This is a genomic window from Pantoea sp. X-Soil-YNGN-775, assembly GCF_059730575.1.
In genome coordinates this window covers 3323031-3435140 of sequence record NZ_AP035945.1, presented here as the reverse complement: position 1 = coordinate 3435140, position 112110 = coordinate 3323031, and the positions used below count along the sequence as shown (strand labels likewise).

Genomic DNA, 112110 nt, shown 5'->3' with positions numbered 1-112110 from the left:
GACCTGCAGCGGGATGCGCTCCCACTTCATCAATTCAACTGCCTGAACCGGATTCGGCGTAAGTGTTGCCACTGGCAACACTGCGAACATCAGCCTGCAGGCAACATGCAATCTGGTGAGCGTATTCATCAAAACATCCCCTTGTGCTCAGGCTTAGGTTCAGGTGGTGCGGCCTCCAGACGCTGCGGCACGCCGTCGTAGCAATCCAGCGCCAGACCAAACTGATTGGTTTCGGGATCGCCATTCCAGCGCGTGACCTTCATCGGGTAGCGCACCATCGCGCGCTTAACCGGCTCAGTATGGAAATACTCGTCGGCCACTAAATCCAGTCGCGCGACCCAGTTGTCACGATCGCGAACTGTGACGCTTTTGGTGCTGTAGCCGCGCTCGGGGATTTCGTACACCACGCGCACGCGGTCAATCAGCTCGTTGCGGTTGGTACGCTCGGTGGCATCTCGTTCCAGAAAGTCTTTACAGCCCGGTGTCAGGTACGGCGACAGCGCGCGAATTTTGGCGGGATAATCCACCTCACCATTTTTCGGCCAGGCATTAAGCTGCTGGAAGATATAGAAGGCAAAGGCGTAAACCGATGATGGCGGCACTTCCCACCAGGGGCGCGTGCTGCCGGTGCGTAAATCTGGCGGGTTATGAATGGTCATGCTGCGTGGCGCGAGCATCCAACCGGATGACGTGATTAGCACCAACAAAATGAGGAAAGCGCAGGCGATGCGCAGCGATTTGATGTGCTGATCGCTGCGTTGAATGGCATTGCGGAACTGGCTCATTTTCCGGCTCCCTTCGGTGTACGGCGCAGAGACCAGCTGTGTGAGCTGATGATGAGAGAGCGATCGCCGTAGCCCATCCGGCGCTTCTTCTCCTCCAGCCGCTGCCAGATGTAGTTTTCTGGCTTGCCGCGTTTAAGGCGGGCCATCCAGCGCCCGCCAAACGCAATGAGTAGCAGCGGCATGAGCAGCATCCCGGTCGGGATGATGACCCAGCCAACCAGTGGAAAAAACGGCAGACACACCACGCCTCCAACCGCTAATCCAATCAATGCCGCCAGCCCCAATTCCGGCGTGGTGAAACCGCGAAACACGACAGGTTCGGCATTCAGTCGATCGGGCAGGAAACGGATGGTCTGCATGCTTATCCCCTTACAGAATGATTTCAGCAGACTGACCGAGCAGCCAGATAGTCGCGACCAGCAGCACAACACCCGTTGCGACGATGGAGCCAAACTTGGTCCAGGTGGCGCGCTCGTTACGCACTTCAACGAATGTATGCACCGCGCTGGTTGCGACGTTGATAAATGCCACCGCACAGACCAGCAGACCGGCGAAGACAATGAAGTCCTGCGCATAGCCTTTGATCTGGCCCATCAATCCTGTGCCGCCGCTGGATTCCGGTGCTTCAACGGATGGCAGGTCGGCCAGTGCCGGTTTGCAGGACAGCCAGGCAAGAATCAGCCCGGAGCCCAGACGCATGACCTGGCGGTCTTTAAAGCGAGACAAGCGAACAAACTTTGATTTCATGAAACATTCCTCTTTGACGGATAAAGGCACTTCGAAAATGTCTGCGTTAACTGGCGAACATCCAGATGCAGACGATCAGTAAAGCCACAGAACGGATAACAAATCGGGCAAGTGCGGCATCCCTGACTTTGGTATTTGCCCAGCCATGCCAGACATCCACCGCCGCCCACGCTGCCCAGAGAAACAGCACGCACAGTAGTAGCCCAACGGACACCAGATACAGAACGCTAATATCGATGTTGCCGGATGCCGTTTTAAACGCGTTGATCTGCGCCGCAGTCATCGCCATAGCGGACGGCCTCGCGTGTAACCGCCACTGACCTTGCCGTAATCCAGCGGCTGCGCACGCGAAGGCTGCGTGTAGCGGTCGATGCCAGCACGCATGGTGTTAAGGTCTTCGTTGGCTTTCTTGTAGTCGAACAGATAACGGCGGCGGTTATTGGGATCGGACTGCGTAGCTACGGTGCGGGCGCGGTCGAGGGAGAGCTGGACTTGGTCTAGTAGGCGTTGGGTGGTTGCTAGTTCGTCGAGTTCTGACGCTGCGGCGGAAAAAGACAATGCACCAAACAAAAGAAAAGGCAGTGCTATCTGTAGGTTAGATTTTAAATTACTCATTTCTGCACCTTAAATGGTTAAAAGCTTAAGGTGCTTTGTCTATCCAGTTATTAAAATGTATTAATAATTTTCTCAGTCAAATATTTATTGTTTTCTGTAAATCAGAATATTTTAAGGATGGACAGCTTGCGACAATCTCTTTAACTTTCTTACTGGCTGCAATTTTCAATGATGTGTCTCTCCATATAAAACCAACCTCAAAGGATTTATCAAGTGGTGATTTTATTTGTTGTGGGCAAAGAATTACGCGGTCATTAGCTTTCAAAAGCATAATAGCTTTCACTTTGATTGTTTCACCACTTTTCTTTAGACCGTTGTTTCCCCAGTACGTCGAACTTAGATAGCTTTTAGGAAACTTTTCGACATCAATGGAATATTCACTGACATTCCAGTCGCCTCTACCTGAAAAGTTAATTGCCACAGGTATCACTTTGGCGATGAGACTTGGGAAAATATATACAATTATTATAAATGACACCATGACTGAAAAAAAGAAAGCCTGAACACGTTCTTTTTTAGTTTGATTTCTTGTTTGTAACGCAAAGGTGGCAGTAGCAGGTATATGAAGACAAATTATCAGGATGATAAAAGTTATGTAAACTGACCAACTCCATGATTCATAGTAATCATGCATTATGACAAGAGTAAATAGTAAAAAGAAAGCTGCTTTGGCGCTGATAACAGTAGCTCCCCATTTTAAGGGTTTTTTATCCTCGACTTTTTTAATCTTTGTATAGCAAACCCACGCCTCACAATATCTTAAAGTTCTTTTTAACGAAAAATATGTACTTACGAAGATAAGAGCTAATAGTAATAAAAAACATGATAGATAACCAGATAGCATTCCAAATTCTTTTTCTAGAAAAATAGCTTGATAGAATAATAAATTTATAGCTAAAGATACAGTTGGAATGTTGGCTATCCCCTTCCTGGAATACAATACACTGGAATCATATTTAGGTATTGGAATCCCCCCAACTAGCATCGCACAACTCGCCGAAAATAATCCGATTGACACCAGTGCAATTAATATTGCAAAAGCCGTTATTAATATCAGCAAGGTCACATCTTTAAAAATAAAATCAAAAAAATCAACTCTACCAAAAAATAAACCGAAAAACATAAAATAAGATAAGGGGACTATCACTGATAATAATATTTTATACTGAATGAAAAAGTTAATGGGTTTCAACAAAATATTTGAAGCGAAGGTTTTATCTTCCATAATTTCCACTTTACTTTAGATTTCATAAATTAGTCTGCCGCACCGCTTTCGCGGCTTGCCTGCTGACGACAGCGCACAAAGTCGAGCTTTGCACGCTGTCGTCCAGCTTACAAATACTTCTTGAATGAAGCTGTTAGCACCGCCAGCGCCATGCCCAGCATCAGCGCGGCAGGTAGCAAAAGCAGATTTGGGTAAACAGCCGATGGCCATGACAGATACACCATGCAGGGTACATAGAACGCGGGTTTAACGAAGCGTTTGGCGTGGTGATAAACAAAGCTGGATTCATATGCCGCCCCATAGCGCCGTAAATCTCGCCGCCCCAGACCATCAACCACCGCAACCAGCACCACCATCAGAAACAGCGGTATGGACAACATCAGAATCGTCACTCGAATCAGCGTCACCACAGCGACATACACTGTAGCCAGCAAATATTCCTGCAATGCCGATGCCAGCCAGCGGCTACCGGCACTCAATCCGGCAGCAACGGCATTCCCGCCGCTTTCCATTGCCTGATTTTGCTGTGCGAGCCATCCCTGCAAACCACTATCGACAACCAGCCACTGATAAACCTGTGTTACCCAGGCAGTGACCGTTACCGTGGGCTGTGACAGCAGCAGGCTACGTGTGAACTCAGTTGAGAGATAGCCGCTCTCGATCTGCATCACCTGCTGGCTATGAGCCGCACCTTGCTCTGGCCAGAAGAATGCAATGCCGATGTACTCCATTACCAGGCTAAAAAACAGCGAAGCCAGTAGCATGCCGATCAGCTTCCACGGCCATCCCCATAGCAGATTAAACAGAAAGCCATGTTCTTTAGGCTGCTGAACACGTGCTGGCGGTACCGTTGTGTTTGGTGGTGGCATCATTCACCTCCCGGCGGTTCTGCGCCTGCAGCGCCAGACCACCAGGCTTCACTAGTGCGGTAATTGCGGCGCATCTCAGCAGCGATCTTCTGCAGGCTTTCCGGCATTAAATCGGATTTATCAGCAGCGGGCAGCGGCATGCGAATCTTCCACAGCTGGCCGCCTTCCAGCAGCGCGAACGCCTGACCTTTAGGCAGATTAATGATGTCAGCTGGAGTGAGCATCGGCGTTTTCACCATGCTCACGCGGTCCTGCGTGTTCGAGGTGAAATCAGTGCCTTGTTCTTGGTTTGTGATATCGGTGTACCCAGAAACCAGTGTCTTGGAATACACATCTACTTCAGGCAACTGGCTAGTGAGCAGCTCGGCGGTGCGGTTCTCACGCACGCGCAGCATGATCAGCGTGTTGAAGTTGCCCGTGACCTGCGCGGCTTTGGCGCTACTGCCAATACGCGCCTCGATGTCAGAAATCGTTTGGGTGTACGCCGTCACCTCGATGCCCGCGCCGCCGCCTTTGTTAATAAGTGGAATGAACTCATCGCCCATCAGTTCATTGAACTCATCGCAGTGCAGGCTAATCGGCAGCTTGCCGTCGCCATTCTCTGGCAGGCCATCGTTAATTCCGTGCTTATAGATATGCCCCGCGATACTCACCAAATCAGCAAACATGCTATTGCCAACGGCAGCACCAACTTCACTGTCAGAGAGCGCATCCAGCCCGACATAAACGATGCCGCGCTGGCGAATCACCTGTTGCCAGTCGAAAATCGGGCGCGGATCGTCGAGGTCTTCATAGTCAGGCGAGAGCAGCGCCGCCGTTTTGCCGGTGGTGAGTTTTTCCAGTAGCGGCAGCAATGAGGCGACGATTTTATCGAAGTAGGTTCGATCGTAACGTACAGCTGAGCGAAGACCTTCCAGAATGGGATCGTAGAGCTTTTTACCGGCTTCAGAACTCAGCGCCAGCTCCATTGCCCAAATGCGCGTGGCGTTTGACTGCCCCTGCATATTGCGTGGCAGATCTTTTTCCTTAAGCACATTGCTGCCATTCTCAATTTTGCTGCGCAGCTCCGGCAGATGCTTATCAACCAAATGTTCCACGTAGCGCTGATAGAGCTCACCGATGTTTGTGACGTAACGAAGAATCAGCGAGTAATCAGGCCGCTGGCCAAGCGCTACCAGCGCGCGGGTTACGATGTTAACGAATCGCCATGCGAACTCACGAAATGCGGCGCTGTTGCCTTCCGCGCCTAATTGACCGGCAATGCGCGAAGCCACTTCCGACACGCGCCCGAAGCGGCCAACCGCGTTATACCGCGCTGAGATCTCTGGCCAGCCAAGATGGAAAACGTGGAAGTCATCCTGACGACCGGCGCGGTGCGCTTCAGCCCACATGCGTTTTAGCAAATCAGCATCACCTTTGGGGTCGAAGACAATGGTGATATTGCCGCGCCGGATATCCTGCGTGACCAGCAACTCTTCCAGCCGTGTTTTGCCCACGCGCGTGGTGCCAACCACTAACGTGTGGCCAACTCGTTCGCGAAGATCCATAGACACATCGCGCTCATTCGGCTCAATACCATGCAGCGCCGGATTGCCGCCAACCGGTGGCAGCGGGCGAACCGGGTTCAGCGGCGTATCAGCTGCAATCATCGATGACAGCCAGGGCAAAGAATGTTCGCACGCTCGCTCAAGTCTGCGCGCGTACTGATAGACCTTCGCTGGCTGCACATACTTTTCAACTTCTGGCCGACGCGTATCAAGCAGGCGCTGAGTGTGTTTTTGCTGCCAGAGAAAGCCTTTGCCCAGAAACAGCCGGTGATTGCTTACTGGAACCTGGCGGCTGGTCATCACATAGCGCGGTAAACGGCGCAGATTTCTGCGATACCTGATCACCTGACATCCCTGACGGGCGCGTAAGGCGGCAAGCACCGCAAAGCCGGTAGCAGTGACATAACTCACCGATGGCGACAGCGCGACAGCCCAGGGAGCAGCCACGCAGACATAGCTGGCGGTGGCGGCTACCAGCGTGGTGTTGAACTCAACTGCAGGACGCAGTAGTGCTTCAATAACATAGCGATCGCTCATAGAAGTGACTCACTTTTGGCAGGATTCAGACGTGCTGCGTGCCAAGTGATGCAGATTGCGCCAGCACCAGTAAGCGCGCAGCAGGGCCAGAAAAAGGATGAAGAACAGAGGAAGGATCATCAGCGCTGCATGGGGCATTCCATGCAATCCGACGAATCCCATCACTGAGCTGGAACCTGTTGGCTCAGCGAATGTTCGGTGATCAGCACGGGGTAATGTACCAACTCAAGGCGGCGCGCCAGATCGCTACCTGATACCGGTGCGAGCTGCAGAGCAGGCACAATCTGACGCAGCTGCTGCAAGGATGCCGAGCTGCTGACGTTAACCACCATCCCAACCGCACCACGACGGCTGAGTAGTTCAGCGTTACGTGATAGCCATTCTTGCGATTGAGCATCATCGCCAACCAGAAACAGCGCACCAATTCCTGGCAGCTTCAACGCGCGTGGCTCAATGATGCCGGGAGTGAGTTCAGGTGTTGCCACTGGCAACACTGAACCTTCACTGTAATCAGGTTGGATTGATTGCTGTTGCGGCTGAGGTTCAGCGTTAATGCCTTCATAGAACGGCGCTGCTGATTGGCCGCCGAGATCAGCGATAACGTTGAGTTTTGCATGTGAGAGAAATGGCAACGCGGCGATGGCGCCAGCCAGCATCAATTTATTCATTGCTGCCTCCGGGGTTCTGTCCAGATGATTTCGGTTGAAGGTGTTTGGTTACTCGCGAGGTTGGCGGGTGCCTGTGTTGCGATTGGGCGAAATTGAGCAGGCGTTAGTGAAGCCAGCTTTTGGCTGACAATCTGCCGATAGCGTGCTGCAGGTTTGCCGCCAGCCGGATGGTGATAGCAGCCAGCTGCTTTCAACCAACTGCCGGGGCTGCGTTCCCAGCACTCGCGAAGAATGCGTGCAGCAGCGTTCAGGTTGATATACGGGTCAAACGCATTCCATGTTGAGCTGAAGCGATGGCCATTCCAGCCAAGGTTGACCTGCGCGATGCCGACATCGATTCTCTTGAGCGAATGGATTTTCATGAACTGTTGCAGCGCCTGCCAGGCAGCTTGTCTGCTTTCATAGCGGTAGCCTTTACCCGCGACGTTGATTGTCCAGGGCCACGGGCGCGTACCGTGTGGCAGTTTGCGTGACGACTCAGCAAGCGCCAGTGAGTAAAGCGATTCTGCAGGAACGCCGTGCTGCAGTGCGACTCTCTGATAACCCGACGGCACGCTTTGCATGCTGGTTGACGCCACAGAGCTGGCGGCACTCAGCAACAACGCGACGGTTAGAACGCTGCGATATGCCATCCGCTTTCCCCCTGCTGGAGAAGAACCGGCATGATGCCGTTGCCATAGCGCATCCAGCGGCCTCCATCGTGGTTCAGGGTGATGCGTCGTTCGCGGACTTGTTCGGCGGGAATGCGGTGTTGCTGCGCCCAGTTGCGGAGTTTCTGATCGCTGCCTTCACTATCGACAAGATAGATATCAACGGGACGTTTATCGGCGAGAACGGCGGAGAGTCGGGCATCGCACCGCTGGCAATCTGCTTCGCGCACGAACAGCGCGAGTCGGCCACCTGAATCATGCGCGATACCTGCGGCGTTGCCCATATTCACTGGTAGCATGTTGGGCATTAGCCGCTTCCAGGCTGCATCAACTTCGCGCTGGAATTTAAGCTCTTTTTCGGTGCGCTCGTATTCCTGTTTTACCCAGAGTTCGGCGTAGTGGCGGCGTTCGGCGTCGTTACGGGCTTCAATACCTAAAGTGCTTAAGGGATCTAGATTAGGGGATTGGATACCACGCAATCCATTTTTTAGTGAGTTGTAACGCTGATATTCCACAGCTGAAATTTGAGATTGTGACGTTCCAGACTCTAACTGAATAAAATCAGTCATTGTTTTTTGAGGGGGACTAGATGATGATGCTGAAAACACTATCCCGAAAGAAAGCATTACGACATTAATTTTTGGATTTTGCATGCCCCACCTTTTTGAATGCGCTACTGAAAATTTTTCGTAAGAATATTCTAGCGGCAACAAAGGTGGGTAATATGATTAAATGAACATCCGTTCAGTTATTAAAATTATTGTGGTGGCCAGTTTCTACTAGCCACAACTTCAATGTATTACCCGAATGCCTCGCCAAATAACCAAGAGGAAGAATTGTTATCATAAAGTTCCAGGCGAATGGAGTTTTTTATTATTTTCTTTTCTTCAGCATCTAATATTTCAGATGTCAGTATTTCGTCAATTGATGATTGACCCATGTTTATGAAATATTGTAAGCCTGAGCTATTAATTTCGCTGATGATATTTTTGAACATCATGGCCTTTTGCCTAGGATCTAGTTCAGAAAAAATACATCCATCATGTGCCAAGAAGTTAAATAGATGAGGATTCAGTCTATGTAGCAGCAGGTCGTAGCAAAAGATTTTCACTTCATTAACGCCTTGGGATGCATCCCGAGGAATGTGAATATCAAGATCAAATAGATATTTTGCGTCTTTCGACATGTCTATCTTTAGATTACCACCTTGACCTGCGTAAAATGTTTTAACTATAGACCTAAACTTATTTTCAATATCTTCAATTTTCGGCTTATTTTCGTTGACGTAATGCCTGCCCAGATTATTTACTTCAGCATTTGAAACCGTTAGGTCAGATTCTTTTGTTTTTAACTCATCAATGACTTTTGTAAATTTTTCATGGTTCTCAATTTGCTTATTCCCCACTATAATTGCTTCGTTAATTGAATCGTACTCCTCAAAAGCACTGAGGTCATTGAGAATACTTAAGATTTCATCTCTATTTTTTTCAATCTTACTAATCTCTTTCTTAATCTCTTCCGCTTCCTTTTCAAAATTAGATACTTCGCTGTTAATTCTGTCTAAGCGGCTTTTAGTTAATTTTTCATGAAATTTCGCTGCATTCTCAAACCGCACATGCACTAATTCAGGAAAGAAAAAATTGGCTTCTTCATATATTCTTTTTATATCTCCAGAGTCTATCTCAACATTTTTAATTCTCTTTGCACTAATCTTTCTTTTTCCAATTTGAGAGCGCAATGAAGAGAGAGAAATTCTCTTTTCATGAAGAAGCAGTGTAAGGGTGTCTGCAGAGTTTTCTAATTCATCATATTGAGGGCCGATCTCAAACCTTTCTTTACTAGTTTTTAATTTCACAAGAAGGTCTTTTAAATCCTTAACGCTATCAAGGTGCTCTTTATCTTTAGCGTCCTCTAAAGCCTTGCGAGCCTTAGATGTTTTTTCTAACTCAGACTTAATGTTGTTTTTTTCAATAACTAAATCTGTGCCAAAATCTAGAAGCCAAAGATTGACGAATCTTTGATAGAAATCAGTTAGTGGCATCCCTTGCTGAGTATGTGCATCAATATAATACTTTTCTCCAAATCGCCTCGCAAAACAATTAAATGCTTGCCTAAAGCTCACCTGATTTATTGCAGTAATTGGAATAAATATTCGGTCGAGTTCTAATTTGAATTCCTTTGAACTTAGCTTGATATCGTTCAAGTGATAATTGTTGTTAGCGAAATCTTTTTTGACATGATAGATTTTATCTCTATGTTCAAACCATAAGTCAAATGCCCCATATTTGGTCAAGAACTCATGCGTCTTTTTTTCTTTTATTGTTTTTTTCTTGAGCTCCGAACCTAGCATTAAATGAACTAGATTTAGTGAAAAACTCTTACCAATACCATTATAGGTTTTTGTTTTAATATTTGAAGTTTGAATGCCCGCGACAATATTCAAACCATCCTGAAAAACAATCTCATTGAATTTCGGATTGTCAGAGCTTAGCTTTAACAATTTCATTTTGCACTTCCAACTTTCCAATTATATACAAGAAATTCAAACATAAGATGAATTTCTCCACACCAATTCGAGGAGTCAATGACAAATTAACCGAATCATAAAGCTCATCAAAACCAATCCCAACAGGAGTTACTTTTGGTAGAATCCTTGATGAAAGATACAATAAGGATTCATTAGGTTTAATTACTTTGTTGGGTAATATCATCTGTAACCTTCCTTCCGATATCACAGAGTTCGAAGAAATATGATAAAATTATCCATGCCATACTAACCGCATTATAGTCTTTGATTATCAATTTGTCTTTAATATGATTATGGGTATTGATAACTACTTGGGTAAGATCTACAGAATGCTTGGCACAAAGAGCATGTAGCTCATCGAGGGAGAAGGTTTTCAGTTCTCTTTTACTTTTATATATGACTAGGAATTGTATAAGGTATGTACGATATATTTCATGAACTATCAAATTCTCTAAATTTATACGTTCATTATCATCAAGCTCATCGATTATTGTAGTGAATTTTAACGATGAGTAAATATTACTACCAATCATGATGGATATTTTATTCAATTCCACCTTGGACTTAGGCTCCATCAACTCCAAGTCAGTTAGGTAGTTATTTCCAGAGATATAACCCACATCGTTTATTAACTGGCGGCAAACAATTTGAAGCACTGAATCAAGAGTGTATTGAATGACCGTAGGATTAAAATACTCATCTGCTAACGATATAATATCTTCGGTTTTGAGGTTATTTACCGTGGTTAATATATCATTTCTACTAACCAGAATGCCGTTTACATCAAGACCGTATTCAGTGTTAACTCTTTCTACTGTCCGTGAATTAAAATCAGGTTTATCCAAGAGATAATAAACTTGAATTGAATAATTTTTATAGGCCGGGTTAGATAAAATTTCTAATGTTTTATGAATTTTCTCACTAGTTGTTGTGGATGTTATTTGAACTAGCTTTTCATTCACTATGTCAATCAAATCAATGCAATCTGAGTTTTGTTTAGAAAAATTAGCGTTTTCAAATTTAGCGCCATAAATCTTGTTAAAAACATCTCTGAAAAAATTCTCAGAATGAATATTAAGCGACAAATCATTAACATTTTGATGCTGTTGCAAATCAGCATACATAACTGCAAAGCAGTGAGAAATTCTATCATAAGCTAATTTTCTAGCGTGAGGGCTCATGGTTTCAATTCAACATATAAAAGCATCATTCACATAAAATAAATTAATATGTCTTCATAGTAAATAGTAATCCGTAAATGAAAAGCCCCTAAGATTAGGGGCTTTTGGTCAAAATGAGTTATTCACGTACGACTTATCGCTTGAGGTGGGCTTTGGAGGCACTGATTCACTTTTCTCCGCTTTGTAAACCATCGACTGACCAATCTTGATCCAATCGACCTTAATCAGTCTGGCTTTCAGGCTAACCCGCTGTTCGCCTGCATGATCACCTTTGTTAAGCGTGAAAATGTCAGACGTCAGGTTGCTGAGAGTAAACCCAAGCAGCACCTTCTGCTCCTCGTCTAAGGCTTTCTGGCAGCGGCTTATAAGGTCCGTTGCGTCCTTACCGGCGACAGTGGCATCAAAGCGCACATAGGTAGGGTTATCAGTGGGGCCGCTCAGCGCATTAATCACCACGCTGAGGAAGCTGCCAGTGAGGGTTTCTATTCTGCGAATGTTGCTCAGATAACCCAGGCCCTTGATGTTGAGATTGAAGTATTCAGGTTTGGTAGAAGTCGTGTTGGCATTGTTTGTAGCGTTGTTAGTAGTGGTAGCAGTCATGATGTTTACTCCAGGAGTGGGAAATAATGACGGAGAAACATTCATCCCTGACGGATAAATGCTTTCCGTCAGGAAGCGCGGATAGCTATGCCGCGCTGGCTGGTCAGTGCAAAGAACCTCATCACACAGGTGATATCCGCATTAAGAGGTTGAGCGGATCGACCACTGCAAAAGCAGCACTTCTCTCAGGTCATGAAGTTTTAGATGGCAACCGCGTAAGCGTTTCTCTCAGGTTGCTGAAACATTGGCTGGTTGTTGAGACAACAACAATAATGCCGTTCCAGTGTCCTGCCGCTAAAAGCGGATGTCAGCGATAAAGTCGTTTTGCGGATATGAAAATAAAAAAGCGCCAGCAATTGCCAGCGCTCAGGGCCTGCACGCAGACCGATGGTGTATTCGTTACTCCGGGAGTTGAAGCTCCGGCGCGGTTTTCACGGAGGGCGTGCGCCTTACAGACCAAATCGGATGTGCGGTGATTTGCCTGCCGGACTGATGATTTTCTGTCCCCGTAAAAGACATCCAACCATCCCGCAGTCACGGGGTGCTACATCGAAGCCTGTTAACCTTATCAGCATCGCTGAGGACATAAAAGGCTTTGCTGAAGCGCCGGAAAGTTATTCAGAAGCTTCACTATTTTCCGCCAGCTTTTTCAGGTTCGGTGAGAAGGTAGAGAGCATTTTTCCCGCCATAACATCCAGATCAACGTCACACAACAGCTTGACGGCTTCGCTGGCAATCACTGTCTTCTGTTCCAGATCGGCGCGCGTCACAGCGAACGAACGATAGTGCTGTGCGACGCCATACACCTTGCGCACCAGATGGCCGCCATTGCTGAGCATTTCATCGCGCTCTTTTCCGCTGATCAGCCCGTAATGGGATGCCTGGAACACCTTCATTGCCAGTTGATCGTAACCAACCAACAGCCAGACGCAGCGATAACCCAGCGGCGTGCGGCTGAAGACGCCAATATTGAGCGGCGACACCGACGATACATCCGTCAGTGAGATCCGCGCAGGGATGGCTTTAAGCGTCGCTTCCAGCTCATCGACCAACTTCTGGATCTCAGTGGTCGCCAGATCCAGCGCGTTCTCCAGCTTTAACAGCGCCATATCTGCATAAGGATTATCACCTTCGGCGTCACGGCTCATCAAACCAGCGCGCTGAATCACGCGCGGCATGCTGAGGATTTGTGGTCTGCCACGTTCGCGCAGGTCATCAGGTTGGCGTCGGCGGCCTTCCCACAATCGAATCGCATAATGCGAGTGCAGTTCAATGGTCAAAGAGGAGCGTAACGCGCCTGCTTTGGCCGTATCGGTTTCGTTCTTTTCTTCAGCCATTTCCCACTCCATATAGTTGATGATGCTGCGCCAGTTTTCAGGAGCGTTAAGGCAACATCTATCGTAAAACCATTCACACAACTGCCAGTTATCTGGCTCACTAGCTGTTCAGGCGTTGCCGTATCGATTGCACGATCTCAGCGATGTCAGCGACAGAGCTGGTTGCCCTAGCCGTCGGTTCCGGTTGTGCCGGTTTAGTCGGTACGGCGACAGGCGAAGGGTCTGCAACGTGAGTGAACTGGCCGGTTCTCGCTTTTTTGATAATCGCCAGCATCCAGCCAGTCGGGTTCTGAATTGAACCGGCATCGAGATTCTGGCCAAGTTGGTGAAGCAGCTGCTGGGACTGCTCAGCGGGCAACGCGGCCAGCCGTTGCTCAAGCATGGCGAGATCTTCCTGGCTGAAACGCTGCCGGTAGCGTTCGGGGATGAGTTCCGATGTTGGCGCAGCCGGTGTATACGTGTTTTTTTTCACACCTTGTGTAAAACAACGTACGTTACCGTTCGGATTCCGAACTCCGGGCCGAAGCCTTGATATCAGCGAGGGTTCGGAAACCGAACTCAGTGAATTTGCATGCGCCGGTATACTGGGTCCGGCTTCCGAACTCGGTGTTTTTATACCCGGTTCGGAAACCGAATCCGGGGAAATAGGCTTCTTGGCTGCGGCCATTTCCTGCGGCGTTTGTGGCTTGGCCAGACGACTTTCGATCTGGCTAATATGGCTTTTGCAGTGGCGCATCTGTGGGTCATTTTTGATTTCATCCAGAACCTGCAGCGCGGTTTGCTTGATGGTTTTATTGCCGCTGCGGCACGCTTCAGCGACGGTATCGAGCCACGCCGGGTCCATGATTTCAGCATCACAGCAGGTGAGCGGTTCATCGTGTTGCGCATAGATATTGCCGCGCACGCGACCTTGATCGTCACGAACGCGCTTGCACAGGCTGAGCCAGCCGGTGAGCCGCAACATCATCAGCACGCGGCTGACTGTTTCGCGCGACGCCTTGCCTTTATGTGGGGAAGCGAGCTGCAGCTGCAGCTCGTCATAGCTGGGGAATACTGCGCCGTGATTTTGCTGCGCGTACAGCCTGATCATCATCCACGCCATTTTATCGAGCGGTGAGAGCCGCGTATCAAGCAGCAGCTGGCGCGGATAAGCATCCTGCACATTGCCGAGATAGAGCAAACCGCTGCGCAGCTGCGAGACGCCATCGTCACTGGACTTTTCCGCCAGGCGCGCCTGCATTTTTTCCATCGTGAAAGCGATTAAGCTGTCAGAGGGGAGATTCATGTCATTTCCTTTTGCCGCCGATCGCTACGTGCCATCGGGTGAATGCTGTTATTGCTGCACCCCGCCAGGGATACAGAGTGACAACACTCGCTATTTCCAGATCGCCTTGCTGTATCTCTCATGCGTCATCAGCTCCCAGTCTTTGCCACTGTTTTTGCTCAACAGCCGCCAGAACAGACCAATGTCGATTTTGAGATAGTCCGCTCCATTCGCTTTGATGCGCGTGAAGTTGTTCTTGCCGCACCGGAACAGCGTCAGTTGCCTCACCGCTTTACGGCGGCAGGGCTCTGGCACGTTGACCGGCGCGACAAGTCCTTCCGTCAGCGTCTGGTTGCGTTGACTCATGCCATCTTCCGCATGGCTGCGGGCTCAGGCTTTTTGTTGCTGTGCCAGCCATGAACGGCGTGCCAGATAGCGGTGAGCGACAAGTCCATCTGCTCGGCGCACAGCATCATCACGTCGAGGCCATCAGCGCTGTCGGGATCGTCAATGCTGGCTTTCTGCCACTTGCGCCAGATCTCGGCGTTGTCCTCGTCGTTGAGCACCACGCCGCGCCCCTTGCGCACTTCGATACCGGCCATGCGGCGGCGTGCGGCGACTTCAACTGTAGAAAGGCCGAAGTAGTGCTGCATCAACTCGATAGAGCCGTTGAGCGCCAGCGCGCGATCGATGCGCTGCAGGCGTCTTTGCTCACGCCGTGCCTGCTGTAGCATCAGCGACAGGTTTTCGTGGTGGATGCGGAAGGTCAGCACCGATACCGGGCTGTTCATCAGGTAGTGCAAATCTTCAATGGTGAGGCCATGAAGCATCTGCATTTCCTCTGGCATCAAACCCAACGCTTCGCAGCGGCGGATGTAGCCTGACTTGAGTTCCATCACTAACTGGGTAAGCAGGCCGTTGGTGGCCTGAGACAAGCTGTTACTCATCATCGTGATCTCCGGTTTTCAGTAATCTCAATCGACTAAACATGCCGCTCAGCTCTGGCGCTGCAGCTCGCGTAGCCGCCGCAACGTGCGGATTAACTTCATGAAAGTTTGGGTAAGGTCATCATTAAAGCGCGGTTCGGCATCGCTGCTGCCGATCAGCAGCTCGCGCATCAGATCAGGTGAGTCTTCATCGCATGCGCCGCCAGCCAGCGAGGAAAGCAGGCATGAAATCGGCGAGGCGCTGAGCTCTTCGTCAATGCGATAGCCAGCAGAAGCCGCGCTGTTATCCGGTATGACGGCTTCGCCATCGCTGTCCGAATCGGCCAGTTCAAAGGCAAGGCGAAAAGCGATATTGCGCAGGTGATCGGCATCGTCCTGCAGAGTGGGGATGGACCAGAAATCTGGTGCAGCTGATTGAGTGTTGCCACTGGCAACATCAGAAACCGCCCCGGAAGTGTTGCCAGTGGCAACAGTAGAACTCGGCTCAGAGGTGTTGCCAGTGGCAACAGTGGAATTAGGTACGGAAGTGTTGCCACTGGCAACACCTGGCGTGATAGGTGGTGGAGTTGGCTTGCGAACCGGCGCAGGCGCGCGCGGTGCTGTTTCCGGTTCAGACTGTTGGTTTTGCTGCTGTAGCTGCGGTGCAACCGGTTCGGGTTCGCCAAACAGCTGGCGACGGTTTTGTTCACTGGGATCAAGTTCAATTAGCCAGCGGTCGTAGTTGAGCGATGGATGCGGCAACGCGCTGACTAGCTCGCCAATAAACTCGTCGCGGAACATCTCCAGCGACCAGCTCTCCGGCGAATTGAAATGCGGGCATACCTTAGTCATCACGTTCTCAAACGTCACATCCGGTTTTGCTTCAGCCGCATAGTGATTCCACAACTTCTCGGCATCGCTGCGCAGTACCAACAACGCATTGATTTGCGGGCGGCCAAGACCGGACTCCAGCAGCGCCGGTAAATGCGGATAGAGATGACGGACGCAGCTGTCCATGCGGCTCAGGCTGGAGTAACTAACTGGATAGCCTTGATCTGTCAGCGCCGTTGCCAGCTCACGCAGGGAAACCGCTTTGCCCGATTCATCTTCAATGATTTGGCGGGCATTGCGGATGCCGATCGCTTTCTCGATAAAGCTCAGTTCACCCCGCAGCTCGTTTTCTGCCAGATGACCAATCACGCATTTGATGCGCCCCGGCCACGGTTTGAACAGGCAATGCACGCGGTAGAAATGTTCACTATGCGTCTCTGCCCAGAGCTCACTCAGCGCCTGGTAACGCGTGTTGCCGCCGTCACTGAAGATGTAAGAGCCGGGATTGTCGGGATCGAGCGTGACTTTCGGTACGGTATCGAGGCCACGCGCGCGAATCGATGCCTTAATATCGTCGAACCGGGGATTGCGGCTGGTCCGTGGGTTATCTGGGTTGGGGCGTAACTGATCTAACGTCAGCACCATTGGCATTTCGCTGCCAGGCGCATCGGGTGTTGCCACGGTTAATGTTGCCTCAGCCTGACGACCGCGCTTTAAAAGCGCATCGGTCAGATCGGTTGTGCGCTGTTTTGCCATCGCTGTCATGCCTGAGCCCTCCCATAACCAAAGTGATAGGAGTTGTTTTCAGTATTAGAAAAGCGTGTGTAGCGGCCATCGTAAGCGGTTTTAACCGTGCCGATGGGGCCCTGACGTTGCTTGCCGATGATGATTTCGGCAATGCCTTTTTCAGTGGAGTTCTCGTTGTAAACTTCATCGCGATAGATGAAGAGAATCAGATCGGCGTCTTGTTCCAGCGCGCCAGAGTCACGCAGATCGCCGTTGTTTGGCCGCTTATTGGGGCGCGATTCAACCTGGCGATTGAGCTGGGATAACGCGACCAGCGGACATTTCAGTTCTTTGGCCAGCGCTTTCAGGCAGCGCGAGATCTCTGAAATCTCCTGCGTGCGGTTCTCCTGCTCAGGCGCGCGCATCAGCTGCAGGTAATCAACCAGAATCAGACTCGGTTGTCCGTATTTGCGTATATAACGTCGCGCGCGGGCACGTAACAGTGCCGGAGTCTGATCGCTGTTTTCATCGATAATCAACCGATCTTTCCAGGCGGTGACGCGCTCCATTGCCATACTTATTCTGGCCCAGCATTCATCATCGAGCTGGCCGCTGCGCAGCAAATTCAATTCAACCTGGCCCAGCATCGCAACCAGCCGCATCATCAGCTGCTCAGCGGGCATTTCCAGGCTGAAGCAGAAGACTAAATTACTCTCCAGCGCATCCAGTGCCGCTTCGCACATCGCTAAAGCCAGCGCCGTCTTGCCCATTGAAGGACGCGCGGCCAGCAGAATTAAATCGCCCGCCTGCAAGCCACAGGTCATCTGGTCGAGCTCTCTAAAACCCGACGGTGTGCCGGTGATGCCATTGCCGCCGGTGGTCTCCTCTAGCCGGGTAAGCAATTGCGACATGCCATCGAGAACAGTGATTTCCTGGTGTTGGCGCGCATGGCCTTTCTCGGCAAGCTGGAACAGCTGGCTTTCGGCGACCTCGGTAATGTTGTTGGCGGTGGCGTTGGGAAGCTGCACATCGCGCGTAAGTTGGTTGCCAAGCACATACAACTGACGCAGCTGGCTTTTTTCGGCAATTATCCTGGCGTAGGCGAGGATGTTGGCGGCGCTCGGGGTGTTTTTGCTCAGCTCGGCGAGGTAAGCAAATCCACCACACTGATCGATAAGGTTGTGTCGTTCCAGCAGTTCGCTGAGCGTGATCAAGTCGAACGGGCTGTTGCCTTTGGCCAGCTCGTCGATCCCTTTGAAAATCGAGCGATGTGGGCCGGAGAAGAAGTCTTCGCGTTGAATAAGCGTGACGACATCATCCCAGCGATCGTTATCAAGCATCAGCGCGCCCAGCACTGCCTGCTCAGCATCGATGGAATGCGGCATTTCGATTGGATAATTGCTGGACTTAGACATGATTCACCTCCTTCACCGAGCGTGAAAGAAGCGCACCAAACTGATTGCGCCATTCAGGGAACAATTCACATGCCAGGTTGTGCATAGTTTGCAACGCCGAATCGCTTTTGCGGCGGGTCTGCGTTTCAAGCCGGTGCGCAGGCTCGCCAGCAAAGTGGCCTGCTTTATAGATGTCGAGATCGTAGATTTGGGTGTTCAGCAACGACACGGAGATCTCATCGGCGTAGGGACTATATTTCCCTTCGCTGACAATCGTCTCCAGTTGCCCGAGTGTGGTTTTGGCCAGCGAGGTGTAATCCATGCAATTCACCAGAATGCGAATCGCCGGAAGCGCGATGCCGTATGAGGAGAGCGATCGCAGCTGCTCGAACATCGCTATGGCACCGCGCAGAAATTCACGGATATCGGGCAGCACTGGCTTCACTATGCCAATGGTGGTGTCGGTGGCAGCGAGCGCAATAAGCTCCAACATCACCGAACGCGCGCCCTGTGAATCAATGATGATGACGTCGTACTCATTGAACAGCGGATGCTGCAGCACGTTGCGCATCCGCAGCCGACCATCCGGCGCGTGCAGCATGGCAGTCAGCAAGTGGGCTTGCGGGTCGTTGGAGATGATGACATCGAGATTGGGGATGAAGCTGTTGGAGATTATGTTGTTGGATTCACTGAGATCGACCGACTGCATCAGAAGTTCGTAGATGCCGCACGGCGCTTCATAGGTGAGTTGATAGATGCTGCTGGCAGTAGGCTGGCCGAAGTCACCATCGATTAAAAGCGTCTTCAGTCCTGCATCAGCGAGGAAGCCACAGAGGTTTGCGGCTTGCGTAGATTTGCCTTCTCCACCTTTGGTGGAAATTACGGGAAGTATTTTCATTTTGCACATCCGAAGTAAGTTCGAACATGCATCTCGTCAACTATGTAAAAACCCGTTTAACGACTCATTTTCCCGCCCAGAATCCACCTTAAACTCTCAGCAAGGGGATTGAAAATCCCCGTGTCCCTGGTTCGATTCCGGGTTCGGGCACCATCTTTAAAGAACCCGCCTCTGGCGGTTTTTTGCATTTCAGGACGGCGAACCCGGCTTCGAAGGTTCGATGTACTCGCCACTTCCCTGTGGCTCGCCCTGCGGGTCCGCACGCCAGCGTGCGATGCAAAAATGCTCCCGGCATTTTTGTCCGGGTTCGGGCACCATCTTTAAAGAACCCGCCTCTGGCGGGTTTTTGCTTTTCAGAGCAACGAACCCGGCCACTCGCTCTTTTTTACAGCGGTATTGACTGAACAGATTTCACCGGGAAACTAATTTCTCAGCCCGCCTCTATGCTGTAACGTCAGGGCCGGGCCGCCTGATATCCTGTCCAGCCTGCAATTCGCCGCGCCTAATCGTGTTTTATAAGCCTCCCTTTACAGAATCATGCGTACAGGCACAATAGCCTCTTTAACTCCTCTGTTATGGCTATGTCAGAAGAAGCGCTGCGACTACAGATACAAAACCTGAAAAAGCATAATGCGCGACTGAAGCGTATAGCCCATGACGCCCGTAACAAACTCAACGCAGCGCTTGATGGGACCGGTCTGTTCCTGTGGCAACTGGATATCCCCAGCGGCAAGCTGGTGATCTTCAACCGACGCTGGGGCGCGATGCTGGGCTTTCAGCCAAAGGAAACCGACGCCACTTTCGAATCCTGGAAAGAGAGCCTGCATCCCGATGATGCCGCTGAGGTATTAAAAGCGTTTAACGATCATATCGCCGGTAAAGCCCCCTATTATGAAGCGCTGCACCGGATGATCGCTAAAAATGGCAGCATTACCTGGGTGCTGGATCGGGGACGGGTCAGCGAGTGGGATGAACAAGGCCGGCCGCTGAAGGTCACCGGCACCCATATCGACATGACCAAAGAGAAGCAGTATGAGGAGCAACTCGCGCTGCTGGCACTGCACGATCCGCTGACCATGCTGACTAACCGCCATGCGCTGCAAAATCATTTTCGCCAACTCAAAGCTCAGGGACCCCTGTGCGTCGCGTTTATCGATTTAGATAATTTCAAACACGTTAACGATACGCTCGGTCACCGCAGCGGCGATGAAGTCCTGATCCTCCTCAGTCAGCGTTTTATCGACGCTTGTCCGCCAGCGGTCATCATTGGTCGTCCGGGTGGAGATGAATTTGTGCTGCTGATGCCGTTTACGCTGCACAATCCGCTGGTCAGTCAGCTGGCGCATGCCTGTCTGGATGCTGTTCTGACGCCATTTGATATGGCCAATGGCCATGCGATGATTGGTGCATCGATTGGTGTGGCTCAGGTGCAGAAAAAAGATGATTTTGATTCTGCCCTGGCGCGCGCGGACGAAGCGATGTATCGCATTAAGAAAAGTGGTAAGCGCGGTGTCGCATTTGACCCGTTCTTTCCCGATCCTGCCTGAGTTTTCATTGCTGCCTTACACTCGTCAGAGCGAATCGTGCCGTCAACTGAACCGGTACGAGGCTGGCTGACGGGTTAGCAACATCCCCTAATCCAGCCAGACTGCCTCTCTTTTCACTGTTTGTTTAGTGCGCTTTCACACAAAAAAACATTTTTAGTATTAATCCGAGAAAAAACAGCCAGTCATTATACAAAACATTTTTTACGCTTCGCTTATATAAAACGCTTCTCCGTCCCGCTTTTAGCTCTCTGCTTATAAATTTTTACCGGTAAACAGGGTTATTTGATCATTTATTGATCAATCCGCTCAGCTTTTATCTGGTTTTAATCTTAACTCACGCTTCGCTTATTTTTTACAAAATTGAAATCTCTTTGAAACCGCTTTCACGCTTCGCTTAGGTAAATTGATCGTTTGTTGATCATCTTCACTAACTGTTTTGAGTGGCGATGTTATCCCACCGCTTCGCTTATATTGTTTTCAATTGGACTTTTTTTAAAAATGATCGATTAATGGAGTTCGCAATTGCTCTGGAAAGGCCTTTGATTTTCCATGGCGCTTTTTTCAGTGGTTATGAAGATTAGTTGCGGAGCTTTATCAGCCAGTAAAGCTAATCGCCATAAATTAACCAAAATCGGCAGGGGTTTTCTATTTGACCGGCTTGATAGACGGAATTTTATGGCTACATTTATATTTGCTGAATCGGCCTGATGAAGCATCAACTGTGCTATTTCTATTATTAAATCCAATGAGGAACACAGAATGACTCAATATCGTGGTGGAGCGGGAAATTTTGCTGCGGACAGAGAGCGTGCGGCTGAAGCGGGACGTAAAGGGGGCCAGAAAAGCGGCGGTAACTTTAAAAATGATCCCGAGCGCGCCATTGAGGCGGGTCGGAAAGGAGGCAAAGTAAGTCGCCGGAGCTGAACGTCTTTAACTCTGCTGTAACAGCAGTTACCATCAGTTCGCTGGGCAATGTTAAATCTATTTAATTCTCCTGCATGATAATTACTGCCAGCATTATGCCAGTGCTTAATCAATAGCGGTGGCAGAATAGTCGATTGAACCGGAAGGGATAACCCCTTCCGGTTTTTTTATTTCTTATGCTTTTAAGTTGTACAGATTAATAAGACGTTGTACAGGTCAGGCTGCCGGTTAGATTTTATGACTGGTTTTTTAACGGCTCGAATTTATACAGGCTAACTTTTATTTGTACAGGTTTCCTGTCTTAGCGAAGCCGTAATAACAAAAAACATCAGATGGCTAACGTATTGCTGCAAAAAGAAAAATGCATTTTGCATGCTACTTCTGGCTTAAATTCGTACCGACGCGGCGTGCGATATAAAAAATCTCCGCTAGAATTTTTAGGTGTCAACGATACGACTGGCGTTGCGTTATTTCTGACTTACCGCAACTTTTCAATCAATGAGGCTATCTTATGACAATTAAAACGCTAAACGATCTTTTCATCCATGATTTGTCTGATGTTTACAGCGCTGAGAAACAGATAACTCGTGCATTGCCGAAAATGGCACGCGCTGCCAGTGATGAAAAACTTATCGCTGCGTTTAATCAGCATCTTGAAGAGACACGTGGCCAAATCGAACGGCTGGACGAGTTAGTGGAAGCCACGCCAGAGGTAAAAATCAAGCGAATGAAATGCCATGCGCTTGAAGGTCTGGTTGAAGAAGCGCAGGAAATCATTGATTCGGTAGAGAAGGGTGAAGTGCGCGATCAGGGCTTGATTGGTGCGGCACAAAAAGTTGAGCACTATGAAATTGCTACCTACGGCACCCTGCATGCGCTGGCATTGAAGCTGGGTTACACCCAGGCGGCAAAACTGCTGGAACAGACCCTGAATGAAGAGAAGCAGACGGATGTGAAGCTCACTTCGGTGGCGGAATCCATTACTGTGTCTTAAGGAGTAGCAAATGACTGCAATCGAAAATTATCATGACTGGCTGCGCGATGCGCATGCGATGGAAAAGCAGGCTGAAAGCATGCTGAGCAAAATGTCTGGCCGCCTGGAGCATTACCCGGCGCTGGAACAGCGTCTGGCTCAGCATCTGGAAGAGACCAAACATCAGCTCAGGCTGCTGGAGCAGCTGCTCGACACCCACGGCATTGATCATTCAGTGATGAAAGATGTGATGGGCAAAGTGGCCGCGACCGGCCAGGCAGTAGGCGGCATGTTCAATTCAGATGAGGTGGTAAAAGGCGCTATCAGCGGTTATGTCTTCGAAAATGCGGAGATCGCCAGCTATACCAGCCTGATTGCCGCAGCTGAACAGGTCGGTGATGCCGAGGGCGTCAGAGTGCTGACCGAGATTCGTGAGCAGGAAGTGGCGATGGCCGAGTGGCTGCTTCAGCATCTGCCTGAGGTAACGCAACAGTTCCTGCAGCGTGCGGCACAGCCAGGTGTTGAAGCTAAGAAATAATATCCAACGCGAAAAAAAGCCGGGCAAGCCCGGCTTTTTTGTGGCTGGCTGTCAGATGAAGCGGTTAACCTTACCCGACGCCGATACACCCGAACTGGCTTAATCCGCCATCAGATGGCCATACATGGTCATCAGCCGACGCGTAACGCCGTTGGTCCAGCCGAAGCCATCCTGCAACGGATATTCGCCGCCGCCGCCAGGACGGGCGCGATCGCCGCTGATGTCATATTTCTCGACCAGTTTGTGGTGCAGCTGATAGAAATTATTTACCGTATTCAGCCAGTTCACCGCGATTTCACTCGCCAGCGTCTCTTCGCCATAGTTATTCAGGCCGACAATCGCCATCCACTGCATCGGGGCCCAGCCGTTGGGTTTATCCCACTGCTCGCCGCTTTCCACCATAGAGGTCAGCAGACCGCCGTTGCTCAGCAACAGGTGACGCAGCGCAATCGCCTGCAGATGCGCCTGATGCGGCGTGGCTAAGCCGACAAACAGCGGAACCACCGAGGCGGCGGTAAACGCACCGAAGCGTTCATGACGCCAGTCATAGTCGCGGAACACGCCAGCCGTGCTGTCCCACAGATAGCGGGTAATTGCACGTTTACGCGCCTCGGCTTTTTTCTGCCAGGCCAGCGCCGTCAGCTCTTCACCTTTGGCGTGCGACAGCGTCGCAATCATCAGCTCAAGCTTGTAGAGAAACGCGTTAAGGTCGATCGGGATAAACTGGGTTGTCCGGATACTCGACAGGCGTTTCGGGTTGCGCAGCCAGCGTGACGAATAGTCCCAGCCTGATGCCGCACCGGCACGCAGGTCGCGATAGACTTCGCTCGCCGGACGTTTAGACTGGCGCGCTGTTTCCACATCCTCGATCCATGATTCGTCGCGTGGCGTATCGCGGTCGTCCCAGTAGCGGTTCAGCAGCGAACCGTTCGGCATCCGCACCACGTGGCGGTAGGCCTGGTTCGGCATCAGTGAACCGGCACCGTCCATCCAGAACTGATACTCCTTCATCAGCTGTTCCTGATAACGCTTGGCACCGCGTACGCCATCTTCTTCAAACAGCTCGACCATCAGCGCAAACACCGGCGGCTGAGAGCGGCTGAGATAATAGGTGCGGTTACCGTTTGGCACATGGCCATAGTTATCAATCAGCCAGGCGAAGTTATCCGCCATATGGCGCAGCAGGTCATCACGACCTGACTCGGCAAGGCCGAGCATGGTGAAATAGGAGTCCCAGTAGTAGGTCTCGCCAAAACGTCCGCCCGGCACCACGTAGGGTTTCGGCAGCGGCAGCAGAGAGGAGTGCGGCATATGTTGCTGTGGCATTTTGGTCAGAACCGGCCACAGGTCATCAATATGCTCGTTCAACGTTTTATCCGGGTTGGAGACATAAAAGCTTTCATTTACGCCAGGCAGATAAAAGTGATCGGCGACAAAACGCGACAGGTCAAAATCACTGCTGCGTTTCTGTCGACGATAGCGCATCAGCACATCCAGCGGATCGTATTTTGGCGAGCAGTCGGGAAAGGTTTTGCTATCCTCGAAAATGCGCGACATCTGAACGTGTTCAAACAGTTCCAGATAACGATCGGCAGGGGTGAGCGCATCCGGAGCCGGTAAGCCTTCAATCAGCTCGGGCTCCGGTTCAGAATCCTGCATGCGATCCAGTTTCAGTTCATGGGGATCGTATTGATACTCAACTTCCGCCCCGGCACGAACCTCTTCAAGTGCATTTAGTTGCTGGCGATAAGTATTAATAGCGGCCTCCTGAGCGGTCGGGGTTGCACAAAGGACAAATTATAGCCCTCTGATGCTGCGGTACAACAATGCAGAATATCTATGAACGTAATAATAATTGTCTATTAATCGGCGTTTTTGCATAAATTCCAGACAATTCAACCAAATATGCGGTTGTTCATAAAAAACGCATTTCAGATGAATCTCTTAGTCAGCAAAAGAAAAATATTTTGTCTGAAGAAAATCGGCGTTTATTTACATTCTGTAAGATAAGCGCGGCGGAAAATAGGGTGCAAAAGATGGCATACGCAGCGCCAGAATGGCATAAAACGCGCCTCAGTCGGGCGAAAAGGGCGGGCAAATCCTGCCCGCCAGGTGGATAGCGGCTTAGTGCTACGCCAGTGCGGCACCTATCACATCCTGATAAGGTGTAGTCGGACGTCCAATCAGCTGGCTCAGCTGGTGAGAGTCATCAAACAGCCCGCCTTGCTCTGCGCCCGCATCCGAGTCGGCCAGCATCTCTGCCAGACCCTCAGGTAATCCTGCCGCCTTGAGAGCCGCGGCAAACTCCTGCTGAGACAGATTGACGTAATCCACCTTCTTACCGCTCTGCGCGGCAATCTCAGCGGCAAACTGCGCCAGAGTGTAGCTGTCGTCCCCGGCCAGTTCATACACTTTGCCCGCCTGATTATCGCGGGTCAGCACTTCGGCTGCCGCGTCGGCATAATCCTGCCGTGCCGCCGAGGCAATCCGGCCTTCGCCTGCCGCGCCAATAAAGGCATGGTGTTCCAGTGCCGGAGCGATACTGGCGGCATAGTTTTCACTGTACCAGCCGTTACGCAGCAGGGCGAACGGTATGCCGGAAGCCTGCAGCAGCGCTTCGGTCGCGCGGTGCTCAACGCCCAGTCCCAGCGGAGAGCGATCGGCGTGCAGCAGGCTGGTGTAAGCGATAAAACTCACACCGGCGGTGCGGGCAGCCTCAATCACCGCTTTATGCTGGGCTTCACGCTGGCCCACTTCACTGCCGGAAATCAGCAGCAGCTTGTCGACGCCAGCAAATGCGGTGACCAGCGTTTCAGGCTGGCCATAATCGGCCTGACGAACCACGACGCCACGCGCAGCGAGATCGGCCGCTTTGGCTGGCGTACGCACGGCGGCAACGATTTCGTCCGCCGGGACTTTTTTCAATAATGCATCAATCACTAAACGGCCAAGCTGGCCGGTGGCACCGGTTACTGCAAACATGGTATCGCTCCGATTATTTCGCTGTTGGTAAAATCAATCCTGGGCTATAAACTAACTTTTCGTAAGTACTTACAGATGAGTTAGTATGGGGTTTGCAAAGTAAATGTCTGAAAAACTGAGTGAAAAATTTATTCGGGGGGAATTGCTGAATGTGAATTGCCCCTCGCGCGAGGTGCTCAAACGAGTCACCAGCCGCTGGAGCGTCCTGATTCTGCTGGCATTGCAGGATCAAACGCTGCGCTTCAGCGCGCTACGGCGGGTAGTCGGCGGCGTCAGTGAGCGAATGCTGGCGCAGAACCTGCGTCATCTGGAAGAGGATGGCTTCGTGCAGCGCATCGCCTACGATGTGGTGCCTCCCCACGTGGAATATTCTCTGACGCCGCTTGGCCGTGAAGTGAGTGAGCAGGTGGTCGGACTGGCCGACTGGCTGGAGGTCAATCTGGGCCGGATTCTGGCGCAGCGTGAAAAAGCTCAGGCGGAGAGAGAGTAAGTCCACGCTCAGCAGGCGCAGCGGCGCTGCTTTCCGCCGCATCTGCTCGCCGCTGACGCCCGCCAGTCGCGTGGGTCAGTGCAGATATTTTTCAAACCAGGCCAGAGTTCTTTGCCACGCCAGTTCCGCCGCCGGTTTATCGTAACGCGGCGTGGAATCGTTATGGAAACCGTGATTCACGCCGGGATAAAGGTGGGCCTGATAGATCTTATGGTGCTGCTTAAGCGCCGCCTCATAGGCGGGCCAGCCGGCATTAATGTTGTTATCCAGCGCGGCATAGTGCAGCAGCAGCGGAGCCTGGATGCGCGGCACATCTTCCGCTTTCGGCTGCCGGCCATAAAAAGGCACTGCGCAGGCCAGTTCCGGAAAAGCCACCGCCGCCGCATTGGCAACGCCGCCGCCATAACAGAAGCCGGTAATCCCCACTTTTCCGCTCGCCTCCGGATGTTCGATTAAGAACGTCAGCGCGGCGAAGAAATCGTTCATCAGCCGGGCCGGATCGACCTTCGCCTGTAAGGCGCGTCCCTCTTCATCATTACCGGGATAACCACCGACCGAACTCAGGCCATCAGGTGCCAGCGCGATATAACCCGCTTTGGCGACCCGGCGCGCCACATCTTCAATATAGGGATTCAGACCGCGGTTCTCGTGTACCACCACTACCGCTGGCGGCTTGCCTTTGGGATTGGCTGGCTTCACCAGATAACCGCGCACTTCACCATGACCCTGCGGCGAAGGGTAGTGGATATACTCTGGTTTGATGTCGGGATCGGTAAACTCAACCTGGGTCGCCAGCGCATAGTTGGGGCTGAGCATACCGAGCAGTGTCGCGCCGGTCATACCGCCAATCGCCAGTTTCCCGGCCATCGCAATAAACTCTCGTTTACTGATGCGGCCGTGGGCGTAGTAATCGTAAAGCTCCAGCAGTTCCTGCGGAAAATCCTGTGCGGTCAGACGTGCCATAGCGACTCCTTAACCCGGATAAGAGGATGTGTGCCACCTTAACAAAGCACAGCCTGAGCGCGCAGGCAACCTGTATGCAGCAGCCGATTAAAACGGCGCTAACGAAACGGCAGAGGGAAATAACTCACTCAGCCCGCCCAGGGCGAAGGCCGCTTATTAAACCGCTTCTGCTGCTACAGGCAACAGAATAACCGCCAGCGATGCGCTGGCTGTTAATTAGGGTTAATGAATTATTCCAATTTATTAACATCTGCTCAGCCGGAAAATAGCCCGATTATGCGGCTTCGCCTGCAATTTCAAACGCGTTAATAGACAATTTCAGGCAAAAAAGCAAACAAAGCGGCAGGCAAAAATATCGGGCATTCTAACCCATTAAAAAGTAAGTCTATTTCCTGGGGTTACTGTCAAATTTGACCTTTCCGGTAACAGGGTTTATAAAATAATAACACCGGAAAACAGCAGCTTGAGGGTTTTTTTTAGCTAAAGGTGGCCTAAGCTGGCGGGCATTTTTAGCAGACAAATACCATAACATTCATGTCACATAACTACGCTGTAATTAACCTTTACGCCTTATTTTTAAATAAGTAATTCCCATGAAAAACAATGATCATAATCAAAAAAGACTGTTATAGTTTTCATTAACCCGATTGTTTCTGTTTCCTCGCTGCGAATAGTTTTAAATTCGCGGCGGGAATTAATTTAAGCGCAACGAAATTAGTGCGTCAGGCTTAAGTTGTTAATTATAAGTAAATATGTGGTGTTCTATGTGGCAAAGAGGTAAGCAATGTTCGGATTAGATGCCTTTCATCTGGCGAGGATTCAGTTCGCATTTACTGTTTCCTTCCATATTATCTTTCCCGCCATCACCATCGGCCTCGCCAGTTTCCTGGCAGTGCTTGAAGGAATGTGGCTGAAAACCCGCGATCATACCTATCGCGATCTCTACCATTTCTGGTCGAAAATCTTCGCCGTTAACTTCGGTATGGGCGTGGTATCGGGTCTGGTAATGGCGTATCAGTTCGGCACTAACTGGAGCGGCTTCTCGCAGTTCGCCGGCAGTATTACCGGCCCGCTGCTGACGTACGAGGTCCTGACCGCCTTCTTCCTTGAAGCGGGCTTCCTTGGCGTCATGCTGTTCGGCTGGAATCGCGTCGGTCCCGGACTGCACTTCTTTGCGACCTGCATGGTGGCGCTGGGCACGCTGATCTCTACCTTCTGGATCCTCGCCTCCAACAGCTGGATGCATACGCCGCAGGGTTACATCATTGAGAATGGCATCGTGGTCCCGCAGGACTGGTTTAAGATCGTCTTTAACCCGTCGTTCCCGTACCGGCTGTTCCACATGTCCGTGGCGGCCTTCCTCGCCAGTGCCTTCTTTGTGGGAGCGTCAGCAGCCTGGCATTTGCTGAAAGGCAAAAATAACCCGGCAATCCGCAAAATGTTCTCGATGGCGCTGTGGATGGCGCTGATTGTCGCGCCGATTCAGGCGATGATCGGTGACGCGCACGGTCTTAACACGCTGGAACACCAGCCAGCGAAGATTGCGGCGATTGAAGGACACTGGGAAAACCCGCCAGGCGAAGCTACCCCGCTGATTCTGTTCGGTATTCCGGATATGGAGCAGGAGCGCACCAAATATGCGCTGGAAGTGCCTTACCTCGGCAGCCTGATTCTGACCCACAGCCTGGATAAGCAGGTTCCGGCGCTGAAGAGCTTCCCGAAAGAGGATCGGCCGAATTCTACCGTGATTTTCTGGTCGTTCCGCGTAATGGTGGCGATGGGGCTGCTGATGATTACCCTCGGTGTGCTTAGCCTGTGGCTGCGTTTCAAAGGGCGTCTGTATGAGTCTCGTCCTTTCCTGTGGTTTGCGCTGCTGATGGGTCCCTCCGGTCTGATTGCGATTCTGGCAGGGTGGTTCACCACGGAAATCGGCCGTCAGCCGTGGGTGGTGTATGGCGTACAGCGCACCATTGATGCGGTCTCGGCGCACGGCGACCTGCACATGAGCATCAGTCTGCTGGCCTTTATTCTGGTCTACAGCTCGGTGTTCGGTGTCGGCTACCACTATATGATGCGTCTGATTAAACAGGGACCTGAAACCGGCGAAGGGCACATTACTGAGCAGGGTGGTCCGGGCCAGAAGAAAACGCCGGCGCGTCCACTTTCGGCTGCCACATTTAAGGATGGAGACCACTAAGATGATCGATTTTTCAATTATCTGGTTCGCGATTATCGTCTTCGCCACCCTGATGTATATCGTGATGGATGGTTTTGATCTCGGCATCGGCCTGCTGTTCCCGTTCAATAAGGACGCGGGCGAGCGCGACATGATGGTGAACACCGTTGCGCCGGTCTGGGATGGAAACGAAACCTGGCTGGTGCTGGGTGGGGCAGGGCTGTATGGCGCGTTCCCGCTGGCCTACTCGGTAATTGCCGATGCGCTGTCGATTCCGCTGACGGCGATGTTGATTGGCCTGATTTTCCGTGGCGTCGCCTTTGAGTTCCGTTTTAAAGCGGTAGAAGGGCACCGGGCATTCTGGGACAAATCGTTTATCGCCGGTTCGATCCTCGCGACCTTCAGCCAGGGCGTGGCCGTTGGCGCAATGCTGGATGGTATCCCGGTTGAAGGACGTCACTTTGCCGGTTCCGCGATGGACTGGCTGTCCCCGTTCCCGCTGTTCTGCGGCGTCGGTCTGGTGGTGGCGTATGCGCTGCTGGGCTGCACCTGGCTGATCATGAAAACCGAAGATGAACTGCACCGCAAAATGTCAGCGCTGGCGACGCCGCTGGTGATCGCGCTGCTGGTCATTGTCGGCATCATCAGTCTGTGGACGCCGTTTGCACACGCCGATATCGCGCAACGCTGGTTCAGCAAGCCCAATCTGTTCTGGTTCCTGCCGGTTCCGGTGCTGGTGCTGCTCTGCTCATGGGGTATCGTGCGGGCGATCAAACGTCAGGCGCACTACTCGCCGTTCCTGCTGACGCTGGCGCTGATTTTCCTCGGCTTCTCCGGCCTGGGGATCAGTATCTGGCCTAACATCATTCCGCCGTCCGTTACTATCTGGGCCGCCGCGTCACCGCCGCAGAGTCAGGCCTTTATGCTGGTCGGAAGCCTGCTGATCATTCCGATGATTCTGGGCTACACCTTCTGGAGCTACTACGTGTTCCGTGGAAAAATCAAACCAGACGCAGGATACCATTGATATGAAAACCGAGCTCAGCAGCATGAAAAACCACAATGAGGCTAAGGCTCCCTGGTGGAAACGCGTGATGTGGCTGGTGGTTATTTACGCCGCAAGCGTGCTGGCACTGGGCGTGGTCGCTTCACTGTTCCGCATGATGATGACTGCCGCGGGTATGCGCAGTCACTGATTGTCACCGACCGTCGCCCTTTGTTCGGCGACGGTGTAGAGGTAAGGCTGACTTCGGTCAGCCTTTTTTAATTAGTCACCTAAGCAATTAATGCGAAATCGACGTCAGGCTACCGCTCCGGTCAGGCCTTTCCTTACAGACGGTCACATTTTTTGTTATTCTTTTGTGACAAATATCACCCTTCAATCCGCGTCGTAAATCGCCATTATGCTCAGTCAGGCCCTTAAAAAACAGCACATTAACGCTCTGGTAGAGTGGATAGAAGCCCATCTGACCGACGACATCAACATCGATCTGATCACCCTCAAATCGGGCTATTCCAAATGGCACATGCAGCGCATGTTCAAAGAGATGACCGGGCAAACGCTGGCGGCCTACACCCGTAAACGGCGCCTGACCATGGCGGCGATGGCACTGCGGCTGACGCGAATGCCGCTGATCGACATTGCGGTACGCTTTGGTTTTGATAACCAGCAGAACTTTACCCGGGTGTTTAAAAGCCATTTTTCCCTGACGCCCGGCGCGTTTCGGCGCATTCCTCATCTGCCAGTGAAAAACTTCCATGGCCGGATTCCGGTGCGTTCGCCGATTGAACGCGCAGCGCTGGTTGAGCGGGATGATGACCTGCTTCTGTGTGGTGAGACGCTGGAGTGGGAGTGCCAGTTTGGCGAGTACATCGCCGATCATCAGCATCGGGTGGCCGAGCAGGCGCGGCGGCTGGTGGCGCTGGCCGGCAGTCAGGCCCGGCACGGCTGGCTGGGTTTTCAGTATGGCCCCGGCCATTCATCGGCCGAACAGCAGAATATCAGCCTGTTTCAGGCGCTGGAGCCGCAGCATGCCGCGCTGCTGGAAGGGCCGCGTGAAACCTGGAGCGAGACGCGTGGACTGTATGCGCGGATTGACTGGAGTGGCACACCCGAGCAGCTGACGCGGTTCATTGCGGATATCTACTATCTGCACCTGCCGACGCTGGGCGTGGCGCGTCGCCAGGGCAAAGATCTGCTGCAGCTCGATTTTGCGCTCTGTAAATCCGACTGGCTGAGCGGTGTTTTTTCGATTCCGGTGACCCCAGCCTGAGTTCCGGCAGGCCGCATTAGCCCGATCCAGGCGGCATCAGTGAGACAAATGCATATTCCGTGCGGTAAACCGTGACAAACCGCACGATTTTATAAAATAACTTACCATTCTGGCGTAAAATCCTTCACCGAAACCCTGCTGTGCTCCATTCATCGTGCTTTCCTGGCGGGGCTGAAACAATCATCTGCATTTCCGGCCATTTCTGGCTAAAAACGATAAACGAAGAAAATTATGCGACGCTCAATGTTGTTCCTTATTTCAATGCTTTCGGCATTGCCTATGCTGGCTGCGGCTCAACTGGCAGAACCGTTCTCGCCACCTGCCGGGCTGCACCCGCATTCACAGATCTCTCAGCACGAAATTCTGGGCGACGGCCAGCTGCCGCAGCATAGCCAGAATAATCCTGCCGCATCCGGGTTTAACGACACGCTGTAACCGTTCTGCCGGTAATCGCGAGGCCGCCCAGATAACGGCGCGGCGGGCATTACCGGCAGAAAAGCTCGCCTGTCACCTGCGGTGACGGTGATAGCGCTTCTCGTCGACAACTACCTGACTGCACCATTTTCTGCCGACATGACCACTCGTCTGCATCACGTCCAGCCGACAGCGCAACCGCCCGGTTATCAATTCTGTTTATTCTCCTGCCTTCACTGAGCTGCACCAGATGCTGACTGGCCGCTATCGCTTGCCCTTTGTTGCTGACCGGCCTTTTCAATCCTGACCCGCCGTTTCATCGCTGACATTGCCACCTGACGTCGCATCAGATGTGCAGCTAAAATATATCTTAATCCGGGTCGATCGCATTTTTCGTCATTGTGTTGAAGATATATCATAGCTAACCTGAGCCACTCAGATGAGAATGATTTTGATTCCATAATTTAGCTGATGCCCTGACGTGACGGGCATTCACCCCGTTCCAGGAGAGATATTTTGCCAAACGCTAACTCTGATCGCCTTCCTCAACGCGTCCGTAACGAACTGCGCTTTCGTCATATTCAGGTGGCGAGTAAAACTAACATTGCCGGTAACTTCTGGCGCATTGAATTTAGCGGCAGCGATCTGGCGGGCTTTACTTCGCCGGGCTTCGATGACCACATTAAGGTCTTCTTTCCCGCCACCGCCGGTGAAACGCCGGTACTGCCGCAGATAACCGACCAGGGGATTGTCTGGCCAGACGGTTTGCGTCCGCTGGCCCGTGAATACACGCCGCTGGCCTTTGATGGCGTCTCGTCGCTGACGCTCGATTTTTACATTCATCAACAGGGCGTGGCCAGCGACTGGGCGAGCCAGGCGCAGATCGGCGACAGTCTGATTGTCGGCGGTCCGCGCGGCTCGCTGATCGTACCGACCGATTACGCGTTCCAGCTCTATGTCTGTGATGAGACCGGCTTGCCTGCTTTTGCGCGCCGTCAGCCTGATATTGCCGGGTCGGATCTGCACCTGTTCGCCTATGTCGATCAGGCCACCGGCCGTGACTATTTACCCGGTACGGCGGGCGTTAATCTGAACTGGCTCGGCAGCGGCCAGATGCAACTGGCGCAGCTCAGCCAGCTAACCGATCGGCTGGATCGACTGGCAATGCCGTCGGAAGATTACTTCATCTGGCTCACCGGCGAAGGCGAGTTTGTTAAAGCGCTGAGTGATTACTTCACCGTCCAGCGCGGGCTAAACAGTGATTACGTGCGGGCCGTGGCGTACTGGCACCAGAAGTAAGCGGGTCCGCCGCCTGTGTTGAATTTTGCCAGGCGGCGTTCTACCATCAATCTCCTTTTCTTCTCCCCGGGCAGGCAATGAAAGACCATTCAGCATCTTCATCTGGCGATCAATCCACGCGCGCGGGCGGTTGCGGCAGCCGGCGTAAGCGTCGGGAAAAAATGCTGGAGGCGAGTGATATTCGTCTGCTGATGCTCCATTTTCTGGCGCAGAATGCCGCGCACGGCTATGAGCTGATCAAGTCAGTGGAAGAGTTGTCGAAAGGGGAGTATTCGCCCAGTCCGGGCATCATTTATCCCAATCTGACGCTGCTGGAAGAGATGGAGGCGATTGAGGTGGTGGACGCGCAGGCCACCCGCAAAGCCTACCGGCTGACCGGGGCTGGCGAGACGCTGCTGGCCGCCAACCGCGACCAGATTGCCAGCCTGATCGGGCGTTTATCGTCACTGGCTATTCTGGTCAACAACCGCAGTATTCCGGCGGTTGAACAGGCGATTCACGAACTGAAAATGGCACTTAATACGCGACTGGCGCAGCAGGATATCTCCGAGGCCGCGCTGCAGACGCTGATCGCGGCACTGCAGGACGCGGCAGAAAAAATTACCCGTAGCTGACCTTCTCCCCCTTTGCGGGTAGCCAGCCGGCGACTTAGCTTACTTCAGGTTTGTGCTTATCAATGTGGCCCAGCGTACGATCCGGGAAACAGATGTCACGCACCCGCTGCTTCAGGCTGGTGGCGTCAGGAAAGCCGCCGTCCCGTTTACGCTCCCACAGCAGATGTTCATCAAGAGTAATCTCGAAGATACCGCCGGTGCCCGGCCTGAGCGTCACTTCCGCCAAATCGTCAGCGAAGGTGTGCAGGAGTTCCTGTGCCATCCACGCTGACCGCATCAGCCAGTTGCATTGCATACAGTAGTGGATAACGACCACAGGTTTTTGTGCCATAACTCTATTCCTTTAACGTATTGATAAATTACCGGTTAATTGTAGTTAACAAACTGTGCGCTGCAAAATAGAGTTAAATGTAAATAAGATTGATAATGATTATCAATTGCATTAAATTGCGGATCATAATTTATATTCAGAAATAAGTCCGGTTTTTACGGCTTTGATACAGAGCCGTTTTGATGATGCCAGCAAGCAAGTGAGCGAATACTAACAATTAATCAGGTAATTCGCGCCCATGTCACGACTTTTTCAGGGATTGACGCAACTGCGTCGGTGTAAACTGGCGTTATTCGCCTCTGCCATCCATGCCACCTGCAGTTATGCCGCCGGGAGTGAATCTGCTCCGCTGGCGCGCACCGATTACAGCCAAAGCCAGGCCGAAACGGTAATGACGGTCACGGCACCCGAAATCAAAAAAACGGCAGGCAGCAAAACCAGCCTGTCGGCAGCCGATCTGCAACGGCGCGGGGCCACCGATTTTGGCTCAATCATGCGTTATGAACCGCTGATCAGCGCCACCGGCGCGCAGGGGGGATCGTCTGCCGGCAAGAGCGGCTTCGATCGGGCGGGCTATACCGGCTATAACATTCGCGGGCTGGAAAGTAACCGCGTCGGGCTGGACGTGGATGGCATCCCGTTACCCCAGGCAACCGGTCGCAGTTACGTCGGACGTGCCGGGCTGGACAGTTTTGGCATTGGCCGGGACTACATCGACCCTTATCTGTTTGGCCGCATCGACATTGAAAAGGGCGCCACTGCGGTTGATCAGCCCAACACCTCGATTGGCGGCAATGTCTCGTTCCGCAACAAATCCCCCGACGATTACCTGCGTCCCGGCAAATCGACCTATTTTGGCTACCAGAGCGACTACGACTCCGCCAACCGCAGCTGGCATAACGGCCTTACCGCCGCGGCAGGCGACGATGAGCTGCGCGGTATCTTTGTCTACAGCCGCCGCGACGGCCAGCAAACCCGCAATAACAGCGACACGCTGGATGCGTATCCTGCTAACTGGCACTCCGACGCCTTTATGAGTTCCGGTATCTGGCAGCCCAACGATGCGCATCAGCTGAGCGCCACCCTCGACTACTACCACAAAACTAATCACAGCCATTACGACAGCTGGGATACCTCAGGCAATACGGTCTGGGGTACCGCACAGCAGCAGAGCGATACGCGCCGCTGGGGCATCAGCCTTGCTGATGAATACACCCCTTACAATGAGATCATCGACAGCCTGACCAGCCGTATTTACTGGCAACAAACTGAGGCGCACGACAATACCCTGATGCCGTCGAGCGCCACCGCCTGGCAAAACGTCTATTCCGATTACAACAGTGACACCTATGGAATCGACACCCGGGCGACTAAAACCCTGGGACGTCATGAGCTGAGTGGCGGACTGAATGCGCGGCAGGTGGATACCGAGCGGCCGTTCCGTCAGTCGCCGGCCCCCAGTGTTTATAGTGTCATCATGCAGCCGCAGGCCAACAGTCGCAGCTATATGCTGGGCGGCTACCTGCAGGACAAAATCAATTTTGATGCTGACGGACATAAAGCGGCGCTGATCCCCGGGGTGCGGGTGGCATACCAGAACACCAAACCGCGTGATGTCGGAACGCTGACCACCAACAGCAGCGTTCTCGATGCCAGTGAAGTCTCCGCGCTGTACGGTTCGGCCAACACCGATACTCAGGTGTTACCGTCGATCGCCTTCCAGTACGATCTCACGCCTGGCCTGATGACCTATCTGCAATATACCCGCGGGGCGCAGTTCCCCAATGACAGCCAGCTGTATGGCTCATGGAACCTCGGCTCCAGCTATGCTGGTACCGCGCAGTACGCGCTGATTGGTAACCCGGATTTAAAAACCGAGACCAGCAATAACTATGAGTGGGGCGTGAAAGGCCAGCTGACCGACGGTATTACGGTCAATGCCGCGGCGTTTTATAACGACTACAAAAACTTTATCGCCTTTACCCGCTACAGCCGCGCGGCAAATCCGGGTAAGTTCGTTAATGTCCCCGGCAACATCTACACCACTTACCAGGCGGAGAACCGCGACAAGGCGTATATCTACGGCGCGGAAATCAGCAGCATAGTGAACTTCGGCAGCTGGTTCCGGCAGGTGGATGGCCTGAGCGCCAGGCTGGCGTTTGGCTACACCCAGGGAGCGGCAAAGTCGAGCTACCTCGGCGACCGCTACATCGACCTGGAGAGCGTGGCTCCGATGAAAGCGATTGTCGGACTGGCCTGGGATGACGAGGCGCGCGGCTATGGCGCGGCCGTCACCGCCACCTTTGTTAAAGGCAAACAGGCCAGTGCCACCGACCGTAACAGTTATGCCAACAGCGGCGGCAGCCTGACAGAGTCCAGCACCGACTATATGCGGGTGCCCGGTTACGGCATGGTGGACATGACGGCTTACTGGCGGATGACGCCACAGGTCAGGCTGAGTGGTGGGCTGTATAACATCACCGATCGTAAATACCGGGATTACCTCAGCAGCCGTGAACTGACCAGTGCCACCCAGCAGGAACGCAACGATCAGGCGCTGGCGGTGATGCCGGGCCGTACTTTCCAGTTGGGCGTTAACGTCGATTTCTGATCATTGATACCCGGCGCTGATGCCGGGCATCACCATGGGAGCACCTCATCATGAATTCTGTTTACCAGCACTACCTCGCCCTGAAAGGCGAACAACCGAAAAAATATGCCCGTGACCTTGCGGCGTTGATCGGCATCAGCGAAGCGGCGCTGTGTGAGGCACGAATCGGGATAGATGCCCGACGGCTGAAGTGCGACTTTCCGGCACTGCTGAAAGCGCTGGAGTCGGTCGGCCAGACTAAAAGCATTACCCGTAACGCCTATGCCGTTCATGAACAGCTCGGCGAGTATAAAAACCTGCAGCTCGGTGCCCATGCTGGCCTGGTGCTGAACCCGCGCGCGCTGGATCAGCGTCTGTTTGTCGCCCAGTGGCGCAGTGCGTTTGCCCTGCAGGAGCAAACCGCACAGGGCAAACGGCACAGCATTCAGATTTTCGATCGCCACGGTGATGCGGTACTGAAGATCTATGCGACCGATCAGACCGACCGGGCGGCGTGGCAGGCGCTGATCGTCGCGTTTACCGAGGTCAGTGCGCCGCCGCTACAGGTGGAGCCGGTCGCTGCCGTCGCTCACAACCCTGCGGTCGATGCCGCCGCCGTCGATCGCGAATGGCGCGCCATGACCGACGTTCATCAGTTTTTCAGCCTGCTCAGGCGGCATAACCTGTCGCGCCAGCAGGCGTTCCGCGCTGCCGGTGACGATCTGGCCTCGCAGACCAGCAACGATGCGCTGGCGCGTCTGTTGCAGATGGCGCAGCAGGCGGGTAACGAAATTATGATTTTTGTCGGTAACCGGGGCTGTACCCAGATTTTCACCGGCGCGATCGACAAACTGGTGCCGCTGGAAAACTGGCTCAACGTCTTTAATCCTCACTTTACCCTGCATCTGATGGCGGACCAGATCAGCGAAAGCTGGATCACCCGCAAACCGAGTGGCGACGGCTTTGTCACCAGCCTGGAACTGTTTGCCGCCGACGGCACGCAGATCGCCCAGTTGTACGGGCAGCGTAATGAAGGCACGGCGGAACAGCGACGCTGGCGCGAGCAGATCGAGGCCCTGCGCGCGGCGGGAGCAATGGCATGAAATGGCTGAGTCTGCTGGGCCTGTTGCTGGTGCTGCCTGCGCTGGCGGCGGAGCGGGTGGTATCGATTGGCGGTGACGTCACCCAGATTATCTATGCGCTGGATGCCCAGCAGCAGCTGGTGGCGCGCGACAGCACCAGTCTGCATCCGGCGCTGGCCACCCGGCTGCCGGATGTTGGCTACATGCGCCAGCTCAATGCCGAAGGGATTCTGGCGCTTAAACCGACGCTGGTGATCGCCAGTGCGCAGGCCAGGCCGTCGCGGGTACTGCAACAGATTGCCCAGGCCGGGGTGCGCGTGGTCACGGTCAGCGGCGAGAACAGCCTGCAGGCGATCCCGCAAAAAATTATCACTATCGGCCAGGCGCTCGGCCATCAGAACGAGGCGCAGGCACTGGCACAACAGATGACGCAGCAGATCGGCCAGCTGCCACGGCAGACGCTGCCGGTAAAGGTGCTCTATATTATGGCCAACAGCGGCATGAAATCGATGGCCGCGGGTCAGCAGACCGCTGCCGATAGCGCCATCCGCAGCGCCGGGCTGGAAAATGCGATGGGCAGCGTGCCGCACTATCAGGCGCTGTCGCAGGAAGGGGTGATCGCTGCCGCGCCGGACCTGGTGGTGATGGGTGAAGAGGGGTTGCAAACTATCGGCGGCGAACAGCGTTTGTGGCAGCTACCCGGTCTGGCACTGACGCCAGCTGGTCAGCAGCATCATTTACTGGTGATCGATACTCAGGCACTGCTGGGCTTTGGTCTGGATACGCCGCGGGCCATCCTCCGGTTACGCCAGGCAGCGGAATCTCTGATGCATGAACGGTAATACGCTGCGCGGTCTGGCGCTGATGGCCCTATTGCTGCTGGTATCGATGGTGCTGGCGGCCAACCTTGGCGCGATGTCCCTGTCGCTGCGCGCCCTGTGGCAGGCACCGCTCAGCGATATGATCTGGCAAATCTGGCTGAATATCCGCCTGCCGCGCGTACTGCTGGCGGTGCTGATCGGCATGGCGCTGGCGGTGTCGGGCGCGGTGATGCAGGGTGTGTTTCGCAACCCGCTGGCCGATCCGGGTCTGCTCGGCATCAGCAGCGGTGCCGGACTGGCGGTGGCGCTGGCAATCATTGTTCCGCTGGCCCTGCCGCCGTCGCTGGCGCTGTGGCTGCCGATGATCGCCGCGTTTATCGGCAGCCTGCTGGTGACGCTGCTGATCTTCAGCTTCAGCGGTCTGGCGCGCGGCAATCTGTCGCGGCTGCTGCTGGTGGGCATCGCCATTAATGCGCTGTGCGGGGCGGCGGTCGGCGTGCTGTCGTGGCTGAGCAACGATCAGCAACTGCGTCAGCTGTCGCTGTGGGGTATGGGCAGCCTGAGCCAGGCGCAGTGGCCGGCGCTGCTGATTTGCGCGGTACTGATTTTACCGGCGCTGCTGCTGTTACAGACCAGGGCGCGCCAGCTGAATCTGCTGCAGGCGGGGGAAGAAGATGCCCATTACATGGGCGTTGATGTGAAACGCACTCAGCACCAGTTACTGATCCTCAGCGCGCTGCTGGTCGGTAGTGCGGTTTCGGTCAGCGGGGTGATCGGCTTTGTCGGCTTAGTGGTGCCACATGTGATGCGTTTTTGTCTTGGTAGCGATCATCGCTGGTTGCTGCCCGGTTCAGCGCTGGCCGGGGCGATCCTGCTGCTGCTGGCCGATACCCTGGCGCGCACGGTGGTGGTGCCGGCGGAGATGCCGGTCGGCCTGCTCACCAGCCTGATTGGCGGGCCGTGGTTTCTCTGGCTGATCCTGCGTCAACAGCGAGGCATCGAATGAACGAATTACTGCAGGCCACGGATCTCTGTTTATTCCGCGACGGCAAGGCGATTATCGATCGGCTCGACGTGACGCTGGCGGCCGGTGAGATGGTGGCGCTGATTGGCCCCAACGGTGCCGGTAAATCGACATTGCTGCGCCTGCTGACGGGTTTCCTGCCGCCCGATCGGGGTGAATGTCGCCTGGGCGCAACCCGGCTGGCGGACTGGTCACGCCATCAGCTGGCACGCCGCCGGGCGGTGATGCGTCAGCAAACCCAGCTGACCTTTTCTCAATCCGCCGAATCGGTGGTGGCAATGGGACGTGCGCCCTGGCCGGAGGCCGGAAGCCGGCAGATTGTGGCTGAGGTCATGCAGCTGTCCGGCTGTGATTCGCTGGCCCAGCGCGACTACCGCCAGCTGTCCGGCGGTGAACAGCAGCGGGTGCAACTGGCGCGGGTGCTGGCACAGCTGTGGCAGGATGGCGCGCCGCGCGGCTGGCTGTTTCTGGATGAACCGACCTCGGCGCTGGATCTTTTCTGGCAGCAGCAGACGCTGCGTTTATTGCGACAGCTCACCCGGGCCGGTGAGCTTAGCGTCTGCGCCGTGCTGCACGATTTGAATCAGGCGGCGTTATGGGCCGATCGCATCCTGCTGCTGCACGCCGGCAGGCTGGTGGCGCAGGGTACGCCGCAGGCGGTGATGACGGAAGCGACGCTGACCCGCTGGTATCAGGCTGAGTTGCAGGTCACGCAGGGTGCGAGCGGACAGCCGCATATCCAGCTGCGGGTTTAGGCCGTTTCGCTTTTAAAACATTGTGTTGCGAGGCTCTGTGTTGCCAGTTTTGCGCCATACTTGTGTTCCTGGGTGAGTTATTAAGGAGACAATAATGGCGCAATCATTAGACCAGACCGCTCAACAACTGGGTGAAATTTTACTCTCTTCCGGACTTCATCTTGCTACTGCCGAATCCTGTACCGCCGGGTTAATTAGCATGACGCTGGCGGCGGTGGAGAACAGCGGCAACTTTTATACCAGTGGCTTTGTGACCTACAGCGAGAATGCCAAGGTCCGCCTGCTGGGGGTTCGTCCCTCGACGCTGGAGCAGCATACGGCGGTCAGTGAACAGACGGTGCGGGAAATGGCGCAGGGGGCCTGCGCGCGCTCCGGCGAGCCGGTCGGGCTGTCGATCAGCGGCTATGCCGGGCCTGATGGTGGTGAAGATGGCACGCCGGCGGGCACCATCTGGTTCGGCTGGGTATTGCCGAATGGCCGTGATGATGCCGAGTGTCATCAGTTCAGTGGCGATCCCAAATCGGTAATGGAGCAGGGCGCGCAGTTTGCGCTGGCAGGCCTGATTAAACGACTTCAGCTGCCGGTGGAATAAAGGCGCAATGCTGCGCCTTATCCGACAGGTGTAACCGTTTTAGCGACAGTCGACGATCAGGCGGCCACGCACTTTGCCCTCCAGCAGGTCCTGAGCCCCCTGGCGGGCTTCGCTTAAGGGGATCACCTGCGTCAGCTGGCTCAGCAGATCGCTATCAAGTAATTCTCCGAGCCGTTGCCAGGCTTGCTGGCGCAGCGGGATCGGAGACATCACACTGTCCACGCCGGCCAGCGTGACGCCGCGTAAGATAAACGGTGCAACGCTGGTCGGCAGATCCAGTCCCTGCGCCATTCCGCAGGCGGCGACCGCGCCGTCACGCTGGGTCGCGGCCAGCACGTTGGCCAGCGTGTGGCTGCCGACGCTATCTATCGCTGCCGCCCAGCGCTCTTTCATTAACGGCTTACCGGGCTGGGAGAGTTCGTTGCGGTCAATAACTGAAGCCGCACCCAGCGTATCAAGCAGATAAGCGTGATCGCTGGCGCGTCCGCTGGAGGCGATCACCTGATAGCCAAGCCGGGCCAGCAGGCTGACGCTAAAGCTGCCGACGCCGCCGCTGGCACCGGTTACCAGCACCGGACCGCGAGCCGGCGTGATGCCCTGTTTTTCCAGCGCCATCACGCACAGCATCGCGGTCAGGCCGGCGGTACCAATCGCCATGGTTTGCAGCGGGCTGAGCGTGGCGGGCACCTCTACCAGCCAGTCGCCGGTCACGCTGGCTTTTTGCGCCAGGCCACCCCACTGTTTTTCGCCCACGCCCCAGCCGGTGAGCAGGGCGACGTCGTCCTGTTGCCAGTCAGGATGACGGCTGGCGGTGACCCGTCCAACAAAGTCGATACCCGGAACCATCGGAAACTGACGCACGATCGGACCTTTATTACAGATCGCCAGCGCATCTTTGTAGTTAAGGGATGAGTAACTGACGTCGAGAGTGACATCGTGGTCGGGCAGTAGAGATTCGGGAAGATCTTTCAGCAGAGAACGGTAACCCTGTTCGTCATTTTCAATGACCAGTGCCTTGAACATGCAGCCTCCGGCAAAATAGGAAAGAGGGAAATAAGTTTACGCCTGCTGGCGTGATTACGGTAGGGACAGGGCCGCTAACGGCTGGCCGCGTCGCTCTCCCCGCCGGCAACGCTGAACGGATTAGCGAAGGAGGGGTGCATAAATCAGCATATAATTCAGTTAATTAGTCGGATATTTCAGGTTTAATTTTATTTAAATCAATTAAAACAATAGCTTGTGATTTTAGCAGGTTGACTAATTAATTGCTTTCTGCGGCTTGTTCGCGCCAAAAAAAGATGACATCATGACCGCCACATTTTTGCACCCGCTTATCGCTTTCAGAGGACGTTGCCATGTCCGGTTCACCGCGCACTCGCTCTGGTTACCGTTCGTTGTTTCCGGCTTACGCCCGATTATTCTCCGCTCCGCCGATCACGTTCTGCATCACCATGCGGTGAGGCCAGTCTGGCGCTGGCTGCTGGCGATCGGTAAAGACGATGTATAACCGATCATCGGTGGCTGAAAGCAGCCGCATGCCCCTGTTTGACATTATCCGCCGGGGAGATCTCCCCATTGCTGTGCCTCTGGCACTCACGCCCTGACGTTAGGGATTTGCCTTATGACCCCACTGAAAATTGCTGCCAGCGCCGCGGTGGCGCCCAATCTGACTCTTAACACTGCGCGCGACGTGGTGACGCTGGATAACACTGACTTTACCGATGTGGCGGCGGTGGTCGTCTCACTGGCGGATACCCGCAGCGGCGTGCTGGCCCTGTTGCGCCACACCGGCTTTAATCTGCCGGTGTTTGTGGCTAACGCGTTTGAGGAAGAGGTGATGCACCTGCCTGGCGTCAGCGGTGAGCTGAACGGTGAACCGCAGGACTGGATCGCGCTGGAAGCCGCCGCGCAGGCGTATGAAGCGGCTCTGCTGCCGCCGTTTTTCGAGACGCTGACCCGCTATGTGGATATGCAGAACAGTACTTTCGCCTGTCCGGGACATCAGGGTGGGGCATTCTTCAAAAAGCATCCGGCGGGCAAACAGTTCTATGATTTTTATGGTGAGAACCTGTTCCGTTCTGATATGTGCAATGCCGACGTCAAACTGGGCGACCTGCTGATCCACGAAGGATCGGCTAAAGATGCGCAGAAGTACGCAGCAAAGGTGTTTAACGCCGATAAAACCTACTTCGTTCTTAACGGCACCTCCAGCGCCAATAAAGTGGTGACCAATGCGCTGCTGACGCGCGGCGATCTGGTGCTGTTTGACCGCAATAACCACAAATCGAATCATCACGGTGCACTGATTCAGGCGGGTGCGACGCCGGTTTATCTTGAAGCTGCGCGTAATCCTTTCGGCTTTATCGGCGGCATTGACGCGCACTGCTTCGATGAGGCTTATCTGCGCGAGCAGATTGGCAAGGTGGCCCCTCAGCGTGCCGTAGAAGCGCGTCCTTTCCGGCTGGCGATTATTCAGCTGGGAACCTACGACGGTACGGTATATAACGCGCGTCAGGTGGTGGATCGCATCGGCCACCTGTGTGATTACATCCTGTTCGATTCCGCCTGGCTCGGCTATGAGCAGTTTATTCCGCTGATGGAAGGCTGTTCGCCGCTGACCCTGACGCTGACTGAAAACGATCCCGGCATTTTTGTCACCCAGTCGGTGCACAAGCAGCTGGCGGGCTTTTCGCAGACCTCGCAGATCCATAAAAAAGATAACCACATCCGTGGTCAGCGACGCTTTTGCCCGCATAAGCGCCTGAATAACGCCTTTATGCTGCACGCCTCAACCAGTCCGTTCTATCCGCTGTTCGCCGCGCTGGACATCAACGCCCGCATGCATCAGGGTGAGGCGGGACGGCGGATGTGGGATGAGTGCGTTACGCTGGGGATCGAGGCGCGTAAAGCGATCCTTGAGCGGTGTGAGATGATCCTGCCGTTTGTGCCGGAAACGGTCGATGGGCAACCCTGGCAGGCGGCCCCGACTGAGACGATCTCCCGCGATCTGCGCTATTTCAGCTTTGAACCGCAGGCCAACTGGCACGGCTTTGCGGGTTATGCCCGCGATCAGTATCGTGTTGATCCCTGTAAGCTGCTGCTGACCACGCCGGGCATTGATGCGGCGAGCGGTGACTACGCCGGGTTTGGCATTCCCGCCACTATCCTGGCGAACTATCTGCGTGAGAACGGCATCGTGCCGGAGAAGTGCGATCTTAACTCGATCCTGTTCCTGCTGACGCCAGCCGAAAGCCCGGAGAAAATGGCCAATCTGGTGGCGATGCTGGCGCAGTTCGAACAGCACGTTAAGGAGGATGCGCCGTTGGCTGAAGTGTTGCCGACGATTTACCGCAAGAATGCTCAACGTTATGCCGGCTATACCCTGCGCCGACTGTGCCAGGAGATGCACGATCTTTATGTCAGCCACGATGTGAAGAGCCTGCAACGGATGATGTTCCGCGAAGCGGGTCTGCCGCCGGTGGCGGTGAATCCTCAGGATGCGCATCAGGCGTACATTCGCGGAGAGGTTGAGCTGGTGCCGATCGCTGAAGCCGAAGGGCGGATTGCTGCGGAAGGCGCATTGCCTTATCCACCGGGCGTGCTCTGCGTGGTACCGGGTGAAGTGTGGGGCGGGGCGGTGCAGCGCTACTTCCTGGCGCTGGAAGAGGGCGTTAATTTACTGCCGGGCTTCTCGCCGGAATTGCAGGGAGTTTACACCGAAGAGGACGCCGCAGGGCGTAAGTATCTGGTGGCTAACATGATGGTGGGCCGCTGACCTGAGCGTGGGCAGAGGCGGGTAGCGGCCCGCCGGGCCTTTTGTCCGCTGTGCGAACGGGCTATGAGAGGTTTTCGCCTGGCGGCGGTGTACGCTTTGCAGCGAGCTGGCACTTAATGGATTTTCGCCCGGCAGTGGGTATGCACTGAGCGGGTTTCGCCCGCCTGGCCCTGGGTTCGCTGCGCGAACGGGCTATGAGAAGGTTTCGTTCGCCGGCTGGCTGCGGTAGTTTCAGTTTCGCCGCTGCCGGCGACCGACAAGGGGCCGCCAGTCGCCGCGCCCCCTTGACCCCGGGCTCCGGCCTGCTTCACCGCCGCTTCGCGGTCCCTTCGCCTTTTCCGTATTTCTTACGGAACGCCAGGACGCGCCATCCGTGGCGCGATCCCGCCTCTTCGCGACATCCCTGTCGCTCGTCCTGAAATCCCTCATCGGCTCAGCGGTTCTGACGGCCTCCTAACTTCTCGCTGTTATCTCTTTTTTTCTTTGTTTGGTGCTGCGTTGCTGTGGGGCGTTAGCAATATTACTTTCAGCGTTGCTGTTACGTTCAGGGACGTTAGCCGCCAGAAAAAGAAAGCATTCATCCACCGCTGTCAGACGTTTTAGAAACCACAGACGGGGGGCCAGAAATGTTCGCGGCGCGAACGGGCTGATAAGGTTCCGTTCGCCGGGCGGTAGCGGGCTGGATATTCGCGGCGCGAATAGGCGCTGAGAGGTTTTCGTTCGCCGGCTGGCAGCGGCAGTTTCAGTTTCGCCGCTGCCGGCGACCGACAAGGGGGCGCCAGTCGCCGCGCCCCCTTGACCCCGGGCTCCGGCCTGCTTCACCGCCGCTTCGCGGTCCCTTCGCCTCTTCCGGATTTCTTACGGAACGCCAGGACGCGCCATCCGTGGCGCGATCCCGCCTCTTCGCGACATCCCTGTCGCTCGTCCTGAAATCCCTCATCGGCTTAGCGGTTCTGACGGCCTCCCTAAACCCCCTGCTGTTATCTCTTCTCAAAAGATTCAGTACCTTATCGCTGAAGATTTTCGGGATTGTTTTTGGCTTTCAGGCCAGCAGACGACACTTAATCCCAGAAAATAAAAGATATAACAGGCGGGGGGTTGTGAGAGGCGTCCGCAGCGCTGAGGAACAACCGGAGGCCAGGAGAGCCGACAGGAGGTCGGCGAAAGGACGGCTCGCGCCAGGGATGGCGCGTCCGGCCGGTCCGTCGGCTGCAGGGAGTGACGAAGGGACCGCGCGAAGCGTGGCGCGCAGGTAGCCGGACGCCGGGATTGTTAAGGGGCGGGCGGCCGCCCCTTGACGCGTCCGCCTGCCCGGGCAGGCTGAAACTCCCCACCGCCTGGCGGGCGAAACCCGCTCAATGCCAGCCCGCCGCCAGGCGAACCCACCCGCTATCAGAACCCACGATAACTGCGCTGTGCGGTACTCACCTTATACAGATAGCGACGTGACTCCGCCGAAGGGTGCTGGCTGGTCAGGGTCTGGTAAACCTTGTTCGGTGACATGTTGTTGATCATCGAAAACGCGCGATCTTTATCGCTGGAGAAGACCCGCAATACGCTGCCTGCACCGCCATTGTAGGCGGTGATCACCGCATAACGGCGTGATACCGGGTCCTGAATGCCGCCCAGATAACTGCGCTGCAGCAGCGACAGATAGGCCGTACCGGCATCAATATTGTTCTCCGGATCCAGCAGATAGCTGCGGCTTGGTTTACCCCATTTCCCTTTCATGCGGAACACATCGACCCCGGCGGTATGCTGCACCACCTGCATCAGACCCAGCGCATCGGCGTGGCTGACGGCGTAAGGGTTAAAGCTCGACTCGGTCTGCATGATCGCCAGAATCAGCGAGGCATCGACGCCATACTGTTCCGACGCTTTGCGCACCATCGGCAGATATTTGTGCGCACGCTTATCCAGATGGTTAGGCACCATCGGAATCGAGACCGAGTAGATCACATGCAGACCCGAGGTACGGCGCTGCAATTTATTCTGGATCAGATAATCGGCAAAGGCTTCGGCGCGTCCCTGCCAGCGGATCGGCTGGCCGGTGTTGTCGAGCACCTGACCGTAAAGTAGCGGCTCTTTACTGATCACAATGTCATTGGCGTCGGAATAGAGATCGACGTTGCCCGGATCTTCGCCAATCAGCAGCGTGGTGACAATCGCCTGACGCAGGCTGGCCATCGGATCGGTGCCCGCGATGGTCTCAATCGTCAGCTTACCGCTTTCGAAGTTGATGTGGCTGCGGGTGTAATAATTGTCGCTATATTTGACGTAATCTTTCGGTCCGGCGATCAGGACCTCATTAATACCCCAGATATTCTCAATGTTGTGGGCAAACTGGCCCATCAGAATATCGAAACCGTTGGTGTCTTTTACCCAATCTTCATGAAACTGCTGTTTTTTTTGTCCGGAGCAGGAAACCAAAAGTGGTGCCATCACCAGCAAGGCGATCAATTTTTTGTTCATTGGGAATGCATGCCTGATCGGGATAAAGAGCCTCAACGCTGAGGCCCAAACTGTTTACGCTTCTGGCGGTGTATAGCCTTCGATATGTACCTCTTTGCCTTCAAACAGGAAATTAATCATCTCCTTTTCCAGCACCTTACGATCTTCCGGATTCATCATGTTGAGCTTTTTCTCATTGATCAGCATGGTCTGTTTCGCCATCCATTTCTGCCAGGCTTCTTTCGAAATCTCGTTGTAAATACGTTTGCCCAGCTCGCCAGGATAGAGCTGGAAATCCTGCCCTTCCGCGTCGCGTTGTAAAAAAGTACAAAAAATAGTGCGGCTCATTATTCTTCCTCATTGATCTCACAACTGCCCAAAGCCAGTTGTCGGGGATGGCGCAATTCGTGTAACAGGCGCTCAACGGGCGCAGCTAATCCCACAGATGGTGGCAGCGCTAAGTTATACCAGAGACCGCCCGCTTCATCCATCGCCGCCCCGACAGAAGGCCACGCCAGCCACATAGGCACAATATCCAGATGGAAATGGCTGAAGGTGTGACGGAAGGCGGTAAGCTGCTGTGGCTTAGCATGGATACCGCGTGCCGCCAGCCAGTCAGTCAGCGCCTCTTCACTGGTGAACTGCGGAAAGCAGAACAGGCCGCCCCACAATCCGACCGGAGGACGCTGCTCCAGCCAGACCCGATCGCCATGCTGCATCATCAAAAACCAGCCGCTGCGCTCCGGCAATACCTGCTTCGGTTTTTTACCGGGGTAGCTGGCCCAGCTGTTATGAGCATAGGCTTCGCAGCCGCTGTTCAGCGGACAGATATCGCATTTCGGTTTCGAGCGGGTACAGACGATCGCCCCCAAATCCATCATCGCCTGATTAAACTGGCTGACGCCCTCGGCGGGAGTGACGGTTTCGCTGATCTGCCATAAGCGTTTCTCAACCTCTTTTTTCCCCGGCCAGCCGCCGACGGCGTAACACCGCGCCAGCACGCGTTTCACGTTGCCGTCGAGAATCGGGAAGTGCTGACCCAGTGATAACGACAGGATCGCCCCGGCAGTTGAGCGACCGACGCCGGGCAGGGCGGCGACGTCATCGAAGTTACGCGGGAACTCGCCCTGATGCACCTCAACAACCTGCTTCGCCGCCTTATGCAGATTGCGCGCCCGGGCGTAATAGCCGAGGCCGGTCCACAGATGCAGCACTTCATCCAGCGGCGCCGCCGCTAAATCGCCAACCGTAGGGAAGCGCGCCATAAAGCGTTCAAAATAGGGAATAACCGTGGCAACCTGGGTTTGCTGTAACATCACTTCGGACAGCCACACCTTATAAGGCGTCTTTTCCAGCTGCCAGGGCAGGGTTTTGCGGCCAAAGCGCTGGTACCAGTCCAGCACTTGTTGCGCGAACTGCGGCGCTTGCATCATAAGAAGGAAATTTTCCGTGTTTACTCTACACTCAGGCAGGAATTCCAGCACATGCGCACCTGGGTGTAAACCGGAAGATTGCAAAGGCTTGCTTCTGCTTATGAACTTTGCATAATGCCCGTTTCCCAGAACAGGCTAACCAGCAGGCTTCGACATGATTAATGACGTCATCACCCCAGAATTTGATGAGAACGGGCGGCCATTGCGCCGGATCCGCAGTTTTGTACGCCGCCAGGGCCGCTTAACTAAAGGACAGCAGCAGGCAGTGGACACCTACTGGCCGGAGATGGGGGTGGAATATCAGCCGGAGCCGATCGATCTGCCCCAGCTGTTTGGCCGGGACGCGCCGGTCACGCTGGAAATCGGCTTTGGCATGGGCGCCTCGCTGGTCACCATGGCGCAAAATACGCCACAGCAGAACTTCCTCGGCATTGAGGTACACTTGCCGGGCGTCGGTGCCTGCCTGGCTTCCGCGAAAGAAGCGGGCGTCGATAACCTGCGCGTAATGTGTCACGACGCGGTAGAAGTGCTGGAGAAAATGATCCCGGATAACTCGCTGCGTATGGTCCAGCTGTTTTTCCCGGATCCGTGGCATAAAGCCCGTCACAACAAACGTCGTATCGTTCAGGTGCCGTTTGCCGAGCTGGTGATGCGTAAGCTGAAGCTGGGCGGCGTATTCCACATGGCGACCGACTGGGAAGCCTACGCGGAACATATGCTTGAAGTGATGAACAGCATCGATGGCTTCCGCAATCAGTCTGAGCAGCAGAATTACGTGCCGCGTCCCGAGACGCGTCCACTGACCAAGTTTGAGCAGCGCGGGCAGCGTTTAGGCCATGGCGTATGGGATTTAATGTTTGAGAGGGTGAAATAATGGCCACACAACGCAGCCGCCGTTTACGTAAAAAACTGCATATCGATGAGTTTCAGGAACTGGGTTTCTCCGTCGCCTGGCGTTTCCCGGAAGGCACCAGTGAAAGCGAGATCGATGAGACGCTGAATCAGTTCATTGATGAAGCGATCGATCCTAACGGTCTGGCCTTCGATGGCAGCGGTTACCTGGTGTGGGAAGGACTAATCTGCCTGCAAAAAACCGGCAAATGCACCGATGAGCATCGCGAGCTGGTACGTAAATGGCTGGAAGAGCGCAAGCTGCAGGACGTGCAGGTGACTGAACTGTTTGATGTCTGGTGGGACTAAGTAACACGACGCCGGGCCGGCTGACGCGGGATGGAAAGATGATCCATAACGGCGAGGCCGCCCGGCCCTTCAGGATCCGGTTCAGACAGAAGGTGAGGGAGATTCAATGATGCGTAAAGCGCTTCTTGCTGTGCTGCTGGTAGCAGCGACTCAGGCCCAGGCTGCCTATGAATGCAGCGTTAAGCCACAGGATGATGTGGTGATCACGCCGCAAAGTGTGCAGGTGGTGGGCGCCAACGGCAATCTGCAAATTACGCCACAGGGCGAGGTGCAGTTTAACGGCCAGCAGGTATCACTGGATACCGCCGATCGGCAGAAAGCCATCGACTACCAGAGCGCACTGCGGCGCGATCTGCCGTGGATTGACAGCGGGGCGACGTCCCGGCTGGAAAAAGGGCGGGCGGCGCTGGATCGGGTGATTGTTGAGAAGCTGGGCGAGAACAGTAATGTACGTAATCGCCTGACCACCCTGAACGGCCAGCTGAAACAGCAGATGAACCGCATCATCGAACACCGGCCGGATGGCCTGACCTTCCATCATCAGGCGATCGACAAAGTGCGTGCCGACGGCGAACAGCTGGTGCAGTCAACGCTCGGTGGCGTGATGCAGGACAGCCTGAATGAGATGGGCAGTCAGCAGGCCAGCGGCGGCAGTAATCCGTTGCAGGCCATTATGGGTAATCTGGGCGGTCTGCAGCAGTCTATTCAGGCGGAGTGGAGCAAGCAGGAGCAGGATTTCCAGAACTTTGGTCACGAAGTCTGCAATCGCGTCATTTCGTTAGAAGACCAGCGCAAAGGATTGGTTGCCGGTCTGAAGAAATAATCCTGAGCCTCAGCCAGCTGGCTGAGGCTCAGTTGTTGGTTACTCTTCCGGCAAAAACAGCTCTAACAGCGAATTCAGGAACAATTTCCCTTTCTCACTGATCTGCCACTGCTCAGCGGTTTCCACCACATAACCTGCCTCAATCGCCGCATCCATCTGCGGACGAATCACCTGTTCCGCTAAACCGGTATAACCGGCAAATTCACTGCGTGGCGCGGCTTCCAGCAGCCGGAAGCGGTTCATGAAGTATTCGAACGGCTTGTCGATATCGGCGACGTCGTACTGTTTCTCGCGATAATTACCCTGCATAAAGCCACGCGGATGACGGGTCTTCACCGTGCGAACGATGCGGCCGTCGGGCTGAGTCAGTTTGCCGTGCGCGCCACAACCAATGCCGAGATAATCCCCGAAGCGCCAGTAGTTGAGGTTATGTTCACAGCGATAACCCGGTTTGGCGTAGGCCGAGGTTTCATACTGCTGATAACCGGCGGCGCTCAGCAGCTGGTGACCCTGCTCATAAATATCCCACAGCGCATCATCATCCGGCAGCACTGGCGGCCGTGAACCAAACAGGGTGTTGGGTTCGATGGTCAGCTGATACCAGGAGAGATGCGGCGGATTAAGCGCGATCGCCTGACGCAGATCGTCGAGCGCTTCGTCCAGCGACTGATCGGGCAGGCCGTGCATCAGGTCGAGGTTAAAGCTGCGTAAGGCTAATCCCTGCGCCAGCTTAGCGGCACGCTTCGCCTCGTCCGGACCGTGAATACGCCCCAGCCGCTGCAGTTTTTGTGGACTGAAACTCTGCACGCCAATGGAGATCCGGTTGATACCGGCCCGCTGATAGGCGCTGAAACGATCGGCTTCAACGGTACCGGGATTAGCTTCCATGGTGACTTCCGCGTCGGGTGCCAGCGCCAGACGCGAACGTACGCCATCCATCAGCAGCTGCATCGCACTGCCGCTCAGCAGGCTGGGCGTGCCGCCGCCGATGAAAATGGTGCGTACTTCACGGTCAGCGATCAGCGGTAAATCCTGCTCCAGATCGCGCAGCAGGTGCTGCACATACTCGACGTGCGGCACCTCATCTTTCAGCGCGTGGGAGTTAAAATCACAGTAGGGACATTTCTGTACGCACCACGGAATGTGGATATACAGACTTAACGGCGGCAGATTAGGCATTACGCATCGCTTCCAGCAACAGCGTCAATGCTTTACCCCGGTGAGAAACTTCACCTTTTTCCGCTTTGCTCAGTTCGGCTGCGGTTTTACCCAGCGCCGGAACGTAGAAAATCGGGTCGTAACCAAAGCCACCAGCGCCGGCCGCCGCGCGGGTAATCTCACCCTGCCAGCTGCCGTGGAACACCAGCGGCGTCGGATCGTCGGCGTGGCGCAGATAGACCAGCACGCAGTGGAACTGCGCCTGACGCTGGCCGTCTGGCACGTTTTCCAGCGCCTGCAGCAGTTTTTCGAGGTTCTGCCGATCGCTGGCCTCGTCACCGGCGTAACGTGCCGAGTAGATACCCGGCGCGCCGCCCAGCGCATCCACCGCCAGGCCGGAATCATCGGCGATCGCCGGTAAACCGGTGATCTGCGCCGCGTGACGTGCTTTGAGAAGGGCATTCTCAATAAAAGTCAGGCCGGTTTCTTCAGCCGATTCCACCCCGAGCTCGGTCTGGGCGACGATATCCAGGCCGAAGGCGGAGAGCAGATCCGCCAGTTCACGCACTTTGCCGGGATTGCCGGTTGCGAGGACAACTTTTTGCATAACAGTTCCAGTTTGGTTCATTTACAGCAGATACCAGAGACCCGGGAACAGGTCCATGCCGAGAAAGTTCAGGGCATACAGTACCAGGATGACGATCATTGCCGAGAAATCGATGCCGCCCATTGCCGGCAGCACGCGGCGAATCGGCGCCATCAGCGGTTCGGTCAGCTGGATCAGCACATAATCAATCGGGCCGCGACCCTGACTGATCCAGCTCATCAGTGAACGGATAATGATCACCCAGAACACCAGATAGCCGGCGGATTTGACCAGCGACAACAAGCCGACCAGCAGGTTGGTTGGATCGACCGAGAACACCCCGACCTGAATCAGCAACAGAATCGGATATTTCAGCGTCGTCAGGACAAACGCCAGCAGCAGCGAAGCAGTATCGATCGGGCCAAGCGCCGGCAGCACGCGACGCAGCGGCTTGACTATCGGCTGCGTCACTTTCACCACGAACTGTGCCAGCGGGTTATAAAAATCGCAGCGGGACCACTGCATCCAGATGCGTAACAGCAGCACCATGACGTAGAGATCGATCAGCGTTTTTACTAAAAACGTCAATGTTAACATGAAGTTCCTCTATTATTGTTGTGAGTTGCGCGCAGAGTCGCGTGCGCCAAAAATGGCGGTGCCGATGCGCACCATCGTACTGCCTGCGGCGATGGCCGCCTCCATGTCATCGCTCATTCCCAGCGAGAGCGTGTCGATAGCCGGATAGTCCTGCTGCAACTGCCGGAAGGCTTCAGCCATCTGCTGGCACACCGCCAGTTGCCGGTCATAATCACTTTCCGCTGCCGGTATCGCCATCAACCCGCGCAGGCGCAGCTGCGGCAGCGCAGCGATTTGCTGTGCCAGCCCGGAAACGGCATCCAGCATGATGCCAGATTTGCTGTTCTCGTCACTGATATTTACCTGAATTAACACATTAAGCGGCGGCAGCGTCGCCGGACGCTGATCGTTGAGCCGCTGTGCAATGCGCTGACGGTCAATGGTGTGACACCAGGCAAAGTTTTCCGCCACCAGACGACTTTTGTTCGACTGCAGCGGGCCGATGAAGTGCCACTCCAGCTGAGGATGTGCGGTCAGTGCCTGAACCTTTTCAACCCCTTCCTGAACGTAATTTTCGCCAAAGGCGATCTGACCGGCAGCGGCAGCTTCTTCGACTGCGCTCGCAGGTTTGGTTTTACTCACTGCAAGCAGCGTAATTTCTTCTGGCGCGCGGCCGCAACGCGCGGCGGCGGCGGCAATTCGCTGCCGCACTTGCTGTAGGTTGTGCTGGATTGAAGTCATAGTCAGGAGAAATTATGAATCTGGATGAAATGGTGGAGCTTAGTGTAAAGCATAATGCCGCCGATCTGCACCTTTGCAGCGGACATTTGCCCTACTGGCGACGTCACGGAAAGCTGGAGACGGTGCCGCAGCAGGTCAGACTGTCGGCCGCGTGGATGGCGCAGTTTATTGATCACCGGCTCGATGACCCGCAGCGTCAGCAGCTGGAACGCGACCGGCAGCTTGATTTTGCCCTGACGCTGGCAACCGGCCAGCGGCTGCGTGCCAGCCTGTTTATGCAGCGTAACGGCCTGTCGCTGGCGCTACGCATCATCGCCGCGCAGTGCCCGACGCTGGAAAGCCTGCGGCTGCCGCCGATAGTGCCGGCGTTGCTGGAGCAGCGCGATGGGTTGATCCTGATCACCGGCGCGACCGGCAGCGGCAAATCAACCACGCTGGCGGCGCTGGTGGATGCGCTGAACCGTCAGCAGGCGCGCCATATTATTACGCTGGAAGATCCGATTGAGTTTATCCATCACAGCCAGCAGTCACTGATTCAGCAGCGTGAAATAGGGCCACACTGCGCCTCTTTCAGCCTTGGGGTAAAGGCGGCGCTACGGGAAGATCCGGATGTGATCCTGCTGGGTGAACTGCGCGACAGCGAAACCATCCGTCAGGCGCTAACCGCGGCGGAAACCGGTCATCTGGTGCTGGCGACGCTGCACACCCGCAGCGCAGCGCAGGCGGTTGACCGGCTGGTCGATGTGTTCCCGGCTGAAGAGAAAGCGCTGGTGCGCAGCCAGCTGGCGGGCAGCCTGAAGGCGGTAATAGCCCAGCGGCTGGTGCCGTCGATCGATGAGAAACGCATCGGTCTGTTCGAGGTGCTGATAGCGACGCCCGCCATCGCTAACCTGATCCGTGAAGGCAAGATGCACCAGATCCCGGCGCTGCTGCAGACCGGCGCGCAGGCCGGTATGCAGACCTTTGAGCAGAGCCGGCTGGCCCGCCAGGCAGAAGGGTGGCTTCAGTAATGGTTCTCGAACCAGTCCTGCAGAATGATGGCGGCAGATTGTGAATCCACTGAGCCTTTGTTTAACGCGCGATAGCCGCCGCGTTCGAACAATCCGGCCCGTGCTTCGACCGTGCTGAGACGCTCATCCTGCAGCTCAACCCGGATGCCGAAGCGGCCGTGCAACCGGTTAGCAAACTTGCGCGCTCTGGCGGTCAGCGGCTGCTCGGTGCCATCCATATTCAGCGGTAAACCCACCACCACAAAATCGGGTTGCCACTCTTTCAGCAGCTTTTCGATTTGCAGCCAGTCGGGCGTGCCATCCTGCGCTTTGAGAGCCGCTAGCGGACGGGCGGTACCGGTCAGTTGCTGACCTACCGCGACACCAATACTTTTGGTGCCGAAGTCGAAACCTAACAGAGTTTGTGTTGACATCAGGCGTGTCCGGCGTCGCTGGCCATGTTGTGAATATCGACGCCAATACTGCGCGCCGCTTCGCGCCAGCGCTCTGAAATCGGCGTCTGGAACAGAATGTTGCTGTTGGCCGGCGTGGTCAGCCAGGCATTTTCCATCAGCTCATTCTCCAGCTGATCTTTTTCCCAGGCGCAGTAACCCAGCGCCACCAGCACGTTGTCCGGCTGAGAGGCGGTGCCAATCGACTCCAGTACGTCGCGGGAGGTGGTGATCACCGTATTATCTGAAATACGGATGCTGGAGGTAAACGTGCGTTGAGCCGAATGCAGGATAAAGCCGCGATCTTCCGCCAGCGGGCCACCGGTAAACACCGGCTTATCCAGTTTGATCGCCGGATCGCGATCCTCGGCAGAGATTTTGAGCTTCTTCAGAATGCCTTCAACCGTCAGGTTTTCCATCGGTTTATTGATGATCAGACCCATTGCGCCTTCTTCGTTATGTTCGCAGAGATAGACCACGGAACGTTTGAAGAAAGGGTCCTGCAGTGAAGGCATGGCAATCAAAAAGTGATGCTGTAAATTCATTCTCACACGATGTACCAAAAAAATAACCGGCACGCGACGGCCGCACCGGTATTGGGTTGATCTCGGAGCATGGCCCCGGCGTCATGCTCAGCCCAGGCGCTTCTCAATGGCATCCATCAACATGCCGGTGATGGAGATGGGGAAGGCTGCCTCAATTTCACGCACGCAGGTCGGGCTGGTCACGTTAACTTCTGTCAGTTTATCACCGATGATGTCCAGTCCGACAAAAATCAGCCCTTTTGCTTTCAGGGTCGGGCCGACGCGACGGGCGATTTCCCAGTCACTTTCACTCAGCGGACGGGCTTCACCGCGGCCACCTGCTGCCAGGTTACCCCGGGTTTCACCGCCCTGCGGAATACGGGCCAGGCAGTAAGGCACCGGTTCGCCATCCACCACCAGCACGCGTTTGTCGCCTTCTTTGATCGCCGGAATATAGTTCTGCGCCATGCAGAACAGGCTTTCATGTTCGGTCAGGGTTTCAGTGATGACGCCAAAGTTCGGATCGTCTTTCTTCACCCGGAAAATAGAGGCGCCACCCATGCCGTCCAGCGGTTTCATGATGATGTCGCCATGCTCCTGCCAGAAGGCACGCAGTTTCTCTTTGCTGCGGGTTACCAGCGTGTCCGGCGTGAACTCAGCAAACCAGGCGGTATAGAGCTTTTCGTTACAGTCGCGCAGGCTCTGCGGTTTGTTCACGATCAGCGTGCCCAGCTCTTCTGCGCGCTCCAGAATATAGGTTGCGTAGATGAATTCGGTATCGAATGGCGGATCTTTACGCATCAGTACCACGTTCAGGTCGGCGAGGGGGATCTCCTGCTCGCTGCCAAACTGATACCAGCTGTCCGGATTCTGCTCAACGCTTAACAGACGGGTGCGGGCAAACGCCACACCACCGCGCAGGGAGAGATCGCGCATCTCCATGTAGTGAATTTCATAACCACGGCGCTGTGCTTCCAGCAACATGGCGAAGCTGGTGTCTTTTTTAATATTGATGGACGAAATAGGGTCCATCACGATGCCAAGTTTAATCATTATTATCTCCTCAGGGAGGCGGCGGTTACCGTCTCGTCTCGTTCGGTCAGCAGTGGGCCGTTCAGTCAGCACGCCAGCGAACCGGCGTCTGTGACTGCCCGCTGGCAGTATCGCTTAACCCAGGTCGCCAAACCTCACCTGAAGTGCCGTAATGGCGGTCAGCGCGGTGGTTTCGGTACGCAAAACCCGTGGGCCAAGCAGGATGTCAGTAAAATCGTGCTGCGCCGTCATGGCGATTTCGTCAGCGGAAAGCCCGCCTTCAGGACCAATCAGCAGCCGCACCCGTTCAACCGGCTGCGGCAGCGTATTGATACTGTGGCTGGCGCGCGGATGCAGATTAAGCTTCAATCCGCTCTCTGCTTCAGCGCACCAGGCTTCCAGCGTCATCGCCGGACGGATTTCCGGCACGCGATTACGGCCGCACTGTTCGCAGGCGGCAATCGCAATCTTCTGCCACTGCTGAATCTTTTTAGCCAGGCGTTCAGCGTCCAGCTTCACGCCACAGCGCTCGGAAAATAGCGGCGTAATGACGTTCACTCCCAGCTCAATCGATTTCTGGATAGTGAACTCCATCTTTTCACCGCGCGACATCACCTGACCCAAATGCAGGTGCAACGGCGACTCGCGATCGTCCGGCTGGCTCTCTGTGACCGATACTTTTACACGCTTTTTATCAACATGCGTGATCTCTGCTGCAAAAGTCAGATTAGTGCCATCAAAGAGTTCCAGACGCTGTCCCGGCGACATGCGAAGCACCCGGCCGACGTGATTGGATGCATCTTCATCCAGCGTAATGTCACTGCCAACGCTCAACGGCCCGGCGTGATAGATGCGAGGTATGCGCATAAGGTTCCTGAGAACTAAGCGCCGTGTGGAATGACACGGCGTCATCGGGAAAAGAGCTAGTTTAGGGCAGGCTTTTTAGCGCTGGCAAGCCTGCTGCACATAAGGATTGTGATTGCCCTGTACCCGCGCGATGCGCTGGTCACGCTCACACTCCCATTTCGTCACCGGATAGAGCTTATTCCAGGCGGTAAACAGCTGGGTTTGCTGGCGCGAAATTCGCAGATGATACTGGTCACGCATATAGAAGTAGGTACGGGCAATCGCACCGCGTGCGCGCGCCGGTGGCTCTGCCTGCTTAAGTTTAAAGTCCACCTTCATCTCACACTGACCATACTGCTTTTCACTGCCGTTCCATTGACTGTAGGCGAAGTTGCCGCGGTCGCCATTTACTTCGCCGATAGCCGGTTGCAGGTTGTGCAGATCGGTTTCAATGCGACGATAGTCCGGGTCTTTACTGCAGTTTTTACGGCCGCCGTTTTGCCAGCATTGACGCTGGTGACCAAATTCCCACGCCGGCATAACGTGTTCCCACTCAATGCGTGCCGCACGATTGGCATTTTTACGCGGCTGATAGCCGCAGCTGTTCAGGTCAGGCAGGCCTTTTTTTCCCTGCCAGTTAATTTTACAGCCGCAGTAAAAAGACCCCGGCGCATCGGCGTTGAGTTCAGCGGCAAAAGCTTTGGCCTGCTGGAAATTGTTTTGATGGTAATTATTCAGGTTCAGGGCGTCAGCCGCAAAAGGAACCGATAACAGCGCAACGGCCAGACTAATGATGCGAGACATATTCCAGATTTCTACTCAGTGCTCTAAAAAGGGCGGCAGGGTAACAGAATGCGGAATCACGCGGAATGAGAAATCGGCTCAGGCGGACACAAACTCACCGGCTTTCAGCAGGCTGCCGCAGTGAACGCAGCGATATTCGCTCTCGCCGCGCAGTATCCGATTGTGACGGCGTACCGTGAGCTGATGCTGCTGGCACTGACAGCGATAAGCAAAGGTGCGGCTGCGGACTGACTGCACCTCGAACTGATGGGTTCGTCGCGCCGGCACGCCCAGCACCTGCTCCATCATCCACTTCCACTCTTTGCCGTGCGGCGCCACGCGACCGAATTGCTTCCACACCAGCAGATGCGCCAGTTCGTGCGGAATCACCTCCTCAATGAACGCCTGCTGGTTTTCCAGCAGCAGGATCGGATTAAGGCGGATTTCCCACGGCTCCAGCCAGGCGGTGCCGGCAGCGGTGCCGCGCTGCTGATAGAGCAGCGTTGGTTCAGGGTAGTTGGTTTTCAGTGCCAGATTGGCGCGCTCCAGCGCCTGACGCAGCGCGCGCATCACGGCCTGTTGCAGAGCAATGGGGAGACGAGGTGTTTTCATGGCGCTCAGAATAATCGGCGTCAGGCGGGAACTCAACCGGGCAGAACAGATCGCCGTTTACCGATGCCATTAATGTGCAGGCGGCCTGTTAGCGTTCTCTGCTCCGCCAGACCCGCGCGCACCGCGACGGCCGGGCTGAAACCGGCGCGGCAGCCCGCATCAGGCGTCAGGTGATAATTTTGGTTTAAATATTGTTATGCTCCTTTTTAGAATATCCTATGGTTAGCATTTGCCGCAGGGTGGATGGACGTCAGGTGAAAGGCACAGGGCACGGATAAAGCGATGAAAGATAATAATAACCTAAAGAAACAACGGATTGTGCTGGTCACTGATTTGATGGCGGGACGCGGTGGGATGGAGAACGTGACCGGTCAGCTGATCACGGCGCTGAATGCCGATGCGGAATGCGAGGCCGGGCTGTTTATCATCAACAGCGGCGAAGAGAGTCATTCACGCGCCTGGACCGCTAATGCGGTGCTCCAGGAAAGCGTCTGCACCCTGCGTAATAAAAAAATAAAGAACTTCATTCATACGCTGCGAATGGCCGCTTTTTTTCGTCGCTACCAGCCCGATCACGTCATTACCTTAAACACCATTCCCTGCCTGATGACGCGCCGGGCGATTACCCTCTCCGGCCGCAAAATCGTGCTGTCGAGCTGGATGCACCTGCCGCCGCGTGAGCGTTATCGTCCTCACTATCTGTTGCGCGCCGATCACCATTTTGCCATCAGTCAGCAGATCCGGCAGCAGCTGGTCGAGCTGGGTGCCAGCGCGGCGGATATTGACGTGATTTATAACCCGGTAAAACGCAACGACAGCGTGATCGGCCGGCCGGCGGAACTGAAATTTTTATATATCGGCCGGGTCCATTTTGAGCGCCAGAAGCAGCTTAAAGATCTGTTTGATGCGCTCAGCCTGCTTGAGGTGCCGTGGACGCTGGAGATTGTCGGCGACGGAGAGGATCTGGCGCGTTGCCAGGCGTATGTGGCGCAGCGGGGAATTCAGGATCGCATCAGCTGGCATGGCTGGCAGGAGAATGCCTGGGATTACGTGATCCGCGAGATTAAACAGGTCACCTGCCTGGTGATGACCTCCAACTTTGAAGGCTTCCCGCTGATCCTGCTGGAAGCGATGTCACGCGGCGTTTACTGCGTCTCCTCTGACTGCGTCAGTGGACCGGCGGAAATCATTAAGCCAGGCATCAACGGTCAACTGTACCAAAAAAATGACAGCGTAGCGCTGGCTGCCATTCTCAGTGCCCTGAGCGGGGAGGTTCACTATCCCGATCACCAGCTTATTAAACAGAGCATTACCGGTTTTTATGAGGAGAATTATATGAAGCATCTGAAGGACGTGCTTAACCGCCTCTCAGAGGTTAAGCATGACGAATAAGACCGAACTCAACGGATTGTCCTTAGCGGTGAATTTTTCTGTCATCGCGCTCTGCCTGGCGCTGGCGCTGAATATGTTCGTCACCGGCCTGCCACAAAAAATCTTCTACATTGTCTCTTACCTTTCCGTGGCGTCGATAGCCTATGGGCTGGTGCGCCGGAAAATCGCTTTTCAGCCAAACCGCTTTTTTATCGCCCTGTTTTTCGTGCTGATTATCTTTTCGCTGATTCGCCTGGTCTGGGCGATTCAGGTCAAAGCGATTGAAACCGCCCCTTCGGGCGACAGTATCACCAACATCAGCAACTATCTGCTGGGCGCTAAGCGCCTGCTGCTCGGTGCATTTGTGCTGTTGAGTTTGGCAATTTACAGCCAGCAGGTGTCGCTCAATACGCTGCGGGCAGGGAAAGTTTTGATCCTGCTGGGATTGCTGATCACCCTCGGCTTCGGCATTCATGAGCATCTCTATACCGCCAACGTGCGGATTAAGCTCACCACCGAAGCGGCCTCCATGTCCTCCTACATGATTCTGTTTATCTACTGCGCCTGGCTCTGGCTGAGCCGCTTTGAGACCCAGGCTTACTGGAAGATTGCGGACGTGGCCGCTTTGCTCGTCACCTTCGCGTTGCTCTATCTGTGCGGCACCCGGGTGACCATTATTGCCCTGGTCGCGGTTGGTCTGCTGTTCCTGTTACAGACCTATCGTCTGGCGATGCTGAAAAACTGGCGTGCCAGCGCGCTGGTGGTGGGTTTGCTGGCGGTGCTGGTGCTGATGACCAGTAACCGCTGGGTGGAAGGGGTGCAGGATATTGAGAACTACGGCTCCAACAGTTCAACGTCGCTGGGCGCGCGGGTCGCGATCTGGGGCGGGGCAGTTAACTTTATTCAGCATCATTCCGGTTTTGCGACTCCGGATGAGCGCACCACCCAGGCGCGTCAGTTTATTAGCGCGCACTACCCGAATAACCTTGAAGGCTACACCAACGTTAAATACAACATGCACAACGAGTTCCTCGAAGTTACCACCTTACAGGGATGGCTCGGGACCGCGTCGCTGGCGTTGCTGTATCTGGTGGCACTGGCGGGGGGAATGAAGCGCTGCGATCTGCGCGGGGTGGCGCTGCCGCTGCTGGCGCTGTTTGTCGCTGGACTGACCGATTCGGTGCTGCCCTATAACCAGACCGCCACCATTTTCATTATGGCGCTGGCGCTCTGCTGTTTACGGCTACCGGTAGCACCATCGCGGATCTAGCGTGAGGCGAGGGATAAAATAAAAACGGCGGGGTTTCCAGAGAAACCCCGCCGTTTTTTTTACGCTTGATGATTAATTCTGTGAACCGATGTCGCGCAGTTTTTTACCGGCCATCAGGTTACGTTCGATGTGCTCCAGCGAGACGTTTTTGGTCTCAGGAATCAGCATCACCGTCAGCAGAATGAAGAACAGGTTCAGCAGCGCGTAGACCCAGAAGGTATTGGCGTTGCCCAGCGTGTTCAGCATTGTCAGGAAGGTCGCACCGACAATCATGTTAGCGATCCAGTTGGTGGTGGTGGAAACGGTGATACCGAAGTCGCGGCCTTTCAGCGGCTGAATTTCGGAACACAGAACCCAGATCAGCGGACCGGCTGACATCGCAAAACCAATGATAAACATCAGCAGCATACCCACGGCGAAGTACTGCGCGCCTGGTGAATGGATGCCGAAATGCAGCATGGTACCCAGCACGCCCATACCGGCTGCCATCACCATAAAGCCGAGGATCAGGGTTGGTTTACGACCCCAGCGATCGACCAGGCCGATAGCGATAAAGGTGGCCAGTACGTTGATCAGACCAACAATTACCGTGCCCCACATCTGCTCAGTGGTATTAGTGAAACCGGCGATTTCGAAGATTTTTGGTGCGTAATACATGATGACGTTCATGCCGGTGAACTGCTGCATGACCTGCAACAGAATACCGAGGTAGACCGCACGACGGAAGTGGCTGCTGCTGGTGAACAGACCCCAGCCAGACTGCTTAATCTTCAGGCTTTCACGAATTTCATCCAGTTCACGCTTCGCCTGTTCGCTGGTGTCACGCAGACGGTCCAGCACCCGTTGCGCATCACGGAAGTTGCCTTTCGCCGCCAGCCAGCGTGGGCTGTTTGGCAGGAAGAAGACGCCAACCAGCAGCAGCAGAGCAGGAATGGTGATAATGCCCAGCATCCAGCGCCAGTTGCCGGTAAAGCTGAACGCGGTATCGGACAGGTAAGCGCCCAGGATACCGATAGTGATCATCAGCTGATAAAGCGAAATCATACTGCCGCGAATTTTTTCTGGTGCAATTTCAGAAAGATAAAGCGGGGCGGTGTAAGACGCGATACCGACAGCCAGACCCAGCAGAACGCGGGCGCTGATCAGCATTTCAGGGTTTGGTGACATAGCCGACCAGAGTGAACCAATCACGAACAGAATCGCGCCGGCCATCAGGCTCTTTTTACGGCCCAGGCGGGAGGACATCCAGCCACTGCCGATAGCACCGACCGCAGCACCAAACATCATGGAACTGACGATCCACTCCTGCTGATGGGCGGTAACGTTAAAGTCTTTTGCGATAAACGGCAGAGCACCGGCGATAACGCCGATATCCAGACCGAACAGCAGACCCGCAAGGGCCGCCAGAAAGCAGACAAATAAGGTCATCGCCTTATTTGATGTTCTGCTTTTGTGTGTATTGCCAGGCATTTTAGCCTCCAGGTTTATCCATCATTGTTTTTATCAATGTTAAAAAACTCTTTGCGCGAAAAAAGTGAGTCCGATCACATCAGTGTAATCGTTTACACACGCTGAAACCCTGAAATTCAGCATTTTTTGCCCGGAAAGGTTAATTAACCAGTGAGGTATAGCACTCATTAAGTTTCTGACAAGGCTCTATTTATTGGCTATCAGACGACGCTGAAAATAACGCATTTTCAGAAGAATAACTACGTAGAGTAAATCCTAAATAGCAGATAAACAAAGCGTTTCAAATTGTAATCGTTAACATTTTGTTGTCAGAAAAGGCGAAAAGAAGTGTAGCTGAGATCAGAAGATTTGCTGCAGGCAGGGCGCGTAACCGCGGATTTGAGGCTGACTGACCGGCATCAGGCATAAAAAAACCCTGCCGTCGTGGCAGGGTTTTGATCATTCCGGCTTAAATCAGAGGCCAGCGGCTTCGCGCAGCTGTGCCGCTTTGTCGGTTTTTTCCCATGGGAAATGTTCTCGACCAAAGTGACCGTAAGCCGCGGTCTCTTTGTAGATTGGGTGCAGCAGGTCGAGCATCTGAATCAGACCATACGGACGCAGATCGAAGAACTCACGCACCAGCAGCGTCAGCTGCTCAGTTGAAACTTTCTCGGTACCGAAGGTTTCAACCATGATGGAAGTAGGTTCCGCCACGCCAATCGCGTAAGAGACCTGAATTTCACAACGATCTGCCAGACCGGCCGCCACGATGTTCTTCGCGACGTAACGGGCTGCGTAGGCTGCTGAACGGTCCACTTTTGACGGGTCTTTGCCTGAGAACGCGCCGCCGCCGTGACGTGCCATGCCGCCGTAGGTATCAACGATGATTTTACGACCGGTCAGGCCGCAATCGCCCATCGGGCCACCGATAACAAAACGGCCAGTCGGGTTGATGTGATATTTGGTCGAGGCGCTCAGCCATTCTGCAGGCAGAACCGGCTTGATGATCTCTTCCATCACCGCTTCCTGCAGATCTTTCTGGCTGATGGATTCGGCGTGCTGAGTCGAAAGCACCACCGCATCGATGCCCACGATTTTGCCGTCGTCATACTGGAAAGTGACCTGGCTCTTAGCATCCGGACGCAGCCACGGCAGGGTGCCGTTTTTACGCACTTCAGCCTGACGCTGCACCAGACGGTGCGCATAGGTCACCGGCGCAGGCATCAGCACGTCGGTTTCATTGGTGGCGTAACCGAACATCAGACCCTGGTCACCGGCGCCTTGCTCCAGCGGATCGCTGCGGTCGACGCCCTGGTTGATATCCTGAGACTGTTTACCAATCGCGCTTAATACTGCGCAGGAGTTGGCATCAAAGCCCATATCGGAATGAACATAGCCGATTTCACGTACGGTGTTACGGGTGATCTCTTCGATATCGACCCAGGCGCTGGTGGTGATTTCACCGCCAACCAGAACCATACCGGTTTTAACGTAAGTTTCGCAGGCCACGCGTGCTTTAGGATCCTGTTCGAGGATCGCATCCAGCACCGCATCGGAGATTTGGTCGGCGATTTTATCAGGATGTCCTTCTGATACGGACTCAGACGTAAAAAGGTGTTTAGCCATTCTGTTCTTTACCTTACAAATGGTTTGAATTCGACTGCATAGCGCAAGTGAGTATCATCTGACTTAACGCCCCTTCAGGCAAAGCCGCGAGCAGTGAGGTTGTGTCAGCACAGCAGGCCAACACCGCCTGGATATTAACCTGTTTAGATGGAAAACCATCTGGACGGCTATTTTAGGTTACAGGATGAGCGAATTACCAGCCCTTTTTCTGTTTCAGCATTTTACCTGTTGGGCCTATCGGCATAATTTCCTGACACTCCACGCATTTCCCCGATAATCTTTTTGCTTTTTGCAGCTGTAAACTGTATAAAACGCCGCTGCTTTGGTAGCAGCAATCAGGATGACGCCAGATCGCGTCGCGCCCGTCAGACTCGCGTCTGGCTTTCACCCAGTTGTGTTCCATGTGCCGCTGGCATGTGTGGAGGTGATACGAGTAATGAACCACGTTTTCTCTTCTTGCGGTTCTGCGCGCTGCGGCGCTGCGCTGGCTGTCTCATGCCTCCCATCTCTTTCTCTGTCCTGCCGACAATATGTTCGATGCGGTAATTTTACCGACACGAGCGCCGGTTAATCTGTACCACTATCCTTACGGTTTTGTCTCTTCTCTGCGCGTGCGCAGCTGAACGACGCACGTTATCCGTGGTCCTCTTATACAAATCTGTTAAATGCGTTCGGTTTCAACGGATATGGCCAGGGTGTTTTACACTTAACTCTCATGCGTGAATCGCGCTGACGGCAACGTCAGGTGAACAGGACATTGCGTTTAATGTGGCAACGAATTTCCAGATTAGCGGCCAGAAAGCCGGTTAACAGTTTCATCTTTCAACGGAAAATTGAGGTTCGCGATGTCTGACGACATAAAGAATATCAAGGGTTCGTCAGCTGGCGAACAGGGTGCACTCCGCTCAATGCAGGAGGTAGCAATGAACGATCAGGATGCGAGCAAAATGTTGCGTACCTACAACATTGCCTGGTGGGGCAACAACTATTACGACGTCAACGAACTGGGCCACATCAGTGTCTGCCCCGATCCGGATCGCCCGGACGTGCGCGTCGATTTAGCCAGGCTGGTCAAAGAGCGCGAAGCGCAGGGCCAGCGTCTGCCTGCACTGTTTTGTTTCCCGCAGATCCTGCAACACCGTCTGCGCTCAATTAACGCCGCGTTTAAGCGTGCGCGTGAATCCTACGGCTACACCGGTGATTACTTCCTGGTTTATCCGATCAAGGTGAACCAGCACAAACGCGTGATCGAATCGCTGATCCACTCTGGCGAACCGCTGGGACTGGAAGCAGGCTCGAAAGCTGAGTTGATGGCGGTACTGGCGCATGCTGGTCAGACCCGTACCGTGATCGTCTGTAACGGCTATAAAGATCGCGAGTACATTCGTCTGGCGTTGATCGGCGAGAAGATGGGCCACAAGGTCTATCTGGTGCTGGAAAAAATGACCGAAGTCCGGCTGGTGCTGGAAGAGGCGGAGCGTCTGAACGTGGTGCCGCGTCTTGGCATCCGCGCCCGTCTGGCCTCTCAGGGCTCGGGTAAATGGCAGTCGAGCGGCGGCGAAAAGTCGAAATTCGGCCTGTCGGCGACCCAGGTACTGAAGCTGGTAGAGATTATGCGTGAAGCGGGCCGCATCGACAGCCTGCAGCTGCTGCACTTCCATCTCGGTTCGCAGATGGCCAACATTCGCGACATCGCCACAGGCGTGCGTGAGTCGGCGCGCTTCTACGTGGAGCTGGCGAAGCTCGGCGTTAACATCAAGTGTTTCGACGTGGGCGGCGGTCTCGGCGTGGATTACGAAGGAACGCGCTCGCAGTCTGACTGCTCAGTCAACTACGGCCTGAACGAGTATGCCAACAACGTCATCTGGGCGATTGGCGATGCCTGTGATGAGCACGGCCTGGAGCATCCTACGGTGATCACCGAGTCGGGACGTGCGGTAACCGCGCACCACACGGTTCTGGTTTCTAACATCATCGGTGTTGAGCGTAACGAGTTCAGTAACCCGGAAACGCCGGATGCTGATGCGCCGCGTCCGATTGTCAGCATGTGGGAAACCTGGCAGGAGATGCACGAGCCGAACACCCGTCGTTCGCTGCGTGAATGGCTGCATGACAGCCAGATGGATCTGTTTGATATCCATACCGGTTATTCGTCCGGCACCTACGATCTGAAACAACGCGCCTGGGCTGAGCAGCTCTATCTGAGCATCTGCCACTACATTCAGCAGCATCTTGATCCGAGCAACCGTGCGCACCGTCCGATTATCGACGAACTGCAGGAGCGGATGGCGGATAAGATCTACGTTAACTTCTCACTGTTCCAGTCGATGCCGGATGCCTGGGGTATCGATCAGCTGTTCCCGGTGCTGCCGCTGGAAGGGCTGAACAAGAAGCCGGAGCGCCGCGCCGTGCTGCTCGACATCACCTGTGATTCCGATGGCACCATCGATCACTACGTTGATGGCGACGGCATCGCTACCACCATGCCGATGCCAGAATATGACGTGGATAATCCACCAATGCTGGGCTTCTTTATGGTCGGCGCTTACCAGGAAATTCTGGGCAACATGCACAACCTGTTCGGTGACACCGAAGCGGTGGATGTCTATGCCCGTGAGAATGGCGACGTCGAAGTTCAGCTGTCGGACGAAGGCGACACCGTGGCGGATATGCTGCGCTACGTGCAGCTCGATCCGAACGAACTGATGGCGCTGTTCCGTCATCAGGTGCAGGCCTCCGATCTGGATGACGAGCTGCGGGCGCAGTTCCTCGAAGAATTCGAGAGCGGCCTGTACGGTTACACCTACCTGGAAGATGAGTAATCGGTTCAGATCGCCGGCAATCTCATATTGCAGTTGCCGGTGAAATGTCGATAATCTGACGCATACAATCCCTTCCTCGTCGGGCCTAACGACGCGGAGGGGATTTTTTTCATCTATAGCTTAATGGCTCGCGGGCCTGGCCCGACGGATGCCAACAGAGAGGACGATCTATGTACAATACCCTCGGCAACCAGTACGACAACTCCCTGGTCTCAAACGCCTTTGGTTTCATGCGCTTCCCGCTCAACTTCCAGCCTTACGACAGCGATGCAGAGTGGGTGATCACCGGCGTTCCATTTGACGCCGCCACCTCGGGCCGTCCCGGCAGCCGTCTGGGCCCGGGTGCTATCCGTCAGATCTCAACCAACCTTGCGTGGGAAGGTTGCCGCTGGCCGTGGGATTTCGATCTGCGTCAGCGCCTGAAGGTGGTTGACTGTGGCGACCTGGTTTATGCCTTTGGTGACTCACAGGATCTTTCTGACAAGCTGCAGGCGCATGCCGAAAAACTGCTGGCGAACGGCAAACGCATGATGACCTTTGGCGGCGACCATTATGTGACGCTGCCGCTGCTGCGCGCACATGCGAAGCACTTCGGTAAGATGGCGCTGGTTCACTTTGATGCGCATACCGATACCTATTCCAACGGCCCGACCTTCGACCACGGCACCATGTTCTTCACCGCGCCGAAAGAAGGTCTGATCGATCCACAGCACTCGGTCCAGATCGGTATCCGTACCGAGTTTGATCAGAGCCTTGGCTTCAACGTGCTGGATGCAGCGCAGGTTAACGATCGCAGCGTCGATGACATTCTGGCCGAAGTGAAACGCACCGTGGGCGATCTGCCGGTCTATCTGACCTTCGATATTGACTGCCTTGATCCGGCACACGCGCCGGGCACTGGTACGCCGGTCATTGGCGGACTGACCACCGATAAAGCCACCAAGCTGATTCGCGGTCTGCAGGGCATGAACATCGTCGGTATGGATCTGGTGGAAGTGGCGCCAGGCTACGACCACGCCGACCTGACTGCGCTGGCCGCGGCCACTCTGGCACTGGATATGCTGCACGTGCAGGCGGTCAATAAAGGCTAATGCGATACGCTGGCCGGACTGCGTAAGCCGGCCAGCTTGCCAGCACTGAAAGCGGTGTTCTGCCTGTCGGACAGACGCCGCTTTGATCGTCACCTGACGCCTCGCCCGCTGCACCATCCTCGCTTTTTAATCCCGATGATCCCCTTCAGGTACGCCAGGCGCGAACCGCTATCTGCAACTAAACTTACAGCGTAAAAATCGCAGAGTGGAGATGATCATGGGCTTTCTTGATGAACTGGCAGGCGCACTCGACGGCAGTCAGAGCGAAGGGCATCCGCCCGGGCAGTTGCAGGCGGTCTGGCACTGGGTGCAGGAGCAGGGCGGTATTGAAGTACTGCTGCATAAGTTCCAGCAGGGGGGATTAGGCGAGATATTCAGCTCGTGGATCGGCACCGGCGATAATCATCCGGTCGGCCACAGCGAGATTCAGTCGGCCTTTGGTCAGGAGGAACTGCAGTCACTGGCGGATAAGCTTGGCACCGACGTCAAAGGCGCATCGGGTACGCTGGCGGCGCTGCTGCCACAGCTGATCGATAAAATGTCGCCGCAGGGACGGATGGATGAACAGGCGCTGCACGACAATAAGCTGGATTTAGGCTCGATGGTGGATCAGATATTCAAGCGCTAGCGATCTGCCTGGCTCAGCGAGCGAAAGCGCGCACCGGGTACGCGCTCCGCAGGTAAAAGTTATTTGCTGTCTGCTGCGATGCGCTCGCGGATGTGCTGGGCGCGCGCCTCTGACGCCGGGTGCGAATCAAACATTGAACTCTGGCGTCCCTGTTCCAGTTTTGCCAGTTTCTCGAAACTGGTCGCCAGACCCATTGGATCGATGTTGCGCTTCTTCATCAGATCGTAAGAGTAGTCATCAGCCTGGCTTTCCTGGGTCTGTGAGAACTGAGCATTGACCAGTTTTTCACCCAGTTCGCCAAGCTGCGACTGCGACAGTGAACCGATCACCCCACCGACCGAGGCGGCAGCCGTGCGGGCGGCGGTGGTAGCATACGCCAGCTGCATCGCTTTGCGGGTATGGCCCAGCGCCACGTGGCCCATCTCATGGCCCAGCACGCCTTCCACTTCGTTGTCATCCATCATATCCATCAGGCCGCTATAGACGCGAATACAGCCATTGGCCATCGCCCAGGCATTGACGTCTTTGGTCTGATACACCTTGTAGTTAGCCGGTACGCCATTAATGTTATCGCCCAGCGCGGCGGCAATTTTATTCAGACGCTGCTGATATTCACTGCTGGCAGGTGCAACCTGATTCTCTTTGTCCATCTGCTCACAGGATTGATCGCTGAGCTGCTTCACCTGATCATCGCTCAGGGTATAGGCCTGGTAAGCCTGCGCGCCCGACTGCATCAACGCGTTATTATCTAAACCCTGACAGCCGCTCAGCAGCGTTGCCAGCCCAAGAGCGACGACCGTTTTTTGGATTTTCATTCCGTATCCCATTCATAACAAGGTAAGAAAAACAAACACCTGAAACACTGCCAGGTGATTAAACTCTTCGGTTATAGCGCGCCACTCCGCGCATTGCTAGCAGACATCGCCGGAAAAGCCAGACGAAGCGGGCAAATTTAGCGTTTTACAGCATGTACTTTTGCCATGTTTTTCATGTACATTGATCTGCAACTTTTTCCTTGTTTTGCCCGATAACTCATTAATTACAATAAGTTAAGGTGCGAAGCATTAATCCGACCTGGAGTAGAAAATGCCCTCTCGTAAAGAGCTCGCCAACGCCATTCGCGCGTTAAGTATGGATGCAGTACAGAAAGCTAAATCGGGACATCCGGGTGCCCCGATGGGCATGGCGGACATCGCTGAAGTTCTGTGGCGCGGCTACCTGAATCACAACCCAACCAATCCGCTGTGGGCCGACCGCGACCGCTTCGTGCTCTCCAACGGTCATGGCTCAATGCTGATTTATAGCCTGCTGCACCTCACCGGTTACGATCTGCCGATCAGCGAGCTGGAAAACTTCCGTCAGCTGCATTCAAAAACTCCAGGTCATCCAGAATATGGCTACACCGCAGGCGTTGAAACCACCACCGGTCCGCTGGGCCAGGGCATCGCTAACGCGGTCGGTTTCGCCATTGCTGAACGTACGCTGGCGGCACAGTTTAACCGTCCGGGCCATGACATCGTAGACCACAATACCTATGTCTTCATGGGTGATGGCTGCATGATGGAAGGTATTTCACACGAAGTCTGCTCACTGGCCGGTACCCTTAAGCTGGGCAAACTGGTGGCGTTTTATGATGACAACGGCATCTCAATCGACGGTCATATTGATGGCTGGTTCACGGATGACACGGCAAAACGCTTTGAAGCCTACGGCTGGCACGTGGTGCGTGGCGTAGATGGTCACGATTCTGATGCGATTGCTAAAGCGATCGACGAAGCGAAAAGCGTCAGCGATAAGCCGTCGCTGCTGATGTGTAAAACCGTTATCGGCTTCGGTTCACCGAACAAAGCGGGCACCCATGACTCGCACGGCGCACCGCTGGGCGATGATGAAGTCGCACTGACCCGCAAACAGCTGGGCTGGGAACACGCGCCTTTCGTTATCCCCTCTGACATCTACGCTGAGTGGGACGCTAAAGAAGCGGGCCAGGCAAAAGAAGCCGCATGGGATAAGAAATTTGCCGCTTACGCTCAGGCACACCCTGAACTGGCCGCCGAGTTCAAACGTCGCGTCAGCAATGAGCTGCCGGCAAACTGGCAGCAGGAGTCGCAGAAGTTTATCGAACAACTGCAGGCTAACCCGGCTAAAATCGCCAGCCGTAAAGCGTCACAGAATGCCATTGAAGCCTTTGGTAAAATCCTGCCGGAATATCTGGGGGGATCAGCCGATCTGGCGCCAAGCAACCTGACCATCTGGTCCGGCTCTAAGCCAATCAACGAAGACGCCGCGGGTAACTACATCCATTACGGCGTGCGTGAATTTGGTATGACCGCGATTGCTAACGGTCTGGCTCTGCACGGCGGTTTCCTGCCGTACACCGCCACCTTCCTGATGTTCGTTGAATATGCGCGTAACGCGGCGCGTATGGCGGCACTGATGAAGATCCGTCAGATCATGGTTTATACCCACGACTCAATCGGTCTGGGCGAAGATGGCCCGACTCACCAGCCGGTAGAGCAGATGGCCAGCCTGCGCACCACGCCGAACATGAGCCTGTGGCGTCCGTGTGACCAGGTTGAATCGGCAGTGGCATGGAAATATGCCATTGAGCGTAAAGATGGCCCGACAGCGCTGATCTTCTCGCGTCAGAATCTGGCGCAGCAGGAACGCAGCACTGAGCAGCTGGCTAACGTGGCGCGCGGTGGCTACGTACTGAAAGATTGCGACGCGACGCCTGAATTAATCCTGATCGCCACCGGTTCAGAAGTTGAACTGGCGGTTGGCGCCTGGGATAAACTCACCAGCGAAGGTCGTCAGGTACGCGTGGTCTCTATGCCATCAACCGATGCATTCGACAAGCAGAGTGACGCTTACCGTGAATCTGTGCTGCCGAACGCGGTCAGCGCACGCGTAGCAATCGAAGCGGGTATCGCTGATTACTGGTTCAAATATACCGGTCTGAACGGCGCTATCGTCGGCATGACCAGCTTCGGCGAATCAGCACCGGCCGATCAGCTGTTCGAAATGTTTGGCTTTACCGTCGACAACGTTGTCGCTAAAGCGAAAGCGCTGCTGGCGTAACATCCGTCAGGCGGGCTCACACCCGCCTGATTAAAATCAGGGACGCTTCAGGCGTCCTTTTCGTTTTTTATTCCTGCAGTAATAACTATCTTTTGCGCCATTTTGTGACATAGATCCAAATATACGCAGTCCGATTGATCACAATCATTCCTGTTATTCCTCCCATCCTTTATTGTGGCTGAACCGTTTCAGTTGCCGGGCAGATCGCCCCGGTTTCAGACAATGCCGGGTAAGAATCTCCTGTACAAACTACAGCGAAGCGCTCAGGCTAACGGCACGTTTTTTCCGTCTGACGTGGCAGGAGAGAAATGACCATACGGGTAGCAATAAATGGGTTTGGCCGTATTGGACGCAACGTATTGCGTGCGCTGTATGAAACCGGCCGTCGTGCTGAGATCACCGTTGTCGCCATCAATGAGCTGGCCGAAGCGACCGGTATGGCGCATCTGCTGAAATATGACACCAGCCATGGCCGTTTTGCCTTTGATGTGCGGCAGGAGCGCGACGTGATGTGGGTCGGCGGCGATACCCTGCGCATTTTACACCGCGCTGAGATTGCCGATCTGCCGTGGCGCGAACTCGATATCGACGTGGTGCTGGATTGTACCGGCGTCTACGGCTCGCGCGCCGACGGCGAAGCGCATCTGCAGGCCGGCGCGAAGAAAGTGCTGTTCTCACATCCGGGCGGCAACGATCTCGATGCCACGGTGGTGTATGGCGTCAACCAGCAGTGGCTGAAAGCGACTGACTGCATCGTCTCGAATGCTTCCTGCACCACCAACTGTATTATTCCGGTGATCAAACTGCTGGATGACGCGTTTGGTATTGAGTCCGGCACCGTCACCACCATTCATTCGGCGATGCACGATCAACAGGTGATCGATGCCTATCACAGCGATCTGCGTCGTACCCGTGCCGCCAGCCAATCGATCATTCCAGTTGATACTCGGCTGGCGGCCGGGATTACCCGTATTTTTCCGAAATTCAACGATCGCTTTGAGGCGATTGCCGTGCGCGTGCCAACGATTAACGTGACGGCGATTGATCTCAGCGTTTCTGTACGCCAGCCGGTGAAGGCGTGTGAAGTTAACGCCTTGTTGCAAAGCGCGGCAGAAGGGGCATTTCGTGGTATAGTTGACTATACGGAATTACCGTTAGTCTCAGTCGATTTTAACCATGATCCGCACAGTGCCATTGTGGACGGCACCCAAACGCGGGTCAGTGGTCAACAACTGATCAAGACCCTGGTCTGGTGTGATAACGAATGGGGCTTTGCTAACCGAATGCTCGACACGACGTTAGCAATGGCCGCAAGCGGTTTCAGGTAGGGCGCGGTTTGCGCCTGGCAAAACTTATGAGAATCAACGAGAGGGTTCACCATGTCTGTAATTAAGATGACCGATCTGGATCTTGCTGGCAAACGCGTTCTGATCCGCGCCGATCTCAACGTACCAGTGAAAGAAGGGAAAGTGACGTCAGATGCACGTATCCGTGCTTCTCTGCCTACCATCGAAGCGGCGTTGAAACAGGGCGCGAAAGTGATGGTTACCTCTCACCTGGGTCGTCCGACCGAAGGTGAATACACCGAAGAGTTCTCACTGCTGCCGGTAGTTAACTACCTGAAAGAGAAGCTGAGCGGCACTAATGTGACCCTGGCAAAAGATTACCTCGACGGCGTTGAAGTGGGCGCTGGCGAACTGGTGGTTCTGGAAAACGTTCGCTTTAACAAAGGCGAAAAGAAAGATGACGAAGCACTGTCTAAAAAATACGCTGCCCTGTGCGACGTGTTCGTGATGGATGCGTTCGGTACCGCGCACCGCGCGCAGGCTTCTACCCACGGTGTCGGCAAATTTGCCCCGATCGCCTGTGCCGGTCCGCTGCTGTCAGCAGAGCTGGAAGCGCTGGGTAAAGTGATGAGCAACCCGGAGCGTCCGCTGGTCGCCGTCGTGGGCGGTTCTAAAGTATCGACTAAATTCGACGTACTGCAGTCGCTGGTGAAAATTGCTGACACCGTTATCGTCGGTGGCGGCATCGCTAACACCTTCGTGGCTATCGACAACAACGTCGGTAAATCACTGTATGAGCCAGACTTCGTTGAAGCGGCTAAAGGCCTGCGTGACCAGTACGGTATCCCGGTTCCAACCGACTCACGCGTTGGCACGGAATTCTCTGAAACTGCCCCGGCAACCGTGAAAAAGGTTTCGGAAGTGGCGGATAACGAAGAGATTATGGACTTCGGTGACGAAACCGCTCAGGCAATGGCCGCCATTCTGAAGGAGGCTAAAACCATCCTGTGGAACGGTCCGGTTGGCGTCTTTGAGTTCCCGAACTTCCGTAAAGGCACCGAAATCGTGGCGAATGCGATTGCCGACAGCGAAGCGTTCTCGGTTGCAGGCGGCGGTGACACCTTAGCGGCCATCGACCTGTTCGGTATCGAAGATAAAATTTCTTACATCTCGACCGGCGGTGGCGCGTTCCTCGAGTTCGTGGAAGGCAAAAAACTGCCAGCCGTTGCCATGCTGGAAGAGCGTGCGAAGCAGTAATCCTTTGGGGGCGATGCCGGGTGGCATCGCCTGAAGTCTTGCCCGTCAGGGCGTTTAAATCGAGGTCCCCACAGGGGATCCACGGTCACGAAACAGGACACAATCATGTCTAAAATTTTTGATTTCGTAAAACCCGGCGTTGTCACTGGTGATGACGTACAGAAGATCTTCAAAGTTGCGAAAGAGAACAAATTCGCACTGCCAGCGGTTAACTGCGTCGGTAGCGACTCGATCAATGCAGCACTGGAAGCAGCGGCAAAAGTAAAAGCGCCGATCATTATCCAGTTCTCTAACGGCGGTGCCGCGTTTATCGCCGGTAAAGGTTTCAAAACCGACAAGCCACAGGGCGCAGCTATTTTCGGTGCTATCGCTGGCGCACACCACGTGCACCTGATGGCAGAACAGTACGGCGTGCCGGTTATCCTGCATACTGACCACTGTGCCAAGAAACTGCTGCCGTGGATCGACGGTCTGCTGGACGCAGGCGAAGAGCACTTCAAGAAAACCGGTAAGCCACTGTTCTCTTCTCACATGATCGACCTGTCTGAAGAGTCACTGGAAGAAAACATCGAAATCAGCAGCAAGTACCTGGCGCGCATGGCGAAAATCGACATGACGCTGGAAATCGAACTGGGCTGCACCGGTGGTGAAGAAGATGGCGTCGACAACAGCCACATGGACGCATCTGCACTTTACACCCAGCCAGAAGATGTTAACTACGCCTACGAAAAACTGAATGCCATCAGCCCGCGTTTCACCATCGCGGCATCATTCGGTAACGTGCACGGCGTTTATAAGCCAGGCAACGTGAAACTGACCCCAACCATTCTGCGCGATTCGCAGAAATACGTGTGTGAAAAACACGGTCTGCCGCACAACGCGCTGGACTTCGTTTTCCACGGTGGTTCAGGTTCTTCTGCTGCAGAAATCGAAGAGTCTATCAGCTACGGCGTGATCAAGATGAACATCGATACCGATACCCAATGGGCGACCTGGGACGGCATCCTGCAGTACTACAAAAAGAACGAAGGCTATCTGCAGTCGCAGCTGGGTAACCCGGAAGGCGCTGACAAGCCAAATAAAAAATACTACGACCCACGCGTCTGGCTGCGTTCAGCCCAGGCCTCTATGGTGGTCCGTCTGGAGCAGGCTTTCAAAGAGCTTAACGCTGTCGACGTACTGTAATAACCAGTGAGTTAGCGTACAAAAAAGGCCCGAAAGGGCCTTTTTTTATGCAGCTGCGGCAGAAAATTGCGGTTAAACGACCCGCTTTTTGGCGCTTCAAACAATAATTGATTACCCTAGATCACGGGGTGTCGGATTACATCTGGCAGTTTTTGTTTATTCCCGGCGGGAATCCAATTACAGGGCTTATTAATGGAAGATTTACACGTCGTCGATGGCTTATCCAACGCAGGCAGCTGGCTGGTGCGCAATCAGGCGCTGATCATCAGCTATGCCGTCAATATTGTGGCGGCCATCGCCATCATTATCGTCGGGATGATCATCGCCCGCATCATTTCTAACGCTGTAAACCGTCTGCTGCGCGCACGGCATATCGATGCCACCGTGGCTGACTTCCTCTCTGCGCTGGTACGCTACGGGGTGATTGCCTTCACCGTCATCGCGGCATTAGGGCGGATTGGAGTACAAACCGCCTCGGTGATTGCGGTACTGGGTGCGGCGGGTCTGGCCGTTGGTCTGGCGCTGCAGGGATCGCTCTCTAACCTGGCCGCTGGCGTACTGCTGGTGACCTTCCGTCCGTTCCGTACCGGCGAGTTCGTCGATCTGGGTGGCGTAATGGGAACGGTACAGCAGGTGCAGATCTTCTCAACCACCCTGAAAACGGCCGATGGTAAAGTCGTGGTGGTGCCAAACGGCAAGATTATCAGCGGCAACATCGTTAACTTCTCCCGTGAGCCAATCCGCCGGAATGAGTTCATCATTGGCGTGGCTTACGATGCGGATGTTGATGAGGTAATTGCGTTACTGCAGCAGGTGGTTGAAGCCGACAGCCGGGTGCTGAAAGAGATGGGCATTCAGATTGGCCTGAACGAACTGGCTGCCTCCTCAATGAACTTTGTGGTGCGTTGCTGGAGCAACAGCGGCGATCTGCAGAACGTCTACTGGGACTTGCTGAAGAACTTCAAGCGGGCGCTGGATGCCAAAGAGATCGGCATTCCGTATCCACAGCTGGATGTGCATCTGCATCAGCAAACTCAGCCTGACGCGGCGCCCTCTCAGGCTCAGCCGCAGTAATCCCTCTCGATGGGCGACAAGCGTCGCCCATTAATTTCTCTTATCACAGATTAATTCTTTCAATTTCCGCTAATCATCCAGCCTCTTTATACTGCACCCCATCTTAACTTTCTCGGAACTAAAACCGGTGCTGACTCTCTATTTTCAAGGGCTTGCTCTTGGTGCTGCGCTCATCCTGCCGCTGGGACCACAAAACGCGTTCGTGATGAATCAGGGCGTAAAACGTCAGTATCATCTGATGACCGCTTCACTGTGCGCGCTGAGTGATATCGTGCTGATTTGCGGCGGTATCTTTGGCGGCAGCGCCTTACTGAACCAGTCGCCGTTGCTGTTAATGCTGATTACCTGGGCCGGGGTAGCTTTTCTGCTGTGGTATGGCTGGGGCGCGCTGCGTACTGCTTTTAGCGGCAGCGTTGATTTAGGCGACGGCCAGCCGATGAAGCAGGGAAGGGCGCGGATTATCGCCACGCTGCTGGCGGTGACCTGGCTGAATCCCCACGTCTATCTCGATACCTTCGTGGTGCTGGGCAGCCTGGGCGGTCAGCTGCCGACCACTGCCGCACGTCAGTGGTTCGCCATGGGCACCATCAGCGCCTCTATTCTGTGGTTTTTTGGCCTGGCGCTGCTGGCTGCCTGGTTATCACCACGGCTGCGCACCGCCCGGGCACAGCGCATTATTAACCTGCTGGTCGGGGTGGTGATGTGGTTTATTGCGCTGCAGCTGGCGCGTCAGGGCATCGCCGGTTTTTAAACTTCACCCGAACAGGCTGCGGTAATTGCCGCGCTGAGGGCGAACTTTTGCCATAATGACCACTCAAAGCATGGCGCATACCGATGCGCTTTTGGGCTTCGCCGGTTGGAAGCCGTCATATTGACCTTTTCAAGGAGGACTTTCATGAAACTGAAAGCATTGGCTTTGGCCGCAATAATGAGCGCTGGGGCACTGCCCGGCGTACAAGCTGATGAGTTGCCGAATGGGCCGCACGTCGTGACCTCTGGCAAGGCAACGGTCGATGCCCGTCCGGACATCGCCACCTTATCCATCGTGGTTAACGTCTCATCAAAAGATGCCGCCGATGCGAAAAAGCAGGCCGATAGCCGGGTTGCGCAGTATTTCGATTTTCTGCAAAAAAATGGCATTGAGAAGAAAGATATCGATGCTGCCAACCTGAGCACCCAGCCAGAATACGATTACACCAAAGAGGGTAAATCGGTACTGAAAGGCTATCGTGCCGTGCGTCAGGTGCAGGTGACCCTGCGTCAGCTGGACAAACTCAATGACCTGCTGGATGGCGCGCTGAAATCCGGCCTGAATGAGGTTCGCAGCGTTGAGTTAGGCGTGGCAAATCCGGAAAGTTATAAACAGCAGGCCCGCAAAGCGGCGATCAAAAATGCCACTCAGCAAGCTTCAGAGCTGGCAGCCGGCTTCAACGCCCAGCTGGGATCGATCTACAGCATCCGCTATCAGGTGGCTAACTATCAGCCGATGCCGATGAACCGGATGTATAAGGCCGCCGCTGCCGCCGATACCTCGGCTCAGGAAACCTACGATCAACAAAGCATCAACTTTGACGATCAGGTCGATGTGGTGTTTGAGATCAAACCGAACACGCCATAATGCAAAACGGGGCCTGCGCCCCGTTTTCTTTTGTGGTTACGCGGCGACGTCATCCTGACGCAGCACGCGATGGCCATGCGCGATCAGCGCATCGGTCACCCGCCGCATCAGACGGCTCTCCGGCGCGAAGCGATGCCAGTAGAGCATCCGGCGCTGATAGAGGCCGGGCGTCAAATCAATCAGCTCACCGCTCGCCAGCTCACGCTCAATCTGCAAGTGCGGGATCATACAGCAGGTCGACCCCTGTCGCGCCATCTGCACAAAAGCTTCCGATGAGTTAACGATATGGCAGGGCACGCTGCCCGGCGACAAATCGAAGTTCTGCTGCAGGAACGCCTGATGCATATCATCCAGATGGTCGAATGCCACGGCAGGCGCTTTCAGCAGGGCAGAGCGGGTGACGCCGTTGGGGAAAAAGCGGTCGGCAAAGTCACGTGATGCGACAAACAGATAGTCGAGCGCACCCAGCTGATCCACCAGGCAACTCGGCAACGGCTGTGGCTGAATACTCACCGCACCGACCACTTCGCCACGGCGTAAACGCTCCTGGGTACGGGTTTCATCTTCTACCTGCAAATTCAGCCGGACCGGTGAGTCGGCCAGCACATCTTTCAGCGCAGGCAGCAGCCAGGTTGCCAGACTGTCGGCGTTGACCGCCAGCGACAGCAGCAGCGGCGTAGTACCGCTGTTTTCATCACCCAGCCACTCCTCTTCCAGCAGCTCTACCTGATGCAGCAGCGCCAGCAGCTTCTGGCCCTGTTCGGTCGGGCGGGGCGGGACGGTACGCACCAGCAGCGGCTGTCCAAACAGATTCTCCAGCTGCTTGATACGCTGTGAAACCGCCGACTGCGTGATGCATAATTTCTGTGCGGCGCGTTCAAAACCGCGTTCACGAATCACTGAATCCAGCGCCTGAAGCGTACGATAATCCGGGCGTTTCATTGTTGTTCTCTCTCCTTCAGGGTGGACGTTACTATGCCACAAAAGTGTCACCTGTGAGCGACCGGGTGTTTTTTGTGGTCTGGCTTCCAAAGCGATAAATCCGCGCCTGTCACCCGAGCATTTTCAGTCAGCCTTGTTTTATACTACGCGCACTTCGTTGTCGCACAGGTTTTAAACATACCATGACCCAGGATGAACTGAAAAAAGCCGTAGGCTGGGCTGCACTCGATTATGTGCAGCCTGGGACGGTTGTCGGCGTTGGCACCGGATCGACCGCGGCCCACTTTATTGATGCGCTCGCGACCGTCAGGCATCAGATTGAGGGCGCGGTTTCCAGTTCCGACGCCTCGACCCAGAAGCTGAAAAGCCTGGGGATTCAGGTGTTCGATCTGAACGAGATCGACGTTCTGTCGGTTTATGTCGACGGTGCCGATGAGATTAACCCGCAGATGCAGATGATCAAAGGCGGTGGCGCCGCGCTGACGCGTGAGAAAATCGTCGCCGCGGTGGCGGAAACCTTTATCTGCATTGCCGACGCCTCCAAAGAGGTCGACGTGCTGGGACGCTTTCCGCTGCCGGTTGAAGTGATCCCGATGGCGCGCAGCTACGTAGCGCGTCAGCTGGTCAGACTCGGGGGATTACCGGAATACCGTCAGAACGTGGTCACCGATAACGGCAACATTATTCTCGACGTGCATAATCTGCGCATTCTCGATCCGATCGCGCTGGAAAAAACCATCAACGCCTTGCCCGGCGTGGTCACGGTTGGTCTTTTTGCCGCACGAGGTGCCGATATCGCACTGATTGGCGGGCCTGACGGGGTTAAAACCATCAAAAAATGATCTGTCCGGCGTCAGTGCGACGCCGGTTATTTCTGTCCGCAAAACATCTTTTCTCGTCAGGGTGAAATTTGGTGACTTATGTCACATTAACGTCATCCACAGCGGGTTCGTTCTCCCTTCATCGCAGACATCACGATTTTGTACGGCAATGTGCTGTTGCTGAGCCTTGCCGTGCTGTCGGGCAGGCAATCGTTTGTATTGCCGGACGCGAATTTTTTGATATTTTGACAGAAGGCTGGCTTATGGCAGTCCTCATTGAATTCTGAATAGGGTCGGGAAATGGCAAAGGTATCACTGGAAAAAGACAAGATTAAGTTCCTGCTGGTGGAAGGTGTCCATCAGAGCGCGCTGGAAAACCTGCGGGCTGCAGGTTATACCAACATCGAATTCCACAAGGGCGCGCTGGACGCCGACGCGTTAAAAGCATCGATCCGTGATGCGCACTTTATTGGTATCCGTTCCCGCTCCCAACTCACCGAAGAGATCTTTGCCGCCGCTGAAAAGCTGGTCGCGGTCGGCTGTTTCTGCATCGGGACTAACCAGGTTGATTTGCAGGCTGCTGCCAGCCGCGGCATCCCGGTGTTTAACGCCCCATTCTCCAACACCCGCTCGGTGGCGGAACTGGTGATTGGCGAAATGCTGCTGATGCTGCGCGGCATTCCGGAAGCCAATGCCAAGGCCCACCGCGGTATCTGGAACAAGAACGCCAAAGGCTCATTTGAAGCGCGTGGCAAAAAGCTGGGCATCATCGGTTACGGCCATATCGGTATGCAGTTGGGCGTGCTGGCTGAAAGCCTGGGTATGCACGTTTTCTTTTACGATATCGAAAACAAACTGCCGCTGGGCAATGCGACTCAGGTACGCCATATGGCCGATCTGCTTAACATGAGCGATGTGGTCAGCCTGCACGTGCCGGAAACGGTCTCCACCCAGAATATGATCGGTGCCGAACAGCTGGCGCAGATGAAGCCTGGCGCACTGCTGATTAATGCTTCACGCGGTACGGTGGTGGATATTCCGGCGCTGTGCGAAGCGCTGGCCAGCAAACAGGTTGGCGGCGCAGCGATTGACGTCTTCCCGGTTGAGCCAGCGACTAACAGCGATCCGTTCATCTCACCGCTCAGTGAGTTTGATAACGTAATCCTGACGCCACACATTGGCGGATCGACCGAAGAAGCGCAGGAGAATATCGGGATTGAAGTGGCGGGTAAGCTGGCGAAATACTCCGATAACGGCTCCACGCTGTCAGCGGTCAACTTCCCGGAAGTGTCACTGCCGATGCACGGCGTCAGCGCCAGCCGTCTGCTGCACATCCATGAAAACCGTCCTGGCGTGCTGACGGCGATCAACCAGATTTTTGCTGAGCAGGGCATCAACATTGCGGCGCAGTATCTGCAGACATCGCCATTTATGGGCTATGTGGTAATTGATATCGATGCTGAGCCAGACCTGGCTGATAAAGCGTTACAGCTGATGAAAGCGATTCCGGGTACTATTCGCGCCCGTCTGCTTTACTAAGCAATATCAACCTGAAGAGGGGCTCAGTCACGTCTCTTCAGATGATTGATAACGTCTGGCCCGATCTGCTGTGAAACCGTGCATGCACAGGAAACACGGTCAGATCGGAAAGTCGCAAAGACGTTATCCCTGCTGCCCGGCCCGCGCAGTCCCTTGCGCGGGACGCTTTCCCCTTCTGACCGTGCCTGCACGTTGAGCTGATTCGTGGCTGCCAGATTCATTCTGATTCGGGGTGTCTGGCCGGCTGAAACTGCGCGTGACTGCGATTCGTCTACTCCCACTGCCAGAGTTTTGACGGCGTCATTATCGCTGGCAAAGGCACATCCCAGTCGGCCACCGGCAGGCTATCGACGCGCTGGCAGTCATGCGCCAGACCCACCGGCAGGAAACCGTGCTGCCGCCAGTTTTGCAGGGTGCGATCGTAAAAACCGCCGCCCATCCCCAGACGCTGTCCAGAGTGATCAAAGGCCACCAGCGGCACCATCATCACATCAAGCTGATCCAGAGTAATCAACTGCCGGATATCCAGCGGCGGCTCGGGAATGCGCAGCTTATTGCGCATCAACTGGGTTTCGGTGGAATAATGCAGAAACAGCAGGTTGCCGGGCGAGAAGGGATGTAACACCGGCAGGAACACCTGCTTTTTCTGCTGCCATAGTCGGGCAATCAGCGGTCGGGTGTTGAGTTCGCCATCGACCGACAGAAACAGCGCCACGTTTTGTGCGGCGGTGATCGGGGCGTAATTGAGGGCATGTTCAGCGAGTTGCTCTGCCGCCTGTTCCTGCTGCTCATCGGTCAGGGCGCGTCGCAAATGGCGAACGTGCTGGCGAATCGCCTGACGCTGGCTTTGAAGCTGGAGCTGAGAAGAATCAGACATGGTTTCCCCGCCGGGTAAGTCGCAGTTGAAGCAACTATAACATGACAGTCGGGGAAAATACCGGTACCGCAAGGGGACGCGCAGGGAACTACTCTGGGAACTTTAGCTGGAACTACAGAAGAGAGATCTCCGAGATGCCGCCGTAGGCTGTAACCCTTGAACCCTTGGTTCAAGGTGAACATGCCGTCGTAACCATCAGGCTTCTCGGACGAACCGAGCATGCACACAGGTTACAGAGCGTCACATTCTGTTTTTTCGAAATATCGGCTCAGGGGACTGGCCCACATGCAAACATCTCAGAGAAAATTTACCTCACCGTTGCCTGAGTATAGCAACCATGAAGTTTTATTCGAACTTCGCACCCTCACGCTCAGAGATGCGACCTTGCTCAACCAGTGCCTGTTCAATCGTCTGCTGCAACATACGGATACGCTGTTCCATATTAGCAGCATAATCGCGCGTTTTCACTTTCTCTTGCGCCAGCTCGTGGCAGACGTTTAACGCGGCGATGAACACCAGTTGTTCTGTATTGGTGACTCTAGTGCGAACTTTTAGATCTTGCAACCGTTGATTGAGATCTTCAGCCGCTGCATTCAGCGCATCTTGCTGTTCAGGCGGACAATTCACTCTCAACGAACGACCAAAAATTTGTAAATCTACCGGTTGTGCAGACATGCCACCTTCCTGACTGATTACTTCGCCCGCAACTCCCTTAGCAGTCAATGGCTTGGGAGGCGGGCAACTATATAGACCCGCGAAATAAGTTACAACCCCTTTTCTGGAAACCTTGAGGCAGCTAGTGGTAGCATAACACGAACTTATTCTGCCAACGACGATGAAAACTTATGTCCTTACAGAACGCAACCCCCGATTACAACGCGCTGGCGGCGGCGCTCTCACAGCAGGGCGTAGGAATGACCCCCGCAGAAATGCACGGCTTGCTGAGCGGCATCCTGTGCGGCGGCAATCAGGACCCCAGCTGGAAGACTCTGGTGCACGATCTGGCCAATGAAGGCATGGCGTTTTCACAAAGCCTGTCGATGCCGTTACAGGCACTGCATGAAAATATCGCCACCACCCTGGAAGATGAGGGATTCCTGTTTCAGCTGCTGTTACCCAGCGATGATGACATCACGGTATTCGATCGCGCCGACGCGCTGGCCGGCTGGGTGAATCATTTTCTGCTCGGCCTTGGCGTGACACAGCCTAAACTGGATAAAGTCACTGGCGAAACCGGTGAGGCGATTGATGATTTACGCACCATCGCCCAGTTGGGTTACGAAGAAGATGAAGATCAGGAAGAGCTGGAGCAGTCGCTGGAAGAGGTGATTGAGTATGTCCGTGTTGCAGCGCTGCTGTGCCACGATACCTTTACCCGTCCACAGCCGACCGCGCCAGAAGTCCAGAAACCGACACTACACTAAGCTTACGATAACGGGTCACCCGGTCAGTTTAAACAGGTCAGATTACAGGGAGTGCAGAGATGATTTCACTGGACAGATTCCAGCAGCGTCGACAGGCGCTGTTAGCGAAAATGGTTCCTGGCAGCGCCGCGTTGCTGTTTGCCGCGCCTGAAGTGACGCGCAGCAACGACACTGAATACTCATTCCGTCAAAACAGCGACTTCTGGTATTTCACCGGCTTCAACGAGCCGCAGGCGCTGCTGGTGCTGATTAAAAGTGATGAAACGCACAACCATAGCGTCCTGTTTAACCGGGTGCGCGATCTGACAGCAGAAGTCTGGTTCGGGCGTCGTCTGGGTCAGGATGCGGCACCGGCAACGTTGGGTGTCGATCGCGCCCTGCCGTGGAACGATATTGGCGAGCAACTGCACCTGCTGCTCAACGGTCTGGATGTGGTTTACCACGCGCAGGGTGAATATGCGCAAGCTGACACGCTGGTGTTTAACGCGCTGGATAAACTGCGCCGCGGTTTCCGCCAGAATCTTAGCGCACCGGCGACGGTGACCGACTGGCGTCCATGGGTGCATGAGATGCGCCTGTTCAAAGATGCGGATGAGATTGCGCTGTTACGCCGTGCTGGCGAAATCAGCGCGCTGGCCCATACCCGCGCGATGCAGGCCTGCCGCCCAGGGATGTTTGAATATCAGCTCGAAGGCGAAATCCATCACGAATTTAATCGCCACGGGGCGCGCTTTCCCGCCTACAACACCATCGTTGGCGCCGGTGAAAACGGCTGCATCCTGCACTACACCGAGAATGAAAGCGAACTGCGTGATGGCGATTTGGTGCTGATCGACGCTGGCTGTGAGTTCCACGGCTATGCCGGTGATATTACCCGTACTTTCCCGGTTAACGGCAAGTTCAGTGCCCCGCAGCGCGCACTGTATGACATCGTATTGACCTCGTTGTATACCGCGCTCAGCCTGTTCCGTCCGGGGATCAGCATCCGCGAAGTGAATGATGAAGTGGTGCAGATTATGGTCAGCGGACTGGTTGAACTGGGGGTGCTGCAGGGTGAGGTCGACACACTGATTGCCGAAGAGGCGCATCGCCAGTTTTATATGCATGGCCTCAGCCACTGGCTGGGGTTAGATGTGCATGATGTCGGTCATTATGGCACGCCCAGCCGCGATCGCGTGCTAGAGCCGGGCATGGTGCTGACCATTGAGCCAGGTCTCTACATCGCGCCGGATGCCGATGTACCGGCAGAATATCGCGGCATTGGTATTCGTATCGAAGATGACATTCTGATCACCGAAACCGGCAATGAAAATCTGACCGACAGCGTGGTGAAGGACGCTGCGGCGATCGAAGCATTAATGGCGGCGGCAAAAACAGCATGAGTATTCTGATTGCCGGTGGCGGCATGACCGGCGCAACGCTGGCGCTGGCGCTATCCCATCTGACCCAGGGCCGGTTGCCGGTGACGCTGATTGAAAGCAGCGAGCCCGCCAGCCGGGCGCATCCCGGCTATGACGGTCGCGCCATTGCGCTGGCGGCGGGCACCTGCCAGCAGCTGGCCGATATCAACCTGTGGCAGCGCATTGCCGGTTGCGCCACGCCGATTACCCGGATTCACGTCTCCGATCGCGGTCATGCAGGATTTGTCTCGCTGGCGGCGGCTGACTATGACATTCCGGCACTGGGGCAGGTGGTCGAACTGTTCGATGTCGGACAACGTCTGTTTGCCGAGCTGAAAAAAGCGCCGGGCGTCACCCTGCGCTGTCCGGCTCGCGTTACGCAGGCCAGCCGCAGCGAGCAGCAGGTCAGGGTAACGCTTGATAATGGCGAGCAGCTTAACGGCGATCTGCTGGTGGCGGCAGACGGCTCACGTTCCGCGCTGGCCGCCTCCTGCGGCATTCAGTGGCAAACCGATGACTATCAGCAGCTGGCGTTGATTGCCAACGTCACTACGGCGTTGCCACATCAGGGGCAGGCGTTTGAACGCTTCACCGAGCACGGTCCGCTGGCCCTGTTGCCGATGTCAGGGAATCGCCTGTCGCTGGTGTGGTGCCATCCGCTGTCACAGCGTGACGCGCTCACGCGCTGGAGCGAAGCCGAATTCCTCAGTGAACTGCAGCGGGCGTTTGGCTGGCGGCTGGGCAAATTTACCCATGCCGGTCAGCGGGAATACTACCCGCTGGCGCTGCAACGGGCGGTGCAGCCGGTCACACATCGTGTGGCGGTGGTCGGCAATGCGGCGCAGACGCTGCACCCGATTGCCGGACAGGGCTTTAACCTTGGCCTGCGTGACGTAATGTCGCTGGCCGAGACGCTGGCGTCAGCCCATCAACAGCAACAGGATCCCGGCAGCTATGCGGTACTGCAACATTATCAGCAGCGCCGTGAGCAGGATCGCGCCGCGACCATCGGTATTACCGACGGCTTAGTGCGTATCTTTGCCAACCGTCATACGCCGTTGGTCATCGGGCGTAATCTGGGTCTGCTGGCGATGGATCATCTGCCGTGGCTACGAAATCAACTGGCTGAGCGCACGCTTGGCTGGGTTAAGCGTTAATAAAGAGGCTTTGATGCAAACTTTTGATGTGGTGATTGCCGGTGGCGGTATGGTCGGACTGGCAGTGGCTTGTGGCCTGCAGGGCAGCGGACTGCGCATCGCGGTACTGGAAAAATCTCCCGAGCCGCCAGTCAGCCTGAGTGAGACACCCTCGATTCGCGTCTCGGCCATCAATGCGGCCAGTGAGCGTCTGCTACAGAAGCTGGATGTCTGGTCGACCATTCTCTCGCTGCGTGCCAGTGCGTATCACGGTATGGAAGTGTGGGATAAGGACAGTTTCGGTACCATCGCCTTTGACGATCGACAGCAGGGGCTGTCTCACCTGGGCCATATTATCGAAAATCCGGTGATTCATCGCGCCCTGTGGCAACGCGCCAGCGCCTGCAGCGACGTAACGCTGATGGCATCTGCCGAGCTGCAGCAGGTGGCGTTTGGCGATAACGAAGCCTTTATTACCCTGCAGGATGGCAGCATGTTAACCGCGCGCCTGATGATTGCGGCTGACGGAGCTAACTCCTGGCTGCGTAACAAAGCCGATATCCCGCTGACCTTCTGGGATTACGATCATCACGCGCTGGTCGCTAACGTCCGCACCGGGATGCCGCACGATGCGGTTGCGCGTCAGGTGTTCCATGGCGACGGTATTCTGGCTTTCCTGCCGATGCAGGACCCGCATCTGAGCTCAATTGTCTGGTCGCTGTCACCGCAGGAGGCGAGCCGGCTGGAGAGCATGCCGGAAGCGTTATTCAATCAGCAGCTGTCGGTGGCGTTTGATATGCGGCTCGGCCTGTGCCAGCTGGAAAGCGAGCGTAAATCGTTTCCTCTGACGGCGCGCTATGCGCGTAATTTTGCCGCACATCGTCTGGCGCTGGTCGGGGATGCGGCCCACACCATTCATCCACTGGCAGGGCAGGGCGTAAACCTGGGCTTTATGGACGCGGCGGAACTGATCGGTGAGATTCGCCGACTGCATCAGCAGGGTAAAGATATCGGACAGCACCTCTATCTGCGCCGCTACGAACGCAGCCGCAAGCACAGCGCCGCGCTGATGCTGGCTGGCATGCAGGGCTTCCGCGAGATGTTTGCCGGTAACAACCCGGCCAAAAAACTGCTGCGCGATGTCGGCCTGAAGCTGGCAGACAGCCTGCCGGGCGTTAAACCGCGGATGCTGAAGCAGGCGATGGGCCTGAATGACCTGCCGGCGTGGCTACGCTGAACCCCGATCTGACCCGCTTCTGAGCCAGCATTTGCTGGCTTTTTTTCTGTCTGAAACCCCTCTGCACCATCACAAGGCAGTGCCGCACCACTATCGCCCCTCGTTTGATTTATTCTAATTTTGCCGCTCAATTCGCATTACTTTTTCTTATTTGGTGACTTGTCGGCGACGGCATTTTTTTAACATCCTGAACGGCTTCTCGCATAAATTTGCTGCGTATATTTAACCTCCCTACATTTATTGCGCGATTAATCACAAAATCGCAGTTTTTTATCCTGCCGGTGATTATTCCTGGTTAGGCTGTGCATCAGCTTTCGACCCCGGTTTGCTTATGGTGAATCGCCAGGTTCGGTGGTAACGTCAGCTTAAAGAGAACGTTTGCGTCGGCACGGTTTGCGGCGCGGTTTGGTACTCACTCGCTTCTGCACAGGATGGTTATGACTCAGCAAACACCTCTGTTTGAACAGCATCAGGCCTGCGGCGCTCGCATGGTGGATTTTCATGGCTGGATGATGCCGCTGCACTATGGCTCCCAGATGGATGAGCATCATGCGGTGCGCAATGACGCCGGCATGTTTGATGTCTCCCACATGACCATTGTTGACCTGAAAGGCCCGCGTACCCGCGAATTCCTGCGCTACCTGCTGGCAAATGACGTGGCAAAACTGACTCAGCCCGGCAAGGCGCTCTATACCGGCATGCTGAATGCATCGGGTGGCGTCATTGATGATTTGATTGTTTACTTTATGAGCGAAGACTTTTTCCGGCTGGTGGTGAACTCCGCGACGCGGGAGAAAGACCTCGGCTGGATCGCTGAACATGCGCAGGGCTACGGCATTACGCTGACCGAACGTGACGATCTGGCGCTGATTGCCGTGCAGGGGCCGCAGGCCCAGCAAAAAGCGCAGACGCTGTTCAGCGAGGCACAACGGCAGGCGGTCTCCGGCATGAAGCCGTTCTTCGGCGTGCAGGCGGAGGCGCTGTTTATTGCCACCACTGGCTACACCGGCGAAGCGGGATATGAGATTGCGTTACCGGCAGAAGAGGCGGCCGATTTCTGGCAACGGCTGCTGGCCGCCGGGGTTAAACCTGCCGGTCTCGGTGCACGTGACACGCTGCGGCTGGAAGCCGGCATGAACCTGTACGGTCAGGAGATGGACGAAGGCGTTTCACCGCTGGCTGCCAACATGGGCTGGACGGTGAGCTGGGAACCGGCCGACCGTGACTTTATCGGGCGTGAAGCGCTGACGTTACAGCGCGAACGCGGCACTGAAAAACTGGTCGGGCTGATCCTGACCGAAAAAGGCGTGCTGCGTAACGGCCTGCCCGTGCGCTTTACCGACGATCAGGGCCAGCCACAGGAAGGAATCATCACCAGCGGTTCGTTTTCGCCCACTCTGGGTTACAGCATTGCCCTGGCGCGCGTCCCAGCCAGTATCGGTGACACCGCCATCGTTGAGATCCGTAACCGCCAGATGCCGGTAAAGGTTACCCGACCGATTTTTGTCCGCGCCGGTAAACCGGTCGCCCAGTAAATTTTATTCAGGAGAAATGGCCAATGAGCAATGTGCCGAATACGTTGAAGTACCGCGACAGCCACGAGTGGGTGCGCAAAGAAGAAGATGGTTCTTACACCGTAGGCATCACTGAACACGCGCAGGAATTGCTGGGTGACATGGTATTTGTCGATCTGCCTGAAGTCGGCGCAACCTTTGCTGCCGGTGAAGAGTGTGCGGTCGCCGAATCCGTCAAAGCAGCCTCCGACATCTATGCACCGATCAGCGGTGAGATTGTTGCGGTCAACGAGCTTCTGTCCGATTCGCCAGAGCAGGTCAACAGCGAACCTTATGGCGGCGGCTGGTTATTCAAAATCAAAGCCAGCGACGAGTCTGAAATTGACACGCTGCTGGATGCGGACGCTTACAAAGCCTCTATCGACGAGTAATCGTCAGGCGGCCTCGCGCAGAGGCCGCAGATTTCTGTTTGCACTTTCTGTTCCCCAGCCCGATTCAGGATTTACTGCTAATGACCCAGACTCTCAGCCAGCTTGAACACAACGGTGCATTCATTGAGCGCCATATCGGTCCTTCACCCGAGCAGCAAGCGATGATGCTTGAGGCGATTGGTGCCCCCTCGCTGGAGGCGTTAATCGGCACCATTGTCCCGGCCGACATTCAGTTGCCCGGCCCGCCAGCGGTAGGTGAAGCGGCGACGGAACAACAGGCGCTGGCTGAACTGAAAGCGATTGCCAGCCAGAATCTGCGTTATAAATCCTGGATCGGGATGGGATATAGTGCGGTGATCACCCCTCCGGTTATCCTGCGCAATATGCTGGAAAATCCAGGCTGGTACACCGCGTATACTCCCTATCAGCCGGAAGTCTCGCAGGGACGGCTGGAGGCGTTATTAAACTTCCAGCAGGTGACCCTCGATCTGACCGGTATGGATATCGCCTCGGCCTCGCTGCTGGACGAAGCGACCGCTGCGGCAGAAGCGATGGCGATGGCCAGACGCGTCAGCAAGCTGAAAAGCGCCAACAAATTCTTTATTGCCGATGATATTCATCCGCAAACGCTGGATGTGGTGCGGACCCGCGCCGAAACCTTTGGTTTTGAACTGATTATCGATCGGGCTGAAAAAGCGCAGGATCATGACGATCTGTTTGGCGTGCTGCTGCAACAGGTTGGCACCACCGGTGAAGCGCACGATTACAGCGCGCTGATTGCCACGCTGAAAGCCCGCAAAGTGGTGGTCAGCGTCGCAGCAGATTTCATGTCGCTGGTTCTGCTGGAAGCGCCAGGCAAACAGGGTGCCGACATTGTCTTTGGCTCCGCGCAACGCTTTGGCGTGCCGATGGGGTACGGCGGTCCTCACGCCGCCTTCTTCGCCAGCCGCGATGAGCATAAGCGCTCAATGCCGGGCCGCATCATCGGCGTCTCGCGCGATGCCGCCGGTAATAGCGCGCTGCGCATGGCGATGCAGACCCGTGAACAGCATATTCGCCGTGAAAAGGCCAACTCTAACATCTGCACCTCACAGGTGCTGCTGGCGAATATCGCCGGCCTGTATGCGGTATTCCACGGTCCGGCCGGACTGAAACGCATTGCCTCACGTATTCATCGTTTTACCAACATTCTGGCGGCGGGCCTGAAACAGGGTGGCCTGACGCTGCGTCATCAGCACTGGTTCGATACGCTGACGGTTGAGGTAACAGACAAAGCGGCGGTGCTGAACCGCGCCCAGAGCTTTGGCGTCAACCTGCGAAGCGATATTCACCATGCTGTTGGCATCACGCTGGATGAAACCACTCGCCGTGAAGATATTCTGGCGCTGTTCGCCATTCTGCTGGGCGATGCGCACGGCCTGGATCTGGATAAGCTCGACAGCGAAGTCGCGCTGGAGAGCCAGTCGATTCCCGCCGGTTTGCAGCGCCACAGCGATATTCTGACCCATCCGGTGTTCAACCGTCATCACAGTGAAACAGAGATGATGCGCTACATGCACAGCCTGGAGAAAAAGGATCTGGCGCTGAATCAGGCGATGATCCCTCTGGGCTCCTGCACCATGAAGCTCAACGCTGCGGCAGAAATGATCCCGATTACCTGGCCGGAATTTGCCGAACTGCACCCGTTCTGCCCGGCAGAACAGGCCAGCGGTTATCTGCAGATGATCGGTCAGCTGTCACAGTGGCTGGTGCAGCTCACCGGTTACGATGCGCTTTGCATGCAGCCGAACTCCGGCGCACAGGGCGAATATGCCGGTCTGCTGGCAATTCGTCGTTATCATGAAAGCCGCAATCAGGGCGACCGTCACCTCTGCCTGATCCCCAGCTCGGCGCACGGCACCAATCCGGCGTCGGCCCAGATGGCCGGCATGGATGTGGTGGTGGTGGCCTGTGACAAGCAGGGCAACATCGACCTCGGCGATCTGCGTGAGAAAGCGGCACAGGCGGGCGACAAACTCTCCTGCATCATGGTGACCTATCCGTCAACGCACGGCGTTTATGAAGAGACTATCCGCGAAGTCTGCCAGATTGTGCATCAGTACGGCGGTCAGGTTTACCTCGACGGCGCAAACATGAATGCCCAGGTCGGTATCACCACGCCGGGCTACATTGGCGCGGATGTCTCGCACCTTAACCTGCATAAAACCTTCTGTATCCCGCACGGCGGCGGCGGACCGGGAATGGGGCCGATTGGCGTAAAAGCGCATCTGGCACCGTTTGTTCCGGGCCATAGCGTGGTGCAGATCGATGGCGTATTAACCCAGCAGGGTGCGGTGTCCGCGGCCCCGTTTGGCAGCGCCTCTATTCTGCCGATCAGCTGGATGTATATTCGCATGATGGGAGCAGAAGGGCTGAAGCAGGCCAGCTCAGTGGCGATCCTGAACGCCAACTATATTGCCAGCCGTTTACAGTCGGCCTATCCGGTGCTCTACACCGGCCGTGATGGTCGGGTGGCGCACGAATGTATTCTCGATATCCGGCCACTGAAAGAGCAGACCGGCATCAGCGAACTGGATATTGCCAAACGCCTGATCGACTACGGTTTCCATGCGCCAACCATGTCGTTCCCGGTGGCGGGCACGCTGATGGTGGAGCCGACCGAATCGGAAAGCAAAATCGAGCTGGACCGCTTTATTGATGCGATGCTCTCTATTCGTATGGAGATCGACCGGGTCGCGGCGGGCGAATGGCCACTGGAAGATAACCCGCTGGTGAATGCGCCGCATACCCAGCTGGAAATCGTCAGCGAGTGGACGCATCCTTACAGCCGTGAACTGGCGGTATTCCCGGCGGGCAGTCACAACAAATACTGGCCGACGGTAAAACGTCTGGATGATGTGTTTGGCGATCGCAATCTGTTCTGCTCCTGTGTACCGATGAGCGACTATCAGTAACGCACGCCAACCGTATAGCAGCTAAACAAACCTGAGCAGGGCCGATTCGTCGGCCCTTTTTTTATCTGGAGGCAAAATGAAATTAGCACTGGTTACCGGCGGCAGCCGCGGTATCGGACGCGCCACGGCGTTATTACTGGCCGCCAGAGGGTATCGGGTGGCGGTCAATTATCGCCAGCGCGAGGCTGAAGCACAGCAGGTGGTGAGAGAGATTCAGCAGCAGGGCGGCGAGGCCTTTGCGCTGCAGGCAGATATTGCCGATGAAGCCCAGGTGATGGCGATGTTTGCGCAGCTCGATCAACAGTCAGCGCCGCTGACGCTGCTGGTCAATAACGCCGGAATTCTGTTCCAGCAGTGCCGGGTTGAGCAGCTGGATGCGGCACGCCTGCATAAGGTATTTGCCACCAACGTCATCGGCACCTTTCTCTGCAGCCGCGAAGCAGTAAAACGCATGGGGACCCATCACGGCGGTCAGGGCGGCGCGATTGTTAACGTCTCGTCAGCCGCCGCACGGCTTGGCGCACCGGGCGAGTACGTCGATTACGCCGCCTCTAAAGGGGCGATGGATACGCTGACCAAAGGGTTATCGCTGGAGGTCGCGCAGCAGGGGATTCGGGTAAACGGAGTTCGTCCGGGATTCATTTATACCGAGATGCATGCCGACGGGGGTGAAGCAGACCGGGTTGATCGCCTTGCCGGTGTGATCCCGATGGGCCGCGGCGGGCAGGCAGAGGAGGTGGCGGAAGCGATCGTCTGGCTGGCCAGTGAGGCGGCCTCTTACGTTACCGGCAGCATCATTGATGCCGCCGGCGGACGCTAACCGACAGCGCCGCCGCTTTTCAGCCGCGGCGTCATCCGTTACAGGTTTTCGCCGTTGCTGGCGATGACCTGCTGATACCAGTTAAAGCTTTTCTTCTTCGAACGGGAGAAATCGCCGCTGCCGTCGTCGTTTTTATTGACGTGAATAAAGCCGTAACGTTTATCGTACTGGCCGGTGGTAAAGGAGACGCAATCCAGGCAGCCCCATGGCGTGTAGCCCATTAATTCCACGCCGTCGTGCGTTACCGCCTTTTTCATCTCTTCGATGTGGGCGCGCAGATAATCGATACGGTAATCATCTTCAATCACCCCGTCGTCGTTTGGCTTGTCGATTGCGCCAAAGCCGTTTTCTACGATAAACAGCGGCTTCTGATAACGCTCATACAGCTCGTTAAGCGCGTAACGCAGGCCGACCGGGTCAATCTGCCAGCCCCAGTCCGATGCTTTAACGTGTGGATTTTTTACCACCCCTTCGAAACCGGTGATCGGATCGTCCACGCCGCTGGCATCGGTCTTCACCGCGTTACTCATGTAGTAGCTGAAACCGACGTAGTCCGCACAGCCTTCACGCAGGGTGACGGCGTCCTCCGCTTCCATCTCGATCTGATAGCCTTTACGCGCCCACTCTTTCAGCGTGTAGGCCGGATAGTAACCGCGCATCTGCACATCACTGAACACGTAACGCTGATGCATCGCTTCCTGCGCCAGCACCACATCATCAGGATGACAGGAGAATGGGTAGACCGGCACCATGGCGATCATACAGCCGATCCGGAAGTCTGGATTAATGGCATGACCGAGTTTGACCACCTTAGCGCTGGCGACAAACTGGTGGTGCATCACCTGATACATTGCCTGTTCAGGTTTGTCATGCTCGGTAAAGATCACCCCAGAGCAGCAGTAACCAAACAGCGGATATTGCCAGTTACGCTGGTTATTGATCTCATTAAAGGTCATCCAGTATTTCACTTTGTTCTTATAGCGATTCAGCACCACTTCGCTGAAGCGCACAAAGAAATCGACCACTTTGCGGTTGTGCCAGCCGCCGTACTGTTTCACCAGGTGATAGGGCATTTCGAAGTGGGAGAGGGTGATGACCGGTTCAATACCGTACTTCAGCAGTTCATCAAACAGATCGTCGTAGAATTGCAGGCCAGCTTCGTTTGGCTGCTGCTCGTCGCCATTCGGGAAGATGCGGGTCCAGGCAATTGAGGTGCGGAAGCATTTGAAGCCCATTTCGGCAAACAGCGCGACATCCTGTTTATAGTGTGAGTAGAACTCAACGGCCTGATGGTTAGGATAGAAATTGCCGGGCTGGACACCGTCGGTAATCACCCGATCGACGCCGTGTGAACCGCCGGTCAGCACATCAGCGATGCTGACGCCTTTGCCGCCCTGATCCCAGCCGCCTTCAACCTGATGCGCTGCCACCGCTCCGCCCCAAAGAAACCCTTTTGGTAACTGCAATTCTGCACTCATGCTTCACCCCATTACGGATATTGAAATTGGAATGAGTTTAGCAAGGCAATAATGAAAGTCACGATATAACAGCGCGCCAGTAATGTGATCTGTTACAGCAAAAAAACAGGCTGTTTTATTTACCCAGCTGGCGGCCAATCGCTTCAATAATATAGGTGACCGGCACCTGCGTCGTAATATCTGAATTATCAGCCATCCGAATGATCGGGACGTGATAGCAGAGGCTGAAATCACTCATTTTCGCCAGCGAGCAGCTCTCGGTGTTGGTTATGGCAATGATTTTGCACTTGTTGAGGCTGAACTGGCTGGCAATGCGCAGGATCTCTTCGGTCTCGCCGGAGACGGATAAAATAATCGCAATCGCATTTTCATACAGGTCAGGGCTGACCGGATAATAGGGATCGTCAATCGCATGGCTGAATTTCCCCAGGTTAGAGAAAAAACGGGCGCCATATTTTGCCAGACTGCCTGAGGTGCCGACGCCAATAAAAAACACCCGCTCCGCCCGGTTAATCTTTTGCGCCGCCTGGGCAACGATCTGCTCGAACTCCGCATTATTAATACTTTTAAAAAAGCTCAGCATCTCATTGACGCTGGCGGTATTAACCTGTGGCACAGCCTGCTGCTCGGTTAAGCGCAGCCGGATACGGAATTCCGACCAGCCTTCACAGTGCATCTTGCGACAAAAGCGCAGCACGGTAGTAGTGGAGACCGCAGCCTGCTCGGCCAGCTCGCGAATGGTCATATAGCCGACACTTTCACGATGTTTGATGATGAACTGATAAACCTGCATTTCCAGGTCGTTAAGGCGGGCGAGATCGCGATGCGAAAACATGAGTGACTCATTGTACAGTTGACCAGCCGGCAGTTTACCAGATTCATCGGCTTCTTTGCCCGTTACAAGGTCTCACAGATCAATTTCAGCGTACATCTGTACACCGAAACCGATGTTGGCTACTCTGGTTACGGTTTTTTCGTATCGCTTCACTTTCAGGACACCATATGACCACCACGCGTTTACCCACAGCAGGCTACTCACTGGCCGAGGAAATTGCTAATAGCATCAGTCATGGACTGGGCTGTCTGTTTGGCGTTGTCGCACTGGTATTAATGCTCAATCAGGCGAGAGAGACGGGCGCGGATGCCATGGCGATCACCAGCTACAGCCTGTACGGCGGCAGCATGATTTTACTGTTTCTGGCCTCGACGCTCTATCACGCCATTCCCAACGGCCCGGCCAGACCCTGGCTGAAAAAGCTGGATCACTGCGCCATCTACCTGTTGATTGCTGGCACCTATACGCCTTTCCTGCTGGTGGGCCTGAGGTCGCCGCTGGCCTACGGTCTGATGGTAGTGATCTGGAGCCTGGCGCTGGCCGGCATCATCTTTAAGCTGACCATTGCGCACCGCTTCAAAGTGCTGTCACTGGTGACCTATCTCTGCATGGGCTGGTTGTCGCTGATTGTGGTGTATCAGCTGGCGATGACGCTGGCACCCGGCGGTATCTGGCTGCTGGCAATCGGCGGCATCATCTATTCGCTCGGCGTCATTTTTTACGTCGCGCGTCGCATTCCGTTTAACCATGCGATCTGGCACGGATTTGTGCTGGGCGGCTGTGTCTGTCACTTCTGCGCGATTTATTTTTATGTCGGATAGTCGGTATGTCGGGGATAATCAGGCGGAGCGACTCTCCGCCTGACTGCGATCACAGCTGTGAGGCGAGCATATCTTCCAGCTTCTGTTGATCGAGGGCGAACTGGCGGATGCCTTCTGCCAGTTTATCGACCGCCATCGCATCCTGATTATGCAGCCAGTGAAATTGCGCTTCCGTCAGGGGCGAGGGCCGATTCGCCACCGCCGTCGAAGGCGTTAGCTGGCGCGTCACCGGCACGTTACTGTTTTCCAGGTTCTGCAGCAGCTCAGGTGAGATGGTCAGCCGATCGCAACCGGCCAGTGCCAGGATCTGTTCGGTTTTACGAAAGCTGGCTCCCATAATCACCGTCTGATAGCGGTGAGATTTGTAGTAATGGTAAATGTTGCGAACCGACACCACGCCCGGATCGTCCTGCGCTGCGTATTCCGCCTGCGGATTGCGGCTGTGATGCCAGTCAGAGATGCGTCCGACAAACGGCGAAATCAGGAACACTCCCGCTTCGGCACAGGCCTGCGCCTGAGCAAAAGAAAACAGCAGCGTCAGGTTGCACTGAATGCCGTTGCGCTCCAGTGTTTCAGCCGCACGGATCCCTTCCCAGGTTGATGCCAGCTTAATCAGAATACGTGAGCGGTCGATGCCCTGCTGTTCATACATCCGTACCAGCTTTTCAGCCCTGGTGACGCACATGCCGCGGTCAAATGAGAGCCGCGCATCAACTTCGGTCGAAACCCGGCCCGGCACGCTTTTCAGGATCTCCACGCCCAGATTGACCGCCACCCGATCGCAGGCATTGATAATCTGCGTCTGTTTACTGCCGCCCTGTGTTCTGGCGTAATTCACCGCCTCTTCAATCAGTGGCTGGTAGCGGCTCAGGGTCGCCGCTTTCAGAATCAGTGAGGGATTAGTGGTGGCATCCTGCGGATGATAGCGACGTATCGCCTCGATATCGCCGCTGTCGGCGACCACGGTGGTGTACTGTTTCAACGCCTCTAAGGGGGTCATTTTTCACTCCATATTCAGCTCTGCAGCGCCATGGCGGGCACACTTTTCCCTGCGAAAGCTGCGTCGCATTTCTGCTGGTGTCGGTACAGGGGATCAGGCGAAGCCCTGGCTTGACTGACTTCGCCCGCACAGCAAAGGCGGCTTATTTATTCAGGCTGGCCTGCTCGTAGTACTCAATTTTATCGACTTTAGCGCTTGAGCCGCCGGCTTCAAACTCTGAGGCCAGCCAGGCGTTAACGATAGTTTTCGCCAGCTCCGGACCGACCACGCGTGCGCCCATGGTCATCACCTGCGCATTGTTACTTTTACGGGCGCGCTCAGCAGAGAAGGTGTCATGACACTGGGCCGCGCGAACACCGGGAACTTTGTTGGCGACAATCGCCACCCCGATTCCGGTACCGCACAGCAGAATCCCACGCTCATATTTTCCCTGCTGGATAGCGGTCGCCAGCGCAAACGCCACATCCGGATACATCGGCCGGTCGTTACGGGCGTCATTGCTGTAATCCACCACTTCGTACTGCTTCTCTTCCAGATGACGTTTAATCAGGTTTTTTAGCTCAATCGCCGCATCATCGGCGCCAATCGCGATCGTTTTCATCGTCTTCTCCAGCAAGTTACCCGCTCAGCCCGCCATGCAACAGCAGGCGCAAAAATGTTCAGCATCAGCCTGACATACTTCTGTTCATATGTTCAAGTCTATTTCATTTGTTTGGGCGGGTGATCTGACAGTGAAAAACCGGAAAATGGGGCGCTCACGCCGCACAGCGCGGCAATTTCGGCGGTTTATCTGAAAAGTGCAGCAGATTTGATTCGTTTGAAGAGGATCACAGATCTCATTGTTGCAGTTGAGTGCTGCGCAATTATACGTGTACTGTTCATTTGTTCGAATAGTGATACCAATGTACAAGAAGACCCATTGAGGACTCGCACATGGATTACCCAGGCCCTGTTTTTTGCACCTGCTTCGACAATGCACCGCGTGCGTTGCCAACACCTGACACTCTCTTTTATCGCGCCCGGACCGGAGGTGCGTCGTGACCCAAACCACAATGACCGCAGTGGAGCAATCCGCGATTCGTAAGATCTCCTGGCGACTGGTGCCGTTCGTCGCCCTGATGTTTTTTATCAACTTTCTCGACCGTACGGCGATTTCGTTCGCCGGGCCGAATGGCATGACGCAGGACCTTGGCCTGACCGCCGTGCAGTTTGGTCTCGCCTCCGGCATCTTTTTCATCGGCTATATCCTGCTGGAAGTGCCGAGCAATCTGGCCCTGCATCGCTTTGGCGCCCGCAGATGGCTGGCGCGCATCATGATCAGCTGGGGCATTGTGTCGCTGCTGTTCACCTGGGTCAGCAGCATTAATGGGCTTTATACCCTGCGTCTGCTGCTGGGTATTGCCGAGGCGGGCTTTTTCCCGGGCGCAATCCTCTATCTCAGCATGTGGGTACCGGCGCGCCATCGCAGCAAAATCCTGTCGCTTTTTTACCTGGCTCAGCCGCTGACCGTGGTCTTTGGCGCACCGCTGGCGGCATCGTTCATTGAGCAGCATGGCCTGTTTGGCCTGGCGGGCTGGCGCGTGATGTTCCTCGGCGTCTCCATCCCGGCGATTTTGATCGGCATTGTGGCGCTGTTCTGGCTGGTGGATTCACCGCGTCAGGCGAAATGGCTGACGTCGGAGGAGAAAAACTGGCTGACCCGCGAGCTGGATGCTGAGCATCAGGCCAAGCAGCATACCGGACATCAGGGCGTCCGCAGCATTCTGGGTAATGGTCGGGTCTGGATGCTGTGTCTGATCTACTTCGGCTTTATCTATGGCCTCTACGCGCTGGCTTTCTTCCTGCCGACCATCATCGGCGGTTTCCAGCAGCAGTTCGGCACCACCTTCAATGTAATGCAGAAAGGGTTGATCACCGGCGTGCCTTATCTGATCGCGGCGGTAGTGATGTTCTTCTGGTCCCGTGACGCCTCACGGCGCGGCTGCAAAACCTGGCATATCGCTATCCCGGCGGTGACCGGTGGGATTAGCGTGCCGCTGGCGCTGTTCATGGACTCACCGTTCACCACCATCATGGTGATTGCGATTACCGCCAGCTCGATCTTTGCCGCCTTACCCAATTTCTGGACTTTACCGACTCAGTTTCTGACCGGTGCCTCTGCCGCGGCCGCTATCGCCCTGATCAATACGCTGGGTAATGTCGCGGGCTTCTCGGCGGGCTATATCACTGGCGCGCTGCACGATGCGACCAGCAGTTACACCGTACCGATGTTTGTGGTGGGCGGATTCATGTTGCTGTCAGCCGTGCTGATGCTGTTGCTGAATCGCAGTCGCCAGCAGCAACCGACCTCTCTAGCACAGGAGCAATTACCATGACTTACCTGTTTAACCAACCTTCAGCCTTCGCGGCTGAACTGATTGAAGGCTTTGTGGCCGCCAATGCCGATAAAGTGCGTCAGGTGCCCGGCGGAGTGGTACGCAACACCCGCAGCCAGCCGGGCAGCGTGGCGGTGGTGGTCGGCGGTGGCTCCGGCCACTATCCGGCGTTCGCCGGGTTGGTTGGGCAGGGGCTGGCGCACGGCGCGGCAATGGGCAACCTGTTCGCCTCGCCGTCGGCGCAGCAAATTTATAACGTGGCCCGCGCGGCAAACAATGGCGGCGGCGTATTACTGATGTTCGGCAACTATGCCGGTGATGTGCTGCATTTCGGTCAGGCCTGTGAGCGTCTGCGCGGCGAGGGTATTCCGTGCGACATTCTGGCGGTCACCGACGACATCTCCAGCGCCGGCATCGACGAGATTGAAAAGCGGCGCGGGGTGGCGGGGGATCTGACGGTATTCAAAGTCGCCTGTGCCGCCGCTGAAGCGGGCTATACGCTGGCGGAGGTGCTGCGGGTGGCGCAGCATGCCAACAACCGGACCCGTTCGTTTGGCGTGGCGTTTTCTGGCTGCACCTTACCCGGCGCGTCACACCCGCTGTTTGAAGTTGAAAAAGGGCGGATGGCGCTGGGACTGGGGATTCATGGCGAACCGGGCATTAAAGAAACGGAGGTGCCGACCGCCGATGAGATGGCCGACATTTTTGTCAGCCGGCTGCTCGGTGAGCTGCCGCCGGGCGTCAGCCAGACGGCGGGACAGCGGGTGGCGGTAATTCTTAACGGTCTCGGCACGGTGAAATATGAAGAGTTGTTTGTGGTCTACCGGCGGGTGGCGCAGCTGCTTGAAGCGGCCCGGCTGCAGATCGTCGAACCGGACGTCGGCGAATTCGTCACCAGCTTCAATATGGCCGGTGCCTCACTGACCTTAATGTGGCTGGATGATGAGCTGGAAACCTTCTGGCGCGCCCCGGCGAATGCGCCGGCCTATCGAAAAGGCAGCGTTATCGTGGCCGAACCGCTGGGTCAGGACGCCATGCAGGAACAGACAGAAGAGAGCCTGCCCGTCGCCAGCGCCGCCTCGCAGCAGAGCGCCCAACAGGTACTGCAACTGCTTGAGGCGGTGGCCGCGATGCTGCAACGCAACGCCGAAAAACTGGGTGATATTGATGCAGTCGCCGGCGATGGCGATCACGGCATTGGCATGGAACGCGGCGTGCTGGGCGCGGTGGAAAAGGCGCGTGAAGTTGCGGCCCGGGGCGCCGGTGCCGGCACGCTATTATGCCGTGCTGCTGATGCCTGGGCAGACAAAGCGGGCGGTACCTCTGGCGCACTGTGGGGCGTGGCGCTGACCGCCATCGGAACCGCCATCGGTGATAACCAGACGCCGGACGCCGTGCGAATCGCCAGTGGCGTGCGGCAGGCGCAGGAAGGAATTCAGCATTTTGGTAAAGCCCAGGTCGGTGACAAGACCATGGTTGATGTGCTGGTGCCGTTCAGCGACAGCCTGAATGCAGCCGTCGCGCGCGGTGCCTCGCTGACAGAGGCCTGGCATCAGGCCGCACGCGTGGCTGACCAGGCGGCGCAGGCCACGGCGCAACTGCTGCCCAAAATGGGCCGCGCCCGTCCGCTGGCCGAAAAAAGCCTCGGCACGCCCGATGCAGGCGCGATTTCGCTGGCAATGATTGTCAATACCGTGGCTGATTTGTTGAAAGATCACGCAACCGCTGAGCAGGGAGCCTGAGCATGACGCAACCTGCTTTGTGGCTGGGTGTCAGCCTGAAAATGTACTTCGGCTACCAGCAAACCCTCGACTGGTGCCACGACGTTGCCGCGCTGGCGCGTCGGCATCCGGCGATTCAGCGCGGCGATATCGGACTGTTTGTCCTGCCCGCCTATCCGGCGATTCCGGCGGCTGCCGCTATTTTTGCCGATACCCCGGTACGCATTGGCGGCCAGGATGTTTGCCAGGCTGAAAACGGCGCCTGGACCGGCGAAGTCAGTGCCAGCATGTTGCAGGAACTCGGCTGCAGCCTGGCTGAAATTGGTCACGCCGAACGCCGCCGCTATTTTCATGAAGACGCCGCGCAGATAGCCGCCAAGGTGGCGATGTCGCTCCGACACGGCCTGACGCCGGTGTTGTGCATTGGTGAAACCCAACAGGGTGAACCTTCGCAGGCGATCGCCCTGTGCCAGCAGCAGCTGGCCGAGGCGCTGTCGCTGGCGCAGCAGCAGGGTCTGACCGGTAGGCTATTTTTCGCCTGGGAACCGCAATGGGCGATAGGCGCACCGCAACCGGCTCCGGAACACTATATCCGCGCGGTCTGCGAAGGGCTACGCGAGCTGCCGACGCCCACGGGTATTACCCTGCAGGTGATTTACGGTGGCAGCGCCGGTCCGGGTTTGATTCAGCGCCTTGGCGGAACGGTTGATGGCCTGTTCCTCGGCCGCTTTGCCCATGATCCGGCCGCGCTGGCGCAGATTATCGATGAGGCCAGCGCGCTGCTGGCGGAGCGTCACCCATGAGCCAGATCGGACTTAGCACCTATGCCTTTTTCTGGCGCATGTCAGACCGGGTACCGCAGCCGCTGACGCTGGAGCAGATGCTGGAACAGACCGCCGCGCTGGATTTGTCGCTGTTTCAGATTTGTGATTATCCGGCGATTGAGAGCTGGTCTGATGCTGACCTGCAACGGTTGCGTCAGCAGGCTGATGCGCTGGGCATCACGCTGGAGCTGGGGACGCGCGGGCTGGACACCGCCCATCTGCAACGTTATCTGCAACTGGCCCAGCTGCTCGACGCGCAGGTGGTGCGCTCCATGTTCTATACCGCCACTCATCGGCCGTCGCTGGAGCAAGCGGCGCAGCTGATCGCCCGCGTGCTGCCTGACTATGAGCGTCAGCAGGTGAGACTATGTCTTGAAACCTACGAACAGGTCAAAACTGCCGACCTGATGACAGTAATTAACCGCTTTTCATCGCCGTGGCTGGCGGTCTGTCTCGATCCGGCCAACTGCGTTGCCGGGCTGGAGTTACCTGAACAGGTCATCGCGCAGACTGCGGCGCGGGTCGGCAATCTTCACATCAAAGATTTTGCCTTTACCCGGCGTGACGGCTGGGTTGGCTTCACCTATGCCGGTTGCCCGATGGGCGAAGGCTTACTGGATTATGACCAGATGATCGCCAGCGTGCGCCCGGCCGAAAGGGGCATTAACCAGATTATTGAACACTGGTTGCCATGGCAGGAGGACGCCGCTACCACCTGTCAGCGTGAGGCGGAGTGGACAGCGCGCAGCGTGGAATTCTTACGTAGTAAACAAAATCGGGAGTAATAATAATGAAACAACTGAAAACCCTTACTGTGATTGGCGCCGGCGGCAAAATGGGCATGCGCATTTCAGCCAACTTCCAGAAAAGCGATTACCAGGTCTTTTACTGCGAGAATTCACCCGCTGCACAGCAGCAGGTTACTCAACAGGGCCGTGAGCTTTCAGATGCCGATTCGGTGGTGCCGTTAAGCGACGTCGTCATTCTGGCGGTGCCGGACATCGTGCTGGGTAAGGTCTCTGAAGCGGTCGTGCCGCAGATGAAGCCAGGCGCTGTACTGTTAACGCTCGATCCGGCGGCCGCTTATGCCAACCTGATCTTCCAGCGTGACGATATCGACTATGCGGTGGCGCATCCGTGTCACCCGTCCGTCTTCCTTGAGCGCTACACCAAAGAAGAGCACGCCGACGCGTTTGGCGGAATTGCAGCTATTCAGCATGTGGCCGCCGCCTGGGAAGCGGGCAGTGATGCGCAGCGCGACGAACTCAGCAAGGTTATCCGCGTGATGTATGGTCCGGTGGAGCAGGTGCACTGGGTGACCGTAACGCAGCTAGCCTACCTTGAGCCGACGCTGGTGGAGACCGTTGCCTGCATGGTCGGGGCCTTTATGAAAGAGGCGCTGGACGAAACGGTTAAGCACAGTGGCGTACCGGAAGAGGCCGCAAAGGCGATGCTCTACGGGCATATCCAGATTGCGCTGGCGGTAGCGTTCCGCGCCACCAATCCGTTCTCTGATGCCTGCATGATCGCCATGGAGTATGGACGCGAGAAGATTGTGAAGCCTGACTGGAAGCAGATTTTCGAGCAGAAAGAGCTGGATATCGTGATTGCCCGCATGCTGAAAATCGACGCGATTCGTCGCTAATCTGTGACACTGCTAGCGGCTCGCCGCGTCAATGCCTGGCGAGGTGAGCCGTATCAATGGTATAAATTCCCTCCTGAAACGCCTGTGCTTAGTCAGGTAACTCACTGCGAGACAGATAACGCATGGAAAAACACACGCTTTCTCAGGACTCCGAACTGCTGACCGAAATCGCAGTCGCCTATTATCAGGACGAAATTACCCAGGAAGAGATTGCGCGTAAGTTTGGCATTTCACGCATCAAAGTCGGACGGCTGCTGAAGCGCGCCAGGGAAGAGGGCATTGTTGAAATTAACGTGCGTTACCATCCGGTGTTCAGCACCCGTCTTGAGCAACAGCTGCTTGACCGTTTCCCCCACTTACAGCGCGCGCTGATCGCCCTCGACCTGCAGGACAATGATGAGCAGCGGCGTCAGGTGGCGGCGCTGGTCTCTTCCTGGCTGGAACAATCGCTTAAAGAGAATTCGGTGGTGGCGGTCGGGCAAGGGCGCAACGTGGCGGCGGTCGCCGATCATCCGGGCCAGGTGCCGACGCGTAACTGTCACTTTATCAGCGGCATCGGCGGCACGCACCGCCCCGGTGATGCGATCAATGCCGACCATATCAGCCGTCGTCTGGCGAAGAAATTTGGTGGCATCAGCGAAACGCTCTACGCCCCGGCTTATGTTGAAGATCGGGCGCTGAAAGAGGCGTTTATGCAAAACGGCACGATTAAAGAGACGCTGGATCGGGCGCGCAAAGCCGACTTTGCCCTGGTCGGCATTGGCGACATGAATGAAAACAGCTATATGGTGAAATTAGGCTGGTTTACGCCGCATGAAATTATCGACGCCAGTCTGAATCAGGGCGTGACGGGCGATATTGCCGGCTATGATTTTTTCAATTCGCAGGGACAGCACGTCGATACCGTAATGAACGATCGGGTGATTGGTCTGAGCATTGATGAGCTGCGCAAGATCCCCTGCGTTATCGCCATCGCCTCAGAGAACACCAAAGCAATGGCGATTCTCGGTGCGTTGCGTACCGGTGCCATCGACATTATCGCCACCACGGCGCAAAACATCCGCACTCTGCTGAACATGACGCAGAAAACGGAGTAATCGCCGGGCAGGCACGCAGCTTATGCGGCTGCGTGCCTGAGTGGTTACTCTTCCTGCAGCGAGTAGGGCAGCGGCTGAATCGTCAGCTGTCCGCCTTCATCACCCTCAACCCGCAGCACGCTATCCGGCTCCAGATCGTTATTCATCACCACCTGCACCCAACTGACACCGTCATCCAGCTGCACTGCCGCCAGCACGCTGCCGGTACGACGCCAGCGCTCACCCATCCGGAGTTCCAGCGCCGTATTTGCCGCTGGCAGATGGCTGGCCTGGCCCGCCAGCCAGTAGAGCGCGCGTTTGTTCGCACCACGGTATTTGGCCCGCGCCACCATCTCCTGACCGGTGTAGCAGCCTTTTTTAAAGCTAATGGCGTCCAGCGCCTGCAGGTTAGTGGCCTGCGGAATAAACTGCACGCTGGTGGCGGGATCAATCACCGGAATGCCGGCTTCAATGTCCAGCGCCAGCCACTGCTGACTGTCATTTAACCGGGCATCATCCGCCAGTTTCTGCTGCAGTGATTCGGCCTGGGCCAGCGAGGTAACGATCAGGAAACGCTCTGCCGGATGCGCAAACCACAGCAGCGTGGTTTCGCCCTGCTGCACCACCGGGGTTTCGCTGTCGGGCAGCTGTTCAAACAGGTTGGCCAGCGCGGCGCGTGCCTGAAAACCAGCCACGCCCAGTAACACTGCCTCATCGTCGGCCGCCAGCGTCACTTTAGAGAACACCGCATATTTCTTTAATTCGCTCAGCTGGGTGTCGCGCAGTTCACGACGAACCAGGTAGGCGTAGCCTTCGCCACGATGGAACAGACGCAGGTTGCTCCACATCTTGCCTTTGGCATCACAGTGGGCGGCGGGCAGATGGTGCGCCGCATCCAGCGCGGCGACGTCCAGCGTCAGCTGACCCTGCAGATAGGCGGTGCTGTCGGGACCGAAGACGGAAACCAGCGCCCAGGCATCCAGTGAAATCAGCGTTAACGGCAGACGGGACGAGGCTGCAGGCTGGCGCGGCGGTAAGGTAAAGGTTGGCATGGAGATATCCTGAGTATGAGGGTTCATCCGAAACAATATCTTCAATGTTAAAAGAGCCGACCGGCAATGCAACCTGTTTACCGATAACGGCGCACAAATCGCGTGATAACCCTGAAAAAATGCGGTTTGCTTTGCGGCAGATTGCACAGTATGTTGCGCTGCGCCTGCAGCCCGCCACAATCCAGGTTACACTAGCCGCCAGGTTGTGAACTGTGGAAACTGACGCATGGATATCAATGATAAATCACGTATTCAGTGGGCCTGCCGCCGCGGCATGCTGGAGCTGGATGTGGCTATTATGCCGTTCTTTAAATATGAATATGACAGCCTGAATGACACCGATAAGCAGGTGTTTATCGCGCTGCTGAAGAGTGACGATCCCGACCTGTTTAACTGGTTGATGAACCACGGTGAACCCAGCGATCCTGAGCTGAAGCGGATGGTTAACCTGATTCAGCAGCGCAATCGTGAACGCGGCCCCGTGGCAATGTAAGCTGCGGCCATCCCGTCTGGCGCGCGGCCTGCTGGGCGTCTGGCTGGGGGTGACGGTAACGGCGGTACTGCTGCTGACGCTGCCGGTCAGCGGATGGCTGATGAAACTGGCGATGATCGGACTGCTGCTGGCCGAAGGCTGGCGTAATCATCGACGGCTCCTTCAGCGGCGCGGTTCGCTGCAACGGGAAAGTGCGCAAATCTGGTGCTGGCAGGGCGCACGCTGGCGGCCGACTCAGCCGCTGCGCTGGTTGCCGTTTGGCGTGCTGCTGGTGGCGAAAAGCGAGCAGGGTAAGACGCTGCGCTGGTGGCTGATGAAAGACAATATGCAGCCTGGCGAATGGCGGGCGTTACGCGCCTGCTGCTTCAGCGAGGCGCATCACTGATGGCAATACGAAGAGCACTCGTTACGGCATCCGGCTAAGGCGTCAGGGCGAAAGCCGCCTGCCGGACCACGCCATTTAGCGATCACAGCAGTTCGGCGGTTTCCGTTAATACCTGCTCGCACCACTGCTCGACGCGCTCGTCGGTCACCTCAAACTGATTCACATCATCGAGCGCCAGACCGACAAACTGCTTCCCATCGGCACTGAGCGGTTTCGGGCTGGTGAACTCATACCCTTCCAGCGGCCAGTAACCGACAAAACGCACCCCCATCGGCTGCAATAGCTCATGCAGCATACCGAGCGCATCCAGGAACCATTCACCGTAGCCAATCTGATCGCCCATGCCGTACAGCGCCACAATCTTATTGCGCAGATTCAGGGTCGACAGCTGCGGCCAGATCGCTTCCCAGTCTTCCTGCAGCTCGCCAAAATCCCAGGTCGGGATGCCCATGATCAGCAGATCGTACTGTTCCATCAAGCGCGGATCGTCATCTTTGACGTTGTGCAGGGTGACCAGCTCTTCGCCAATAAAATCGCGAATTTTCTCCGCTACGATTTCGGTGTAACAGGTACTGGAACCGTAAAAAAGACCGATTTTCATGCAGATAACACTCTGTAAATACTGACTTTGGCGCAATTGTACCAGAAGCGCCGTTGAATCAGGCATAATGAGCATGATTTTACAGCGAACGGCGGGGATAACGTGCAGGACAGCGATCTGACAGAACAGTTTCTCGATGCGCTCTGGATTGAACGCAATCTGGCGCAGAATACACTCTCCTCCTATCGCCAGGATCTCCAGACGCTGACCAGCTGGCTGGCGCATCATAACCTGACGCTGCTCAGCGTGATGCCGCTGGATCTGCAGCAGTTTCTGGCCGAGCGGCTGGAGGGCGGCTACAAGGCGACCAGTTCAGCCCGGCTGCTGAGCGCCATGCGCCGCCTGTTTCAATATCTCTATCGCGAGAAGCTGCGCGCGGACGATCCCAGTGCGCTGTTATCGGCACCAAAACTGCCGCAGCGGCTGCCGAAAGATCTCAGTGAAGCGCAGGTTGAACGGCTGCTGCAGGCACCGAATATCGACATCCCGCTTGAGCTACGCGACAAAGCGATGCTGGAGTTACTCTACGCCACCGGTTTGCGTGTTTCTGAGCTGGTCGGCCTGACGCTGAGTGACATCAGCCTGCGCCAGGGTGTGGTGCGGGTGATCGGCAAAGGCGATAAAGAGCGACTTGTGCCGTTAGGTGAAGAAGCGGTTTACTGGCTGGAATATTATCTGGAGCATGGGCGTCCGTGGTTGCTTAACGGACAGACGCTGGATGTGATGTTCCCGAGCAACCGGGCGCAGCAGATGACGCGGCAGACCTTCTGGCACCGCATCAAGCATTACGCCACGCTGGCCGGCATCGACAGTGAAAAATTGTCGCCCCATGTGATGCGCCATGCGTTTGCTACTCATCTGCTGAACCACGGAGCCGATCTGCGTGTCGTACAGATGTTGCTGGGACACAGCGATCTCTCCACCACCCAAATTTATACGCATGTCGCCACTGAGCGCCTGCGTCAGTTGCATCAACAACATCATCCGCGGGCCTGATCTGCGGAAATAAGGAAAGAGATGAACAAGCATTTTGCCATGCTGGCGCTGTTAGCCAGCGCCTTTTCCGGCCTGGCGCAGGCCGATGACAGCGCCATTCAGCAATCCCTGAAAAAGCTCGGCTTAAATCAGACTGAGATTACCGCATCACCGCTGCCGGGCTTTAAAACCGTGCTGTCGGAAAGCGGCGTGCTTTACGTGACCGATGATGGCAAACACATGATTCAGGGCCCGCTGTATGACGTCAGCGGCGCACAACCGGTCAACGTAACCAACAAGCTGCTCGATAAAAAAGTCGAGGCGCTGGTGCCGGAAATGATCGTCTACAAAGCGCCAAAAGAGCAGCATGTGGTGACGGTGTTTACCGACATTACCTGTGGCTACTGCCGCAAGTTGCATGAGCAGATGGCCGATTACAATGCGCTGGGTATCACCGTGCGCTACCTGGCGTTCCCGCGTGAAGGATTGCATGGCCAGATTGAAGGCGCGATGAAAGCGATCTGGTGCAGCGCCGATCGTAATAAAGCCTTTGACGACGCGATGAAGGGCGATGCGCCAAAAATGTCTGCACCAGACAGCTGCAAAATCAATATTGCACAACACTACCAGCTCGGGGTGCTGTTTGGCATTCAGGGCACGCCAGCCATCCTGACCGACAGCGGCATGATGATTCCGGGCTATCAGGGTCCGCAGGAGCTGAAGCAGGTGCTGGATAATCAAAAGCGTGGTGGTTAATCGGTGGTAAAAAACGAAGTGGAACTGCGTCGCCGCGAGGTGACGGTTGAGGATGCGCTGCCGGCAACCCTGCCGCCGCTGCTGAAACGTCTTTATCTGCAGCGCGGGGTGTGTGACGCGGCTGAGCTGGAGCGCGGCGCGAAAAACCTGCTGCCGTTCCAGGCGCTGAGCGGCATCGATAACGCGGTGGCGTTGCTGCATCAGGCGCTGCTTGATGGCCGTCGCATTATGGTGGTGGGCGATTTTGATGCCGATGGCGCCACCAGTACCGCGCTGACGGTGATGGCGCTGCGCAGCATGGGCGGCAGCAATGTGCAGTATCTGGTGCCGAACCGCTTTGACGATGGCTATGGTCTCAGCCCGGAAGTGGTTGAGCAGGCGCGCGCGCGCGGTGCGGCGATGATCCTGACGGTGGATAACGGGATTTCATCGCATGCCGGTGTGGAATGTGCGCACCAGCACGGTATTCCGGTGCTGATCACCGATCACCATCTGCCGGGCGAAACCCTGCCGGCGGCGGAAGCGATCGTTAATCCCAACCTGGCGGACTGCAATTTTCCTTCCCGCGCGCTGGCCGGTGTCGGCGTCGCGTTTTATCTGATGCTGGCGCTGCGTGCCTTTCTACGCACGCAGGGCTGGTTCGGCACCACCCGCAGCGAACCTAATCTGGCTGAACTGCTGGATCTGGTGGCGCTCGGCACGGTAGCCGATGTGGTGCCGCTCGACGTCAATAACCGCATTCTGGTGTGGCAGGGACTGAGCCGGATTCGCGCCGGTAAATGCCGTCCCGGTATTCGTGCGCTGCTGGAGATCGCTAACCGCGATGCGCGCCAGCTGGCGGCCAGCGATCTCGGCTTTGCGCTTGGCCCCCGGCTCAATGCGGCAGGGCGGCTGGATGATATGTCGGTCGGCGTGGCGTTACTGATGACTGAGGATCTCAGCCAGGCGCGGATGCTGGCCAGCGAGCTGGATGCGCTCAACCAGACGCGCAAAGAGATTGAGCAGGGCATGCAGAGCGAAGCGCTGGCGCTGTGTCAGGCGCTGGAACGTGAGCAGAGCGACCTGCCGCTGGGGCTGGCGTTTTATCATCCGGAGTGGCATCAGGGCGTGGTCGGGATTCTGGCTTCGCGGCTGAAAGAGCGTTTCCATCGCCCGGTGATTGCCTTTGCACCGGCCGGAGACGGCACGCTGAAAGGCTCCGGCCGCTCGATTGCCGGTCTGCATCTGCGCGATGCGCTGGAGCGGCTCGATACCCTTAATCCGGGCCTGATGCTGAAGTTTGGCGGCCATGCGATGGCGGCGGGACTGTCGCTGGAAACCGCACGCTATGAGGAGTTCCGCCAGCGTTTTGCCGAACTGGTCGGCGAATGGCTGGATGGCGAATCGCTGCAGGGCATCATCTGGTCCGATGGCGCGCTGCAGCCACAGGAATTTTCCCTGCAGACCGCAGAGATGCTGCGTGAAGCGGGTCCGTGGGGCCAGGCGTTCCCGGAGCCAGCGTTCGACGGCAAATTTAAGCTGTTG

Annotated in this window: 113 protein-coding genes and 1 other RNA gene (2 of these 114 running past the window's edge); 59 read left to right on the top strand and 55 right to left on the bottom strand. The window is 55.4% G+C overall.

Annotated elements, in window-relative coordinates:
* The 16 genes from AC6I8I_RS16005 to AC6I8I_RS15930 all read right to left on the bottom strand — a co-directional run.
* Positions 1-129 carry the 5' end (the start) of a TIGR03749 family integrating conjugative element protein gene (locus AC6I8I_RS16005; RefSeq protein ID WP_497817961.1) on the bottom strand. 735 nt of this gene lie to the left of the window's left edge, so only the first 129 of its 864 coding nucleotides appear in the window; it begins with the start codon at positions 127-129; its stop codon lies off the left edge, out of view.
* Positions 129-785 carry a PFL_4703 family integrating conjugative element protein gene (locus tag AC6I8I_RS16000; protein ID WP_497817960.1) on the bottom strand — a complete coding sequence of 219 codons (657 nt, stop codon included), beginning with the start codon at positions 783-785 and terminating at the stop codon, positions 129-131. The genes AC6I8I_RS16005 and AC6I8I_RS16000 overlap by 1 nt, the downstream gene beginning before the upstream one ends.
* A complete protein-coding gene (locus AC6I8I_RS15995) occupies positions 782-1144 on the bottom strand; it encodes a TIGR03750 family conjugal transfer protein (RefSeq protein ID WP_034892368.1) in 363 nt (120 codons plus the stop codon). The genes AC6I8I_RS16000 and AC6I8I_RS15995 overlap by 4 nt, the downstream gene beginning before the upstream one ends.
* Before the next feature lie 10 nt (positions 1145-1154).
* Positions 1155-1532 (bottom strand): TIGR03745 family integrating conjugative element membrane protein, encoded by a 378-nt coding sequence (locus tag AC6I8I_RS15990; RefSeq protein WP_175501691.1) that lies wholly within the window; start codon positions 1530-1532, stop codon positions 1155-1157.
* A 46-nt stretch (positions 1533-1578) separates the two neighbouring features.
* Positions 1579-1821, bottom strand: a complete 243-nt coding sequence (locus AC6I8I_RS15985) for a TIGR03758 family integrating conjugative element protein (RefSeq protein WP_008107119.1) — start codon at positions 1819-1821, stop codon at positions 1579-1581.
* Positions 1812-2147, bottom strand: coding sequence for an integrative conjugative element protein, RAQPRD family (locus tag AC6I8I_RS15980; RefSeq protein ID WP_497817959.1), 336 nt, complete (start codon positions 2145-2147; stop codon positions 1812-1814). The genes AC6I8I_RS15985 and AC6I8I_RS15980 overlap by 10 nt, the downstream gene beginning before the upstream one ends.
* 76 nt (positions 2148-2223) lie before the next feature.
* Positions 2224-3372, bottom strand: coding sequence for a hypothetical protein (locus AC6I8I_RS15975; RefSeq protein ID WP_497817958.1), 1149 nt, complete (start codon positions 3370-3372; stop codon positions 2224-2226).
* A gap of 107 nt (positions 3373-3479) precedes the next feature.
* Positions 3480-4241: a TIGR03747 family integrating conjugative element membrane protein gene (locus AC6I8I_RS15970; protein ID WP_497818930.1), complete on the bottom strand. Its 762-nt coding sequence runs from the start codon at positions 4239-4241 to the stop codon at positions 3480-3482.
* The gene (traD, locus tag AC6I8I_RS15965; RefSeq protein WP_497817957.1) at positions 4241-6325 is read right to left on the bottom strand and encodes a type IV conjugative transfer system coupling protein TraD; all 2085 of its coding nucleotides are present in this window, start codon (positions 6323-6325) and stop codon (positions 4241-4243) included. Before traD ends, AC6I8I_RS15970 begins: the two co-directional genes overlap by 1 nt.
* Before the next feature lie 161 nt (positions 6326-6486).
* On the bottom strand, positions 6487-6993 hold the full coding sequence (locus AC6I8I_RS15960; RefSeq protein WP_497828064.1) for an integrating conjugative element protein: 507 nt from the start codon (positions 6991-6993) through the stop codon (positions 6487-6489).
* Positions 6990-7625: a transglycosylase SLT domain-containing protein gene (locus tag AC6I8I_RS15955; protein WP_497817955.1), complete on the bottom strand. Its 636-nt coding sequence runs from the start codon at positions 7623-7625 to the stop codon at positions 6990-6992. The genes AC6I8I_RS15960 and AC6I8I_RS15955 overlap by 4 nt, the downstream gene beginning before the upstream one ends.
* Positions 7604-8212: a TIGR03759 family integrating conjugative element protein gene (locus AC6I8I_RS15950; protein ID WP_497818929.1), complete on the bottom strand. Its 609-nt coding sequence runs from the start codon at positions 8210-8212 to the stop codon at positions 7604-7606. Before AC6I8I_RS15950 ends, AC6I8I_RS15955 begins: the two co-directional genes overlap by 22 nt.
* A gap of 230 nt (positions 8213-8442) precedes the next feature.
* Positions 8443-10149 carry a DUF2326 domain-containing protein gene (locus AC6I8I_RS15945; protein WP_497817954.1) on the bottom strand — a complete coding sequence of 569 codons (1707 nt, stop codon included), beginning with the start codon at positions 10147-10149 and terminating at the stop codon, positions 8443-8445.
* Positions 10124-10354: an ABC-three component system middle component 6 gene (locus AC6I8I_RS15940; RefSeq protein ID WP_497817953.1), complete on the bottom strand. Its 231-nt coding sequence runs from the start codon at positions 10352-10354 to the stop codon at positions 10124-10126. The genes AC6I8I_RS15945 and AC6I8I_RS15940 overlap by 26 nt, the downstream gene beginning before the upstream one ends.
* Entirely contained in the window at positions 10329-11351 is a 1023-nt protein-coding gene (locus AC6I8I_RS15935; RefSeq protein WP_497817952.1) for an SMEK domain-containing protein, read from the bottom strand. Before AC6I8I_RS15935 ends, AC6I8I_RS15940 begins: the two co-directional genes overlap by 26 nt.
* Positions 11352-11459: 108 nt before the next feature.
* Positions 11460-11951 carry an STY4534 family ICE replication protein gene (locus AC6I8I_RS15930; protein ID WP_497817951.1) on the bottom strand — a complete coding sequence of 164 codons (492 nt, stop codon included), beginning with the start codon at positions 11949-11951 and terminating at the stop codon, positions 11460-11462.
* Positions 11952-11977: 26 nt separating this feature from the next.
* Between AC6I8I_RS15930 and AC6I8I_RS15925 the strand changes: the two genes are divergently transcribed.
* Positions 11978-12268, top strand: a complete 291-nt coding sequence (locus tag AC6I8I_RS15925; RefSeq protein WP_497817950.1) for a hypothetical protein — start codon at positions 11978-11980, stop codon at positions 12266-12268.
* Positions 12269-12565: 297 nt separating this feature from the next.
* Here AC6I8I_RS15925 and AC6I8I_RS15920 read toward each other — a convergent pair whose 3' ends face one another.
* From AC6I8I_RS15920 to AC6I8I_RS15890, 7 genes are all read right to left on the bottom strand, one after another.
* Positions 12566-13288 (bottom strand): PFL_4669 family integrating conjugative element protein, encoded by a 723-nt coding sequence (locus AC6I8I_RS15920; protein WP_497828063.1) that lies wholly within the window; start codon positions 13286-13288, stop codon positions 12566-12568.
* A 100-nt stretch (positions 13289-13388) separates the two neighbouring features.
* Positions 13389-14573 (bottom strand): STY4528 family pathogenicity island replication protein, encoded by a 1185-nt coding sequence (locus AC6I8I_RS15915; RefSeq protein WP_497817948.1) that lies wholly within the window; start codon positions 14571-14573, stop codon positions 13389-13391.
* 90 nt (positions 14574-14663) lie between these two features.
* On the bottom strand, positions 14664-14918 hold the full coding sequence (locus AC6I8I_RS15910) for a ParE family toxin-like protein (protein WP_064737819.1): 255 nt from the start codon (positions 14916-14918) through the stop codon (positions 14664-14666).
* Positions 14915-15499 carry a DUF2857 domain-containing protein gene (locus AC6I8I_RS15905; protein ID WP_091003683.1) on the bottom strand — a complete coding sequence of 195 codons (585 nt, stop codon included), beginning with the start codon at positions 15497-15499 and terminating at the stop codon, positions 14915-14917. The genes AC6I8I_RS15910 and AC6I8I_RS15905 overlap by 4 nt, the downstream gene beginning before the upstream one ends.
* A 48-nt stretch (positions 15500-15547) precedes the next feature.
* Positions 15548-17074, bottom strand: coding sequence for a ParB family protein (locus AC6I8I_RS15900; RefSeq protein WP_497828062.1), 1527 nt, complete (start codon positions 17072-17074; stop codon positions 15548-15550).
* Complete coding sequence (gene dnaB-PI / locus AC6I8I_RS15895) at positions 17071-18450, bottom strand: SPI-7-type island replicative DNA helicase (RefSeq protein ID WP_497817946.1); 1380 nt, start codon at positions 18448-18450, stop codon at positions 17071-17073. Before dnaB-PI ends, AC6I8I_RS15900 begins: the two co-directional genes overlap by 4 nt.
* Positions 18443-19327: a ParA family protein gene (locus tag AC6I8I_RS15890; RefSeq protein WP_497817945.1), complete on the bottom strand. Its 885-nt coding sequence runs from the start codon at positions 19325-19327 to the stop codon at positions 18443-18445. Before AC6I8I_RS15890 ends, dnaB-PI begins: the two co-directional genes overlap by 8 nt.
* 581 nt (positions 19328-19908) lie before the next feature.
* Here AC6I8I_RS15890 and AC6I8I_RS15885 point away from each other — a divergent pair.
* The 5 genes from AC6I8I_RS15885 to AC6I8I_RS15865 all read left to right on the top strand — a co-directional run bounded on the left by AC6I8I_RS15885 (position 19909) and on the right by AC6I8I_RS15865 (position 23309).
* Entirely contained in the window at positions 19909-20874 is a 966-nt protein-coding gene (locus AC6I8I_RS15885; RefSeq protein ID WP_497828672.1) for a diguanylate cyclase domain-containing protein, read from the top strand.
* Positions 20875-21633: 759 nt separating this feature from the next.
* Entirely contained in the window at positions 21634-21798 is a 165-nt protein-coding gene (locus AC6I8I_RS15880) for a con-10 family general stress protein (RefSeq protein ID WP_031377082.1), read from the top strand.
* A 332-nt stretch (positions 21799-22130) separates the two neighbouring features.
* On the top strand, positions 22131-22313 hold the full coding sequence (locus tag AC6I8I_RS15875) for a hypothetical protein (protein ID WP_497828676.1): 183 nt from the start codon (positions 22131-22133) through the stop codon (positions 22311-22313).
* Complete coding sequence (locus AC6I8I_RS15870; protein WP_312053036.1) at positions 22310-22792, top strand: YciE/YciF ferroxidase family protein; 483 nt, start codon at positions 22310-22312, stop codon at positions 22790-22792. The genes AC6I8I_RS15875 and AC6I8I_RS15870 overlap by 4 nt, the downstream gene beginning before the upstream one ends.
* A gap of 10 nt (positions 22793-22802) precedes the next feature.
* Positions 22803-23309: a ferritin-like domain-containing protein gene (locus tag AC6I8I_RS15865; RefSeq protein ID WP_312053034.1), complete on the top strand. Its 507-nt coding sequence runs from the start codon at positions 22803-22805 to the stop codon at positions 23307-23309.
* A gap of 99 nt (positions 23310-23408) precedes the next feature.
* Here AC6I8I_RS15865 and AC6I8I_RS15860 read toward each other — a convergent pair whose 3' ends face one another.
* Together AC6I8I_RS15860 and AC6I8I_RS15855 are read right to left on the bottom strand one after the other, a co-directional pair.
* Entirely contained in the window at positions 23409-25067 is a 1659-nt protein-coding gene (locus tag AC6I8I_RS15860) for an alpha,alpha-trehalase (protein ID WP_497828671.1), read from the bottom strand.
* A 372-nt stretch (positions 25068-25439) separates the two neighbouring features.
* Positions 25440-26291 (bottom strand): SDR family oxidoreductase, encoded by an 852-nt coding sequence (locus AC6I8I_RS15855; protein WP_497828061.1) that lies wholly within the window; start codon positions 26289-26291, stop codon positions 25440-25442.
* A gap of 103 nt (positions 26292-26394) precedes the next feature.
* Between AC6I8I_RS15855 and AC6I8I_RS15850 the strand changes: the two genes are divergently transcribed.
* Entirely contained in the window at positions 26395-26781 is a 387-nt protein-coding gene (locus tag AC6I8I_RS15850; RefSeq protein WP_497828060.1) for a winged helix-turn-helix transcriptional regulator, read from the top strand.
* 75 nt (positions 26782-26856) lie between these two features.
* On the opposite strand, the gene yghX is transcribed toward AC6I8I_RS15850, so the two are convergent.
* The gene (gene yghX, locus AC6I8I_RS15845) at positions 26857-27744 is read right to left on the bottom strand and encodes a YghX family hydrolase (protein WP_497820484.1); all 888 of its coding nucleotides are present in this window, start codon (positions 27742-27744) and stop codon (positions 26857-26859) included.
* Positions 27745-28528: 784 nt separating this feature from the next.
* Between yghX and AC6I8I_RS15840 the strand changes: the two genes are divergently transcribed.
* The 7 genes from AC6I8I_RS15840 (at position 28529) to AC6I8I_RS15810 (ending at position 34520) form a co-directional block, all read left to right on the top strand.
* Positions 28529-29941, top strand: a complete 1413-nt coding sequence (locus tag AC6I8I_RS15840; protein ID WP_312053029.1) for a cytochrome ubiquinol oxidase subunit I — start codon at positions 28529-28531, stop codon at positions 29939-29941.
* Between the two features lies 1 nt (position 29942).
* The gene (gene cydB / locus AC6I8I_RS15835; RefSeq protein WP_497828059.1) at positions 29943-30947 is read left to right on the top strand and encodes a cytochrome d ubiquinol oxidase subunit II; all 1005 of its coding nucleotides are present in this window, start codon (positions 29943-29945) and stop codon (positions 30945-30947) included.
* Between the two features lies 1 nt (position 30948).
* The gene (locus AC6I8I_RS15830; RefSeq protein ID WP_312053025.1) at positions 30949-31116 is read left to right on the top strand and encodes a DUF2474 domain-containing protein; all 168 of its coding nucleotides are present in this window, start codon (positions 30949-30951) and stop codon (positions 31114-31116) included.
* Between the two features lie 207 nt (positions 31117-31323).
* Positions 31324-32193, top strand: a complete 870-nt coding sequence (locus tag AC6I8I_RS15825; protein ID WP_312053024.1) for a helix-turn-helix domain-containing protein — start codon at positions 31324-31326, stop codon at positions 32191-32193.
* Between the two features lie 279 nt (positions 32194-32472).
* Positions 32473-32628 (top strand): hypothetical protein, encoded by a 156-nt coding sequence (locus AC6I8I_RS15820; protein ID WP_227021938.1) that lies wholly within the window; start codon positions 32473-32475, stop codon positions 32626-32628.
* 495 nt (positions 32629-33123) lie between these two features.
* Positions 33124-33906: a siderophore-interacting protein gene (locus tag AC6I8I_RS15815; RefSeq protein WP_497828058.1), complete on the top strand. Its 783-nt coding sequence runs from the start codon at positions 33124-33126 to the stop codon at positions 33904-33906.
* A 77-nt stretch (positions 33907-33983) separates the two neighbouring features.
* Entirely contained in the window at positions 33984-34520 is a 537-nt protein-coding gene (locus AC6I8I_RS15810) for a PadR family transcriptional regulator (protein ID WP_312053018.1), read from the top strand.
* A gap of 34 nt (positions 34521-34554) precedes the next feature.
* Here the strand turns inward: AC6I8I_RS15810 and AC6I8I_RS15805 are convergent, their stop codons facing one another.
* A complete protein-coding gene (locus AC6I8I_RS15805; RefSeq protein WP_312053017.1) occupies positions 34555-34851 on the bottom strand; it encodes an Rdx family protein in 297 nt (98 codons plus the stop codon).
* 238 nt (positions 34852-35089) lie between these two features.
* Between AC6I8I_RS15805 and AC6I8I_RS15800 the strand changes: the two genes are divergently transcribed.
* The 6 genes from AC6I8I_RS15800 to AC6I8I_RS15775 all read left to right on the top strand — a co-directional run bounded on the left by AC6I8I_RS15800 (position 35090) and on the right by AC6I8I_RS15775 (position 41715).
* A complete protein-coding gene (locus tag AC6I8I_RS15800) occupies positions 35090-37462 on the top strand; it encodes a TonB-dependent receptor domain-containing protein (protein WP_497828057.1) in 2373 nt (790 codons plus the stop codon).
* A gap of 50 nt (positions 37463-37512) precedes the next feature.
* The gene (locus AC6I8I_RS15795) at positions 37513-38544 is read left to right on the top strand and encodes a hemin-degrading factor (protein WP_497828056.1); all 1032 of its coding nucleotides are present in this window, start codon (positions 37513-37515) and stop codon (positions 38542-38544) included.
* Positions 38541-39365: a heme/hemin ABC transporter substrate-binding protein gene (locus tag AC6I8I_RS15790; RefSeq protein WP_312053014.1), complete on the top strand. Its 825-nt coding sequence runs from the start codon at positions 38541-38543 to the stop codon at positions 39363-39365. Before AC6I8I_RS15795 ends, AC6I8I_RS15790 begins: the two co-directional genes overlap by 4 nt.
* Complete coding sequence (locus AC6I8I_RS15785; RefSeq protein ID WP_312053012.1) at positions 39355-40350, top strand: FecCD family ABC transporter permease; 996 nt, start codon at positions 39355-39357, stop codon at positions 40348-40350. The genes AC6I8I_RS15790 and AC6I8I_RS15785 overlap by 11 nt, the downstream gene beginning before the upstream one ends.
* A complete protein-coding gene (locus AC6I8I_RS15780; protein WP_497828055.1) occupies positions 40347-41123 on the top strand; it encodes a heme ABC transporter ATP-binding protein in 777 nt (258 codons plus the stop codon). The genes AC6I8I_RS15785 and AC6I8I_RS15780 overlap by 4 nt, the downstream gene beginning before the upstream one ends.
* A 94-nt stretch (positions 41124-41217) precedes the next feature.
* The gene (locus AC6I8I_RS15775) at positions 41218-41715 is read left to right on the top strand and encodes a CinA family protein (RefSeq protein ID WP_312053009.1); all 498 of its coding nucleotides are present in this window, start codon (positions 41218-41220) and stop codon (positions 41713-41715) included.
* 39 nt (positions 41716-41754) lie between these two features.
* On the opposite strand, the gene acuI is transcribed toward AC6I8I_RS15775, so the two are convergent.
* Both acuI and AC6I8I_RS15765 read right to left on the bottom strand, forming a co-directional pair.
* Positions 41755-42738 carry an acrylyl-CoA reductase (NADPH) gene (acuI, locus tag AC6I8I_RS15770; RefSeq protein WP_497828054.1) on the bottom strand — a complete coding sequence of 328 codons (984 nt, stop codon included), beginning with the start codon at positions 42736-42738 and terminating at the stop codon, positions 41755-41757.
* Positions 42739-43120: 382 nt separating this feature from the next.
* Positions 43121-43267 (bottom strand): hypothetical protein, encoded by a 147-nt coding sequence (locus AC6I8I_RS15765; protein WP_312053005.1) that lies wholly within the window; start codon positions 43265-43267, stop codon positions 43121-43123.
* A gap of 69 nt (positions 43268-43336) precedes the next feature.
* Between AC6I8I_RS15765 and AC6I8I_RS15760 the strand changes: the two genes are divergently transcribed.
* Positions 43337-45490, top strand: coding sequence for an ornithine decarboxylase (locus AC6I8I_RS15760; protein WP_497828053.1), 2154 nt, complete (start codon positions 43337-43339; stop codon positions 45488-45490).
* Between the two features lie 1392 nt (positions 45491-46882).
* Here AC6I8I_RS15760 and mltC read toward each other — a convergent pair.
* The 3 genes from mltC to mutY are packed head-to-tail and all read right to left on the bottom strand — an operon-like array spanning position 46883 to position 49374.
* Entirely contained in the window at positions 46883-47962 is a 1080-nt protein-coding gene (mltC, locus tag AC6I8I_RS15755; protein ID WP_312057605.1) for a membrane-bound lytic murein transglycosylase MltC, read from the bottom strand.
* A gap of 54 nt (positions 47963-48016) precedes the next feature.
* Positions 48017-48289 carry an oxidative damage protection protein gene (locus AC6I8I_RS15750; RefSeq protein WP_497820474.1) on the bottom strand — a complete coding sequence of 91 codons (273 nt, stop codon included), beginning with the start codon at positions 48287-48289 and terminating at the stop codon, positions 48017-48019.
* Complete coding sequence (gene mutY / locus AC6I8I_RS15745) at positions 48289-49374, bottom strand: A/G-specific adenine glycosylase (protein WP_312057602.1); 1086 nt, start codon at positions 49372-49374, stop codon at positions 48289-48291. Before mutY ends, AC6I8I_RS15750 begins: the two co-directional genes overlap by 1 nt.
* 154 nt (positions 49375-49528) lie before the next feature.
* On the opposite strand from mutY, the gene trmB reads away from it, so the two are divergent.
* From trmB to AC6I8I_RS15730, 3 genes are all read left to right on the top strand, one after another.
* Positions 49529-50248, top strand: a complete 720-nt coding sequence (trmB, locus tag AC6I8I_RS15740; RefSeq protein WP_031375787.1) for a tRNA (guanosine(46)-N7)-methyltransferase TrmB — start codon at positions 49529-49531, stop codon at positions 50246-50248.
* Complete coding sequence (locus AC6I8I_RS15735; protein ID WP_031375786.1) at positions 50248-50574, top strand: YggL family protein; 327 nt, start codon at positions 50248-50250, stop codon at positions 50572-50574. The genes trmB and AC6I8I_RS15735 overlap by 1 nt, the downstream gene beginning before the upstream one ends.
* Positions 50575-50680: 106 nt before the next feature.
* Positions 50681-51397 carry a YggN family protein gene (locus tag AC6I8I_RS15730; protein ID WP_312057600.1) on the top strand — a complete coding sequence of 239 codons (717 nt, stop codon included), beginning with the start codon at positions 50681-50683 and terminating at the stop codon, positions 51395-51397.
* A 39-nt stretch (positions 51398-51436) separates the two neighbouring features.
* Here the strand turns inward: AC6I8I_RS15730 and hemW are convergent, their stop codons facing one another.
* Genes hemW through AC6I8I_RS15710 form a run of 4 tightly spaced genes read right to left on the bottom strand, consistent with a single transcriptional unit; the run spans position 51437 to position 54458 of the window.
* Positions 51437-52576 carry a radical SAM family heme chaperone HemW gene (gene hemW / locus AC6I8I_RS15725; RefSeq protein WP_497828052.1) on the bottom strand — a complete coding sequence of 380 codons (1140 nt, stop codon included), beginning with the start codon at positions 52574-52576 and terminating at the stop codon, positions 51437-51439.
* On the bottom strand, positions 52569-53162 hold the full coding sequence (locus AC6I8I_RS15720) for an XTP/dITP diphosphatase (protein ID WP_312057596.1): 594 nt from the start codon (positions 53160-53162) through the stop codon (positions 52569-52571). Before AC6I8I_RS15720 ends, hemW begins: the two co-directional genes overlap by 8 nt.
* Positions 53163-53183: 21 nt before the next feature.
* Entirely contained in the window at positions 53184-53738 is a 555-nt protein-coding gene (locus AC6I8I_RS15715; protein WP_312057594.1) for a YggT family protein, read from the bottom strand.
* Between the two features lie 12 nt (positions 53739-53750).
* Positions 53751-54458: a YggS family pyridoxal phosphate-dependent enzyme gene (locus AC6I8I_RS15710; protein ID WP_312057593.1), complete on the bottom strand. Its 708-nt coding sequence runs from the start codon at positions 54456-54458 to the stop codon at positions 53751-53753.
* Positions 54459-54472: 14 nt separating this feature from the next.
* Between AC6I8I_RS15710 and AC6I8I_RS15705 the strand changes: the two genes are divergently transcribed.
* The gene (locus AC6I8I_RS15705; RefSeq protein WP_312758502.1) at positions 54473-55468 is read left to right on the top strand and encodes a type IV pilus twitching motility protein PilT; all 996 of its coding nucleotides are present in this window, start codon (positions 54473-54475) and stop codon (positions 55466-55468) included.
* On the opposite strand, the gene ruvX is transcribed toward AC6I8I_RS15705, so the two are convergent.
* From ruvX to AC6I8I_RS15675, 6 genes are all read right to left on the bottom strand, one after another.
* Positions 55462-55881, bottom strand: a complete 420-nt coding sequence (ruvX, locus tag AC6I8I_RS15700; protein WP_312055983.1) for a Holliday junction resolvase RuvX — start codon at positions 55879-55881, stop codon at positions 55462-55464. The two genes, AC6I8I_RS15705 and ruvX, sit on opposite strands and share 7 nt — an antisense overlap.
* Positions 55881-56444, bottom strand: coding sequence for a YqgE/AlgH family protein (locus tag AC6I8I_RS15695; RefSeq protein ID WP_312055984.1), 564 nt, complete (start codon positions 56442-56444; stop codon positions 55881-55883). The genes ruvX and AC6I8I_RS15695 overlap by 1 nt, the downstream gene beginning before the upstream one ends.
* 87 nt (positions 56445-56531) lie before the next feature.
* Positions 56532-57476, bottom strand: coding sequence for a glutathione synthase (gshB, locus tag AC6I8I_RS15690; RefSeq protein WP_031375778.1), 945 nt, complete (start codon positions 57474-57476; stop codon positions 56532-56534).
* 114 nt (positions 57477-57590) lie between these two features.
* The gene (rsmE, locus tag AC6I8I_RS15685; protein ID WP_312055986.1) at positions 57591-58322 is read right to left on the bottom strand and encodes a 16S rRNA (uracil(1498)-N(3))-methyltransferase; all 732 of its coding nucleotides are present in this window, start codon (positions 58320-58322) and stop codon (positions 57591-57593) included.
* A 75-nt stretch (positions 58323-58397) separates the two neighbouring features.
* Entirely contained in the window at positions 58398-59105 is a 708-nt protein-coding gene (gene endA, locus AC6I8I_RS15680; protein WP_312758496.1) for a deoxyribonuclease I, read from the bottom strand.
* Between the two features lie 78 nt (positions 59106-59183).
* A complete protein-coding gene (locus AC6I8I_RS15675; RefSeq protein WP_312055987.1) occupies positions 59184-59696 on the bottom strand; it encodes a SprT family zinc-dependent metalloprotease in 513 nt (170 codons plus the stop codon).
* Between the two features lie 282 nt (positions 59697-59978).
* Between AC6I8I_RS15675 and AC6I8I_RS15670 the strand changes: the two genes are divergently transcribed.
* Both AC6I8I_RS15670 and AC6I8I_RS15665 read left to right on the top strand, forming a co-directional pair.
* Positions 59979-61088 (top strand): glycosyltransferase, encoded by a 1110-nt coding sequence (locus AC6I8I_RS15670; RefSeq protein WP_497828051.1) that lies wholly within the window; start codon positions 59979-59981, stop codon positions 61086-61088.
* Positions 61078-62337, top strand: a complete 1260-nt coding sequence (locus AC6I8I_RS15665; protein WP_497828050.1) for an O-antigen ligase family protein — start codon at positions 61078-61080, stop codon at positions 62335-62337. Before AC6I8I_RS15670 ends, AC6I8I_RS15665 begins: the two co-directional genes overlap by 11 nt.
* A 72-nt stretch (positions 62338-62409) precedes the next feature.
* Here AC6I8I_RS15665 and AC6I8I_RS15660 read toward each other — a convergent pair whose 3' ends face one another.
* Together AC6I8I_RS15660 and metK are read right to left on the bottom strand one after the other, a co-directional pair.
* Entirely contained in the window at positions 62410-63807 is a 1398-nt protein-coding gene (locus AC6I8I_RS15660) for a sugar porter family MFS transporter (RefSeq protein ID WP_072051015.1), read from the bottom strand.
* 453 nt (positions 63808-64260) lie between these two features.
* On the bottom strand, positions 64261-65412 hold the full coding sequence (metK, locus tag AC6I8I_RS15655; protein ID WP_069728849.1) for a methionine adenosyltransferase: 1152 nt from the start codon (positions 65410-65412) through the stop codon (positions 64261-64263).
* Positions 65413-66257: 845 nt separating this feature from the next.
* Between metK and speA the strand changes: the two genes are divergently transcribed.
* The 3 genes from speA (at position 66258) to AC6I8I_RS15640 (ending at position 69953) form a co-directional block, all read left to right on the top strand.
* Complete coding sequence (gene speA / locus AC6I8I_RS15650; RefSeq protein WP_072051014.1) at positions 66258-68234, top strand: biosynthetic arginine decarboxylase; 1977 nt, start codon at positions 66258-66260, stop codon at positions 68232-68234.
* A 170-nt stretch (positions 68235-68404) separates the two neighbouring features.
* Positions 68405-69325 carry an agmatinase gene (gene speB, locus AC6I8I_RS15645; RefSeq protein ID WP_312055990.1) on the top strand — a complete coding sequence of 307 codons (921 nt, stop codon included), beginning with the start codon at positions 68405-68407 and terminating at the stop codon, positions 69323-69325.
* Between the two features lie 217 nt (positions 69326-69542).
* The gene (locus AC6I8I_RS15640; protein ID WP_312055991.1) at positions 69543-69953 is read left to right on the top strand and encodes a YidB family protein; all 411 of its coding nucleotides are present in this window, start codon (positions 69543-69545) and stop codon (positions 69951-69953) included.
* Between the two features lie 59 nt (positions 69954-70012).
* Here AC6I8I_RS15640 and loiP read toward each other — a convergent pair whose 3' ends face one another.
* Positions 70013-70768 (bottom strand): metalloprotease LoiP, encoded by a 756-nt coding sequence (gene loiP, locus AC6I8I_RS15635; protein ID WP_312055992.1) that lies wholly within the window; start codon positions 70766-70768, stop codon positions 70013-70015.
* A gap of 271 nt (positions 70769-71039) precedes the next feature.
* Between loiP and tkt the strand changes: the two genes are divergently transcribed.
* The 7 genes from tkt to AC6I8I_RS15600 all read left to right on the top strand — a co-directional run bounded on the left by tkt (position 71040) and on the right by AC6I8I_RS15600 (position 79454).
* Complete coding sequence (gene tkt, locus AC6I8I_RS15630; protein ID WP_312055993.1) at positions 71040-73034, top strand: transketolase; 1995 nt, start codon at positions 71040-71042, stop codon at positions 73032-73034.
* Positions 73035-73342: 308 nt separating this feature from the next.
* The gene (epd, locus tag AC6I8I_RS15625; RefSeq protein ID WP_497828049.1) at positions 73343-74362 is read left to right on the top strand and encodes an erythrose-4-phosphate dehydrogenase; all 1020 of its coding nucleotides are present in this window, start codon (positions 73343-73345) and stop codon (positions 74360-74362) included.
* A 51-nt stretch (positions 74363-74413) separates the two neighbouring features.
* Positions 74414-75577, top strand: coding sequence for a phosphoglycerate kinase (gene pgk, locus AC6I8I_RS15620; RefSeq protein ID WP_031375766.1), 1164 nt, complete (start codon positions 74414-74416; stop codon positions 75575-75577).
* Between the two features lie 105 nt (positions 75578-75682).
* Positions 75683-76762 (top strand): class II fructose-bisphosphate aldolase, encoded by a 1080-nt coding sequence (fbaA, locus tag AC6I8I_RS15615; RefSeq protein WP_031375765.1) that lies wholly within the window; start codon positions 75683-75685, stop codon positions 76760-76762.
* Between the two features lie 192 nt (positions 76763-76954).
* Complete coding sequence (gene mscS, locus AC6I8I_RS15610; protein ID WP_312055995.1) at positions 76955-77836, top strand: small-conductance mechanosensitive channel MscS; 882 nt, start codon at positions 76955-76957, stop codon at positions 77834-77836.
* A 127-nt stretch (positions 77837-77963) separates the two neighbouring features.
* Positions 77964-78587, top strand: coding sequence for an arginine exporter ArgO (argO, locus tag AC6I8I_RS15605; RefSeq protein ID WP_312055996.1), 624 nt, complete (start codon positions 77964-77966; stop codon positions 78585-78587).
* Between the two features lie 144 nt (positions 78588-78731).
* Positions 78732-79454, top strand: a complete 723-nt coding sequence (locus AC6I8I_RS15600; RefSeq protein ID WP_031375762.1) for an oxidative stress defense protein — start codon at positions 78732-78734, stop codon at positions 79452-79454.
* Positions 79455-79490: 36 nt separating this feature from the next.
* Here AC6I8I_RS15600 and AC6I8I_RS15595 read toward each other — a convergent pair whose 3' ends face one another.
* Entirely contained in the window at positions 79491-80396 is a 906-nt protein-coding gene (locus AC6I8I_RS15595; RefSeq protein ID WP_009087111.1) for a LysR family transcriptional regulator ArgP, read from the bottom strand.
* A 182-nt stretch (positions 80397-80578) separates the two neighbouring features.
* Here AC6I8I_RS15595 and rpiA point away from each other — a divergent pair, with 182 nt between their 5' ends.
* Positions 80579-81238 (top strand): ribose-5-phosphate isomerase RpiA, encoded by a 660-nt coding sequence (rpiA, locus tag AC6I8I_RS15590; protein WP_312758482.1) that lies wholly within the window; start codon positions 80579-80581, stop codon positions 81236-81238.
* Between the two features lie 279 nt (positions 81239-81517).
* Positions 81518-82756 carry a phosphoglycerate dehydrogenase gene (gene serA, locus AC6I8I_RS15585; RefSeq protein WP_312758480.1) on the top strand — a complete coding sequence of 413 codons (1239 nt, stop codon included), beginning with the start codon at positions 81518-81520 and terminating at the stop codon, positions 82754-82756.
* A 271-nt stretch (positions 82757-83027) separates the two neighbouring features.
* On the opposite strand, the gene AC6I8I_RS15580 is transcribed toward serA, so the two are convergent.
* The 3 genes from AC6I8I_RS15580 to zapA all read right to left on the bottom strand — a co-directional run bounded on the left by AC6I8I_RS15580 (position 83028) and on the right by zapA (position 84308).
* Positions 83028-83633, bottom strand: a complete 606-nt coding sequence (locus AC6I8I_RS15580) for a 5-formyltetrahydrofolate cyclo-ligase (protein WP_497828048.1) — start codon at positions 83631-83633, stop codon at positions 83028-83030.
* 122 nt (positions 83634-83755) lie between these two features.
* A non-coding RNA gene (gene ssrS / locus AC6I8I_RS15575) (6S RNA) lies at positions 83756-83939 on the bottom strand.
* A gap of 39 nt (positions 83940-83978) precedes the next feature.
* Entirely contained in the window at positions 83979-84308 is a 330-nt protein-coding gene (gene zapA / locus AC6I8I_RS15570) for a cell division protein ZapA (protein WP_031375758.1), read from the bottom strand.
* 170 nt (positions 84309-84478) lie between these two features.
* On the opposite strand from zapA, the gene AC6I8I_RS15565 reads away from it, so the two are divergent.
* From AC6I8I_RS15565 to AC6I8I_RS15530, 8 genes are all read left to right on the top strand, one after another.
* The gene (locus AC6I8I_RS15565) at positions 84479-85057 is read left to right on the top strand and encodes a YecA/YgfB family protein (RefSeq protein WP_031375757.1); all 579 of its coding nucleotides are present in this window, start codon (positions 84479-84481) and stop codon (positions 85055-85057) included.
* A gap of 59 nt (positions 85058-85116) precedes the next feature.
* Complete coding sequence (pepP, locus tag AC6I8I_RS15560; RefSeq protein WP_312056000.1) at positions 85117-86439, top strand: Xaa-Pro aminopeptidase; 1323 nt, start codon at positions 85117-85119, stop codon at positions 86437-86439.
* Positions 86436-87614: a 2-octaprenyl-6-methoxyphenyl hydroxylase gene (gene ubiH, locus AC6I8I_RS15555; RefSeq protein WP_497828047.1), complete on the top strand. Its 1179-nt coding sequence runs from the start codon at positions 86436-86438 to the stop codon at positions 87612-87614. The genes pepP and ubiH overlap by 4 nt, the downstream gene beginning before the upstream one ends.
* A 13-nt stretch (positions 87615-87627) precedes the next feature.
* Positions 87628-88830, top strand: a complete 1203-nt coding sequence (gene ubiI, locus AC6I8I_RS15550; protein ID WP_497828046.1) for an FAD-dependent 2-octaprenylphenol hydroxylase — start codon at positions 87628-87630, stop codon at positions 88828-88830.
* A 437-nt stretch (positions 88831-89267) separates the two neighbouring features.
* Positions 89268-90365 carry a glycine cleavage system aminomethyltransferase GcvT gene (gene gcvT, locus AC6I8I_RS15545; RefSeq protein ID WP_497828045.1) on the top strand — a complete coding sequence of 366 codons (1098 nt, stop codon included), beginning with the start codon at positions 89268-89270 and terminating at the stop codon, positions 90363-90365.
* Between the two features lie 23 nt (positions 90366-90388).
* Entirely contained in the window at positions 90389-90775 is a 387-nt protein-coding gene (gene gcvH / locus AC6I8I_RS15540) for a glycine cleavage system protein GcvH (protein ID WP_312056004.1), read from the top strand.
* 80 nt (positions 90776-90855) lie between these two features.
* The gene (gcvP, locus tag AC6I8I_RS15535) at positions 90856-93729 is read left to right on the top strand and encodes an aminomethyl-transferring glycine dehydrogenase (RefSeq protein WP_497820464.1); all 2874 of its coding nucleotides are present in this window, start codon (positions 90856-90858) and stop codon (positions 93727-93729) included.
* Between the two features lie 76 nt (positions 93730-93805).
* Positions 93806-94549 (top strand): SDR family oxidoreductase, encoded by a 744-nt coding sequence (locus AC6I8I_RS15530; protein ID WP_312056006.1) that lies wholly within the window; start codon positions 93806-93808, stop codon positions 94547-94549.
* A gap of 38 nt (positions 94550-94587) precedes the next feature.
* Here AC6I8I_RS15530 and AC6I8I_RS15525 read toward each other — a convergent pair whose 3' ends face one another.
* Both AC6I8I_RS15525 and AC6I8I_RS15520 read right to left on the bottom strand, forming a co-directional pair.
* Positions 94588-96027, bottom strand: a complete 1440-nt coding sequence (locus AC6I8I_RS15525; RefSeq protein ID WP_312056007.1) for a 6-phospho-beta-glucosidase — start codon at positions 96025-96027, stop codon at positions 94588-94590.
* 115 nt (positions 96028-96142) lie between these two features.
* Positions 96143-96862: a MurR/RpiR family transcriptional regulator gene (locus tag AC6I8I_RS15520; RefSeq protein WP_312758460.1), complete on the bottom strand. Its 720-nt coding sequence runs from the start codon at positions 96860-96862 to the stop codon at positions 96143-96145.
* 167 nt (positions 96863-97029) lie between these two features.
* Here AC6I8I_RS15520 and trhA point away from each other — a divergent pair, with 167 nt between their 5' ends.
* Positions 97030-97683 (top strand): PAQR family membrane homeostasis protein TrhA, encoded by a 654-nt coding sequence (trhA, locus tag AC6I8I_RS15515; RefSeq protein ID WP_312758458.1) that lies wholly within the window; start codon positions 97030-97032, stop codon positions 97681-97683.
* Between the two features lie 49 nt (positions 97684-97732).
* Here the strand turns inward: trhA and tal are convergent, their stop codons facing one another.
* Complete coding sequence (gene tal / locus AC6I8I_RS15510) at positions 97733-98683, bottom strand: transaldolase (RefSeq protein WP_497828044.1); 951 nt, start codon at positions 98681-98683, stop codon at positions 97733-97735.
* A gap of 142 nt (positions 98684-98825) precedes the next feature.
* Positions 98826-99284 carry a ribose 5-phosphate isomerase B gene (gene rpiB / locus AC6I8I_RS15505; RefSeq protein ID WP_312758454.1) on the bottom strand — a complete coding sequence of 153 codons (459 nt, stop codon included), beginning with the start codon at positions 99282-99284 and terminating at the stop codon, positions 98826-98828.
* 451 nt (positions 99285-99735) lie between these two features.
* Between rpiB and AC6I8I_RS15500 the strand changes: the two genes are divergently transcribed.
* The 6 genes from AC6I8I_RS15500 to AC6I8I_RS15475 all read left to right on the top strand — a co-directional run bounded on the left by AC6I8I_RS15500 (position 99736) and on the right by AC6I8I_RS15475 (position 106345).
* On the top strand, positions 99736-101058 hold the full coding sequence (locus AC6I8I_RS15500) for an MFS transporter (protein ID WP_312056042.1): 1323 nt from the start codon (positions 99736-99738) through the stop codon (positions 101056-101058).
* Positions 101055-102800, top strand: a complete 1746-nt coding sequence (locus AC6I8I_RS15495; RefSeq protein ID WP_497828043.1) for a dihydroxyacetone kinase family protein — start codon at positions 101055-101057, stop codon at positions 102798-102800. The genes AC6I8I_RS15500 and AC6I8I_RS15495 overlap by 4 nt, the downstream gene beginning before the upstream one ends.
* A gap of 2 nt (positions 102801-102802) precedes the next feature.
* Positions 102803-103582, top strand: a complete 780-nt coding sequence (locus AC6I8I_RS15490) for a triose-phosphate isomerase family protein (RefSeq protein WP_312056012.1) — start codon at positions 102803-102805, stop codon at positions 103580-103582.
* The gene (locus tag AC6I8I_RS15485) at positions 103579-104388 is read left to right on the top strand and encodes a sugar phosphate isomerase/epimerase family protein (protein WP_497828042.1); all 810 of its coding nucleotides are present in this window, start codon (positions 103579-103581) and stop codon (positions 104386-104388) included. Before AC6I8I_RS15490 ends, AC6I8I_RS15485 begins: the two co-directional genes overlap by 4 nt.
* Before the next feature lie 2 nt (positions 104389-104390).
* Entirely contained in the window at positions 104391-105248 is an 858-nt protein-coding gene (locus AC6I8I_RS15480) for a phosphogluconate dehydrogenase C-terminal domain-containing protein (RefSeq protein ID WP_497828670.1), read from the top strand.
* A 122-nt stretch (positions 105249-105370) separates the two neighbouring features.
* Positions 105371-106345: a sugar-binding transcriptional regulator gene (locus tag AC6I8I_RS15475; RefSeq protein WP_046289226.1), complete on the top strand. Its 975-nt coding sequence runs from the start codon at positions 105371-105373 to the stop codon at positions 106343-106345.
* 44 nt (positions 106346-106389) lie between these two features.
* Here the strand turns inward: AC6I8I_RS15475 and ygfZ are convergent, their stop codons facing one another.
* Positions 106390-107376, bottom strand: a complete 987-nt coding sequence (gene ygfZ / locus AC6I8I_RS15470; RefSeq protein WP_497820461.1) for a tRNA-modifying protein YgfZ — start codon at positions 107374-107376, stop codon at positions 106390-106392.
* A 226-nt stretch (positions 107377-107602) separates the two neighbouring features.
* Between ygfZ and sdhE the strand changes: the two genes are divergently transcribed.
* Complete coding sequence (gene sdhE / locus AC6I8I_RS15465) at positions 107603-107869, top strand: FAD assembly factor SdhE (protein WP_031376214.1); 267 nt, start codon at positions 107603-107605, stop codon at positions 107867-107869.
* Positions 107844-108254: a protein YgfX gene (locus AC6I8I_RS15460; RefSeq protein WP_312056015.1), complete on the top strand. Its 411-nt coding sequence runs from the start codon at positions 107844-107846 to the stop codon at positions 108252-108254. The genes sdhE and AC6I8I_RS15460 overlap by 26 nt, the downstream gene beginning before the upstream one ends.
* A gap of 82 nt (positions 108255-108336) precedes the next feature.
* Here AC6I8I_RS15460 and fldB read toward each other — a convergent pair whose 3' ends face one another.
* Entirely contained in the window at positions 108337-108855 is a 519-nt protein-coding gene (gene fldB / locus AC6I8I_RS15455) for a flavodoxin FldB (protein ID WP_031376212.1), read from the bottom strand.
* A gap of 102 nt (positions 108856-108957) precedes the next feature.
* Here fldB and xerD point away from each other — a divergent pair, with 102 nt between their 5' ends.
* The 3 genes in view from xerD to recJ are tightly spaced (at most 21 nt apart) and all read left to right on the top strand, a layout consistent with a single transcriptional unit that may run on beyond the window.
* Positions 108958-109851: a site-specific tyrosine recombinase XerD gene (gene xerD / locus AC6I8I_RS15450; RefSeq protein ID WP_312056016.1), complete on the top strand. Its 894-nt coding sequence runs from the start codon at positions 108958-108960 to the stop codon at positions 109849-109851.
* Positions 109852-109872: 21 nt separating this feature from the next.
* Complete coding sequence (gene dsbC, locus AC6I8I_RS15445; protein WP_312056017.1) at positions 109873-110586, top strand: bifunctional protein-disulfide isomerase/oxidoreductase DsbC; 714 nt, start codon at positions 109873-109875, stop codon at positions 110584-110586.
* 3 nt (positions 110587-110589) lie between these two features.
* Positions 110590-112110, top strand: partial view of a single-stranded-DNA-specific exonuclease RecJ gene (recJ, locus tag AC6I8I_RS15440; RefSeq protein WP_497828041.1) — the 5' portion only. Its footprint extends 216 nt past the window's final position; only the first 1521 of its 1737 coding nucleotides appear in the window; the start codon lies at positions 110590-110592; its stop codon lies beyond the right edge, outside the window.

What these genes read in the sequence shown, in the direction of transcription:
- AC6I8I_RS16000 (WP_497817960.1), bottom strand. Translation starts at nt 785, where the DNA reads ATGAGCCAGTTCCGCAATGCCATTCAACGCAGCGATCAGCACATCAAA.
- AC6I8I_RS15995 (WP_034892368.1), bottom strand. Translation starts at nt 1,144, where the DNA reads ATGCAGACCATCCGTTTCCTGCCCGATCGACTGAATGCCGAACCTGTC.
- AC6I8I_RS15990 (WP_175501691.1), bottom strand. Translation starts at nt 1,532, where the DNA reads ATGAAATCAAAGTTTGTTCGCTTGTCTCGCTTTAAAGACCGCCAGGTC.
- AC6I8I_RS15985 (WP_008107119.1), bottom strand. Translation starts at nt 1,821, where the DNA reads ATGGCGATGACTGCGGCGCAGATCAACGCGTTTAAAACGGCATCCGGC.
- AC6I8I_RS15980 (WP_497817959.1), bottom strand. Translation starts at nt 2,147, where the DNA reads ATGAGTAATTTAAAATCTAACCTACAGATAGCACTGCCTTTTCTTTTG.
- AC6I8I_RS15975 (WP_497817958.1), bottom strand. Translation starts at nt 3,372, where the DNA reads ATGGAAGATAAAACCTTCGCTTCAAATATTTTGTTGAAACCCATTAAC.
- AC6I8I_RS15970 (WP_497818930.1), bottom strand. Translation starts at nt 4,241, where the DNA reads ATGCCACCACCAAACACAACGGTACCGCCAGCACGTGTTCAGCAGCCT.
- traD (WP_497817957.1), bottom strand. Translation starts at nt 6,325, where the DNA reads ATGAGCGATCGCTATGTTATTGAAGCACTACTGCGTCCTGCAGTTGAG.
- AC6I8I_RS15960 (WP_497828064.1), bottom strand. Translation starts at nt 6,993, where the DNA reads ATGAATAAATTGATGCTGGCTGGCGCCATCGCCGCGTTGCCATTTCTC.
- AC6I8I_RS15955 (WP_497817955.1), bottom strand. Translation starts at nt 7,625, where the DNA reads ATGGCATATCGCAGCGTTCTAACCGTCGCGTTGTTGCTGAGTGCCGCC.
- AC6I8I_RS15950 (WP_497818929.1), bottom strand. Translation starts at nt 8,212, where the DNA reads ATGACTGATTTTATTCAGTTAGAGTCTGGAACGTCACAATCTCAAATT.
- AC6I8I_RS15945 (WP_497817954.1), bottom strand. Translation starts at nt 10,149, where the DNA reads ATGAAATTGTTAAAGCTAAGCTCTGACAATCCGAAATTCAATGAGATT.
- AC6I8I_RS15940 (WP_497817953.1), bottom strand. Translation starts at nt 10,354, where the DNA reads ATGATATTACCCAACAAAGTAATTAAACCTAATGAATCCTTATTGTAT.
- AC6I8I_RS15935 (WP_497817952.1), bottom strand. Translation starts at nt 11,351, where the DNA reads ATGAGCCCTCACGCTAGAAAATTAGCTTATGATAGAATTTCTCACTGC.
- AC6I8I_RS15930 (WP_497817951.1), bottom strand. Translation starts at nt 11,951, where the DNA reads ATGACTGCTACCACTACTAACAACGCTACAAACAATGCCAACACGACT.
- AC6I8I_RS15925 (WP_497817950.1), top strand. Translation starts at nt 11,978, where the DNA reads ATGACGGAGAAACATTCATCCCTGACGGATAAATGCTTTCCGTCAGGA.
- AC6I8I_RS15920 (WP_497828063.1), bottom strand. Translation starts at nt 13,288, where the DNA reads ATGGCTGAAGAAAAGAACGAAACCGATACGGCCAAAGCAGGCGCGTTA.
- AC6I8I_RS15915 (WP_497817948.1), bottom strand. Translation starts at nt 14,573, where the DNA reads ATGAATCTCCCCTCTGACAGCTTAATCGCTTTCACGATGGAAAAAATG.
- AC6I8I_RS15910 (WP_064737819.1), bottom strand. Translation starts at nt 14,918, where the DNA reads ATGAGTCAACGCAACCAGACGCTGACGGAAGGACTTGTCGCGCCGGTC.
- AC6I8I_RS15905 (WP_091003683.1), bottom strand. Translation starts at nt 15,499, where the DNA reads ATGAGTAACAGCTTGTCTCAGGCCACCAACGGCCTGCTTACCCAGTTA.
- AC6I8I_RS15900 (WP_497828062.1), bottom strand. Translation starts at nt 17,074, where the DNA reads ATGACAGCGATGGCAAAACAGCGCACAACCGATCTGACCGATGCGCTT.
- dnaB-PI (WP_497817946.1), bottom strand. Translation starts at nt 18,450, where the DNA reads ATGTCTAAGTCCAGCAATTATCCAATCGAAATGCCGCATTCCATCGAT.
- AC6I8I_RS15890 (WP_497817945.1), bottom strand. Translation starts at nt 19,327, where the DNA reads ATGAAAATACTTCCCGTAATTTCCACCAAAGGTGGAGAAGGCAAATCT.
- AC6I8I_RS15885 (WP_497828672.1), top strand. Translation starts at nt 19,909, where the DNA reads ATGTCAGAAGAAGCGCTGCGACTACAGATACAAAACCTGAAAAAGCAT.
- AC6I8I_RS15880 (WP_031377082.1), top strand. Translation starts at nt 21,634, where the DNA reads ATGACTCAATATCGTGGTGGAGCGGGAAATTTTGCTGCGGACAGAGAG.
- AC6I8I_RS15875 (WP_497828676.1), top strand. Translation starts at nt 22,131, where the DNA reads ATGGCTAACGTATTGCTGCAAAAAGAAAAATGCATTTTGCATGCTACT.
- AC6I8I_RS15870 (WP_312053036.1), top strand. Translation starts at nt 22,310, where the DNA reads ATGACAATTAAAACGCTAAACGATCTTTTCATCCATGATTTGTCTGAT.
- AC6I8I_RS15865 (WP_312053034.1), top strand. Translation starts at nt 22,803, where the DNA reads ATGACTGCAATCGAAAATTATCATGACTGGCTGCGCGATGCGCATGCG.
- AC6I8I_RS15855 (WP_497828061.1), bottom strand. Translation starts at nt 26,291, where the DNA reads ATGTTTGCAGTAACCGGTGCCACCGGCCAGCTTGGCCGTTTAGTGATT.
- AC6I8I_RS15850 (WP_497828060.1), top strand. Translation starts at nt 26,395, where the DNA reads ATGTCTGAAAAACTGAGTGAAAAATTTATTCGGGGGGAATTGCTGAAT.
- yghX (WP_497820484.1), bottom strand. Translation starts at nt 27,744, where the DNA reads ATGGCACGTCTGACCGCACAGGATTTTCCGCAGGAACTGCTGGAGCTT.
- AC6I8I_RS15840 (WP_312053029.1), top strand. Translation starts at nt 28,529, where the DNA reads ATGTTCGGATTAGATGCCTTTCATCTGGCGAGGATTCAGTTCGCATTT.
- cydB (WP_497828059.1), top strand. Translation starts at nt 29,943, where the DNA reads ATGATCGATTTTTCAATTATCTGGTTCGCGATTATCGTCTTCGCCACC.
- AC6I8I_RS15830 (WP_312053025.1), top strand. Translation starts at nt 30,949, where the DNA reads ATGAAAACCGAGCTCAGCAGCATGAAAAACCACAATGAGGCTAAGGCT.
- AC6I8I_RS15825 (WP_312053024.1), top strand. Translation starts at nt 31,324, where the DNA reads ATGCTCAGTCAGGCCCTTAAAAAACAGCACATTAACGCTCTGGTAGAG.
- AC6I8I_RS15820 (WP_227021938.1), top strand. Translation starts at nt 32,473, where the DNA reads ATGCTGGCTGCGGCTCAACTGGCAGAACCGTTCTCGCCACCTGCCGGG.
- AC6I8I_RS15810 (WP_312053018.1), top strand. Translation starts at nt 33,984, where the DNA reads ATGAAAGACCATTCAGCATCTTCATCTGGCGATCAATCCACGCGCGCG.
- AC6I8I_RS15805 (WP_312053017.1), bottom strand. Translation starts at nt 34,851, where the DNA reads ATGGCACAAAAACCTGTGGTCGTTATCCACTACTGTATGCAATGCAAC.
- AC6I8I_RS15800 (WP_497828057.1), top strand. Translation starts at nt 35,090, where the DNA reads ATGTCACGACTTTTTCAGGGATTGACGCAACTGCGTCGGTGTAAACTG.
- AC6I8I_RS15795 (WP_497828056.1), top strand. Translation starts at nt 37,513, where the DNA reads ATGAATTCTGTTTACCAGCACTACCTCGCCCTGAAAGGCGAACAACCG.
- AC6I8I_RS15790 (WP_312053014.1), top strand. Translation starts at nt 38,541, where the DNA reads ATGAAATGGCTGAGTCTGCTGGGCCTGTTGCTGGTGCTGCCTGCGCTG.
- AC6I8I_RS15785 (WP_312053012.1), top strand. Translation starts at nt 39,355, where the DNA reads ATGAACGGTAATACGCTGCGCGGTCTGGCGCTGATGGCCCTATTGCTG.
- AC6I8I_RS15780 (WP_497828055.1), top strand. Translation starts at nt 40,347, where the DNA reads ATGAACGAATTACTGCAGGCCACGGATCTCTGTTTATTCCGCGACGGC.
- AC6I8I_RS15775 (WP_312053009.1), top strand. Translation starts at nt 41,218, where the DNA reads ATGGCGCAATCATTAGACCAGACCGCTCAACAACTGGGTGAAATTTTA.
- acuI (WP_497828054.1), bottom strand. Translation starts at nt 42,738, where the DNA reads ATGTTCAAGGCACTGGTCATTGAAAATGACGAACAGGGTTACCGTTCT.
- AC6I8I_RS15765 (WP_312053005.1), bottom strand. Translation starts at nt 43,267, where the DNA reads ATGTCAAACAGGGGCATGCGGCTGCTTTCAGCCACCGATGATCGGTTA.
- AC6I8I_RS15760 (WP_497828053.1), top strand. Translation starts at nt 43,337, where the DNA reads ATGACCCCACTGAAAATTGCTGCCAGCGCCGCGGTGGCGCCCAATCTG.
- mltC (WP_312057605.1), bottom strand. Translation starts at nt 47,962, where the DNA reads ATGAACAAAAAATTGATCGCCTTGCTGGTGATGGCACCACTTTTGGTT.
- AC6I8I_RS15750 (WP_497820474.1), bottom strand. Translation starts at nt 48,289, where the DNA reads ATGAGCCGCACTATTTTTTGTACTTTTTTACAACGCGACGCGGAAGGG.
- mutY (WP_312057602.1), bottom strand. Translation starts at nt 49,374, where the DNA reads ATGATGCAAGCGCCGCAGTTCGCGCAACAAGTGCTGGACTGGTACCAG.
- trmB (WP_031375787.1), top strand. Translation starts at nt 49,529, where the DNA reads ATGATTAATGACGTCATCACCCCAGAATTTGATGAGAACGGGCGGCCA.
- AC6I8I_RS15735 (WP_031375786.1), top strand. Translation starts at nt 50,248, where the DNA reads ATGGCCACACAACGCAGCCGCCGTTTACGTAAAAAACTGCATATCGAT.
- AC6I8I_RS15730 (WP_312057600.1), top strand. Translation starts at nt 50,681, where the DNA reads ATGATGCGTAAAGCGCTTCTTGCTGTGCTGCTGGTAGCAGCGACTCAG.
- hemW (WP_497828052.1), bottom strand. Translation starts at nt 52,576, where the DNA reads ATGCCTAATCTGCCGCCGTTAAGTCTGTATATCCACATTCCGTGGTGC.
- AC6I8I_RS15720 (WP_312057596.1), bottom strand. Translation starts at nt 53,162, where the DNA reads ATGCAAAAAGTTGTCCTCGCAACCGGCAATCCCGGCAAAGTGCGTGAA.
- AC6I8I_RS15715 (WP_312057594.1), bottom strand. Translation starts at nt 53,738, where the DNA reads ATGTTAACATTGACGTTTTTAGTAAAAACGCTGATCGATCTCTACGTC.
- AC6I8I_RS15710 (WP_312057593.1), bottom strand. Translation starts at nt 54,458, where the DNA reads ATGACTTCAATCCAGCACAACCTACAGCAAGTGCGGCAGCGAATTGCC.
- AC6I8I_RS15705 (WP_312758502.1), top strand. Translation starts at nt 54,473, where the DNA reads ATGAATCTGGATGAAATGGTGGAGCTTAGTGTAAAGCATAATGCCGCC.
- ruvX (WP_312055983.1), bottom strand. Translation starts at nt 55,881, where the DNA reads ATGTCAACACAAACTCTGTTAGGTTTCGACTTCGGCACCAAAAGTATT.
- AC6I8I_RS15695 (WP_312055984.1), bottom strand. Translation starts at nt 56,444, where the DNA reads ATGAATTTACAGCATCACTTTTTGATTGCCATGCCTTCACTGCAGGAC.
- gshB (WP_031375778.1), bottom strand. Translation starts at nt 57,476, where the DNA reads ATGATTAAACTTGGCATCGTGATGGACCCTATTTCGTCCATCAATATT.
- rsmE (WP_312055986.1), bottom strand. Translation starts at nt 58,322, where the DNA reads ATGCGCATACCTCGCATCTATCACGCCGGGCCGTTGAGCGTTGGCAGT.
- endA (WP_312758496.1), bottom strand. Translation starts at nt 59,105, where the DNA reads ATGTCTCGCATCATTAGTCTGGCCGTTGCGCTGTTATCGGTTCCTTTT.
- AC6I8I_RS15675 (WP_312055987.1), bottom strand. Translation starts at nt 59,696, where the DNA reads ATGAAAACACCTCGTCTCCCCATTGCTCTGCAACAGGCCGTGATGCGC.
- AC6I8I_RS15670 (WP_497828051.1), top strand. Translation starts at nt 59,979, where the DNA reads ATGAAAGATAATAATAACCTAAAGAAACAACGGATTGTGCTGGTCACT.
- AC6I8I_RS15665 (WP_497828050.1), top strand. Translation starts at nt 61,078, where the DNA reads ATGACGAATAAGACCGAACTCAACGGATTGTCCTTAGCGGTGAATTTT.
- AC6I8I_RS15660 (WP_072051015.1), bottom strand. Translation starts at nt 63,807, where the DNA reads ATGCCTGGCAATACACACAAAAGCAGAACATCAAATAAGGCGATGACC.
- metK (WP_069728849.1), bottom strand. Translation starts at nt 65,412, where the DNA reads ATGGCTAAACACCTTTTTACGTCTGAGTCCGTATCAGAAGGACATCCT.
- speA (WP_072051014.1), top strand. Translation starts at nt 66,258, where the DNA reads ATGTCTGACGACATAAAGAATATCAAGGGTTCGTCAGCTGGCGAACAG.
- speB (WP_312055990.1), top strand. Translation starts at nt 68,405, where the DNA reads ATGTACAATACCCTCGGCAACCAGTACGACAACTCCCTGGTCTCAAAC.
- AC6I8I_RS15640 (WP_312055991.1), top strand. Translation starts at nt 69,543, where the DNA reads ATGGGCTTTCTTGATGAACTGGCAGGCGCACTCGACGGCAGTCAGAGC.
- loiP (WP_312055992.1), bottom strand. Translation starts at nt 70,768, where the DNA reads ATGAAAATCCAAAAAACGGTCGTCGCTCTTGGGCTGGCAACGCTGCTG.
- tkt (WP_312055993.1), top strand. Translation starts at nt 71,040, where the DNA reads ATGCCCTCTCGTAAAGAGCTCGCCAACGCCATTCGCGCGTTAAGTATG.
- epd (WP_497828049.1), top strand. Translation starts at nt 73,343, where the DNA reads ATGACCATACGGGTAGCAATAAATGGGTTTGGCCGTATTGGACGCAAC.
- pgk (WP_031375766.1), top strand. Translation starts at nt 74,414, where the DNA reads ATGTCTGTAATTAAGATGACCGATCTGGATCTTGCTGGCAAACGCGTT.
- fbaA (WP_031375765.1), top strand. Translation starts at nt 75,683, where the DNA reads ATGTCTAAAATTTTTGATTTCGTAAAACCCGGCGTTGTCACTGGTGAT.
- mscS (WP_312055995.1), top strand. Translation starts at nt 76,955, where the DNA reads ATGGAAGATTTACACGTCGTCGATGGCTTATCCAACGCAGGCAGCTGG.
- AC6I8I_RS15600 (WP_031375762.1), top strand. Translation starts at nt 78,732, where the DNA reads ATGAAACTGAAAGCATTGGCTTTGGCCGCAATAATGAGCGCTGGGGCA.
- AC6I8I_RS15595 (WP_009087111.1), bottom strand. Translation starts at nt 80,396, where the DNA reads ATGAAACGCCCGGATTATCGTACGCTTCAGGCGCTGGATTCAGTGATT.
- rpiA (WP_312758482.1), top strand. Translation starts at nt 80,579, where the DNA reads ATGACCCAGGATGAACTGAAAAAAGCCGTAGGCTGGGCTGCACTCGAT.
- serA (WP_312758480.1), top strand. Translation starts at nt 81,518, where the DNA reads ATGGCAAAGGTATCACTGGAAAAAGACAAGATTAAGTTCCTGCTGGTG.
- AC6I8I_RS15580 (WP_497828048.1), bottom strand. Translation starts at nt 83,633, where the DNA reads ATGTCTGATTCTTCTCAGCTCCAGCTTCAAAGCCAGCGTCAGGCGATT.
- zapA (WP_031375758.1), bottom strand. Translation starts at nt 84,308, where the DNA reads ATGTCTGCACAACCGGTAGATTTACAAATTTTTGGTCGTTCGTTGAGA.
- AC6I8I_RS15565 (WP_031375757.1), top strand. Translation starts at nt 84,479, where the DNA reads ATGTCCTTACAGAACGCAACCCCCGATTACAACGCGCTGGCGGCGGCG.
- pepP (WP_312056000.1), top strand. Translation starts at nt 85,117, where the DNA reads ATGATTTCACTGGACAGATTCCAGCAGCGTCGACAGGCGCTGTTAGCG.
- ubiH (WP_497828047.1), top strand. Translation starts at nt 86,436, where the DNA reads ATGAGTATTCTGATTGCCGGTGGCGGCATGACCGGCGCAACGCTGGCG.
- ubiI (WP_497828046.1), top strand. Translation starts at nt 87,628, where the DNA reads ATGCAAACTTTTGATGTGGTGATTGCCGGTGGCGGTATGGTCGGACTG.
- gcvT (WP_497828045.1), top strand. Translation starts at nt 89,268, where the DNA reads ATGACTCAGCAAACACCTCTGTTTGAACAGCATCAGGCCTGCGGCGCT.
- gcvH (WP_312056004.1), top strand. Translation starts at nt 90,389, where the DNA reads ATGAGCAATGTGCCGAATACGTTGAAGTACCGCGACAGCCACGAGTGG.
- gcvP (WP_497820464.1), top strand. Translation starts at nt 90,856, where the DNA reads ATGACCCAGACTCTCAGCCAGCTTGAACACAACGGTGCATTCATTGAG.
- AC6I8I_RS15530 (WP_312056006.1), top strand. Translation starts at nt 93,806, where the DNA reads ATGAAATTAGCACTGGTTACCGGCGGCAGCCGCGGTATCGGACGCGCC.
- AC6I8I_RS15525 (WP_312056007.1), bottom strand. Translation starts at nt 96,027, where the DNA reads ATGAGTGCAGAATTGCAGTTACCAAAAGGGTTTCTTTGGGGCGGAGCG.
- AC6I8I_RS15520 (WP_312758460.1), bottom strand. Translation starts at nt 96,862, where the DNA reads ATGTTTTCGCATCGCGATCTCGCCCGCCTTAACGACCTGGAAATGCAG.
- trhA (WP_312758458.1), top strand. Translation starts at nt 97,030, where the DNA reads ATGACCACCACGCGTTTACCCACAGCAGGCTACTCACTGGCCGAGGAA.
- tal (WP_497828044.1), bottom strand. Translation starts at nt 98,683, where the DNA reads ATGACCCCCTTAGAGGCGTTGAAACAGTACACCACCGTGGTCGCCGAC.
- rpiB (WP_312758454.1), bottom strand. Translation starts at nt 99,284, where the DNA reads ATGAAAACGATCGCGATTGGCGCCGATGATGCGGCGATTGAGCTAAAA.
- AC6I8I_RS15500 (WP_312056042.1), top strand. Translation starts at nt 99,736, where the DNA reads ATGACCGCAGTGGAGCAATCCGCGATTCGTAAGATCTCCTGGCGACTG.
- AC6I8I_RS15495 (WP_497828043.1), top strand. Translation starts at nt 101,055, where the DNA reads ATGACTTACCTGTTTAACCAACCTTCAGCCTTCGCGGCTGAACTGATT.
- AC6I8I_RS15490 (WP_312056012.1), top strand. Translation starts at nt 102,803, where the DNA reads ATGACGCAACCTGCTTTGTGGCTGGGTGTCAGCCTGAAAATGTACTTC.
- AC6I8I_RS15485 (WP_497828042.1), top strand. Translation starts at nt 103,579, where the DNA reads ATGAGCCAGATCGGACTTAGCACCTATGCCTTTTTCTGGCGCATGTCA.
- AC6I8I_RS15475 (WP_046289226.1), top strand. Translation starts at nt 105,371, where the DNA reads ATGGAAAAACACACGCTTTCTCAGGACTCCGAACTGCTGACCGAAATC.
- ygfZ (WP_497820461.1), bottom strand. Translation starts at nt 107,376, where the DNA reads ATGCCAACCTTTACCTTACCGCCGCGCCAGCCTGCAGCCTCGTCCCGT.
- sdhE (WP_031376214.1), top strand. Translation starts at nt 107,603, where the DNA reads ATGGATATCAATGATAAATCACGTATTCAGTGGGCCTGCCGCCGCGGC.
- fldB (WP_031376212.1), bottom strand. Translation starts at nt 108,855, where the DNA reads ATGAAAATCGGTCTTTTTTACGGTTCCAGTACCTGTTACACCGAAATC.
- dsbC (WP_312056017.1), top strand. Translation starts at nt 109,873, where the DNA reads ATGAACAAGCATTTTGCCATGCTGGCGCTGTTAGCCAGCGCCTTTTCC.